Below are 114,461 nucleotides of genomic sequence, written 5' to 3' on the forward strand. Positions count from 1 at the left end.
CCAGGCCGGACCAGTAGCGCCTGATTTCGTCGTAGAAGGCAGCGCCTCGTGCGGGATCGACGGTATAGTCGACGCGATCGATCCATTCGACATCCGGGCCAAAGCGCGCGCTCCCCGACATGTCGAGGGTCAGATGCACGCCGAGGCCGCCATGGACCGGCACCGGATAGATCAGCCGCGAAAAGGGCGAGCGGCCGGAAAGCGCGAAATAATTGCCGCGCGCCAGCCACAGCGGCGGAACACGGTCTTGCGGGAGGCCTTCGATGCGGCCGGCGAGCGCCTGCGCGTCGAGGCCGGCGGCGTTGATGAAGGCGCCGGTCTTCAAGGTGAAACCCTCGCCATCGGCGTCGCGCGTGTCGATCCGGATGCCGTCGGCTTCGATGCTCGCGCCTGAGACAACGGTGAGCAAGGCGAAAGATGCGCCGGCCGCTTCCGCGTCTCCACGCAATGACAGCATCAGCGCCTGGCTGTCGACGATGCCGGTTGACGGCGACAGCAGCGCGCCGGCGCAGCTCAGCGCCGGTTCCAGGCTTTCGGCCTCTGCGCGCGTCAAAAGCTTGAGGTCACCGACTCCGCATTGCGCCGCGTTGATCTGGATCGCCTGCAGTTTGTCCAACTGCTCGGGTTGGACGGCAACGATCAGTTTGCCGGTGCGATGATGGGCGACGTCGTGCTCGCGGCAATAGGCATAGAGACGCTCGCGGCCGTTGACGCAGAGACGGGCCTTCAGGCTGCCCGGCGTATAATGAAGCCCGGCATGGATGACTTCCGAATTGCGCGAACTGGTGCCCGTGCCGATGGCTGCGGCCTTCTCGACCACCAGCACCTCGCGGCCCGACAGCGCCAGCGCGCGGGCAATGGCGAGGCCGACAACACCGGCTCCGGCGACAACGCAGTCGACATCATGCATGGGTGGACTTTAGCGCGAACTGTCCGCGCCTGCAAAAACCTTGTCGCCGCCGATCCAGACGCCGTTGACGTCGAGGGCGTCCGACAGAGCGACGATATCGGCAGCCGTGCCATTGGCGAAGCGGCCGAGCCGGTGGGCCTGGCCGACCGCCTGCGCCGGATAGAGCGAGGCCATGCGCAACGCTTCCGACAGGTCCAGCCCGACAATCCGGTGGACGTAGCGAACCGCCGAGATCATATCGAGATCGGCGCCGGCCAGCGTGCCGTCGGCCAGCCTCAGGCTGCCATCCTTGCGATAGATGATGCGGCCGTTGAGGGTGAACGATGTCATGTCGGTGCCGATCGTCGCCATGGCGTCTGTAACCAGCACGATCTTGCCCGGTCCCTGCTTGGCGCGCAGCGCGATTGCCATTGTGGCGGGATCGACATGGATGCCGTCGGCGATGATCCCGGCCGACAGGCTGCCTATGTCGATGGCCGCACCCGCCAGCCCCGGCTCACGGTTGCCGATCTGGCTCATGGCGTTGAACAGATGTGTGACCACGCTGGCGCCGGCATCGGCAAAGGCTCTGGCCGTGGCGTAGCCGGTGTCGGAATGGCCGAGGCTGACAATCACACCGGCCTTGGCCAAGGCCGCAACGCGGGCAGGCTCGACGGATTCAGGCGCTATCGTCGTCAGCAGCACCGGCAGGTTTTTGCGTGCCGCGACCAGCGCCGCTTCATCCGCATCCGTCATCGGCCGGATCAGCGCCGGGTCATGCGCCCCCTTGCGGGCGACCGAGAGATGCGGTCCCTCGAGATGCAGGCCGAGAAACCCCGGCAGTTTTTGCCGTGCCGCCTCGGTGCCGGCGGCAATGGCCGCGGCGGTGATGTCAGGCGTATCTGTGATTAGCGTCGGCAGCAGTGCGGTCGTGCCGAACGGCGCATGCGCCCGGCAGATTGTTGCCAGCGAGGCGACATCGGGATGGTCGTTGAGCATGACGCCGCCGCCGCCATTGACCTGCAGGTCGACAAAACCCGGCACCAGCATGCCGCCCCCGGCGTCGATGCGGGCAACGCCCGACGGAATGGCGCCGACGGGATGAATGCCTTCGACCACATCGCCGTGCACGACAAGGGCGGCGTTATCATGCCAGTCGTCGCCATCGAAAATTCGGGCGCCAGTCAGGGCAAAACGGTCGCTCATACGGTTTCCGTCACCTTGCGCAGATTGCGCGGTACGTCCGGATCGAGGCCGCGATGGCGGGCGAAGGCTTCGACGAAGCCGTAGAAGGAGACGATCAGCGTCAGCGGGTCGGTCAAGGGATGACCGGTGGCGACATGCGGCAGCCGCGCCGCGCTCTTGGCTTTGTCCGAGGTTACAAAAACTGCTGCACCCTTGCCGGCAAGGTTGTCGGCAGCCTCTGCCACGGACGGCTCGGAGGCATCGCGGGCGGCGAGCGCCAGCACCGGGAAGCCTGGCCCGACCAGCGCCAGCGGGCCGTGCATGACTTCGGCTGCACTGTAGGCCTCGGCATGCATGCCGCAGGTCTCTTTGAATTTCAGCGCCGCCTCGTTGGCCATCGCCGCGGACGGGCCACGTCCCAGGATGAACAGCGATTGCGGCGTCTCCAACGCGCCGGCCAGCGCCATCCAGTCGCAGGCGATCGCCTTGCTGAAATGCTCGGGCAGGCGGGCAAGGGCGGCCAGCAGTCTGTCGTCGCCGGTGCAATGCGCCATCAGCGCCAGGCCGGCGACCGCCGAATTGACGAATGTCTTGGTCGCCGCGACGCTGCGCTCGGGGCCGGCCAGAATGTCGATGGCAAAATCCGAAGCCCGCGCCAGCGGCGAATCGGCGGTGTTGGTGATGGCGACGGTGAGCGCACCGCCGGCCCGCGCCGTCTCGGCCATGGCGACGATGTCAGGGCTCTTGCCGGATTGCGAGATGGCGAGGCAAGCCGAACCGGTGAGCTTGAGCTTGGCGCCGTAAATCGAGGCGACCGATGGACCGACCGATGCCACGGCCAGGCCGGCGGTCAGTTCGACGGCATATTTCATGAAGGTGGCGGCATGGTCGGACGAACCGCGCGCGACAGTAACGACGAAGCTCGGATCGCGCTCGCGAATGCCGCGTCCGGCCTCGGTCAGCACCGCCGCCGAGCCATCGAGCAGGCGCGCGACGGCTTGCGGAATTTCGTCGATCTCGCGCCGCATATGGGTGGTCTTGGGGATCATGGTCGGCCCTCTTCGCTCGGCCCTGTCAGGCGCAATTCGGCGACGAAATCATAGGCATCGCCGCGGTAGATGGAGCGGGTGAACTCGATCACCTTGCCGCTCGCGAGATAGGAAATGCGTTCGATGTGCAGGCCGGCAATGCCGGATGGCACTTCGAGCAGACGCGCATCGGCGTCGCCGAGATTGGCGGCGGAAATGCGCTGCACCGCCCGCACCGGCCGGTTGCCGGTCAGTTGCAGCGCCGCATAGAGTGACGAGCCTATCCCGGCCGGATCCGGCAGCACGCTGGCCGACAACGAGGCGCGTTCGATGGCCAGCGGCGTGTCGTTTGCGATGCGCAGGCGCGCCACGCGCGCCACCAACTCGTTCGAGGACAGGCCGAGCACCATCATCTCGTCGGGCGAGGGCGGGTAGAGGTCGCGGTCGAGCCAGGCTGAACGCACCGCCATGCCGCGCCTTGCCATGTCCTCGGTGAATGAAGTGAGCCTGGACAGCGACTGCTCGACGCGCTCCATGCGCGGCGCGACGAAGGTGCCGGAGCCGTGGCGCTGCACGAGGATGCCGCCCTTGACCAGATCCTGCACCGCCTTGCGCACGGTGACGCGCGAAATGTCGGCCTTGGTGGCGATGTCGCGCTCGGAAGGCAGCGCATCGCCCGGCCCGATCAGGCCGCGATTGACGGCGTCCTCGATGCTTTTCCTGAGCTGCAGGTAGAGCGGGGCGCCGCTCTGCGACGACTGCCTCAGCGTGGCGAAGATCTGGTCGGCGGCATCGCTCATCGCGTCGCCTCCGCTTTGACGAAGATGCGGGCCGCCATCTGCACGGCGCCGCCCAGCGCATCGTCGAGCGGCGCTTTCAGCAGCGCCTGGTAGCGCTGGGAAAGGCGCGGCCCATAGAGCGGCGCCAGCCCGCCGAGCAGGCAGAGCGGGGCGTCATCAGAGAGGTCGAGCGCGTGGAGCGACGCCTCGACATCGGCAACCGACTTGTCCACGATCCAGTTGGCGACGCTGTCGCCCTTCTCGGCATGCTCGAAAACCTTGGGCGCGAAGCCGCCGAAATCGCCGGGCTTGGCATTGGTGGTGAACTCGACCACGTCTTCGGGATTGTTGCGGAAAATGGCCATCATGCTGTCGGTCAGGGCTGAGCGCGGCCGGACGCCGTCATGGGCGAGCAGCGTCTGCTCCAGCAGGTCGCGGCCGATCCGGGCGCCGCTGCCTTGATCACCGACCTGAAAGCCCCAGCCGCCGATGGCGCGCGACGTGCCGCCCTTGCGCGCCATATAGGCGGTGCCGGTGCCGAGGATGGCCATGGCGCCGTCACCAGAGCCGACTGCCCCTTCGAGCGCGATCTCGGCGTCCGTCTCGACGCGGCTGATGCTGAACGGCAGGATTGCTTCAAGCTGCTGGCGGTAGGTGCCGACATTGGCGCCGGCAAGGCCGAGAATGGCTGGTGTCTGCGGGATCAGGTCCGGATCTTGCCCGGCGGCGATGAAGGCCTGACGAGCAGCCTCGACGATGTGGGTGCGAGCGCCGGTGAGATCGGTGCGGATGTTGGCGGCGCCGCTTTTGGCACGGCCAACGACAACGCCATCGCCTGTCGCAAGGGCTGCCCTGCAGCTGGTGCCGCCGCCGTCGATACCGAGCACGAATTTCACGCGATGTCTCCTCCGGGCGGATAATACCAATAAAATACCAATAGCCAAGGGATTAATTTCCGTTTCAAAAAGATTAAGGCGTATCAGGTTGAAAACCCGGGAATTTCGCCGGCTCAACGCTTTCCAGTTCGCAATTTCGTTAATGCGTGTGGACAAGTGGTATTTTTTTGGTATTGTTCTTCCATCGGAGGGACAGGGATGGCCGAACCGCGCACCGAAGCGCTTCACAGCAATGCCGAGGGACTGGACATCCAGGCCCCGGACGCCATCCTTTCTTCTTTGGTCAATGCGCAGATCGAGGCCGCCAAGGCTGTGCGCGACGCCATTCCCGCCATCGCCGCCGCAGCCGAAATCATCGCCGGGCGGCTGAACGGCGGCGGCAAGCTCGCCTATGCTGCGGCCGGCAGCTCCGGCCTGATGGCGCTGGCCGACGCGCTGGAGTTGCCCGGCACCTTCGGCATCAAGCGCGAACGCATCGCCATCCTCATCGCCGGTGGCGACGACGCTTTCAAGACCCTGGCCGGCGGACCGGAAGACGACACCGACGAAGCCTCGACGGCAATTGCCGGCGCCGGCATCGGCAAGGGCGACTGCCTGATCGCGATTTCGGCCAGCGGCTCGACGCCCTATGCGGTGCAGGCGCTGAAGGATGCGCGCAGCCGGGGCGCGGCAACCATCGCCATTGCCAACAACAAGGACACGCCCCTGCTCAGGCTGGCCGACGTCGCCATCCTGCTCGAGACGCCACCGGAGGTGATTGCCGGCTCGACGCGCATGGGCGCCGGCACTGCCCAGAAGATCGCGCTCAACATGCTGTCGACGCTTACCGCCATTCATCTCGGCCATGTCCATGACGGCTACATGGTCAATCTCACCGCCGACAACATCAAGCTGCGCGACCGCGCGGCTCGCATCGTCGCCGCTATCAGCGGACGCGACCGGCAAGACGCCGTGCGGCTGCTCGAAGCGAGCGGCGGCGTCGTCAAAACAGCCATTCTGCTCGCCGCCGGCGCTGCCAACTCCGTTGCGGCCGAGAAGATACTGGAAGGGACCGGCCAGAAGCTGCGGCCAGCCCTTTCCGCGATCGAGGGGAACAAGGGCGCGAAGGCCCCTGTTCTCAAAACCGAACCTGAAAAAGGTCAACAGGGAGACTAGCATGACAACGAAATTACTGACGGCACTGCTTCTCGGCACCAGCATTCTCGGCACCGCCGGGTTGGCTCACGCCGATGACGTAACGCTCAATATCGAAAGCTGGCGCGGCGACGACCTTGCCATCTGGAAGGACAAGCTGATCCCGGCTTTTGAGGCCAAGAACCCGGGCATCAAAGTGGTGTTCGCACCGTCGGCGCCGACCGAGTATGACGCCGCACTCGGCGCCAAGCTCGCCGCCGGCTCGGCTGGCGACCTGATCACCTGCCGCCCGTTCGACAAGTCGCTCGAACTGTTCAAGAAGGGCAACCTTGCCGACCTGTCGGCGCTGCCCGGCATGGAAAACTTTTCGCCCGTTGCCAAGGCCGCCTGGCAGACCGACGACGGCAAGGCGAGCTTCTGCGTGCCGATGGCCTCGGTCATTCACGGCTTCATCTACAACAAGGACGCCTTCGACAAGCTCGGCCTCAAGGTGCCGACGACGCGTGACGAGTTCTTCGCCGCGCTCGACAAGATCAAGGCCGACGGCACCTACATCCCGATGGCCATGGGCACCAAGGACCTCTGGGAAGCCGCGACCATGGGCTATCAGAACATCGGTCCGAACTACTGGAAGGGCGAAGAGGGCCGCGCAGCGCTGATCAAGGGCGACCAGAAGCTGACCGACAAGGACTGGGTTGCTCCCTATGAGGAACTGGCCAAGTGGAAGCCTTATCTCGGCGACGGCTTCGAGGCCCAGACCTATCCGGACAGCCAGAACCTGTTCACGCTTGGCCGCGCCGCCATCTACCCGGCGGGATCGTGGGAGATCGGCCTGTTCAACACCCAGGCGCAGTTCAAGATGGGCGCCTTCCCGCCGCCGGTCGAGAAGGCCGGCGACACCTGCTACATCTCCGACCATACCGATATCGGCATGGGCCTGAATGCGGCGTCGAAGAATGCCGACGCGGCCAAGACCTTCCTGTCCTGGGTCGCCTCGCCGGACTTCGCCACCATCTACGCCAACGCACTGCCGGGCTTCTTCAGCCTGAATTCCACCCCGGTGAAGATGGAAGACCCGCTGGCGCAGGAATTCGTCTCCTGGCGCGACAAGTGCAAGTCGACGATCCGCTCGACCTACCAGATCCTGTCGCGCGGCACGCCGAACCTCGAGAACGAAACCTGGGTTGAATCGGCCAACGTCATCAATGGCACCGACACGCCGGAAGCTGCCGCCAAGAAGCTGCAGGACGGCCTCGACAGCTGGTACAAGCCGGGCAAGTAAGAGCTCAGACAACAGACAGGGCCCCAAGTGGACGGCCCTGCGTTTTTCGACAGCATCATCGACTGCGAACGACGGCGCCGCCCCTCATCCGCCTGCCGGCACCTTCTCCCCGTATAGTGACGGGGAGAAGGATCAGCCGAAACGCAGGCGCCCCCTCTCCCCGTCCTTCACGGGGAGAGCGTGAGGGTGAGGGGCAGCGCTGCCGTCGAAGGCATTGCTAAACCTGATCGGCGGGGACCGCACTCATGGCCGCACAAACACGACCGAAACGACCGTTCCGCTGGCATATCGGCGTCTTCCTGGCGCCGGCGCTGCTGGTCTATACGGCGATCATGATCCTGCCGCTGGCCGGCACCTTGCAGCTGTCGCTGTTCCGCAACGTCGAGCAGCATCAGGTGTTCGTTGGCTTCACCAACTTCCGTACGTTGTTCGGCGACCCCAACTGGTCGGTGGGTTTCTGGAACGCGCTGAGGAACAACACCTGGTTCTTCATCATCCACATGGTGGTGCAGAACCCGATCGGCGTGCTTCTGGCCGCACTTCTTTCCAGCCCGAGGCTGAGGTTCGCCGCCTTCTACCGCACCGCGATCTTCGTGCCGACCATCCTGTCCTTCGTCATCGTCGGCTTCGCCTGGAAACTGATCCTGTCGCCGTTATGGGGCGTGGCGCCGCATCTGATGGACCTGGTCGGCTTGAAAAGCCTGTTCACGCCGTGGCTGGGCAAGGAACGATATGCGCTGACCGCGCTCAGCCTGATCTCGGTGTGGCAGTTCGTCGGCATCCCGATGATGCTGATCTATGCAGCCCTTTTGTCGATCCCCGAAGAGGTGATCGAGGCGGCCGAATGTGACGGCATCACCGGCATGTCGCAGTTCTGGAAGATCAAGCTGCCGCTGATCCTGCCGTCGATCGGCATCATCTCGATCCTGACCTTCGTCGGCAATTTCAACGCCTTCGACCTGATCTACACCGCGCAAGGGGCGCTCGCCGGCCCGAACTATTCGACCGACATTCTGGGCACTTTCCTCTACCGCGCCTTCTTCGGCTTTCAGCTGCAGACCGGCGATCCCAATATGGGCGCGGCGATCGCCACGATGATGTTCCTGATCATCCTCGGCGGCGTCTGCGTCTACCTCTTCCTCGTCCAGACGCGCCTGCGTCGCTACCAGTTCTGAGGGGCAGACATGTTACGGCTAAACACCCCCCTCTGCCTTGCCAGGCATCTCCCCCTCAAGGGGGGAGATCAGATGTCATCGTCGCTTTCGCCAATCACCAGCGTTGCAAGGTGGACGGCAAGGTCAACGCTGCCAATCTCTCCCCTTGAGGGGGAGATGTCCGGCAGGACAGAGGGGGGTGCCTTGGTGCCGACCTCAACAGTCATCGCTCGTCAGGAGACCTTCCAATGAGCACCGCCACCCGTTCGCTGCCCCGCACCATCGGCGCCCACGCGATCCTGTTGACCTACACGGCGATCGCGCTGTTTCCGGTGATCCTGGTCATCATGAACTCGTTCAAATCGCGCGCCGGCATCTTCAGCGAGCCGCTGACGCCGCCGACGCCAAAAACCTTCGACCTGATCGGCTACACCACGGTGATCGGCCAGGGCGACTTCATCCATTATTTCCAGAACAGCCTGGTCGTCACCGTCGCCTCGCTGTTCTTCGTGCTTCTGTTCGGCGCGATGGCGGCGTTCGCGCTCTCGGAATACCGCTTCCGCGGCAACACGCTGATGGGGCTTTACCTCGCGCTCGGCATCATGATCCCGATCCGGCTCGGCACCGTCGCCATCCTGCAATTGATGGTGGCGAGCGGGCTGGTCAACACGCTGACGGCGCTGATCCTGGTCTACACCGCGCAGGGGCTGCCGCTGGCCGTCTTCATCCTGTCGGAATTCATGAAGCAGGTGTCCGACGATCTGAAGAATGCCGGCCGCATCGACGGCCTGTCGGAATACACCATCTTCTTCCGGCTGGTGCTGCCGCTGGTGCGGCCCTCGATGGCGACGGTCGCCGTCTTCACCATGATCCCGATCTGGAACGATCTGTGGTTCCCGCTGATCCTGGCGCCGTCGGAAGAGACCAAGACGGTGACGCTCGGCGCGCAGCTCTTCCTCGGCCAGTTCGTCACCAACTGGAACGCCATCCTGGCCGCACTCTCGCTGGCGATCATGCCGGTGCTGACCCTCTACGTCATCTTCTCGCGGCAGCTGATCCGCGGCATCACATCCGGAGCCGTCAAGTGAGTCTAGAAAAACCTCTTCGTGTTGTCGTCGCCGGCCTCGGCAATATGGGCCGCAGCCATGCGCTGGCCTATCACAACAATCCGGGCTTCGAGATCGCTGCACTGATCAACCGCTCCGACGTGCCATTGCCGGAAGGACTGTCGGGCTATGACATCCGTCGTTCCTTCGACGATGCATTGCGCGATGAAAAGCCCGACGTCGCCTGCATCGCCACCTATTCCGACAGCCATGCCGACTATGCGGTGAAGGCATTCGAGGCCGGCTGCCACGTCTTCGTCGAGAAGCCGCTCGCAACGACGGTGGCGGACGCCAAGCGCGTCGTCGCGGCGGCCAAGGCCAATGGCAGAAAGCTGGTGATTGGCTATATCCTGCGCCATCACCCGTCCTGGGTCCGGCTGATCGCCGAGGCGCGCAAGCTTGGCGGCCCTTACGTGTTCCGCATGAACCTCAACCAGCAATCGTCGGGCCCGACCTGGCAGACGCACAAGCAGTTGATGCAGACGACGTCGCCGATCGTCGATTGCGGCGTGCACTATCTCGACGTCATGCTGCAGATCACCGACGCCAAGCCGGTCGAGGTGCGCGGCATGGGGCTGCGGCTGACCGAGGAAATCGCGCCGACCATGTACAATTACGGCCATCTGCAGGTGCTGTTCGATGACGGTTCGGTCGGCTGGTACGAAGCTGCCTGGGGACCGATGATTTCGGAAACGGCGTTCTTCGTGAAGGACGTGATGTCGCCCAATGGCTGCGTGTCGATCGTCATGAAGGAAGGTGTGAAGTCGGACGACATCGACACCCACACCAAGACCTCGACCATCCGCCTGCACAGCGCTGCGACGGGTGCGGACGGCAAGTTCGCCAGGCCGGACGAGATGCTGTCGATGGACGGCGAACCCGGCCACCAGGATCTCTGCGACCTCGAACAGGCCTTCGTGCTGAAGGCGATCCGGGAAGACATCGACCTGACCCGCCACATGGACGACGCGGTGAAATCGCTCGCCGTCTGCCTTGCCGCCGATGAGAGCGTGCGCAGCGGCGCCCCAGTTAAGCTCTAGTAGGGCAAACTCTAGAACAAGGACGAAGCCGTGGGCTCGCTGGTAATCGAGAATGTGAAGAAGGCCTTCGGGCCGGTCGAGGTGCTGAAAGGCATCAACCTCGAAGTGACCGACGGCGAATTCGTCGTCTTCGTCGGCCCATCTGGCTGCGGCAAGTCAACCTTGCTCAGGGTCATCGCCGGGCTGGAGGATTCGACCTCCGGCAGGGTGGTGATCGACGGCGCCGATGTCTCGGCCACGCCCCCGGCAAAACGCGGCATCGCCATGGTGTTCCAGACGTACGCGCTCTACCCGCATCTGACGGTGAAGAACAATATGGGCCTCGGCCTCAAGCAGGCCGGCACGCCCGCCCCGGAGATCGAACGCCGCATCGGCGTCGCCTCGTCGATGCTGTCGCTGGAACCGTATCTCGAGCGGCGGCCGGCGGAACTGTCGGGCGGCCAGCGCCAGCGCGTCGCCATCGGCCGCGCCGTGGTGCGTGAGCCAAAACTGTTTCTCTTCGACGAGCCCTTGTCGAACCTCGATGCAGCGCTGCGCGTCAACACGCGGCTCGAGATCGCGCAGCTGCACCGGCGTCTGAAGGCGACGATGATCTACGTCACCCATGACCAGGTCGAGGCGATGACGCTGGCCGACAAGATCGTCGTGCTCAACGCCGGCCAGATCGAGCAGATCGGCGGCCCGATGGAGCTCTACAATTCGCCGGCAAACGAATTTGTCGCCGGCTTCATCGGCTCACCGAAGATGAACTTCATCGACGGCGCGCGGCTGGGCGAGACGGCCAAGACCATTGGCGTGCGGCCGGAGCATCTGACCGTGGATCCAAAATCCGGCGCCTGGAAGGGAACGGTGGTGCACGCCGAACATCTCGGCGCCGACACCAACCTCTATCTCGACTGCGAGAAGGCCGGACTGATCACCGTGCGCATTTTCGGTGTCTACGACGCCGAGCCAGGTGCGACGCTGTATGCAACGCCGGAGCCGGGTAAGACATACCGGTTTGGGGCGGACGGCAAGACGATCAAGTAATCCTTCGCCGACAGCAACCACGGCGATCACACCGCGCCGAGCAGCACCGCGCCATGGATCGCCGCCTGCCAGCCCAGGGCCGCCCAGCGTATGTCCAGAGGCTCTACAACAAGCGAATGCGGCAGGCTGTCCGCGATGCGCTGCTTGAGCGTCTGGCGGGGATAGGACTTCATGTCGACGATACCGCCGCCGATCAGGATCGTCTGCGGGGAAAACAGGGCGGCTGCGGTTGCGACGGCCACCGCCTGCTGCCAGACGATTTCGTCGAGCCATTCGCGCAGCGATGGCGGCTGCCCGGTCGCCGAAAACAGATCGGCCACCGGGATATCGTAGTCCGTCGCGAGTTCGACGAGCGTTGCTCCCGAGGCATAGGTCTCGACCCGGTTTGGCGGTCCGCTTTCGTCGGGCCGGTAGATCGGCATGTGGCCGATCTCGAGCGCCCAGCCGCCACCCCTGAAAATGCCGTCCTTGCCGAGATAGGCCGCACCGATGCCGGTGCCGAGATAGACCGCCAGCACCTCCTTTTGCCGCTTCACCGCGCCGGCAACGCTTTCGCCCAGCAATTGCAGCACGACGTCGCGTTCGAGCCGCACGGGAACGCGGAGCCGCGATGCCAGTTCCGTACCCAGCCGGATGCCGTTCAGCTCGGGAATGTTGGCCGTGTGCAGCACCGTGTCGAAGTCGCGGTCGATGAACCCAGGCACCGTCGCAACGACCCGTGCAGGTTTGAGCCCGGCATCGCGGCAGGCTGCGGTGACCGCATCGGCCAACCCCGCCACAGGCGCGCCCTGGCGCAGTTGCGCGGTCGGGTAGGTGCGGGCAAAATCCACCGGGATGCCGTGGTCGGCAAAGCCAACCTTGACCGACGTGCCGCCGATCTCGACCACGGCGATCGTGTCGTCCATCGTTTGATGCTTCATGCCAGCGCTTCCAGGAACTCCGAAAGACAGGCGCGGAATTCCCGCCGGTAGGCGGCGCGATCCTGCGATTTGGCTGTGATGGTGCAAAGCCGGGCCGACGGGATGAGCCCGGCCAGCGTCTGTGCGTCGTCCAGTCGATGGACGAGGTCATGGTCATGGCCGATGACAAGGGTCGGCATCGCGATAGCGCGGATGTCCGCCTCGCTCACGCCCGGACCATCGCCCGCGATCGCCACCAGCAACCTACCGAACAGAACCGGGTCCGGGCGATTGAAGAAGCCTTGCAGGCTGGCGAGATTGTCCGGCGCCAGCCTCGCTAGCTCTGCGGCAACTGCGCTGTCATCGAACAGACGCCTGGCGTCAGGCGAATGGCGCATCAGGAGATCGCCGACCACGGCATAGGGCCTCATATTTTCCGGAGCCGCCTGGGCTACCCAGGCGGGCCGGGCGAGCACCAAAGCGCGCACACGGGCCGGCCTGTGCACTGCCAGGCGCAGCGCCAGCGCCGCGCCCATCGAGATGCCGCCGACGACGGCCGAGCCGATGCCGAGAGCGTCGGCCAGCGCTTCGACGTCTTCGGCAAACGTCGCAACCGAAAGCCGCTCGACCGGCCCGTAGCTGGATCCGCCCTGGCCCCGGCATTCGAGCGTCACCCGCCGGGTCACCGGCAGATCGGGAAACACGTCGGCGACCTGCGCGTCGTCGCCGCCTAGGCCGTGCTGAAAGATGACGGGAAGCCCGGCGCCGACGTCCCGGTAGGCAAGATCGACGCCATCGCGGCTGAAGGTCTCTTTCACGCGCGCTCGCTTCCTTCCAGTACGGTGCGCAGAAAGGCGCCGACACCTGGCGCCTCGGCCTCTGTCAGGCCATGTGTGATCAAGGGGCCGTCGAACCCGGCAGCCTTCAGGCGGCCGATGAAATGCGGGAAGTCGACCACGCCCTTTCCGGCTGCGGCAAAACTGCCATCGGCATGGCGGTCCTTGGCATGGGCCATGCCGATCTCGGCGGCCAGCAGATCGATGGCTTCGTCGATGAGGCGATGACGCTCCGCGCTGTCGGCCACTTCGAACAGATTGGCCGGGTCGAGCACGATGCGCAGCCGCGTGCTGTTCATTTCGTCCAGCAGGCGGCGTGCGGCCCGGGCGCTGGAGAGGACATTGGCCAGTTCCGGTTCGATGCCAAGCTCGATGTCGAAGCGCTCGGCAATCGCGATCGCCGCTTCCATCTCCGTCCGCAGATCGCTCCACGCCGCCTCGCTTGCATTGTCGGGATGCCAGCGCCACTGATCCTGCGCATCCCTTGTGCCGGTGCACAGCGTGATCAGTCGCGTGCCCATATCGGCGCATGACGCGGCCAGTACCTCAAGCCGGGCGAGTCCCTGGATGCGAACCGTGCGATCCGGGTGGATCATGTTGTAGGTTCCCGAAACCGCCGCGATCGAAACGCCGGCCTCGCCGCTCGCCTCAGCGACGGACCGGACCGCGTCGCGTTCGATGCTGTCCGGCATCGGCGGCAGGCCAAGGCACGCCATGTTGAACTGCGCCGCCCTATAGCCGGCATCCGCGACCGCGCGCAGCACCGGCGAGGCGCCGGTGGTGGCGAAGGTCCTGGCGAAAATCCCAAGCTGCATCACGCGACCCCGTCGACATCGGCCAGACGGACGGCGCGGCCGCCGGCAGCGGCCGAGCGGGCGATGGCCGCCATGCCCCTGACCGAGGCGATGCCGTCCTCGATGCCGGCGCCGATCATGGGCGCGCCATTCAGCACGACATCGGCAAAGCCTTCGAGCTGCCGGCGATAGAAGTGGCCATCCGCGCCAAGCGTCCGGTGCCAACTGCCATCGGCCTCGCGGAAAATGTCGACCTCGCTGCTCTTGTAGTACCAGGGGTTATACGTCTTAGCGAGAACGCTGCCGTTCTGGCCGTAGATCTGGAACCCTTCGTGCCAGTCCATGCGCACGGCGACCGTCAGGTCGAGATGGCCGATCGTGCCGTCGGCGAAGATGGTGGTTATGAACCAGCAATAGGCGCCATAGCGCTCGGTGAGCCGGGCCTCCACCGCTTCGATCTGCCCATGCAGATGGCGCGCCGTATCGAGGAGATGGCTGCCATGCGCCAGCATATAATACTGGCGCAGATCCGCCTTGGGATTGACGGCAGGCTTGCGCGCCTTGGCGCTGGTGATGATCAGCGGCTGCACCGCATCGGTCATCGGGTAGCGGTGGGTGCTGTCGCAATACCAGCCCTTGAACGCCAGCCGCTCGCCCATTTCGTCGTCGACGAAAGCCTTGGCCGCTTGGATGCCGGGGTCGAAGCGCTTCATATGGCCGACCTGGAGCACCTTGCCGCTCTTGTCGAGCGTGGCCCGCAAACCTTCGACCTCCTCGACCGAAACGCCCAGCGGCTTTTCGCAAAGCACATGCTTGCCGGCATCGAGCGCCAGTTCCGCGGCCTTGACGTGAAAAATGTCCGATGTCGCGATGATGACGGTGTCGAGATCGGGATCGGCCAGCATCAGGCCGTAGTCGGCATAGGATTTTTCGGGCGCGTAGGTCGCGGCCATCCTGTCGCGCAGATCGTCGGCGACATCGCAGATGGCATAGAGATCGGCATTGCGTGCCTTGGTGCAGGATTCGAAATGCGCCGCCTGGGCAATCGGACCGCAGCCGAGCACGCCGACACGCAGCCGCTTTTCGTCTTTGCGAGGCATTGAATCTCTCCTGATTAGCGCGCGGCGAGGCCGCGAAGTTGAAATTGCGGATCGCCCGACAAAGCTGCCTGATGCAGCAGACAGGCAGCGCCCAATGCCGGACCGTCGGCGCCGACGCGCGACAGTTCCACTGTGGGAACGGGATAACCTTCAGCCAGGAAGTCCGAGAGGAAAGCTTCCACCTGTTTGGAGACAAAGGGATAGACAGCATTGACGGAGCCGGAGAGGATGATGCGTTCCGGCTGCAAGGTGCAGGCAAGTGTTGCCAGCCCGCGACCGAACCAGAGCGCCCAGTCGCGCGCCGTGGCAACGGCTGGCGGCTCGCCGTCGGCCAATGCCGCCACAAACTCATGCAGGCCGGCGCGCAGTCCGCTTATGTGCAAATAGCGAGCCAGCAACGCATCCTTGCCGACATAGGATTCCAGCCGCCCCGGGCGCTTCGCGTCGAAGACAAAACCTTCGTCGCCAATGCGAAGATGACCGATTTCGCCGGCGCCGCCGAGCCGGCCGCGATGCAGCCTGCCGGCATTGATGATGCCGCCGCCAACGCCGTTCTCGATCAGGATGACCAGAGCATCCTCGTCGTCTTTTCCTGGCCGCGACCGGTATGTCTCGGCCACCGCCACGGCATTGGCATCGTTTTCCAAGAGGATTGGAAAGTCCGCGCCAAAGGCAGTGCGCAAAAGCTCCGCCAGATTGACCCCGTGCCAGCCAAGAATGGTGGCATGGTATGAAATCCCGTCGGCGGCGGGGAAGCCGGGCACGGCGACATTGAGCCCGTAGGGGCGCGTGCCCGCAGGCAATTGCGAGCGGATCTCGGCGACGAGTTCCCCGATGATGGCAACCGCGGCTTCAGGCGTGCTGCCCGGGCCGGCAAATGCCCTAGAGGCGCTCGCACGCCGCGCGCCGGCAAGGTCGACAGCCACGGCTGCGATCCAGTTGACGCCGATATAAGCGCCAAGGAAGAAGCCGCCATTGCCTTCGATCTCGACCAGGATACCGGGACGGCCGACCCGACCCTCGCTATCCTGCTCGTCATCCGTTCCATCCGACCGCTCGCGCGCCAGACCGGCTTCGGTCAGCCCCAGCACCAGGGCGCCGGTGGTCGACCGGGTCAGGCCGAGATCGCGTGCGAGCGCCGCTCGGCTCAACGCGCCGGCACGAAACAGCGCCGCAAGTGCCCTCGTTTCGTTCGGCCGAAGATCGGTCGACACCAGCACGTCGTTCTCCACAATTTGTTTGATTTGCATACTAATAGAATTTCTAGGCGGTTTGAAAGACCCAACGTTGGGTGCATTGCAACAAAATATTCAGCATCCCCAAGCCCATTGACCCAAGTTTCAAACGAAAAACTTACAAATTGGCATGGGAGGATGCGATGCCGGTTCTAGCGCGTCTCGAACATATCGTGAAGGATTTCGGTGCCGTCCGCGCGCTGGACAATGTCTCGCTCGACATCAATGAGGGCGAGGTTCTCGGCCTGATGGGCGACAATGGTGCCGGCAAATCGACGCTGGTCAAAACCATCGCCGGAAATTTCCAGCCGACATCAGGCACCCCCCAAGCCTGTCCTCCGGCCGCATCGGCCGGGGGACATCTCCTCGAAGGCAGGCTTGTCAGTTGCCCGCTTCGCAATCAGAGACTGCTTGCGTCTCTCCAGCAGGCGATCAGATGACCGTCGCCGGCCTGCCTGACGGGTGGTTGCGCCTTTCGGCAATCGGGCAGCGCGACAGGACAGCGGGCGGCAAAGGAGCATCCGGAGGTCTCGGCATCGTGTGCCGCGACGTCGAGCTGAGCCGGAGCCCTCGGCGCCGTCTCATCCGAGGGCGCGGCCAGAAGCAGCTTCGTGTAGGGGTGGTTGGGGCCACGGAAAATCTGCTCGGATGACCCCGTCTCGACCAGCCGGCCGCGATAGAGCACGCCGATCCTGTCGGCCATATAGCGCACCACCCTGAGGTCGTGGCTGATGAACAGATAGGTGGTGTCCTTGTCGCGCTGCAGGTCGTTGAGCAAATTGAGCACGGTCGCCTGCACGGAAACGTCGAGCGCAGAGGTCGGCTCGTCCAACACCACGAGCTTCGGCACGCCGGCAAAGGCGCGCGCAATCGCCGCCCGTTGACGCTGGCCACCAGACAGCGATCTCGGCTTCTGGTCGACGGTCGTAGCGGCAAGACGAACCGAGGCCAGGAGATCGCCGACACGCTGCTTCACCTCGCTGCGGCTAAAGCCGGCGAGCCGCCGCAGCGGACGGCCGAGGATCCTGCCGATCCGCTGGCGCGGATTGAGCGTGCGGTCGGGTGACTGGAACACCATCTGCACGTCGCGCCGTTCGCTCAGGCTTCTTTTCTCGACGCGCGGCGCGACAGTGCTGCCGAACAGTTCGACCGACCCAGCGTCCGGCGTCTGGAGGCCAGTCACGATCCTTGCCAATGTCGACTTGCCGGAGCCGGATTCGCCGATCAGCCCGAACGTCTCGCCCTGGGCTATCTCCAGGTCGATATCGTGCAGGACGGCCTGGGAGCCGAAGGCGTGGCTGATGCCTTTGCAGGCGACGGCGATCGGACGTGCGGCTTCCGGTTGATCGCTGCGGACAGGCTTCGACGGGCCGGTTGTGTGCATCTCGGCCAGCCTGCCGTCGCGCTTGGTGAAGTTGAGCGCCGGGATCGAGGCGATCAGCGCCTTGGTGTAGGCGTGAACAGGGTTCTCGAAGACATCGTTGGCGATGCCGCTTTCGACCACCGTCCCCGACTGCATCACGGCCACCCGATCGCAGGCCCGGCGGACCATGTTGATGTCATGGCTGATCAGCAGAACGCTGGTTTGGTGATCGCGGCGCAAGTCCTGCAGGATGGCGACGATCTCGGACTGGACGCTGGCGTCAAGCGCCGTCGTCGGCTCATCCAGCACCAGCAGCGACGGGTCGAGCGCAATGGCAATCGCGATGTTGGCGCGCTGCTGCATGCCGCCCGACAATTCGTGCGGATAGAGATCGAGCACCCGCTCCGGATTGCTCACCCTGACGCGGCCGAGCAGCTCGGCGGCGCGGGTGCGTGCTTCGTCCTGCCGAACCGGGCGATGCCGCATGATCGTCTCGGTGATCTGCCGGCCAATCGTCATGGCCGGATTGAGCGCCGCACCCGGATGCTGGTAGACGGCCGCGATGCGATCGCCCCTTAGCCGGCGCAGCTGTTCGCCGGAGAGATTGCGGATCTCGCGGCCCTGGAACTCGAGCGCCGACGCGGCGATCCGGGCGTTATTCGGCAGATAGCGCAGAATAGCGAGTGCCACCGAGCTTTTGCCCGAGCCGGACTCGCCGACAAGGCCGAGCGCTTCGCCTTCGCCGATGGTGAGCGACACGCCGTTGACGGCCGGATGCGATCCCCGGCGTCCATCATAGGCGACGGTGAGCTGCTCGACGTTCAGAACCGATGACGACATGTCTTGCTGAAACCACTTTCTTTCGGCGCGGTCTTCGAGGGCAATCGCTTCCGCTTTCGCGCCGCACAATCTCTATAAAATTACTCGAATTAAGCTGGAGCGCAATCTACCTTTCATCGCTCAGGAGAGATTGTCGCAGCCGGTCGAGGCGTCGCGACGGTCCCTTGGAGCAGTTCTGCAAGGAGGCCGACATGGCACGCGACCACATGATCCTCAGCGCGTTTTTCTTCAACCCGCAGGGCGATCATCGTATGTCATGGCGCCATCCGCGCGCGCCCGGCCGCGAAGTGCTCGACTTCGACTTCTACCGCGATCTCGTCCAGTCTGCCGAGCGCGCCAGGATCGATACGATCTTCGTCGCCGACCATGTCGCGATCTGGGATTCCGTACAGAGCGGCGTAGCCCATTACGCCAATGCCCGCCTGGAACCGCTGACGCTGTTGTCGGCGCTTGCCGGCGTGACCAGGCATATCGGCCTCATCACAACCGCCTCGAGCTCCTACAGCGAGCCCTACAACGTCGCCCGCATGTTTGCCTCGCTCGACCATATCAGCAAGGGCAGGGCGTCTTGGAATGTGGTGACGTCGGCCATGGACGAGGAGGCCCGCAATTTCGGCCGCGACGGCAATATCGAGCACGCCTTTCGCTATGAGCGCGCCACCGAATTCCTCGATATCGTCAAGGCGCTGTGGGACAGCTGGGAAGACGAGGCGCTACTGATCGACAAGGCATCGGGCTATTTCGCCGATCCCGACAAGGTCCATGCGATCAACCACAAGGGCCCGCATTTCAAGGTGCGCGGACCGCTCAATGTCTCGCGCCCGCCGCAGGGCCATCCGCTGATCGTCCAGGCCGGCTCGTCCGAAGACGGCAAGAATTTCGCTACCGCGCACGCCGATGCGCACTTTGCCATCTACAGCACCAAGGAAGACGGCATCAAATATAGGCAGGACATCAACGAGCGCCTCGCCCGTTACGGCCGCAAGCCCGAGAGCTTCAAGATCCTGCCGGGCATCCTGCCGATCGTCGCAGCTTCCGAAGCAGAGGGACGCGAGCGGCAAGAGTATCTGCAGAGCTTGCTTCCCGATCGGGTCGGCATCGACCTTCTCTCGAGCTGGAGCGGTGTCGATCTCTCAGTCTTCCCGCCGGACGGCCCGCTACCGCCGCTGCCGGACGAAAGCACATTCAATGGTGGCCGCACTTCGTTGAACCGCGTCAAGGAATGGTCGAAGCAGAACCTCACTCTGCGCGAGATCGCTCGCAAGCTCGCCAACAGCGGTTCGGTGCCGACCGTCGTCGGCACGCCCAACCAGATCGCCGATCAGCTGCAGGACTGGCTCGAGGCAGGTGCCGCCGACGGCTTCAACCTGATGTTCCCGCTGCTCCCGGAGGATTGGGTGAATTTTGCCGAGCAGGTCGTGCCGGAACTGCAGCGCCGCGGCGTATTCCCCACCGAATATGCGCCGGGGACGCTGCGTGATCGTTTCGGCCTGGCTCGGCCGGCCAACCGCTTCGCCGAACAGCGCGACAATGTGCGCGCCGTATCCTGACTTGGGGCAACTGATATGACCGGAGCGCCAAAACTTCAGCCCCGCGAAGCCACGGCTCCGCAGCTCATCAATGTTCTGCACAGCCCCAAGCGCATTCGGGTCAAATTCGCCGGCCGCACCATCGCCGACAGCCGCAACGTCCTGGTGCTGCGCTCCAACCATTTTCTGCCGATCTATTTCTTCCCGGCCTCCTCGGTGGACCGCTCGCTCTTGAAGCCGTCCGAGCATAGCCAGCCCCATCCCGTCGGTGGCGAAACCACCTATTGGAACCTGGAGACGAGAGAAAAAGCTTCGCCCAACGCCGCCTGGTCGCTTGTCGCGCCGCCGGATGAAAATCTGTCGCCGCTGGCCGGGCGTATCGCCTTCACCTGGAAGGCGGTCGACCAATGGTTCGAGGAGGAAGAAGAGGTCTTCGTCCACGCCCGCGATCCATACGCACGCATCGATGTGCTGCAGAGTTCAAGTCACGTCCAGATCTGGTTCGACGGCGAACTGATCGCCGACAGCCATCGCCCGGTGCTTCTGTTCGAAACGCATCTGCCGACGCGTTTCTACCTGCACCCGGACGATGTCAGGCTCGACCGGCTGACCGCTTCGGACAGCACGACGCGCTGTCCCTACAAGGGCATTGCCTCTTACTGGTCGGGCCTGCGCGCCGACGGCTCGGTAAGCCCCGATATCGCCTGGAGCTACCGCGATCCCATTGCCGAAATGCCCAAGATCAGGGGCCTCATCGCCTTCTACCCGCAAGCCGTCGACCGCATCCATCTCGACGGCGAACCAGTCGCTTAAAGCCATTCAACAGTCATTTCAGACAGGGGTTTCAAAATGACCAAACGCAACGACATCGATACGCTTCGCAATCTGTCCGGCGACATCTGGAACGTCGCCGTCGATGAGCACCAGGCCGGCTTCCTCAAGCGCCGCGATCTGCTGAAATACGCAGCCTTGATCGGCCTCACCGGCTTTGCCGCCTCGCAGGGACTTGCTGGTTTCGGCACGGCGCGCGCTGCCGGCGCCGGCGGCACGGTCCGCGTTGGGCTCGGACAGCCGACCAAGGCGATCGATCCCGTCTCGATCACCGATCCGGCCAGCATCGGCGTCATCAGCCAGGTCGGCGAATATCTCATCCTCGACGATCCCAAGGACGGTCTGCAGCCGAAGCTCGCTCTGTCCTGGGAGGCCGACGAGACGGCCAGCCACTGGACCTTCAAATTGCGGCCGGGCGTGAAATTCCACGACGGCCGCACCGTCACAGCCAAGGATGTTGTGGCGAGCTTCGAGCGGCTGGTCGATCCGGCCAGCGGTTCGTCCGCTTTGTCTGCCTATAAGGGCATCCTGTCCAAGGGCGGCGCCAAGGTCGTCGACGACCAGACAGTCGCCTTTGATCTCGAGGGCCCCAACAGCAACTTCCCCTTCTATGTCTCCTCCGACGTCTACAACGCCGTAATACTGCCGGCCGACTATGCCGGCGATTTCGAGAAGAATTTCAACGGCACCGGCCCGTTCAAGCTCGAATCCTTCCGCCCCAAGCAGGGCGCCAGCTTCGTGCGCAACCCAGACTATTGGGGCGACAAGGCGCTGCCCGACCGCGTCGAGATCAAGTTCTTCGACGACGAGCAGGCGCAGGTGCTGGCGCTGCAGGCCGGCCAGCTCGACGTCATCCCGAGCACGACCCGGCTGGAATTGGCGATCGAGGGCAATCCCAACTTCAAGCTGCTCAGCGTGCAGGCAAGTTCGCATGACGAGGTGCATCTGCGGACCGACCAGGCGCCGTTCACCGACAAGCGCATTCGCCGCGCCTTGGCGCTCACCATCGACCGCGAGGCGGTGGTCAAGGGCTTGCTCAAGGGCCGCGCCATCGTCGGCAACGACACCCCGTTCGCGCCGATCTTCCCCTCGGCCGATCCGTCGGTGCCGCAGCGCAAGCAGGACATCGCCGAGGCCAAGCGCCTGCTTGGCGAAGCCGGCGTGCCGAACGGCTTCCCGGTGACGCTGACCACCGAGCGCGCCTATGACATTCCCGATTATGCCGTGCTGATCCAGAATTTTGCCAAGAAGGCCGGCATCGACATCAAGCTCAACGTGCTGCCGCAGGACGCCTATTATGGCTCGGCGAAGTTCGGCTCGTCGCCATGGCTCGATTCCAATCTCGGCATTACCGATTTCGGACATCGCGGCACGCCCGACATCTTCCTCAACGCGACGCTGAAGAGTTCGGGCGCCTGGAATGCGGCGCATTTCAACAACCCGGCCTATGACGGGCTGCTGCTCGAATATGGCAAGGCCCGCGACCTTCAGGCGCAACGCCTTGCCGCGGGCAAGATCCAGACCTTGCTGCTGGACGAGACGCCGCTGATCATCAGCTACTTCTCGCAATACAGCCGCATCGTCTCGTCGAAGGTCGAGGGCGTCCGCTTCACGGCGATCTCGCATCTGCTGCTCGACCGCGTGACGTTCGCCCAGGCATGATTGCGAGACGTCCAGCCACTCCGGGCACTAAAATCCGATGCTGACCGGCCGCACTGTGTCGGTGCGGGCAGCCTCGCTTCTGCTCACGCTGTGGCTGGTCAGCATGCTGGTGTTCTTCGCCGGGCAGGTTCTGCCCGGCGATGTCGGTCGCCTCATGCTCGGGCCGTTCGCCGATGCCGAGGCCGTCGCGGCGCTGAACAGGCAGCTCGGCGCCGACCAGCCGGTGCTCGTGCAATACTGGCACTGGTTCAGCAGCGTGCTGTCAGGCGACTTCGGCACCTCCCTGTCGCTGCGTCTGCCGGTGGCGCCCTTCGTTCTGGAAAGCCTCAAGCGCTCGGCGGCCCTTGCCGGAATTATCCTCGTCTTTCTGCTGCCGCTGGGCATTGGCGCCGGCATCGTCGCCGGTCTCAACCAGGGCCGCTTTATCGACCGCCTGATCGTACTCGCCGGCGTGTCCTTCGGCATTGTCCCGGACTTCGTCTCCGGCCTGCTGTTGCTCATCGTCTTCGGCCTGTGGCTGAACTGGTTCCCGATCACCGGCGCTGCTCCCGATGGCGCCGGGCTGTGGGTCAGTGGCTATTACCTGATCCTGCCGGCGCTGCCGCTGGTGCTGAACCTTGCCGGCTACATCACCCGCATGACGCGGGCCGGCGTGATCGAGGCGCTGGCCGCCGACTATACGCGCACCGCCGTCCTGAAAGGCCTCGAGCGTCGCGAAATCCTCATCCGGCACGTGCTGCGCAATGCGCTGACGCCGACCGTCGCCGTGCTCGCGACGCAGACCGGTTACATGCTTGGCGGGCTGGTGGTCATCGAAGCGCTGTTCGGCATACAGGGCCTCGGCAACCTTGTCCTCAACGCCGCCAAGTCGCGTGACTTCCCGATGCTCGAAGCCGGCGTGCTGGTCATGGCGACCATCTTCGTGCTGTCGGCCGCGGCAGGCGATCTCGTGAATGCCTTGCTCGATCCGCGGCAGCGCCGCCGTGTCTCGCCATGATGGAACTGATGGAATTGCCGGAGCGCCGTACGCTGGGCTGGCGGGCAGCAAGTCGCATCCGCGAGACTGTTTCGCAGCTGCCGCCCTCGGTCATCATCGGCTCGCTGATCGTGCTGTTCTGGGTCGGCTGTGCCGTGTTCGGCAGCCTGTTTGTGCCCTACGATCCCTATGCCGAGGATTTCCTCGTCATGCTGGCGCCGCCCGACGCGGCGCACTGGTTCGGCACCGACCAGCTCGGCCGTGACGTGCTGTCGCGCATCGTCGTCGGCTCGCGTGACATCCTGCTGGTCGCGCCGGCAGCAACCCTGCTCGGCGTTGCCGCCGGCAGCGTGCTTGGGCTCGTGCTCGGCTATTTCGACGGGCTGGTCGACGCCATCGGCGCCAGGCTGCTCGACACGCTGATGGCCTTTCCCTTCATCGTTCTCGTCACCATGACGCTTGTCGCGCTCGGGCCGTCCAACCTTACCGTCATCCTGGTGATCGGCATCGCCTATGCCCCGCTGGTGGCACGGACGGTGCGTGCCGCCGTGCGCGAGCAGCGCGAGCGCGACTATGTCAGCGCCGCCCGTCTCGGCGGCGAGAGCGCTCTTCCCATCATGTTCCTCGAGATCCTGCCCAATGTCAGGGAAACCATCCTCATCGAGCTGGTCACAAGGCTTGGCTACGCCTTCTTTTCGATCGCCACGCTGAGCTTCCTCGGCCTCGGCATCCAGCCTCCCTCAGCCGATTGGGGACTGGCGGTTGCCGACGGCTACGGCTTCCTGACCGGCGGCAAATGGTGGGTGGTGATCTTCAACTCGGCGGCCATCGTTTCGCTTGTCATGGCAACCAATCTGATCGCGCAAGGCATGGGCGCCTTCGAAAACAGCGATCGGTGAGGAGCGGAACGCTCAGCAAAGCTGACGCGCAATCGCGGACCGTGCGCTAAAATCGTTCCTCGTGATTCGGCTCTGACAGGGCCTCAAAGCAAGGAACGGCATGAGCAAGGCCCTCATTACATTCGCATTGGTCGCGGTGCTCACCGCATTGCTCATGGCGCTCAGCCTGGGGGTGGCCAGGCACGGCTACCCCTATGGCGCGATCGGCGTGAGGCGGCTGGACGGCATTGCCGATGCCGGCTCGTTCCTGCCGCTCGCCGCCGTCTATTTCTTCGGCGCCATGCTGATGATGATCCTGCCGATCCGCGCCGCCGGCATCGTCTTGACCCATGCTGCGGATGCGCTGCTCTGGGCGGTGATCGCCCTGTTCGCCACGATTGTCGGCTGTCTCGTCGCCCGCTGGGCTTTCGGCCAGAGCAGCGTGCTGTGGGCGCTCCTGAACTGGCGTTTCCTGTTCGCCGCGGCCATCGTTGGCAGCCATTTCACCATGAACGAGCTGCGCCGTAACATCCTGCTCAGAAGCCTGTTCTTCGTCATCTTCGCCGCGGCAACGCTGGCTTGCCTGTTCTGGACTTTTCCGACCTGACAGGCCGCTTCATATTGTCCATCTTGAGGCCGCGGCTTTCATAGCCGCGCGCCATCGGCTATCCAGTCCGCAGCCAGATTTCAGCCCTCACAGTGTCGTCATTTGTCTGATAAATGATTCAGGCATACGGCACCCCCAGCGAACCAATACAAGGAAACCGCGACATGAGCCTCTTTCGTAAAAATCTGATCGATGGCGAGTGGGTGGGCGAGGCCGGCTCGCGCAACATCAATCCCTCGAACACGGGCGATGTCGTTGGCGAATATGCCTCGGCCGGCGCCGAGCAGGCAAAGCAGGCCATCGCGGCGGCCAAAGCCGCCTTCCCGGCCTGGTCGCGTTCGGCGCCGCTGGTGCGCCACGCCGTGCTGAAAAAGGCGTCGGACGAGATCATGGCGCGCAAGGACGAGATCGGGCGCGCGCTGTCGCGCGAGGAGGGCAAGACGCTGGCCGAGGGCATTGGCGAGACCATCCGCGCCGCCCAGATCTTCGACTTCTTCGCCGGCGAGACGCTGCGCCTGTCGGGTGAATTGGTGCCCAGCGTTCGCCCGGGCGTCGGCGTCGAGATCACCCGCGAAGCCGTCGGCGTCGTCGGCATCATCACGCCGTGGAATTTCCCCATCGCCATTCCCACCTGGAAAATCGCGCCGGCACTCACGCATGGCAACACCATCGTCTTCAAGCCGGCCGAACTCGTCCCCGAAAGCGCCTGGACCATTGTCGACATCCTGCACCGCGCCGGCCTGCCGAAAGGCGTGCTCAACCTGGTCATGGGCAAGGGCTCGGTGGTCGGCCAGGCCATGCTCGACAGCCCCGACCTCAACGCCATCACCTTCACCGGCTCGGTCGGCACCGGCAAACGCGTCGCCGCGGCAAGCGTCGAGCACATGCGCAAGTTCCAGCTCGAAATGGGCGGCAAGAACCCGATGGTTGTGCTCGACGACGCCGACCTCGCCACGGCTGTCGAGTGCGCCATCAACGGCGCCTATTTCTCGACCGGCCAGCGCTGCACGGCATCGTCGCGCCTGGTGGTGACCGAAGGCATTCACGACCGCTTCGTTGCCGCGCTCAAGGAGCGCCTGGAAAAGCTCGTCATCGGCGATGCGCTCGATGCCAAGACCCAGATCGGGCCCGTCGTCGATGCGAGCCAGCTGAAGCAGGACGAGGACTATATCGCCATCGGCAGCCAGGAAGGCGCCAACCTCGCCTTCGGCGGCGAGCGGCTGGACCGCGAAACACCCGGCTTCTATCTCAGGCCGGCGCTGTTCACCGAGAGCACCAACGCCATGCGCATTTCGCGGGAAGAAATCTTCGGGCCGGTCGCCAACGTCATTCGCGTCAAGGACTATGACGAGGCGCTTGCGGTTGCCAATGACACCCCCTTCGGCCTGACCTCCGGCATCTGCACCTCTAGCCTCAAGCATGCCACGCATTTCCGGCGCAATTCCGAGGCCGGCATGGTGATGGTCAATCTGCCGACCGCCGGCGTCGATTTCCACGTCCCGTTCGGTGGCCGCAAGGGATCGAGCTACGGCCCGCGCGAGCAGGGCCGCTATGCCGCGGAGTTCTACACTACGGTGAAGACAGCCTACACCTTTGCCGGCTAATCGACGGGTGAACCGATGACAGCGGCGAAAGAGGAACTGACCTGGCTCAACCCGCCGCCGCACCATGCTTTCGGTAATGGCATCGTGCATGTGCGCACCGGCGGGGAAACCGACTTCTGGCGCGAAACCTTTTACGGCTTCTGGCGTGACAATGGCCATTTCCTCTATCGCCCGGTTGAGGGTGACTTCAGCGCCGAAGTCACCGTCAAGGGCGACTACAAGGTGCTCTACGACCAGGCCGGGCTGATGCTGCGGCTGAGTGAAACGCACTGGATCAAGGCCGGCATCGAATACACCGACGGGCTGGCTTACTTTTCGGTGGTGGTCACCAACGACACCTCGGACTGGTCGCTGCTCAGCATTCCCACCGGCCCCGACGGCGTGCGCATCCGGCTGACCCGCCATGCCGAGGCGATCCGCATCCAATATCTTGATACCACCGATGGCAAGTGGAAGCCGGTGCGGCTGGCTTATTTCCCGATCTCCAAATCCGTCGATGTCGGCATGATGTGCTGCTCGCCGCAGCGCGAAGGGTTTGAGGTAACATTCTCCGGCTTTACTGTCGGCCCGCCGATTTCCAGGCAATTGCACGACTGACGGCCATATCGATGGCGGACTAACCGTCTGCCCGATGCTGGAAGAACTGCAAAAACAGCTCCCGTTCGGTGGTTATGTCGAGCTTCTCGTAGATGCGGCGGCGGTGGTTCTTCACCGTGCCGACGGCGATGCCGAGCCGTTCCGCGATGTTGGCGGTCGGATGTCCCGCCAGGATCAACTGCACCAATTCCCGCTCGCGCAGCGACAGCTCCGGCCACAGGCTCGCCGGGATGGTCGGCTCCTGCCGGGGCGAGGCGCCGGGGCCGGTCGGCGCCGATGTGCGGGAGAACTCGGTGCCGCGCGCCTTGATGTCGAGCGCATGCAAGGCCTCGAACACCGGCAGCCGCTCGTCCAGCAGGGCGATCTCGCTCTCCTTGAAGGTGGAGGTCGAGCGGTCGAGGAAGATGCCGAGGCACCAGTCGCCGCCATCGGCCAGCATGATGCCGACCTCATCGCAGATTTCCGACTGCGCCAGGAAGCCGGCTATGTACTGGCCGCGCTTGGCCTCGTCATCGGCAAGCCGCTTCAGCGGCAGGATGCCCAGCCTCTGCTCACGCCGCCACGAGGCATAGAACGGGTCGAAGACGTAGTAATTGTCGAGATAGCGCCGGACCATCTCGTCGGAGAAGCGCCGGTGCTTGATGAATTCCGGCGTCTTCGTCGCCGAATATCGGGTCACGGTGACGAGATCGTGCTCGATGTCCGCGCCGATCAGGTCGATCAGGCAGTCGACATGCCTGTCCGTACCGGTGGCGGCAATCGCCCTGGCGAGCGGCCCCCAGATATTGCCCATGCGCATGCCCTTTTCTCAGCGATCCCGGTCCGGCGGTCATTGTGTCTTTTGGCACATGGCGCAAGGCCGCCCAAGGAATCTAGCTTGAGCATCCTAGAGCAATCCCGAGGCGACCGTGACACAACCCAACCTCACCAGTCCCATCGTCGGCAATCCAATCGTCATCGGCATCGACGCCGGCGGCACCATGACCGACACGATCCTTGTCGACCAGGACGGCCACTTCAAGATCGGCAAGTCGGCAACCACGCCCAAGAACGAGGCCGAAGGCTTCCTCGCATCGGCCGAAGACGCGGCCGACGCCTGGGGCATCTCGCTGGAGCAGCTGTTCTCCGGCGTCAACGTCGTGCTCTATTCCGGCACCGGCATGCTCAACACACTGTTGTCGCGCACCGGGCGCCGGCTGGGCCTGATCACCACCAAGGGTCTGGAAGACATGATCCTGATGGGTCGCGGCCTGCAGGCCTGGGCCGACTATTCCTATGCCGACAGGCTGCATGCGGTCACCCACCACCATCCCGATCCGCTGGTGCCACGCCGCCGCACCCATGGCGTCACCGAGCGCATCGACCAGTTCGGCGACATCGTGCTGCCGCTCTACGAGCATGAGGTCGCGACTGCAGCCAGGAAGCTGATCGCCGACAAGGTCGAGGCGATCTGCATCATGACCATCTTCTCGCACGTCAATCCGGTGCACGAGAAGCGCATCGCCGAGATCTGCCGCGAGGAAGTGCAGAAGGCCGGCGCCGACATTCTCGTCTACACCAGCCACGAAGTCCGCCCGGTCATTCGCGAACAGTCGCGGCTGAACTCGGTGCTGATCGAGGCCTACGCGACGTCGCGCGGCCGCAAGCAGCTTAGGGGTATCGAGGACGTCTCGAAGAAATACGGCTTCAAATACGGCGTGCAGACTTTGCTCTCCTTTGGCGGCCTGACCTCGATCAATCATCCGCGCCTGCACGAAACCATGATTTCGGGCCCGATCGGCGGTATTCTCGGCGCGGCCTATGTCGGCAAGCTCATCGGCAACGACTCCCTGATCTGCTCGGACATGGGCGGCACCTCCTTCGACATGGGCGTCATTTCGCGCGGCCAGACGCGGATCGAGAACGAGCCGCTGATGGACCGTTTCAAGCTCAACGTGCCGACGTTGCATCTCGACACGATCGGCGCCGGCGCCGGCATGATCCTCAAGGTCGACCCGCTGACCAAGAAAGTCTCGCTCGGGCCGGAAAGCGCCGGTTCCGACCCCGGCCCCATCTGCTTCGCCAAGGGCGGCACTGAACCCACCATCGCCGATTGCGACGCCATACTAGGCCGCCTCAACCCGTATTATTTCCTCGGCGGCAAGGTCGTCTTGCAGGTCGAGAAGGCGCGCAAAGCGTTTGAGGAAAAATGCTCCAGCATCCTTGGCGTCGGGGTCGAGGAGGCTGCCGAAGGCATGATCGACATGCTGGAAGCCGATGCCAACAACGCGCTGCGCCGGGTCATTTCCGGCCAGGGCATCCATCCCTCGGAATTCACGCTGCTGTCCTATGGCGGCTCGGGTCCGCTGCATCTGGCCGGCTGCTCCAGGGGCATCGGCTTCAAGGACATCATCACCTTCCAGTTTGCCGCCGCCTTCTCGGCCTTCGGCTGCACCACCGCCGATTTCATGCGTCGGCATTCGGTGTCGACGCAGCACGACATCGGCGCCCGCGCAAGCGATAACGAGCTGCTCGCTTTCGGCAAGAAGGTCACCGACGTCTGGAATGATCTCACCAAGGCGGCGGTCAACGAGATGATCAGCGACGGCCATATCAGAGACAAGATCAAGACCGTGCCGTTCCTGATGATGCGCTACACCGGCCAGCTCGAGGATGTCGAGGTCATGGCACCGCTTGCCGAGGTCAATTCGGCTGACGACATGCGTAGGGTCATCGACGAGTTCGAGGCGGTCTACGCCAAGGTCAACCATCGCGTTTCGCGCTATGGCGAAGCCGGCTTCACCATCACCGAGCTCGGATTGATCGCCACCGCCGACAAGGTCAAGCCGGTGCTCTTGAAGCGCCCGCTCGGCAAGTCGGCCCCGGCAGCAGCGCACAAGGGCGTGCGCGAGGCCTATATCGGGGGACGCTGGCACAAGGCCAATCTCTACGAGATGGACCTACTGCAGCCCGGTCATGAGGTGATCGGTCCGGCCATCATCGAACATCCCGCCACCACGCTCGTTGTTCATCCGCAGGACCGTGTCCACGTCGATGAGTGGACGCTGCTGCATTACACCCATTCTTGAAAGGGCACCGCCATGTTGGACAGACCTGCCTCGGCCCTGCGCCTTCGCGAACGGCTGCTCGATTCAGAACGGCTGATGGAAGAGACCGGCTGCTATGACGGCATCACCGAGCTCACGCTACGCAACCAGGACCCGCTGAAATTCGAGACGCTGCACACCAAGCTGCGTGCCTATTGCGTCTCGGCCCGCGAAATGGCCCGCCGCATCTCGGCCTCGCCCGGCGTGCGCGAAGTCGGCGAAATGGTGGTGGCGATCTATACGCCCGAGGGCGATGCGATCGCGCTGTCCAACGGCATCATGGTCCACGTCCACACGATGAGCCGCTTCATCAAATGGATGATCGAGAACAATTACGAGGAAAACCCGAAGATCCGCGAAGGCGACATCTTTGCCAACAACGATGCCTTCATCGGCACAGTGCAGGTGCCCGACGTCATGGACGTGGTGCCGATCTTCCATGAAGGCACGCTGGTCGGCTGGGCCGGTGCGGTCTGCCACGAGCTCGAAGCCGGCGGCATCACGCCCGGCGGCGACGTCTGCCTGGCGCAGGAGCGCTTCACCGAAGGCCTGTTCGTCTGCGCCGAGAAGATCGGCGAGAATGACGAGATCCGCCGCGACTACGTCATCCGCTGCGAGCGCAATCTACGCATGCCGATCTACTGGGTGCTCGACGAGAAGGCCAAGGTCGCCTCCTGCATCGACATGCGCGAAAGCGTCAAGCAGCTGATCTCGGAGATCGGCCTCGACTACTGGATGAAGGTATCGAAGGAGTTCATTGAGGAGGGTCGTCGTGCCCAGCTCGCCCGCACCCGCCAGCTCACCGTGCCCGGCATCTATCGCGGCCACACCTTCTATGGCCATGTCACGACGGGCAAGCCCGGCTTCCAGCTGCTTGGCGATCCCGACTGGCTCTACAACATCCCGATCGAGATGGAGATCACCACCGACGGCAAGATCACCATGGACTTCGAGGGCACGCAGCCCTGGGGCTACCATTCGATGAACTGCACGCCGGCCGGCATGGATGGCGGCATGTTCGTCACCTTGACCCAGCACATGAATTTCGAGGGCCTGGTCAATGACGGCGCCTGGATGGCGACCGAGCTGAAGCTGCCGCACGGCACCTGGACCAATCCCGACAATGAGATGGTGGCGACCGCCACATCCTGGGCGCTGCTGCTGCCGGCCTATGGCGTGTTCCAGCGCCTTTTGTCGCGCGGCTTCGTCGCGCGCGGCTTCGTCGAGGAAGCCTTCGTCGGCCAGGTCAACAGCCCGATGATCGAGATGGGCGGCGAAAGCCAGTACGGCACGCCGTTCGGCATGGCGCATTTCGAATGCGCCGCCGCCGGCTCCGGCGCGCTCGCCATCGCCGATGGCCTCGACACCGCCTATGTCGGCTGGAATCCGGAATCCGACATGGGCAACATTGAGGTCTGGGAACAGTCGATGCCGATGGTCTATATCGGCCGCTCGATCATGCCCAATTCGGGCGGCGCCGGCAAATATCGCGGCGGCTGTTCCTTCGTCTCGACCTGGCTGATCAACAAGACCTCGCACCTGCGACTGCACACCTCGGAACACTCCTCGCGGGTATTCGACAATGGCGGCATGTGCGGCGGTTATCCCGCGCCGACCTGCCAGAAGCATCGCGCGGTGCGCAACTCCAACATCCACGAACTGGCGGCAAAAGGCGAACCGCTCGCGCATGCCCCAGGTATCGATCCGCATGTCTCCGACTACGAGAAGAACATCGGCGGCGACCATGCCGTGGTCGAAGGCCCCTACATCACCTCGCCGCACAAGTCGGGGGACATCTTCAGCCATTCCTACAATGGTGGCGGCGGCTACGGCGACGTGCTGGAGCGCGATCCGGTCAAGACCGCCTGGGATGTCGAGAACGGTTTTCTCACCCGCCAGGCGGCGATCCAGATTTTCGGCATCGTGCTGAAGGACGACGCCGAGGGTTATCCGGTTGCCGATATCGACGCCACCGTCGAACGTCGTGCCGCCATGCGCAGAGAGCGTCTGGCCAAGGCGATCCCGGTTTCGGACTGGATCGCTGCCGAACGCGGCCGTGTCGAGAAGGCCGACTTCGCGCCCGAGGTGAAGAAAATGTATGCCAGCGCGATCAAGCTATCGTCGCGCTTCACCAGGGATTTCAGTGATTTCTGGACCGTCGACGCCAGATCGATCTTCATGCCGGGAGCAAAGCCATGACCTCATACAGCAAGGAAGTCCTCGGCGATCTCTCAGCCGGCAAGCTGCCCTGGCCGCAGACAAAGCGCATCATGAGCGCCTACAAGGACGACGACCGCTTCTTCAAGATGCTCGCCGTCTATCAGGACCGTGTCGCATGGAAGGACCCGATCCTGCTGCCGGTCTCGGATCACCTCTTCATCTGCCAAAGCGGCGATGAACGGATCACCCGCTGCGAATGCGGCCACTCCTTCGGCGACTACCGCAAGAACTGGAAGCTCAAGGCTGCGATCAACGTGCGAAACACCGAGGAAGCGCTGCGCGAGATCTATCCCAACAGCGATATCCCCGATCCGCAATGGATGGAAATTCGCGAATTCATCTGTCCACAATGCGGCACCATGCACGAAGTGGAAGCGGCGGCGCCGGGCTACCCGATCGTCCATGATTTCGAGCCAGATCTCGAAGGCTTCTACCGCGAGTGGCTGGGCAAACCGCTTTAGCGAAACTCGATGTTACGGCCGCGTTGCCGGCAAGGTAGCGCTCCTAGCCGGCGACGGACTATGAATAAACGCATCGTACGTCGCATCGGAGACTGCCCACCATGACAGACCTTTCCGGCCGCAGCGCCATCGTCACCGGCGGGTTTTCCGGCATGGGTTTCGCCATTGCTACGGCCCTGGCGCAAGCCGGCGCCAATGTCGCCGTCGGCTCCTACATCGCGCCCGCCGGCGCCGACAGATCCGACGCCGCCTACTATCCCGGCGCCGATGAACTCGAGCGCGTGCGGTTGGCCCTGTCGGCACACGGCACCAGGGTTTGTGCCGCCCATCTCGATGTCCGCGACAGCGAGGTGACCAACCGGTTTGCAGCCGACGCGCAGGCCGCCATCGGCCCGGCCGACATACTGGTCAATGCCGCGGGCACCACCGCCGAACAGCCGGTCTGCGGCCATTCCGACGCGCTGTGGGACAAGATCGTCGACACCAATCTCAGCGGAGCGTTCCGCGTCACCCGAGCTGTGCTGCCCGGCATGATCGAGCGCGGCTGGGGCCGTATCGTCAACATCGGCTCGACGGCGGCTTCCGTCGGCTGGAAGGACAACCCGGCCTACTGCGCCTCGAAGGCCGGGCTGCTCGGCCTTACCCGCTGTGTAGCGCTGGAAGGCGCCGCGCACGGTGTCACTTGCGTCATGATCAGCCCGACCTGGGTCGAGACCGAACTGATGCGCCGCAACGTGGCGCAGGTCGTCGAGCGTGAGGGCAAGGGCAGAACCGCCGAGGAAGCGATGGCCGAGATCGCCAAGGGCAATCCCCAGCAGCGCATGCTGCAGCCGCAGGAAATCGCGGCTCTAGCCGTGTTCCTGTGCTCGGATCTGGCCAAGGGCATCACCATGGAAAACATCCAGATCACCGGCGGAGCGCTGTGGTAGCGGCCACAGTTTGAATTTTCGAACGAGCGAGCCGCATTAACGCCATTTGTCGGTTGCATGGTCGTTTTGGCCCTGCCTGCGGCAACTTTACCCCTCGCGGCAAATTTACCATTGAGTGACAGGCGATAGAGGTTATATTGTGCACTGCACAATGGATGCCCGCTGATCGGGGTCCGGCAAGGGCAGGTTCCGGCGATCGCGCATGACGCAGAAAAGCCGACCATGGGCGCTTCAGCCCAGCCGAAAGGCGGCAGCATGAGAAATCCGGTACGGATATGAAGATCCCGAAATCCATTCTGATCGATCCGGACAACAACAAGGCCTATGCCGCCTTCGCCGTTGCGGTGTCGGTCTTTGCCTTCGCCTACTCCACCAATTTCGGCCAGATCCTGATCCTCGCCTACTATCTGGTATGGCTGCCGCTGCTGTTCGTCGATTACCGGCGTTTCGCCCGCGATCTCTCCAGCGCCTGGCTGCCGCTGCTGTTTGCGGCCTATGTCTGCCTGTCGCTGTTCTGGTCGCAAGCGGCCGGCACCAGCGCGCGGGCGGGGCTGCAATATTTCTCCCACATGCTGTGCGCCTACATCGCGGCGCGCACCATCAGCACGCGCACGCTGGTGCTGGGCTCGCTGATCGGCATCTTCATCGTGCTGCTGTATTCGCTGAAGGTTGGCGCCTATGCGCTCGACACTATCGACGGCACCACCAATTTCGTCGGCGCCTTCGGCTCCAAGAACCAGATCGGCTTCTTCGCCTCGCTCGGCATCTTCTTCTGCTTCGCTTTTCTGGCCTTCTACCGGCGCAACTGGATGAGCTTCGTCTGGACCGCGCCGATCATCCTGCTGTCGGTCTATATGCTGGCGATCGCCCACTCGGCGACGTCGGTCGCTTCGCTTCCGGCGGTGATCGGTGTCGTTGCCTTGCTTGCGATGAGCAAGGTTCTGTCACGCCGCTACCGCCGCGTGCTGTTCGTCGTCGGCGCTACCGCGCTGGTCGGCGGTGTGATGGCTGCGCTGAACCTTGGCCTGCTCGATGTCGTGCTCGGCATCTTCGGCAAGGATTCGACGCTGACCGGCCGCACCTATCTCTGGGAACAGGGCTGGGCCGCCGCGCAGCAGCGTCCGGTGCTCGGTTATGGCTATGCCGCCTACTGGATCCAGGGTTTTGCCGATCCGGAACGGCTCTGGGCCGAGTTCTACATCTCCACCCGCACCGGCTTCCATTTCCACAACACCTATATCGAGACGCTGGTCGAGCTCGGCTTCATCGGCGTGACGATGCTGGCGCTGATCATCCTGCGCTCCTTCTGGGGCCATGTTTCGAAGGTGGTGTTCGGTGACTGGAGCGCCGATTCAGTGGTGCTCGCCGGCGCGGTCGGCATGATGCTGATCCGCTCCTTCTTCGAGGTCGAGATCCTCGGCCCCTATTTCATGGCCTCGTTCATCGTCTATTACGGCCTGTTCAAGCTGCGCCCGGTGCCGCTCGCCAGGGCAAGGCGGGCCTATGTTCCGGTGCCGGACGAGAACACCGCCAACGGCCGCATGCCGGCGCGCGTCTGACTTGCTTATCTCAGGCGACGGCGCGCTTGCGCAGCATCAGCCGCTGCAGGAAGCGGCGCAACGGCTCGTCATAGAGGCGCGTGGCGATGTCGGCGATGACGATGACGGAAACCGCCATGACGATGCCGAACCAGGGATGATGCGCGAACGGGTCGATCGCTGCGGCCTTGCCCGCCCCGGCGATGATCATCAGCAGCGGCGTGTGGATGATGTAGATTGGGTAGGAAATCCGCCCCAGCCAGCCATAGAGGCCTGACAGGCGCGGCGCCGTCGGCGCAATAGTGCCGACCACCACCAGCGCCGGGAAAACAAAGACGACGCAGGCGAGATCGTAGGCGACGCGCGCGCCGCCGACCGGCGCGATGGCAAAGACAACGAGCGTCAGTGCGATCGCGGCCTCTATCCACCAGCCGCGCCGCAGAAAGCCGAGCCCGCTTTGATAGCGTGTCATGGACCGGCAAAGCAGCACGCCCAGGAAGAACGAGAAACAGACGCGTGGCAGGCCGCTGATGATAGTCGATCCGGTCATGCCGAAGTCGAGGGTGCCGGCAATGATAGAGACGACCACCAGCAACACCAGACTGACGGCGATGAGCGTGCTCAGCACGCGTTTCGTCAGCAGGAAGAAGACGGCGACATAGGCTATGTTGACGATCAGCTCGAAGAACAGCGACCACGACGCGGGGTTGAGCGGAAAGATCGTGTGATAGGCATCGCTGACCAGCGGGATGAAGAACATGCCGGTCGTCAGCATGGTGCCGATCTCGGAGATCGGCATGTATTCCGCCGGAATCAGCCGGTTCTTGACGACGAGATAGAAGAAACCGAGCAGCGTGCCGGCGAGGTAGAGCGGGTAGAGGCGTATCAGGCGGATCGCCACGAAGGTGCCGACGCCCATGCCGTTTTCGATCTTGCGGTCATAGGCATGCGCGATGACGAAGCCGCTGAGCAGGAAGAACAGGTCGACGGCCAAATAGCTCGACGGCAGCACCTTGCCGGCGGCCAGGAACGGCGAGAAGTGGTAGAGCATGACGCTGATCGCCGCGACGCCGCGGATGGCATCGAGATTGAGGTAGACGTGGCGCGGTGCGGCGGGCTGCATGGAATGCCTTCAAGCGGTCGAAAAACGGAAGTTCCCGCCCGCACCCTGGCGCGAACGAGCCGAACTGGTTCCTCCCGCCTCCATCGCGCGGGCCTCGCCGAGCGAGCCCGAGCGCTAGAGCAATTCCGGGAAAAGTGGGAAACGGTTTTCCGTCCGGAATTGCTCCAAACAAACAGGTTACTGGCTGGCCGTCGGCGCCAGCTTCACCTTGATGACGTCGCCCGGCAGCACCGGCGTATCTTCCTTGGCGTCGATCTCGCTGGTCTTGCCGTCCGTCACGCGCACCAGCGAATAGATGAGCGCCGGCTCTTCATTGTGGTTTGTGATGGCGGCGGTCGTGGCCGGGTCCGATGCCTGGGCCATCAGGCCCTGTTGCATGTTGACCCTGAGTGCGGCTTCGTTGAGGTCTGCTTCGACCTGCTGCCGGTCGGCGGCAAGTCTCGAGTTCAACGTGTTCTGGGCATCGATGGCATCCTGCGTCGCCTTGCTGACCGACTGCTTGGCGGTGAGGATCGCCGTCTCATAGTCCAGGATCTTGCCCTGCAGATCGGTGACCGACTGTTGCGAGGAAAGCAGGCGTGCGTTGGCGACCAAGCCCTTTTGCGCCAGCGGACCGATACTGTCCGCCTGCTGCTGCGCCAGGTCGACCTGCTTTTGCTGGTTGACGATCTTTTTCTGCAGCGCCTCGATTTCGGACTGCAGGACCCCTTTCAGATCGTCAAGCGCCTGCAGCTTCAGCTTCAACGCTTTCTGGTCGGAGATCAGGATCTGCATTTCGTCGGCGACGATTGTCGCCAGGCGCGGGTCGCCCTCGACTTCCTTAGGCGCCTCGAAACTCTCCTTGCCGGCGAGATCGGCATCGATGCGGGCACGCTTGACGATCAACCGCACGCGCTGGTCGTCATAAATGTCGAAATTGCCCTTGGCGGTGATCAGATCCTTGCCGAGCTGGGTGCCGAAATCGGCGTTGCGCCGGATGCCGCCGGCGATGCTGATCGCCTTGAGCACGGTCAGCTCCGGCACATAGGGAAACTGGCCAGGCGTCTGGATCTCGCCCGAGATGTAGAACGGCCGGAACTGCACCATTTCCACCGAGGCTTCCGGCTTGTCCGACAAGGCAAGCTTGCGCTGCAGGGCGACGCTGATCGCGGTCGCAACCTCCGACGTGGTCTTGCCGGCGGCCGGCAGTTCGCCGACGAACGGCACCGACAAATTGCCGGCTGGACCGACCGAATATTCGCCGTTTACCGCCGACCAGTCACGGAACGTGCCTTCCACCGTCTGCCACTCGGCGACGCGGATGTTGAGCTTGTCCTGCGAGCCGAGCCGGTACTCGTCGGCCATGGCCGGAACCGCGAGCGACAGAGCGAGGCACGTGGCGACGAGCCGTGCCGGCCGCATCGGGCCGGCAAGGCGAAAATACGCTGATATGTCTGTTTTCAACTGAACGTTTCCGATCCGTTTTGGCCCCATCCGCCCGATAGGCCTGCTGCCGAGTGCCTCCTTCGGAACCTGGCAGAATACTATGGCTGCAATGCGAGACCGGCCCATCGCCGAATAGCTTTGGACCGGATTGGCTTCGGGCCGTACCGGCCCGATTGCTGACCAGTTGCGGTCGGTCAGTAGGAACCGCGCGACATCCACACCGCAGGCACGGTCTTGAGGATGATGCGAACGTCTTCGAACAGCGACCAGTTCTCGACATAGTGACGGTCGAACGCGACGCGACTGTCATAGGAGACATCGTTGCGTCCGCTGACCTGCCAGAGCCCGGTCAGGCCCGGCCGCGACTTCAAATAATAGACCGCGGCGCTGCCGTAGATCTCAAGCTCGTCGCGCACCACCGGGCGAGGCCCGACAAGGCTCATGTCGCCCTGCAGGATGTTGATGATCTGCGGCAGCTCGTCGAGGCTGAGCTTGCGCAGAACGGCGCCGACGCGGGTGACGCGCGGATCGTTCTTCAGCTTGCGGGTCGCGATCCATTCGGCGTTGGCTTCCGGATTGGCCGCGAGATAGGCGGCCAGCACACGTTCGCCGTCTTCGACCATGGTGCGGAACTTGAGGCAGGGGAAAATCCGCCCACCGCGTCCGATGCGCTTGTGGCCGTAGAAGATCGAGCCGCCGTCGGAAAGCTTGACCAGAAGGGCCACCATCAGGAACAGCGGGCTAAGCGCCACCAGGCCGACAAGTGAACCGAAAATATCGAAACTGCGCTTCAGCAGCCCGCCGATGGGTGGCGGAAAATCTACGCCGACATGCGAAAATGCCGCATTGGCCGACTTGGCAACGTCCCTCATGCAAAAGCTCCATACGTTGAACGGATGGTTTATGCCACGATACCAAAAAAATGCTGCAGCGCAACACACAATTTCCCATATGGCTGAAATAGTCACGTCAGGAATTGACTAAATAATAAACCCTCCTTGCCCAAATTTTGCCCTTTATGGCGGGTTTGTGACGAATAATTAGCAACCGTAGGAAATGTAATGCATTTTTTCGGCGGGTTTTGGGCAAATCGTCCTTTGCCGCAGAGGGAACGGCTTTAACTGATTTTCGAATCACTGGCTTTGCTAAATTAATCAAGTAAAATACTAATCAACGTTGTAGATTCTACTGTAGTATAAAGCGCATGACGAGTTAGGTCACCACCCCTGCGTGTGCATCGCAGCATGGCGGAGTCCAAGCCGCCGCCAAGCCGAAAATTATTGCAGGTTGCCCTTGCCGTCAGTTTCGCGCCTTAATAGAGTCGCAAATTATTCCTGATAGAGTCTGGATGGGTTGGGAAGGCCGGAAGCAACCGGCCGAAAAAGAGCAGCTAAATAAGCTCGCATGGCGAATGGGGAGATACTCGGGTGGGTAAGTCATCGCTTTTGCATGCTCGGGCCGGTTGACGGGCCGCCGAACATGTCATTACCAAAATTCGTCATTGGAATGGTTTTCGCCCTCGCGATCGTGGTCGCGTGGTCCTATGTCGACGGCGCGACGGTCACCACAACGGTGCTTCGCGTCATCGGCTGCGCTGTCCTCATCCAAGTCGGTTATTTCCTGCTGGTGTATGTTATGATCGCCAGGAGCGCGCCGACATCGGCCGACAGGGCTCGCGACGCCGAAAGAAGCCTCGGCGCCGACAAGGCGGTTGAAGGCGAGAAGCTCTCGGCGAGGCGCAGCGTGCATTGAACAGTCTGAAGCCGCAAGGTCGGCCTCGGATCATCTTGCAGCCGGACTCAGCCTGCTTCGGCCGGCTCGGGTTCCGATTGCTCGCCTGAAAGCATTTTCGACAGGCGGCTGCCGGCCTTCGCTTTCAACCTCTGATATTGCCCGACTTCGACGATTCGTCCGTTTTCGACTGCAACCACCCAGTCGGCGAAGGCGATCATCGATGGCCTGTGCGCAATGGTCAGGATCGTCATCGATCCGCGCAAGCCGTCGATCGATTTGGCGATCAGGGACTGGTTCTGCCAGTCGAGCGCGCTGGTCGCCTCGTCGAGAATGAGCAGCGAAGGTTTGCGCAGCAGCGCGCGCGCCAGCGCGATGCGCTGGCGTTCGCCGCCCGAGAGCCGGACGCCGCGGTCGCCGACCACCGTGTCGAGCCGCAACTCCAGCCGCTCGACGAAGTCGGCGCCATGCGCAGCGCGCAGTGCAGTCCACAGCTCCGCGTCACTGGCTTGCGGCGCGGCAAGGCGCAGATTGGCGGCGATCGTATCGTGCAGCAGGAACACGTCTTGCGGCACATACGCCACCTGGTCGCGCCAGCGCCGGCGGTTGGCGGCGCCGATCTCGACGCCATCGGCCAGGATTTTGCCCTCGCTCGGTTCGAGCAGGCCAAGCAGCATGTCGGCAAGCGTGCTCTTGCCCGATCCTGACGGACCGATCAGCGCCGTTACCTTGCCGGCGGGTAGGCCAAAGGTGACATCGCTCACCACCGGCTTGCCGCCCGCCTCATAGGCAAAGGAGACATTGCGTATGTTGAGCCCGACATCGAGCGACAGCTTGGCATCCGATTCGAGGTTTGCCGGCTCGCGCTCGGCATCGAAACGCGCCTGCATGTCGCGCATCGAGGCATAGGCCGGCAGATTGATCAGCACCTGCTGCGCCTGCATCTGCATGTCCATGAAGCGCGGCGCAATGCGCATGAACACCAGAAGCAGGACAACGATCTCGGCCAGCGAGAGGTTGAAGCGCACCAAAGCGACATAGATGAACAGGCTCAGACCAATGACGCTGGCGACCTGGAACAGAGCGGTGCCGATGGTGCTGTTGCGCACATAGTTGATGTTGTCGGCCTTCATCTTCTCCAGTGTCGCGCGAAGCTGCGCGTAATAGGTCGCCTCGACATTCAGGCTCTTGGCTACCTTGATGCCGCCGAGGAACTCCGAGACCGTTCGGTACTGCTCCTGGCGATTGCTGGTCAAAACCCGGCCGAAGGCGCTGGCTCGTGCCCGAAACGGCTGCAGCGCCAGGAAGGTGACGATGCCGACGACAATGGCAAACGCCGTCATCACTGTCGAAATGAACAGCGAGACAACGAGATAACCCGCCAGAAGCACGGCGATCTGCACCAGCATCAGCAGGGAGAACGCCGCCGACTGCACGCGGTCGATATCGCCGGTCAGCGCATGGTCGAGATCGGAGCTGCGCATGCGCGCGAATATCCCCCACCGCGCCTTGCCGATGCTCTCGAACAGGTTCATGCGCAGGCGATTGATGAAGTCGAGCAGCAGCCGCGCCATGTAGACGGATTTATAGCGGTTGAACGCTGCCTGCAGCGCGACAAGCCCGACCAGCAGGCAAAGCACCGTGGTCAATTGCAGCGTTCCGTCCGGAGCCAGCCAGCGCACCCAGTCGCGGTCAGGCAACCTGACCGCGAAATTCTGCTCGGGTCGCCCGACCAGATGCAGCAGCGGCACCAGAAGCAGGATCGAGATGCCTTCGGTCAGGCTTCCCAGGATCAGGAACAGCAATGCCGTGAAGGTCCTGCGCCCGCCGATCCGGGCCATGGCGGCGCCGAAGCCGGCGACATCGCGGTAAAACGAAAAGCGCAGGATCTGCGATGCGGACATGTCAGTCACCGCGGCCCTTTGTCGGCCGCCAGATCGTTTTCGATCAGGGCGACGGCTTCGCCGATACGGTCGAGCCCGGTGGGCACTTCGAGGCGACAGACGCCGATCTGGCTGGCCAGGGCCGCGCATTGGCGAAGATGTGTCGTGGCAAAATCGCCGACCAGGGCTGGACGGCCGAAACGCGTCACATAGGAAAATTTGATGATGGCCGGCAGGGCGCCGATGCCTGGCAGCGGCGTGATCGCTGCTTTGTCGCTGCGCTCGAGGATATAGATCCGGGTCGCCGGCACCGCGTCTGCCGCAAATCCGGCGTGCAGGCGATGCTGCATCTTGTCGATCGCCGCATGCACCTGCGGGCGTATCTCTGCCTGGCGGATGGGAAACGCGGCGGCCGCATCGGCGGCGAGTTTCAGCTGCGGAAAACCCGGAACGATCATCGGCCGGTCCGTGAGATCGAGCGCCACGACATCGTCGGTCAGCAATCGATGCCCGGCGCGGATCATCGCGCTCGCGGTCGTCGATTTCCCGGCGCCCTTGTCGCCCATGAAGACAGCGCTCTTGCCGCCGACCGCAATGGCGCTGGCGTGCAGGATGAGCAGGCCGCGCTGGTGCAGGAGCAGTGCCATGACCGGACCGAGCAGCGGAAACGCCAGCAGCGCATCGTCGACATCGGGCGCCGGCTCCACCTCGATCCGGCAGGCATCGGTGATCAGGAAGGCGCCGACCGTCTGCCATGCCAAATATTGCTGCCGCGGCTCGAAACGGAAAGCGGTTCCGGTCTCGGGCGAGGGTTTTGGCAGGTCGATCGGGCCGACCGTGATCAGCACATCGACGCAAGCTGGTTCGCTCGGCTCTAGCTCAGGCAGTTCGACCTGCGAAGCGATCGTCAGCCCATAGGCTTTGTACAAGTGCTGTGCGCGAGCAGCAATTGCATGGCGGTCATCAGCGGCAAGAGGCATGTTGGCCGGCATCATCAGTGGCTCCCGCGCTGTTGCACCTGCCGCAGCCACAACGATAGCGAAATCGAACGCCATACATACTGGACATCGGGCAAGGTCGCGGCCTCGGGTTGGCTGGAAATGCGGCCATAGGCGGCGGTCACCTCAGGCAGGTTGACGTAAGGGGCAATCCGCGCCGCATCTTTCACCAGCACCTTGTCCAGGAGATCGCGGTGGTTGCCCAGCATGCCTTTGACCAAATTGGAGGTGAAATCGATCTTGTCGCGCCGCCACTGCACCGCCGGGGGCAAAATTCCTTCCATGGCACGGCGCAACACCGAGCGGCCAAAGCCCTGGTTCAGCTTTTCCGCGCCGGGCAGTGCCAGGCAGAACTCGACCAGAGGCTTGTCCCAGAAGGGGTAGCGCGGCTCGACGCCGAAATTCGCCGCCGCCTTGTCGAGTACCTCGAAGGCGTGCGGCACCATGCCGTTCGACAGCAGCCAGCGATGGGTCAAGGTCTCGCTGGCGCTGACCGCGGGCGGCATATAGCCGGCCCTGCGGAACCGTTCGACGAGGTCGGTACGCATCGCCAGGTCCGGATTGATCAGGGCGCGCCAGCTCGTCGCCGGCCGCCCAGTGGGATGGCGCCGCAATTTGCCAAGCACGCGGTTCGCGAACCGCTTGATTCTCGCGATGCGCCAGGCCGGCCCGTAAAGGGTAAGGAACTGGTAGTAGAGGCCGAGCATGCCATCGCCATAGGTGTTGGAGGCGCTGCGCAGCTCGCGCCACAGCTCCATCCATTTGCCGGCATAGGCGAGTTCGTGCAGATGGCCGTGGCCCTGCGAAACCACCTCGTCGCCTCCATGGCCGTCGAGCAGAACCTTCATGCCCTTGCCGCCGGCGGTCCTGTAGATGTCGCGGGTCAGCGACAGGCCGGGCGCAAGAAACGTTTCTTCCTGCTCCTCCAGGATGCGGTCGAATTCGGCGAAGGGGGCATAATTGCCGACCGAAATCAAAGTGCCGTCGACCTTCTGCTGGCCCAGCACCGCCTCGATGAACGGACGCTCATCCATCGGCGAGCCCTTTTCGAACACCAGCGAGAAGGTCGGCAGCCTCGATCTTTGCTGGGCGGCATTCTGCAGGCCCGCCACGCAGGCGATCGAGGAGGAATCGAGGCCTCCGCTCAGCATAGCACCGACCGCAGGCGTGCCGCGCATGCGGTTGCGGACCGATTGCGAGAACAGATGCCGGAATTCCTCGGCCGTGTCCGATCGCATCGGCCTTGGCGAGGGTTCGATCTGCCAGTAGCGGCGCAGCACCACCTGGTTGCCGGTCACTGTCAGACTGTGGCGCGCCGGCAGGCGGAAGATATCGGCATAGGCTGTCGACTGCGGATCGTCGGGCAGCCCGGCCAGGAATCCCGAAATCTGGTGTTCGCTGATGCGCATGTCGACGCCGCCGGCATCGAGGATCGGCCCGATCTCCGAGGCAAAGACGAAGCGCCGGTCGCTCGAATGATAGTAGAACGGTTTGACGCCGAAATGGTCGCGCACGCAAAACAGCTGCCGGCGCTCGCCATCCCAGATGGCAAAGGCGAAGTCGCCTTGCAGATGCTCGGGGCAGGCTTCGCCCCAGCGCAGATAGGCGCTCATCACAAGCACGGCGTCGGCAACCGAATTGTCCCGGATGCCGAGCCTGGCCAAGAGTTCGTCGCGGTTGTCCAGCCGGCAATCCGCGGTGATTGCGAGCTTGCCGCCGGCCATGGTCAGCGGGCCGGGGCCGGCTTCATCGGTGGTGTTGAGCCAGGCGTGGCCAAGAACGACGCCCTCGTCGATCCACCACGAACTGCCGTCAGGCGCGCGATGCTGCATGCGGGCAAGCATGCGCTGGATGTCGGCCGCGGCGGCCTGCCTGCCTTCCTGCCTCAGCAGAATTCCGGCGACGCCGCTCATCGCTCACTGGCCGTGGTCGACGAGATGGTTAAACCTGCCAAGCGAGCCGCCGAGCACGATATGGTCGCCGCTGACCAGCCAGGCATGCGCCTTCAACTCGGTGCCGGTATCGCGCTCGATGCCGATGCGGATTTTTGAGGCGTTGCCCTGGCGGGCAAGCAAATATTGGCCGGAAAGCGCTTGGGTCAGACAGCTTGCGCCAGGCACCAGGCGGGCAGCCGCAGCCACGCCCCAGGCGACACGCCTGAGATCGCCGATGTCGGCTGGTTCGCGCGCGTCGAGCCGGGTCACCATGCGGCGCACTTTGTTGTAGGAAAGCAGCGTCAGCCCCAGCCGCACCGACACGACCACCGCAAGGCAGTGGGCGAGAAAGAGCATCTCCGGCCCGCTCAGTGAGAAAGCTCTAGACAAGTTCCTCATCATGGAGCCTCGCAAGCCCGGCGTCCGCCAAGCCCTTCAACAATCCATCGACATCGGCCTTGCAGCGTTCCGGATCGACATTGTAGCGATCCAGCACGGCGCTGCGGATTTCGGAAATCGGCCGCGGCTCCTGGATCAGCTCCCAGATATAGGCGCCGACGCCGTTCAGGCTGTAATAGATGTTGGACCTCATATCGAGCAGCGCTAGGCCGTTGCCGAATTCGCAGGCCACGGCATCCTTGCTCGCGCTCATCCGATCATGGTCCGTGGGGTTCCAGTCCATCCTAAACCTCGCTCACAACCAACGCTTCGGCAATTCCGGACAAAGACGCGAGAGCCGGGGTTTGACCCCCGACTCTCCTTAGTGCGCTCTGTTTGCAGAGTCCGGACTTTGTCACCCCAACGAGAGAATACTCAGGAGAAGGTGAGTTCGCCGACCGGCGTATGTGCCGGAAACGAGGCGTCGAGTGCCGTAGTACCGCTACCGCCTTGCGTGATGGTCTCGATCGAGCCGTGGACCGTCAGGCTAGGGGTTTCGTACTCATGCTTTTCAACATTCTGTTCCAATTTACTCTCCACTTGTGGACTGGAAGCGGCCTGTCGATTGCCGGCAGCGAGCTATTGCTGCACCGCAATAGCTGCATGGCAGCATTTATGAGTCAAGCCTGATTTACCAGCCGTTAATCAATTCTCGGTTGCGACTCCCTTCAATGGTGATCAAAGCGCTTTGCATTTTCACATCCCAGGAGAATTCAGCAGAGTGTCCGAGGCCATCAACTAAGTATCTGATTTAATTACGTTAAGTTTTCCTTCGAATGCTCCTCACTTGGGCGCTGGCGCATTCCCACAAAATTGTTGCTGACGTACCCGCCACAAGCCCCGATCAGGCGGCGCCTTGCATCTCGTTGTAGGACTGTGTTGCGAAACGTTCAGGTTGCAGGAAAATTGGCGCCAAAGGAAAAACTGGACGCGGCGCATGAATTTGGCGATGCTTTGCTTCGCAGTTGCAATATAACGCGCCTGGCGAATTTTTTGCGGAGATGCTGCAGCATATGGCATTGCAGGAAGGGACCTTCGAAAGGTTGCGCGCCGCTGGCTGCGCCGACGAAGTGGCCTATGTGCAGGCTTGCCTGCGGCTGTTCTTCGCCTCCAGGGCGAGCCCCAGCGCCGCGCCTGCACCGGCCATCTCCGTTGCCGATGTTTGCGATATCGCCAGGCTGAACAAGGTCGCCACCTTCATGCTGAAGGCGCTGTCGCGCCCACCGGCGGGCGAGACGCCGCCGGGATTGCTCGAGTGGCTCGACACTTATCGCCGGCGCACGATTGCGATGAACTCGTCCGGCATCATGGATTCGATGGCCATCGACAAGGCGCTGCGCGGCAGCGGCATCGATTTCGTCTTCCTGAAGGGCCCCCTCCAGCAGCAACTGCTCTATGGCGACCATTTCATGAAGCCGTCCGGAGATGTCGACATATTGGTGTCGCCGGCCGGCTTCTTTAGAGCTCGCGATGCGCTGCGCTCGATCGGCTACGAGGTCGCCGGCAAGTCCCGCTCCGTCTGGTGGGTGCGCTTTCTGGGCGAGCAGCACATGGTTCGCAGCCAAGGTCGGAAATTGTCCACCGTCGATCTCCATTACCGGCTCCAGCAGCCGGGATCGCCCAGCCCGCGCGATACGGAAGGGTTCCTGCGCCGCAAGCGCGCGCTTGCGATCGCCGGCTCCAGCGTGCCGTTCATCTCGGCCTCCGACACTTTGCTTCTGTCCTGCATCAGTGTCGCAAAGGCGCTGTTCAACCGCGAGCCATGCGCGGGCTATGTCTGCGATATCCGGGCCGCTGCCGGTCGGCTGAGCGAGGCCGAGCAGCAGACTGTGCTCGACTACGCGGCCGAGCAGGGGCTGGCTGACACCCTGCTGCTGGGCCTGCGCGCCGCCGATGTGCTGCTTGGTGGCGCCGGCACGCTGCTGTCGGATCGGGCCACCAGGATCCTGTCACGCATCGGCAATGAAGACCTGTTCCACATGGTCATCGCGCCGTGGCTGTCGTCGCTCAGATGGCCGCAACGGCGCACCGTTTTGTGGGAATTGTGCGGCCGCGAACCTGTCCGCTACCTGACCGAGGCCGGCTGGGCCGCGTCAGCCGACCTCAGCCGGCGGATTTTCGAGCGGGAAAGCCGGTGACGATGAGGGTCGTCATGCAGCAGGCAGATAACGTTCCGTCCCGATCCGCTGGGGATGGATCGGGGGATGGATCTGGGTCCGGCGCCGCGCGCCGGGAGGGCGAGGGACCAATGCGACACTTTATGCAATCGAAAGGCCACCCTATGTCCATGACAGAATCCCGGGTCTGCGTGATCATCGCGGCGCGCAACGCGGCCCGGACCATTCCCGCAGCCATCGCCTCGGCGCTGCGCGAGCCGGAGGTGGCGGAAGTCGTTGTCGTCGACGACGCCTCCACCGACGACACCGCAAAAGTGGCCAGCGCTGCCGACGATGGCAGCGGTCGGCTTTCGGTCATCCGGCTCGACGTCAATCGCGGCCCGTCCTTCGCTCGCAATGCCGCCATTGCCGGGTCGAAATCGCCTTTCATCAGCATTCTCGACGCCGACGATTTCTTCCTTCAGGGACGGTTTCGCCAGCTGTTTGCCAGCACCGACTGGGATTTCGCCGCCGACAACATCATGCTGATCCGTGACGATACGGCGACCGACGTCTCTAAGATCGTCGCCCCGTCCTTTTCGGCGGACCCGGAATTCCTCGACTTCGAGCGGTTCATCGAGGGCAACATCTCCAGACGGCGTGTCCAGCGCGGCGAACTCGGCTTTCTCAAGCCGGTGATATCAAGAGCTTTCCTCGACAGGCATGGGCTGCGTTACGACGAGAACCTGCGTCTCGGCGAAGATTATGAACTGTACGCCCGCGCCTTTGCCCTTGGCGCACGCTTCAAGGTCATCCGTTCCTGCGGCTATGGCGCGATCGTGCGCGCCGATTCGCTGAGCGGGCGCCACAAGACACAGGATCTGAAGCGCCTCGCCGATGCGGATCTGGCACTGCTCAAGATCGACAGCCTGCCGGAAGGCTCCAAGGCCCTGCTGCGCAAGCACGAGCGGCATGTGCGTGACAAATACCGGCTGCGCAATTTTCTCGATGTGAAGGCCGAGCGCGGCATGGCGTCTGCCGCCGCCTACGCGCTGGCCAGCCAGTCGAACTTCATTCCCATCGTTGTCGGCGTGGCCGCCGACAAGCTCTATGCGTTGTTTCGCCACGCCGGTCTGCCCCCGCGGCAGCAGCCGGTGCCGCCCTTGCGCTTCCTCATGGCCGCTACCAGCACGGCGGCGCAAAAGTAGGCTCCGCCAAGTCCGGGACGGCGGCCGCAAGGCTGAAAAAATTGCCTTTCTGAAACTCGGAGGTTGCCTACACGCCCCGACGATGGCACTGTATGTTGCGGTGCAGCAATTTTGGAAGGCCAACCGGATGGCTTCAATTTTCGGCTTCAGGTCCAGGGACCCAGCGCGCGACAAGCAGACCGATCTGGCGCGTTTCGACCGTCTGGCAAAGCTGTTGGATCAGATCACGGCCGAGATTGCGGCCGAGAAGACCGGGTTGGAGGCCCGCTACCGGTCGAAGTCCACCAACGCGGCCTTCCTGGTCGAGTCGATGGAGAACGGCTCGGCGTCGGCAAGCAAGCTGTCGGAAGTCGGCGAGCTGACGAAGTCCATCCTGAACTGCGAACAGCGCATCGCCGAGCTGGTGCGCCAGACGAGCCGGATGAAGGAGCTGCGTCATTCGCTCGACGCGATCGTCGGCGAGAATGGCCATGGTTTTGATTCGCACGGCGAATATGTCGAATCCGCAGGTCGCTTCGGCTGAACACGGTCACACGAGACACAGAAGAGAAAGTTCGGGGACGGAGGATCGGGATCGGCCCGTTAGCAATGTGGGCCAATCGGTGACTTTGGGTTGGGGCGGAACAGCACAAAGGTGAATTGATATGAACGCAGATCCGAAGACGACGCCCATGGCGGCAATCGATGCCATGATTTCCGCGCGGCCAAATCGGCCAATGCGTCTTGTATTCCCACCGCGTCTTCTATCCGTTGGTGCGCTTCTGTTGGCGGCAGCCGCAGCTCTGCTCGGCGCCGCGCACCCCTCCCGCGCCCAGGACGCCTCCCCGGAGATGCAAAGCGCACCGTCCTTCGTCGACGATTTCAAGAGTTTCGATCGTTCGCGCTGGTATGTCTCCGACGGCTGGTCGAACGGCAATCACCAGAACTGCACCTGGTCGAAAAGCCTGGTAAAACTTTCCGACAACATGCTGACGCTCGGCTTCGAAAAGCGCAAACTGAAGGACCGCGAGTTCGCCTGCGCCGAGATCCAGACCAAGCAGCGCTTCGGCTATGGGACCTATGAAGCACGGATGAAGACCGACACCGGATCCGGTCTCAACGCCGCTTTCTTCACCTATATCGGCCCTGCCGACAAACAGCCCTGGTATGAGATCGACTTCGAGGTGCTGACCAAGGACGCGTCCAAGGTGCAGGTCAACAGCTACATCGCCGGCAAACCCAAGAACGAGAAGCTGGCCGAGGTCGAAGGCGGCGCCGACAAGGGCTTCAACGACTATGCCTTCATCTGGGAAAAAGACCGGCTGCGCTGGTACGTCAACGGCAAGCTGGTCCAGGAAGTGACCAATCCCGAGCAATTGCCGACCCACTCGCAGAAGATATTCTTCAGCCTCTGGGGCAGCGACACGCTGAAAAACTGGATGGGCGCCTTTTCGGACCCCGGCCGCCAGGTGACGATGCAGGTGCAGCGCGTGGCCTTCACCGCGCTCGGCCAGCCGTGCCAGTTTCCGGAATCGCTGGCATGCAGTGTAAGCAGCATAAAGTAGATCTGAACCGGCCCGGCCATATAAGGCCAAAGGGCGTGAACAGGAATTAACCCGAATGAATTTGACGGTCTTTGGAATTGGCTATGTCGGTCTCGTGCAGGCCGCGGTGCTTGCGGAGGTCGGGCACCAGGTGGTGTGCGTCGATGTCGATGAAAAGAAGGTCGAGCGGCTCAACCAGGGCCTGGTGCCGATTTTCGAACCGGGACTGGAGGCCCTGGTCAAGGAGAACCACGCCGCCGGCCGCATCAAGTTCACCACCGATGCCGCCGCCGGCGTCAAGCATGGCGAGATCCAGATGATTGCGGTCGGCACGCCACCCGGCGAGGACGGTTCGGCCGACCTCAAATATGTGCTGGCGGTGGCCGAGACCATCGGCCGCGAGATGGACGGTCCCAAGATCGTCGTCGGCAAGTCGACCGTGCCGGTCGGCACCTGCGAAAAGGTGAAGGCCAAAATCGCCGCGACGCTGAAGGCGCGCGGGCGCCAGGACCTGGCTTTCGACGTCGCTTCCAATCCTGAGTTCCTTAAGGAGGGTTCCGCCGTCGCCGACTGCATGAAGCCTGACCGCATCATTGTCGGCACCAACAGCGAGGGCACCGAGGCGGTGATGCGCGAGCTCTACGCGCCGTTCAACCGCAACCACGAGAAGATGATCGTGATGGACGTGCGCAGCGCCGAATTCACGAAGTACGCCGCCAACTGCATGCTGGCGACCAAGATCTCCTTCATGAACGAAATGGCCAATCTGGCCGAGCAGCTCGGCGCCGACATCGAGGAGGTACGCAAGGGCATCGGCTCGGATCCGCGCATCGGCTACCACTTCATCTATCCCGGCCTCGGCTATGGCGGTTCGTGCTTCCCCAAGGATGTCCGCGCGCTGATCAAGACCGCCGAAGGTGTCAAGTTCGACGCCAAGCTGCTGCGCGCCGTGGAGGAGCGCAACAATGCCCAGAAGTCGGTGCTGTTCGACAAGGTGCACCGTTATTTCAAGGGCAGTCTCAAGGGCAAGACCTTCGCGCTCTGGGGCCTCGCCTTCAAGCCCAACACCGACGACATGCGCGAGGCGCCGGCGCGCGTCCTGATGGAGGCGCTGTGGCAGGCCGGCGCCAATGTGCAGGCCTACGATCCCGAGGCGATGCAGGAATGCCAGGCCATCTACGGCCTGCGCGACGATCTGCTTTTGTGCGGCACCAAGGAGGCGGCGTTGCGCGGCGCCGACGCGTTGCTGATCGCCACCGAGTGGAAGAGTTTCCGCGCCCCGTCCTTCGACGCGGTGAAGGATGCCCTGACCACGCCGGTCATCTTCGATGGCCGCAACCTCTATGATCCCAAGGTCATCGCCCGTCACGGCATCGAGTATTTCTCGATCGGCAGGATGGCGGCGTGAAGGCAGGGCGGCACAACGCGGAGCCAGGTTCATGAAAGTTCTGTTTGCAGGCGGCACCGGCTACACGCCGCAATTCAGCGGGGGCGTCCAGTCGAGCACCCACCACCTGGTCGAGCAATTGCGCGAAAATGGTCACGAGGCATCCGTTCTGGCAGCGCTGTTCGGCGACGGCATGTTCGGCTTCAGGGCGCGCGCCAAGATGAAGCTCCTTCGTCAGCGCGCGGTCATCGACAATTTCCCGGGCTATCCGGTTGTACGGGCGTGGTTTCCCTGGGAAGCGGCCGGCTTCGCCGTCAAAAAGTTGAGGCCGGATGTCGCGGTCGTGCAGTGCCACAATTCGGTGCCGATCGGCAGAGAGTTGCAGAGGCTTGGCGTGCCGCTGACCGTCTATCTGAGGAATGTCGAATTCGACGAATTGGCCGGCGATCTGCGTGAGCTCCATTCGGCGGTCTATATCGCCAACTCCGAGTTCACCGCGCGCGCCTATAAGGCAAAATTCGATATCGATTCGACGGTTATTCCGCCGACCATCAATCCCGCGTTCTACAGCACACCGACGACCGGTGAATTTGTCACGCTCATCAATCCATATGAGGAAAAAGGCTTCGATCTTGCGGTGCGCATTGCCGCCGCCTGTCCCGAGATCCCGTTCCTGTTCGTCGAAAGCTGGAAGCTCGACGACGATCATCGAGCCCGGATCGAAGCAACAATCTCTCCCCTCCAGAACGTCATGCTGGAAAGCCGCACCAGCGACATGAAGACGGTCTACGGCCGCACGAAAATCCTGCTTGCGCCCAGCAAATGGGAAGAAGCCTGGGGCCGGGTGGCCTCGGAAGCGCATTGTAGTGGCATTCCCGTGGTCGGCTCGCGGCGCGGCGGTCTGCCGGAAGCGATCGGCGCCGGCGGCGTGGTACTGGACTACGACGCCCCGCTCGCCGACTGGGTCGCAACGATCAGGCGGCTGTGGAGCGATGAGGCCGAGTACAAGCGGCTGTCAGCGACAGCACGTCAGTTTTCGGAGCGGCGGCAAATGAACCCCGACAGCCAATTCGCAACGTTCATGGGCGTTCTCGACCGCGCAAGACGTGTCGGTTTGGAGCGCGCAGCCTAAACGCGTCGTGTTGCAGTTCAGCTGAGACGCTGCACGACCGTGGTCGCGCAAAGTTCCCGTTAGCCAGGTCCAGGCGTCGTGCGCCCGTCCGGATCACTTTTAATTGCTGCAGTGCAATATTTTGTGGCACTGCAGCAATCAACGTGTATTCTGCCTGTCTACATTAGGGCTTGTGCGATATGGACCGCTTGGTCCGAGCAAGCCCCAACCTTATGGGCGGGTCATGCGCGTGGGCTTTGTCGTCGGCGAATTCCCTCTGCTTTCGGAAACCTTCGTCGTGGACCAGATGGCTGGGCTGCTGGCGCGGGGCTTTCAGGTCGAAGTGGTCTGCGAAAAGATGCAAGGTGACCACCGAATTGACCGGCAAAGCGAGCCGATGGCGACGCTGCTCGCCAGAACCCGACATTGGTGGCGATGGGCCGCTGCAATCAGCAAATTTGTACAGCGTCTGCCGCCGCGTCTGCGATACAAGGCCTCGACCGTTCTCGACATCGCCTTTGCACGCCGCCTGAACCGCTGCGACGTGATTGTCGCCCACTTCGGACAGAACGGCGAGAGAGCAGCCGCACTGAAGAAATGGAAGGTGCTCAAACCACCGATCATAACCATCTTTCACGGCGCGGACGTGGCGATCCCGGCGCGGCAGGCAGTGCTCGCGACACAATATGCCGGGCTGACCAAGCATGGGACCCTGAACCTGCCCGTCAACGATTACTTCCGCACGATGCTGCTGGAAGCCGGCCTGTCCCAGGCGAGCACGACGGTCCACCATATGGGAATTGACACCCGCCAAATCGGCTATCGCTGGGAATCGTGGGAAGGCACCCAACTGGTCGTGACGACGGTTTGCCGCCTGGTCGAAAAGAAAGGCGTCGAGTTCGCCTTGCGAGCCCTGGCCTCTCTCAAGGCCTCCCAGCCGCAGCTAGACTGGCGTTACGACATTGTTGGCGACGGTCCTCTGCGGATGAATCTGGAGAAGCTGGCCGTAGAGCTGGGCTTGGCTGGTCGCGTAACATTCCTCGGCAGCCTCCCTCACGCAGAGGTGAAAAGACGGCTTCGCATGGCGCATCTCTTTTTGCTGCCAAGTATCACTGCCAGCGACGGGGATATGGAAGGCATTCCGGTCGCGCTCATGGAGGCCATGGCCGCCGGATTGATTGCGGTCAGCACGTATCATTCGGGAATCCCGGAGCTCATCAAGGATGGGGAGACGGGGTTGCTTGCGCCCGAGCGAGATATTTCAGCGCTTGCCGGCAAGCTTGCCTGGGCCGGGGAGCACCCGACCGAATGCGAGCGTATCGCGCTTGCCGCACGCCGCAAAGTCGAGGACGAGTTCAACGCAGATGTTCTGAATGAACGTTTTGCGCAGATCGTTACCCAACTGGCCACATCGAGCCCTGCGCATGAACCTGCCGGTCATGTCGGGGTTTCCGAGGGCTTGGCGGATCCTTCATCTGCCGGCTGACACTGCTGCTCTGCGTTTGATCGGCAGACACGCCAAGCCGAGGGAAATCTTGCTACACTGCACCAAAAATGTTGCAGTGCAGCAAGACCTATACTAACGTCCCTGCGGGTGGGCCAACAGCGGTAGAGTTCCATGCTGCATGTCTTGTGCCTCCGGCACCCTGTTTTCGGCCCGGCTTTTGTCAAGGGCACACCGGCTCTCCGCACGAGCGCATCCTGCCGATGAAGATTTGCTTCGTAGTCGACAAGTTCCCCTCATTGTCCGAAACCTTTGTTCTCGACCAGATAGCCGGATGCCTTGAGCGCGGCATGGAAGTCGGCGTCGTCTGCAACGAGACGTCCTTCGGCAGGGACAGCAACATCGATGATCCGCGCTGGCAGGCGCTGCCAGGAAAGGTCGTATGCTGGTGGGGTGGCCTGGGTCGCTATCGCCCGCTGCTCAGGAAGTGGTCCGGCAGGTTCTGGGACAAGCTCTCGACCGCCATCGACATTGCTCATGCGCGAAAACTGCAGGGCGCCGACGTCATCGTTGCCCATTTCGGCAACAACGGCATGCGCGTGGCCCGCGCCATCAAGCGCGGGAGGATTTCCGCTCCCCTGGTGACGATATTTCACGGCCGTGATGTCGGCGAACCGCTGCATGACAATACGCTCGCGCGCTACAAAATTGTGTTCGAAAAGGGCGTTCTTCAACTGCCGGTGAATGCGTTTTTCCGCGATGCCTTGATTGAGGTCGGTGCATCGCCGGAGCAGGTTGTGGTTCACCATATGGGGGTGCGGCCGAGTGACATCGACTATCGGTGGCGTTCATGGGAGCAGGCTACGCTCTCTTTCATCTCGGTCTGCCGCCTGACCGAAAAGAAGGGCATTGAATATGCGCTTCGCGCGCTTGCTGGCCTGCCGCGGCGAGACTGGATCTACTCGGTGATCGGCGGCGGAGAACTTCTCGAGCAGCTGAAGGGGATCGCCGCAGAGCTCGGCATTGCCGACAGGGTGAATTTTCTTGGGCCCCGGCCGCACAGCGAAGTCAAACAGCGTCTGCGCGATGCGCATGTATTCCTGCTGCCCAGCGTCGGCGCCCGCGATGGCGATCTGGAAGGCATTCCGGTTTCGCTGATGGAAGCGATGGCCGCCGGCCTGACGGTGGTCAGCACATATCATTCCGGGATCCCTGAACTGATCGACGATCACAAGACGGGTTTTCTCGTGGCTGAGCGGGACGTTGCGGCGCTGACCGGAAAGCTTGCCTGGATCGCCGAGAATCCGAAGCCGTGTGAAGGGATCGCTCTCGCGGCGCGCAAGAAGATCGAGGCGGAGTTCAACTCCGATCTGCAGAACCAACATTTCGTGGAAATCGCCATGCGGCTTGGCGAAACGAGGTCGCTTGCATGAACGCCAATCCGCCCCCCCAGTTCGGTCGTGTCGCCCTGCGCGGCGGGCTGGTAACCATCGGCGCCCAGGGCTTCAAGATGGCGATCCAGTTTCTCTCCGTCATCGTGCTGGCCCGTCTGCTCGTCCCCGAGGATTTCGGTCTGGTGGCTTCCGTCGGGCCGATCGTCGCCTTCGTCGGGCTGCTTCAGAATCTGGGCCTGCAGCAGGCTGTGGTTCAGCGCAAGGACATCAGCAACCAGCAGCTCAACCAGGTGTTCTGGATCAGCGCGCTCGTCGGGCTGGGCAGTGCCGTGGTAGTGGCCGGCCTGGCGCCTGCCATCGCCGCGTTCTATGGCGATCAACGTATGTCCGGCATCACCCTTGGCTCCGCCCTGCCGCTGCTTCTCGGCAGTCTCGCCGCAGTGCCGCTGGCGTTGATGAACCGGCACCTGCAGTTCGGCCAGCTCGCACTGAACGACGTGATAAGCGCCGCCGCCGGACTTCTGGCCGCCGCGATCGCGGCCTATGCGGGGTTGGGCTACTGGTCGCTGGTCATCGGCCCGGCGGTTTCGGCAGCTATCGCCCTGACTGCCGCCTGGCTGGTGGCGCGTTGGACGCCTTTGCGGCCGGACCTGAAGGTCGATGCCGATATATTGTCGTTCGGCGCGAACCTGACCGGCTTCAACCTCGCCAACTTCTTCTCGCGCAATCTCGACAACATTCTCATCGGAAAATATTCCGGTGCGATCGAACTCGGCTATTACGACCGCGCCTACAAGCTCCTGTTGTTCCCGCTGCAGAACATCAACCAGCCGCTGACACGGGTCATGGTGCCGCTGCTCAGCCGCATCCACGATGACAAGGCCCGCTTTCGCGATATCTATGTGCGCACCAACTGGATGCTGGCGGCCGTTACCATGCCGGGCATCGCGGCGCTGACGCTGACCTCCAATCAGATCGTCGGACTTCTCTTCGGCGCGGGCTGGGCACCGGTCGCACCGATCTTTGCCTGGCTGGGCATCGCCAGCCTGGTCCAGTCCGTTTCAAGCACGACGGGATGGATATTCATCTGTCAGGGCAAGACGAAGACCATGTTCCATTGGGGCATCTATTCGTCGCTGACGACCGTCGCTGCCTTCGTCGTCGGCCTGCACTGGGGCGCCGTCGGCGTTGCCGCGGCCTATGCCATCAGCGGTTACGTGCTGCGCGTTCCCGTGCTGGCGCTACTGGTCCATCGCGTCGGTCCGGTGACCGCCGTCGACTTCCTGCTCATGCAGGGGCTTTTCATCGCCTCGTCCCTGCTTGCCTGCTTCCTGTACCTGTGGTTGCCGGCGTCTCTAACGGGCCAGTCAGACCTGCTCGCGGTCTTTTTGGCGCTTGCCCTCAACTACGGCATCGGTCTCGTTTTCATGCTTGCCGTCCCGCAGTCGCGACGCGCTTTGTTCACCACGCTGTCCAACGCCGCGCGCAATATCCGCTGAGCGGCCGGCGAACAGCGGCGCCAGCAGGTTTGTGGCCGACATTGCCGAAGCATGTTCTTCGAGCACGGCCTGAAGGCTTGTCTTGCGATAGCGGTCGAGATCTCCCGCAAACCGGCCGAGCTTTTCGCGCGCCTCTTCGGGCGTCACGGTGTCGATGTCGAGCAGCACATCGTCGACACCGATTCGCTTGGCCACTTCCTTGGTTTTGAACTCGTAGGCGATCGGCAGCACCGGCGTGCCGACGCAAAGCGACATGATCATCATATGCATGCGCGTCGCGACGACGAAGTCGAAGCCCTTCACCAGCGCCATCAACTGGTCCGGCGTGTGGAACGAAGCGTCCACCGTCACGTGGCTGGCGATCTCAGGATCGAGCTCGGCAACGATGGCCTGCGCGGTCTTGGAATCGTCATGGGCATATTTCGGCACACCCTGACACGTGGAGACGAAGGTCACCTCCTTGCCAAGGTCCCTGACAAGAATTGTGGCGATCTCGCGGACCGAATCCAGATAGCGGCGCATGCCGCCCTCACCGTCGCTGACGTAGTTCCAGTGGCGGACCGAAATAGCGACGCGGCCCGTCGACGCCGGCGGCTGGCTGGAAGCGAGACGCTTGCCGATCCTGTCGGTATCGGCCAAGGCGAATACGGCATCGGCCACCACGTGGCACTTGCCGAGATCCTTCACCAAGTTCCGGATATGGGTCCGCGACCGTTCGTCGCGCAGCAGGATGAGCGGGCTGCGGTCAAAGATCGGGCCGAGCTCCTGGCGGTTGTAACTTTTGTCGAACGGACCGAGGGATTGCGTGAAGAAGACCGGATCTTTGCCAAATACGGCATCCAGCCTGAACTGATTGAGGCGTCGTTCGAGATTGTAGTTCTCGACGAGATAGGTTCCCCCTGTGGTGACCACCATGTCCGCGTCGGCGTAGATATCGAGACCGCGCCGGTCGCGATGGCTGAAAAAATTGCCTAGCGCGCTGCTGCCAAACCAGCGCAGGGCCTGGAGAACGAGCCGATTGTAGATCGGCTTGAACCGGTCCCTCAGCCCGCTGCCATTCTTGTATCGGAACAGGGATTCCGACAGCAGCTTATGAAATTCGAGGTCGGGATAATCCGTCTTCGGATAGAGTCGTTCCGCAACCTCGGGCTGGCTGTCGAAGACGGCAAACCGCACGTCGCCTTGCACGATCGTCTTGAGAATGTGGCGGATCGCCAGCAGAATCGCCGCATCCCCGGTATTCAGGCAGACTGTGTTTTCAACGACGATCTTCATGGGATACCTCATTTCGTCAGCAGATTCCGCGGCGGGGCCTGCGGTGCCTAGGACGGGCATGGTGACCGAAAACACCAACGCCAGGACGATCCCGATGCGGCTCGCGTCACAATTCATCGCTGCATCGGGCTGGGTGACCAGTCAGAGCGGCGCTCAAGCCCGACGGAGGGTAACGCATCAATTTTGCAGTGCAACAAAAAACATGCACTTATGCTACGGCGCACCAAAAATGTTGCGATGCAGCAAAAGCTGGGTTAGCATTCCCGTGGGTGGGCCAACAGCGGTCGAGTTTTCATGCTGCATGTCTTGTACCTTGTGCACGATGTTTCCGACCCGGCGGTGCGCCGGCGGATCATAATGCTCAAGGCAGGCGGCGCGCGGGTCACGTTGGCCGGCTTCCGTCGGACCACAAATGCTGTTCCCGACGTCGAGGGGCTGCAGCCGGTCGACCTCGGCGCGACGCGTGACGGCCGATTCGGCCAGCGTCTGGCGGCGGTCGCCAAGGCGGCGCTGTCGATAGGCTCGAAGCTTGCGGCGATGCCGAAGCCCGACCTCATCATCGCGCGCAATCTGGAAATGCTGGCGCTGGCCAGGCGCGCCAAGGCCGCCTTTCGCGGCGGCGTGCCGATCGTCTACGAATGCCTCGACATCCATCGCCTGGTGCTGCGCAATGACATGCTGGGCAAAGCACTGCGCACAGCGGAGCGTTATCTCGCCCGCGATGTGAAGCTTCTGGTGACGAGCTCACCGGCCTTCATCGCCAATTATTTCAAGCCGTTCGGGCAGGTCGCCGCACCGGTGGAACTGGTCGAAAACAAATACTTCGAAACCGCGCCGATCGCCTTGGATGACAGGTCAACGGCCGAAAACCCTGCAGCACCCCCGTGGCGCATCGGCTGGTTCGGCGCGCTGCGCTGCCGCCGCTCGCTGGAGCTGCTGGCCGACTTCACGCGCCGTCAGGGCGGGCGCTTCGAGGTCGTCCTCCGGGGCCGTCCGGCACTCTCGGAATTCCCGGATTTCCATGCTTTTGTCGAGGCCGAACCCTATCTCTCCTTTCGTGGCCCCTACCGCAATCCGGAAGACATGGCCGCGATCTACGGCGAAGTGCATTTTTCCTGGGCGATCGATTTCTTCGAGGAAGGGCAGAATTCGGAATGGTTGCTGCCCAACCGCCTCTATGAGGGCTGCCGCTTCGGCGCCGTACCGATCTCGGTGGGCACTACCGAGACCGGGCGCTTTCTCAACCAGCAGGACATTGGCATCCTGCTTTCTGCTGCCACGCCCGAAATCCTGGAAACCGCGCTCGGCCGCATGGACCAGGAGCACTTCGGCAAGGCCAAGGCGCGTGTGCTGGCCCGCAACCCACGAACCTGGAGTTACGACCGCAGCGACTGCCGCGCCTTTGTCGACAGGCTGCGCGGCCTTGCGGTTGCCCCTGGTTCGTTCGCCACCGAGGCACTGGCCTGAAGGATGACCAATGACAAAAGTGCAGTTCATGGAAAGGCGCCGATGACGCAAACCGAAGCGCTGCCGCCAAGCCTGATCGTCATTCCGTGCCTGAATGAGGCAGCCCATATCGGCGCGTTGCTCGAGCAGCTCAGGCCGGCAGCGCTAAGGCTCGGCGCCCGCATCGTCGTTGCCGATGGCGGCAGCACCGATGGTACTTTGGCCATTGTCGAAGCGGTTGCGGCCAAGGACCCTCAGGTCGTCCTCCTGCACAACCCAAAACGTATCCAGAGCGCGGCGATCAATCTCGCCGTCGCCAGCCTCGGTGACGGCGCCGAATACCTGATCCGCATCGATGCCCATGGCGGCTATCCCGCCGATTATTGCGACCGGCTGGTCGAGGAGGCGCTCGCCACTTCAGCCGATTCGGTCGTCGTCTCGATGCTGACCAGCGGCAGCGGCGCGGTGCAGAAAGCGGTCGCGGCGGCGCAGAATTCCAAGCTCGGCACCGGCGGCTCCAAGCATCGGCACTTCTCGGCCGGCGAATGGGTGGACCATGGCCATCACGCGCTGATCCGGATCTCGGCCTTCACCGCGGTCGGCGGCTATGACGAGACCTTCAGCCACAATGAGGATGCCGAACTCGACTACCGCCTGCGCCGGGCAGGCTACCGGATCTGGATGAGCGGCAAGACGCAGATGGTCTACTATCCGCGTTCGTCGCTGAAGGGCCTGTATTTCCAATATCTCGGCTATGGCCGCGGCCGCGCCAAGAATGTGCTCAAGCACCGCATGATCCCGAAAGTTCGGCAGATGATCCCGCTGCTGGTGGCGCCGGTCGTCCTTCTCGCGGTATTTTCCTTTATCCACTGGCTGGCGGCGGTGCCGCTGCTGGTCTGGGCTTCGGTCTGTCTGGGCTACGGCGCTGTGACCGCCATCAGCCAGCGCAATCCCAACAATGTGCTGGCGGGCATTTCGGCGATGGTCATGCATTTCGGCTGGTCGCTCGGGTTTTGGCTGCAACTGCTCGGCTCGCGATCGCAGCGCGGGGTGGCATGATGGTCGCCGACAGCCGCCGAATCGACATCTGCGTCTGCACGTTCCGGCGGCCGGAACTGGCCGACACGCTGCGGTCGCTCGCTGCCATGGATATGCCTGCCGGTTTCGGCATCGGCGTCATCGTCGCCGACAATGACGACGAGCCGACCGCCGAGCCGCTGGTGACCGCGCTGGCGAGCGAATTGAAGCTCCTGGTCCGCTACCGGCACGCCCCGGCGCGCAACATCTCGGTCGCCCGCAACGCCTGTCTTGATGCCAGCACGGCCGATTTTCTCGCCTTCATCGACGACGATGAAACCGCTTCCCGGCAATGGCTGGCCGAACTGATTGCTATCGCGGAGACAAGCGGCGCCGAGGCCGTGCTCGGTCCGGTGCGGGCGCTCTACCGCCCGGATGCGCCGGACTGGATGCGCAAGGGCGATTTCCATTCGACCTTGCCGGTCTGGGTGCAGGGCGAAATCCGCACCGGCTACACCTGCAACGTCCTTTTGAGGATGAGCGCCGACAGCTTGCGCGACCGTCGTTTCAGCCTGGCGCGCGGCCAGAGCGGCGGCGAAGACACCGAATTCTTCGACCGCATGGTCAAGGCAGGCGGTCGAATCGCCTTTGCGCCGGAGGCGTTGGTCGAGGAAGTCGTGCCGCGTTCGCGAGCCGCTTTCGACTGGCTGCGCCGCCGCCGCTTCCGCTTCGGTCAGACGCATGGCCACCTTGTTGGCCACAATGCGGGCGCAGTCCGTCGGGCGAAGGAGGTCGGCCTCGCCTCGGCCAAGGCCGCCTATTGCTTCGGCATGGCGGCGTTGACTGCGATTAGCCCGGTCCGCCGCAACCGCAGCGTGCTGCGCGGCATCATGCATGTCGGCGTCGTCAGCGGCCTGGTCGGTATCAGCGAAATTCGCCAATACGGACTGTCTTCCCCGCAGCAAGGAGCCAAGCGTGCAGCCTGACGTCTCCTTTGTCATCGCAGCCCACAATGCCGCGGCCACGCTCGACCGGGCGATCGCAAGCGCCATGGCCCAGCGCGATGTCAGCGTCGAAATCATCGTCGCCGATGACCAGTCGCGCGACAACACGCTCGACGTCGCAAGAGCCTATCCAAAAGATGTCGTCAAAGTGGTTGCGCTGCCGGCAAATCGTGGCCCTGGCGGCGCCAGGAATGCCGGCCTCGACCTCGCCACAGGCCGCTGGGTCGCGGTGCTCGATTCCGACGATGCCGTCCTGCCCGGGCGGCTCGCCGCCATGATCGCGCGAGCCGAAAGTGCGGGCGCTGTAATCGCCGTCGACAACCTCCAGGTGGTGCGCGAGGACGGCATTGCCGAAGCGACGATGTTTCCCGCCAAATATCTGGAGGGCCTGCGTGAAATCACGCTCGCCGACTACATCGCTGGCAACATCGTTTTCGAATCCACGTTCAACCTTGGCTATCTCAAGCCGATCTTCCAGCGCCGTTTCCTGATCGAAAACGGGCTTCGCTATGATGAAAGTCTGAGCATAGGCGAGGATTACATCCTGCTCGCCAACGCGCTGGCCAAGAGCGGAAAATGCGTCGTCGAGCCGACGACCGGCTATATCTACCACATCCGCACGGGCTCGATCTCGCGCGTGCTCGAGCTTCACCATATCGAGGCGATGCGCAAGGCCGACGCGGTCTTCGCCGAGACCAATTCCATGGACGCTGCTGCTGCGGCCGCCTTCGCCAAACGCGCCCGCAGCCTGCGCAAGGCGGCATCGTTCCTGTCGCTGGTCCAGCACATCAAGGCGCGTTCGCCGTTGAAAGCGATACGCACCGCGCTAAGTGATCCGGCGGCTGTCAGGCACATGTCGATGCCGATCGCCGTCCGCCTCAAAAGGGTGGCGGCGCAGTTTGCCGTCGGCGCGGAGAGGTAAGGAGGGCGAGTACATGAAGACGTTTGTTCGTGGCCTGCAACAGGCTGAAATCGATCTGCTCAGAAGGAATTTGCGATGAAGAAAATCAGGAAGGCAGTCATCCCTGTGGCGGGGCTTGGAACACGGTTCCTGCCGGCAACCAAGTCGATTCCGAAGGAGATGCTGCCCGTGGTCGACCGGCCGGTCGTCCAATATGCGGTGGACGAGGCCTTCGAAGCCGGCATCGAGCACATCGTGTTCGTCACCGGCCGCAACAAGGCTGTCATCGAGGACTACTTCGACCTGCACCCCGAACTGATTGGAACGCTCGAACAAACCGGCAAGAAGACCCAGCTGGAGGCGCTCGAAAGCATGCTGCCCGTGGCCGGCGCCACCAGCTTCATCCGCCAGCAGTCGCCACATGGTCTCGGCCATGCGGTGTGGTGCGCACGCGAAGTCATCGGCGACGAGCCCTTCGCCCTGCTGCTCCCCGATATGGTGTCGTTCGGTCGCCGAGGTTGCCTGGCTGAAACAGTCGATCTCTATCAGCAGACCGGCGGCAATGTGATCGCCGTCGAGCGCTGTGATCCCAGCGAGACCAGCAAATACGGCATCGTCGGGCGCGGCGCCGAGACAGGCAGCGGCTTCGAGGTCACGGCCATGGTCGAAAAGCCGGCGCCGGCCAATGCGCCGTCGAACTATTACATCAACGGCCGCTACATCCTGCAGCCCGAGATCTTCTCGCTGCTGGGCAACCAGCAGCGCGGCGCCGGCAACGAAATCCAGCTTACCGATGCCATGGTGCGGCTGGCGAAAAGCCAGTCTTTCTTTGCCCAGCCTTTCAATGGCCGCATGTTCGACTGCGGCTCCAAGGAAGGCTTCATAGAGGCGACCATCGCCTTCGCGCTGGCGCGCGACGACATGAAGGGACCTGTGCTGGAAATGCTGCAGGCGTTCGTGCGGTCGCATGAGCGTCAGGAAGTGGCCGCATAATGCCCATCTTTCGAGGGCATATGCGTTTGGACGATGGCGCGGCTCGTGCCTGCACGCCAGGCCGCTCAGGCCCGGCGCCAGATGGCATGAAGCTTGCGTTGCATATCTTGCCCCCGATCTCCGCAGCTCCGGGCGAGGTGCCCCGTCTCGCTCCGGCGCCTGTAACCTAGAATTGGATCGAAGATGAATTATGCCAGCTTTCCTCTCGACAAGAGGATGCCGTTGCCCAACCCCGATCAGGAAAAGGGTGAAGACTTCATCGACGTCGAGCGCCTGCTTGGCATGGCGGCGCGTCAGGTCAAGGTGGTGGCAGTCTGCGCCATCATTGGCCTGTTCCTGGGGTTGCTCTATCTGCAGACCACGCCCAAGCAATACATGTCGGTCGCCAGCGTGCTGATCGACGAAGGCCTGAACAAGGTCATCGACGACATCTCGGCTGCATCCGTCACCATGCAGACCGACGCCGCCCTGCTCAGCCAGATCGAAATCATCACCTCGGCGCGGCTGGCCTCGGTGGTGGTCGACAAGCTGAAACTCGACCAGAACGCAGAGTTCATGAACCCGCCGCAATCGGCGCTGGTCAAGGGCATCGGCTTCGTGCGCGGCGTGATCGGCTATTTCCGCTCAAGTTCCGCCGAGCAGATTCCCGGCATGGAAAACGTCGATGAGGCGACACGCCAGGCCATGATGCAGACGGCGCGCCACGACTATGCCGTGCTGAAGCTGCAGAGCGAGGTGCTGGCGCAGCGCAACGGCCGCTCCTATGTGCTCGCCATCGGTTACCAGTCGACCAATCCGGCGCTCGCCACCGCCATCACCAAGGCCTATGCCGACTCCTATCTCGCCGACCAGCTCAACGCCAGTTTCGACGCCACCGAACGCGCTGCGGTCTGGCTGCAGGGCCGGCTGACCGAGCTTCGTCAGAACTCACAGGCGGCCGCTATGGCGGTCGAGAAATTCAGGGCCGAGCATGGTCTGGCCGCCAACAGCGACGGCCAGCTGATCAGCGACAAGCAGATTGCCGATCTCACCGCGCAACTGATCGTCGCGCAGGCCGATACGGCGCGCGCCAGCGCCCGCTATCAGCAATACAAGACCATCGTCGAAAGCGGCTCGGACAATGCCTTCAACGATTCCGCCATCTCAAGCGATCAGCCGGCAAGCTCCGTCATTGCAACGCTCAAGACCCGCTATCTCGCAGTGGCCAAGCGGCTGCAGGACGTGACGGCCAATTTCGGCGCCGACCATCCGCAGGCGGTGGCGCTGGCCAAGGAAAAGGCCGACCTGTCGACCCAGATTTTCGGCGAGTTGAAGCAACTGACCGAAAGCTATCGCAATGAATATGAAGTCGCGCTTTCACGCGAGACCTCACTGAGGCAGAAGATCGCCGACGCGGCCGGCAAGAGCTCCATCGACAACCAGAGCCAGGTCAAACTGCGCGAACTCGACCAGCAGGCGCAGGCGCTGACCACGCTCTACCAGACCTTCCTTAGCCGCTACGAGGAGGCCTCGCAGCAGCAATCCTTCCCGGTCGGCAAGGTCCGCATCATCTCGGATGCCTCAACGCCGCTTTCCGCCTCAAGCCCGCGCACCTCCAGGGTGCTGGCGCTGTCGCTGGTGCTTGGCGTGCTGCTTGGCGCCGGCTTCGGTGGCCTGAATGAGTTCAACGAGCGCTTCTTCAGGACCGGCGAGGACATTCGCGATCGCGTCGGCCTCAAATTCCTCGGCTATTTGCCGATGATCGGCGGCAGGCTCGGCAAGGACGCCGACGGCGGTGCGGCGGATGCCAAAGGCGCCAACACATTGTCGGCGGCCGAGAAACGGGCGCGCATGCGGGTCAGCGTCGATGCGCCGGCATCGATGTTCTCCGAAACGCTGCGCAACGCCAAGATCGCCTTCGACGTCGTTATGGAAGGGCAGGGCAGCCGGGTCATAGGCGTGGTCTCGATCCTGCCAGGCGAAGGCAAATCGACGGTCGCCGCCAATCTCGCCGGATTGCTGGCCGCCAACGGCTCGAAGACGCTTTTGATCGATGCAGATCTGCGCAATCCTGGCCTCAGCCGCAACCTCGGCATGGAGGCCGAGCAGGGATTGATGGAAGCCGTGGTCAACGGCCAGACCTGGCAGTCGGTCGGCAAGGTCGACCGCCAGACCAAGCTGGCGATCATCCCGGCCGTGCTGCGTGGCCAGTTCTCGCATACCAGCGAGCTGCTGTCGTCGGCCGGCATGCGGCGCTTCATCGACAACGCCAAGGAGACGTTCGAGTACATCATCGTCGACCTGCCGCCGCTCGGCCCCGTGGTCGACGCCAAGGCGTTTGCGCCGCTGGTCGACGGCTTCGTGCTGGTTGCCGAATGGGGCCGCACGCCGCGCGCCATGGTGCGCTCGCTGCTGGAGCAGGAACCCTACGTCGCAAGCAAGGTCGTCGGCGCCGTGCTCAACAAGGTCGATCTGAAGAAGCTGCCGAAATACGGCTCGCTCGGCGGCTCGGAAAAGTTCTTCGACCGCTATTCGACCTACTATCTGGAGAAATCGGACGTGCGGGCCAAGACCGCCGCCTGAACGGAGCGCGATCCTGAAAAGGAGCGTGATCCGGAAAAGCGGATCCGGTTTTCGGAAAGGATCACGCTCAAACGAAGAAGCACGGCAGGTCAGGAAAAGATCAGCTTGCCGAATTTACCCGCGATCCTGAGCGCTGTCAGCCGGCCGCTTTGAAAGGCGCCGGTGTCGATGCCGAGCCTTCGCCCGTCAAGCCTGGGGATATCGACCGGCGTGTGCCCATGCACTACAAAGCGGTCGAGCAGATGGGCGGCGTTGAAGAACTCGTCGCGGATGTTGAGCAGATCCTGCTCATCCTGTGCGACCAGGTCGATACCCGGCCTGATACCGGCATGGACGAAGACGAATTTATCCGAACAGAGCAAGACCGGCAGGCCGCGCAGGAAATCGATATGGCTGGCCGGGATGACTTCCTTCACGCGCCGGTCGACCGCGTCGCTTGATGCATAGAGGCTGGCAAGCCGCGCCGGATCGACGCCATAGGAAAACAGCGTCTCGCGGCCGCCGACCGCCAGCCAGCGGTCCCGCGACAGATAGCCGTCGAGATAGTTCAGCATCGCCACCTCGTGGTTTCCCGCCAAGCAGACGCGCAGGAACTCTGTTGGCGGCAGCGCCAAGAGATGGTCGAGCACGCGCGCCGATTGCGGCCCGCGATCGATATAGTCGCCGAGCATGACGATAATCTTGCGGCCGCGAAATTGCAGCGCGTCGAGCTGGATATTCTGCTCCAGCGACAGCAATTCCTTGTAGCAGCCATGCACGTCGCCGATCGCGTAGACGACGGCGTCGTTCATATCCATTTCCAGGCGCTCGCGCGGCGCCGGCCGGGGAGGTCGGGATCGCTGAAACAACGCCACTGGGGCCGTCAGACCCCGATGCCGCGGGCTTTGAGCGCCGCGGTGATCTCGTCAAGAATGGCGGGATCGTCGATGGTCGCCGGCATCGTCCATTCTTCCTTGTCGGCGATCTTCTGCATGGTGCCGCGCAGGATCTTGCCGGAGCGCGTCTTGGGCAGGCGCTTGATCGTCACCACGGTCTTGAAGGCCGCGACCGGGCCGATCCGTTCGCGCACCAGCCCCACCACTTCGCCTTCGATGGCAGCGGTATCGCGCGACACACCGGCATTGAGCACGACGAAGCCGAGCGGGACCTGGCCCTTCATAGCGTCAGCGACGCCGATGACGGCGCATTCGGCAACATCGGGATGCGCTGAAAGCACCTCCTCCATGGCTCCGGTCGACAGCCGGTGTCCGGCGACATTGATGATGTCGTCTGTGCGAGCCATGACATAGAGGTAGCCGTCGTCGTCGATCATGCCGGCATCGGCCGTCTTGTAGAAGCCGGGAAATTCCTCGAGATAGGCTTGCCGGAAACGCTCGTCGGCATTCCACAGCGTCGGCAGGCAGCCGGCCGGCAGCGGCAGTTTCACCGCCACATTGCCAAGTGTGCCGCGCGGCACTTCATGGCCGGCATCGTCGAGCACGCGAATGTCGTAGCCCGGCATCGGCACGCCGGGCGAGCCGTATTTCACCGGCAGCAGGCCGAGGCCCGCCGGGTTGATGGTCATCGGCGAGCCGGTCTCGGTCTGCCACCAATGATCGACCACCGGCACGTTGAGTTTCTGCTCCGCCCATTTGATGGTTTCCGGGTCTGCGCGTTCGCCCGCCAGGAACAGAGTGCGGAATTTCGACAGATCGTATTTCGGCACGAATTCGCCCTTGGGGTCCTGCCCCTTGATGGCGCGAAAGGCTGTCGGCGCGGTGAACAGCGCGACAACGCCGTGTTCGGCGATCACCCGCCAATAGGTGCCGGCGTCGGGTGTGCCGATCGGCTTGCCCTCGAACAGCACGCTTGTCGCACCATGCAGCAGCGGTCCGTAAACGATGTAGGAATGGCCGACCACCCAGCCGACATCGGAGGCCGCCCAGAATACTTCGCCCGGTCTGACGCCGAACTCGTTTTCCATCGTCCATTTGAGCGCGACCATGTGGCCGCCATTGTCGCGCACGATGCCCTTCGGCTGGCCGGTCGTGCCGGAGGTATAGATGATGTAGAGCGGGTCTGTAGCCAGTACCGGAACGCAATCGACGTTGGCGCCCGCCGCCCGCTCGCGGGCAACGGCGTCGGCAAAATCGATATCGTAATGCTCCCTCAGATCGCAGCGCAGCTGGTCGCGCTGCAGGATCAGGCAGGCGTCCGGCTTGTGGCGGGACATTTCGATCGCCTTGTCGAGCAGCGGCTTGTAGGCCACGACACGTCCAGGCTCCAGGCCGCAGGACGCGGAGATGACCAGCTTCGGCTTAGCGTCGTCGATGCGGGTGGCGAGCTCGTGCGAGGCAAAGCCGCCGAACACCACCGAATGCACCGCGCCGATGCGGGCACAGGCAAGCATCGCGATCGTCGCTTCGGCCACCATCGGCATGTAGATGATGACGCGGTCGCCTTTGCGAATGCCGCGGTTCTTGAGCACCGAAGTCAGCGCTACCACTTCGCGCTTCAATTCGGCATAGGTGAATTTCTTGACCGTGCCGGTGATCGCGCTGTCGTAGATAAGTGCGATCTGGTCGGCGCGGCCGCCTGCGACATGGCGATCGAGAGCGTTGAAGCAGGTGTTGCAGGTGGCGCCGTTGAACCAGCGCCCGTAAACGCCCGCCTTGGCATCGAAGACGCTGGTCCACGGCGAATACCAGTCGATCGCCTCGGCGGCAGCGGCCCAGAATTGTTCCGGGTCGCGTTTCCAGCCGTCATAGACCTCGTGGTAGCGTGACGCCATTCATCCCTCCTCGGGAAAACTCTCTACGTTGCAATAGCCTATGCGGGTTTTCCCGGCCACGTCTTTCCCCAAATGCCATGTCTTTCCCGAAATTTGGCGCTTGGCCGATCTCGCCTTGGCCATAAATTGCAGGCACCATGGCCGGGTTTGAAATCGGGGCAGGGCGCGCAATGACGGTACGATACGGGGTTGGATCTGCCGTTGGAGCAGCGCTGCTGTTGACGATCGTTTCCGCCGCCCAGGCCGGCGATGCCGCCGCGCGGCGCATCATCGGCTTTTCCCCCGACGGCAAATATTTCGCCTTCGAGCAATATGGCGAGCTCGACGCTGCCGTTTCCGGCTGGTCGCAGATCGACATCATCGACACAAGCACAGACGAGTTCGTCGGCGGCAAGCCGATCCTTGTCCTCGATGAATCGGAAGAGGCGACCACGACGGTGGAGCAGGCACGGGCGCAGGCCGCAAAGCAGGCCGCGCCAATCCTGGCCAAATACGGCATCGCCGAGCGCGGCACGCGCACGGCCTCCGACAGGTTCACCTTCCCGGACGACACGGTCGAGTACAACGACATCCCCCGCCTCGAGCAGGCCGCGCAGAAATGGCTGTCGCCGTTCTATGGCGAAACACCGATTTCGACCATCCAGCTCGATGAGATCCTTGCCGACAGCAAGGAGGATTGCTTGGCAAGCTTCGATGACGCCAAGCCAAGCGACCAAGTTCTTCCGGGCGACAAGACACTTCAGGGCGACAAGACACTTCAAGGGGACAAGACGGGCAAGGCGCGCGGCTTCCGCCTGTCGCTGCAGGGGCAGGACGGCAAGCCGTTCAAGGTATTGCACGAGGACAAGGCTGTGCCGGGCTCGCGCAACTGCCCGACCTCCTACAGCCTGTCGGAATCCTACGAATACGCCCCGCCCGGCAGGCCGGCGGTACTGGCCGTGCTGGTGCAGTGCTTCAGCCAGGGCTTCGAAGGACGCGACCGCCGCTTCATCGCCGTAACCGGCCAGGCACGCTAAGCCGCGGCCCGTCTTGTGGCAGGCAGAAAAAGCTCATGCGCCCGGAGAAAGCAGGGCGTTCGTGTCGAATATCAGTCTTAAAGCGGCAAGGCCGCCAGCATCAGCCCGACGCCACCGGCAATCAATATGGCGGCTGCCAACGCTTTTCGATGACGTTCGAACGCGGTCGGCGCCCGCTCCCAATTGTAACGCATACCCAATGCTCTCCCAAAACCCCGCGACTGCATAGCTTACTTTAGGCAAGAAAAGCAAGACCTTGACCCTGCGAGATAGCCGGCTTGACGGTTTGCGGCGGTCATTACCAGCTGCAATCACCGACTATTTCTGGGGTGCTTCCCTGTTTTAAGACCCTGAATAATGTGGAAGTTACCACAGCTCAGGATTGGATGTCTCCGCCGTCTTCGGTTGCGTGTGTCGTGAGGATTTTGGCGTTGCCGGATTGCCACAGAACGGTCGGGCCTGCCTGTTCTCCCTCTCGCCCGCGCAATGGACAGACCCGCATCGCCGCGCTATCTGCTCTCCAGGAAAATGGTGGAGGGGCTCCATGGCCCAAATCGGTTCTGAAATGGTTCTGCGGCTGGCGGACGACGCCTCGGTCCAGCATGTCGGCGATGGCGCCGTCGTGCTCTTGGCGCGCAGCGGCCAGCTTTACACCTGCAACGGCACCACCGAAGCCTTTCTCGACAAGGTGGACGGCGCCCGCAGCCTCGACCAGATCGTCGTCCTGTTGTCCGACGAGTTCGAGGTCGACAAGGGCACGCTCGACCAGGACATGGCGGCGCTGGCCGCCGAACTGGTGAGCGAAGGCATTCTCGCCGACCCGGCTCCCTGATGGTGGACGGCGTTCTCCTGCGCGCTTTGTTTCGTGTCCATTTATGGGCAAGCGCGCGGCTGATGCCGACCCTGATCGGCCGCCGCAGCTTCGAATCGGTGCTGAAATGGGCGCCGCTCAGCGCACCCACCCCTTATCGCGGCCTGTCGTCAGCCTACATCGTCGCTGCCGTCAACCGGACCGTCCGGCACCCCTGGCTGATGCGCGACCGCAGATGCCTGCGCGAGGGCCTGCTCGCCCACCGCTTCCTGCGCTTTGCCGGCTTCGATCCGGATCTGCGCTTCGGCGTCGATCCGAAGTCGATGCAGGCGCCGCGTATGTCTGCCCATTGCTGGGTCTGTCTCGATGGCCGCCCAGTGGTCTCAGACAGCCTCCCCGGCATGGTCCAGATCTATCGCCATCACGCCGATGCCGGAAAGGCACACGCTGCTTGACCGGTCCGGCGACCACCTTCTGCTACGATCTCCAGGGCCAGGTCATCAGCATATCGGCCTCGCGGGCCGATCTCTGGCCGAGCTTCGACCTCATGCTCGGCACGTTGCGCGTGAGCGGGCCGGCCGAGCCCGATTTCCGCGTCGACATCGTCGAGACGCGGGAGTTACCGGAATCGCCTGCCGGAAAACTCGCTTTCGACGGCGAGGTGCCGGAGGACGGCCATTGCCGGCTGATCGACGGTGGCGGCACCGTTCATCTGGTCTTTCCCGGCCTGCAGACCGTCTCGATCAATGCCGATGGAGGCTGGGCCGAGATACGAGTCCATCCCGATGCCAAGGTCAAATGGACGGTGCTGATGATGGTGCTGGATGCAGCACTTGATGCCGGCGACCAGCACATGCTGCACACCGCCGGCCTGACATTGCCCGGCCGCGAGGCGCTCGTGCTGATCCATGCGCCGAGCGGCACCGGCAAGTCGACGACGTCGCTGGCGCTGGCGTCGCAAAGTTTCGGCCTGTGCTCGGATGACGCCATGATCCTCAAGGTTTTGGCCGGTGGCGGCATCACGGCCTGGGGCTTGCCGCGCAAGGTGAAGGTCCACCGCCACACCGCGGCAATGCTGCCCTTCGTGGCGCCTTGCCTTGGCGACAAATGGGACGCCAATGGCGAGCAGGCCGTCTCGCTGGAACGTCTCGCCGAGATCATCCGCATCGAGGAAACTGTCGGCAGACCGGTTGCGGCACTGTTTCATCTCGCCCGCTCGGCGGACGCGCAAACCCGGCTCGTCCCCATGACCAGGACAGACGCCATGGTGGCGCTTGCCACCGACAATGTCAGGACCGGCATGACCGGCCTTTTGCCGGCGCAGAAGCGCCGCATGGCAACCATCGCAACGCTGGTCAAAGCCGTCCCGACATTTACCCTGGAAGTCGGCGCGAACCCGGCCGAGGCGGCCCCGCTGATCCGCTCGGCGCTGGCGGCGCGGGACTAAAGCACACTTCAGGCAGAATGCGGCTTTGGCCTGGCGAGGCGCTGGATCCAGCGGAAGGCGTCGCGGCGCAGGCGCGAATGCATCTTGTCCCTGGAATTGACGCCGAGCAGCGTATCGCCGGTGATCAGCCATTTGGCCAAAAATATCGAGAGGTCGGGCTTGATGCGGTCGGCCAGTTCGATCGCGCGCGGTGCATCAAACAGCCGCCCCGTCACATTGAGAACCGTCGCCAGTTCGAGCTCGATGCCGCTGATGCGCGCCGCCTCGAAAAGCCGGTCTTCATCCGCGGGCGACCGCAGCGCGCGCACGCCCTGCAGCACATCGACGCAAAGCTGCAGCCGGTGGAACTTGTGCCCGCCGGCGGCGTGGACAATGGCGATGGTCAGCAGCGCGGCCGGCGTGTCGGCCTCGCTGCCGTCGATGATCTGCAATTCGCGAAAGCCCAGCGACAGCCGCCGCCGCATGCCGGAATCATGCACCAGGTTGCCGTGCAGTTCGATCAGCAGGCTGGTATTCTCCTTCTCCAGCCACTTGAACTCCTGCAGATCCTGCGACTGCGCCTCGCCGCTCCAGAGCTCGAAGCCGCATCCGGCAATCACCGGGTTGGCTTCAATGATGCTGGCCGGCTCGACCAGAATGTCGATGTCGGTGAACGGCCGGTCAGCGGCGTGGCGGTAAAGTTTGCGTGCGAAGACCGGACCCTTGACGATGCGGGCCGGAACATTTTTCGCCGCCAATGCCTTCATGATGCGGTCGCCATGATATTGCAGCAGCATCGATTGGCCGGTCGCCAGCGTCGAGCGATCACGCAGTTCCGACAGCTTTTGCCGCAAGGCTGCGTCCGCAGGCAGTTGGGCGTCGCCGATCTCGCTGAGCTTGCGCAGCATGATGGGAAGCACGCCGTGGAACTCGGCATTGACGAGCAGTGCCAGCAAGCTTTCGGCAGCAACGTCACGGCCAATGGCAGCCGGCGCCTCCGGGTCGGCGAAGGTCAGCAGCAGTTTTTCATCGGCAGGCGCAAGAGATGGCAGCATCAAACCCGGGTGACGTTCGCCCACATGAGCAATTCCCGTCCGGAATTGCGTCAAACAACCAACTCAGAGGAGCGTATGTTGCAGAAAAGCATGCATGAAGCCAGCGTGTGGTGGCAGAGCCAGCTCATGAATTGACTTTCCACGGTTTCGGTCCATTCTTTTGCACTGGACTGAAAAGGGTGTTTGGAATGGCCAAGAAAAAGTATGAAGCGCCCGTGCTGCGCAAGGCAGGAAAGTTGTCCAGCGTGGTGGCCGGGCCGTCGCTGCCGATACCGCGATAAGACTTCTACGGCTTCGGTTTGGATGAAGCCGGAGCGGTCGGCCGCAAGGCAAGCCGCGCTGCAGGCGGGCAATCTGTCGGCGTGACTGCGGGTAACGGTCCGTCCGGTCCCGCAGGCTAAGGCAAGTTCATAAGCCGCCTGTTCGGGATATGGGCAAGGCCCCTCCGTTACAGTCCCCAGCGCAGCGCGGCTGTGTGCACCGGCGCGTCCCACATTGACGTTGCCTCGTCATCCAGCATGGTCAGCGTGATCGAGCAGCCGGCCATGTCGAGCGATGTCACGTAGGACCCGACCAGCGAGCGGGTCACCGTTACGCCCTGTTTTTCGAAGATGTTTCGGGCGCTGTTGTACATCAGATAGAGCTCCATCAGCGGCGTGCCGCCAAAGCCGTTGATGAACAACAGTGCCGGGCCTTTCGCCCTGTCGCCGAGATCGCCCAGGATCGCGGCGCAAATCTCTTCGGCGATCGCATCGGCGCTTTTCAACGTGTCGCGACGCCGGCCGGGCTCGCCATGAATGCCGACGCCGAATTCCATCTCGCCATCACCAATCTCGAAGGTCGGCCTGCCGGCCGCCGGCACCGTGCAACTGGTCAGCGCCACGCCCATCGAACGCGTCGCGCTGTTGATGCGACCGCCGAGCGCCTTGAGATCCGCCAGCGCCATGCCTTGCTCGGCGGCGGCGCCGACGATCTTCTCCACCACCAGCGTGCCGGCGACGCCGCGCCGGCCGGTCGTAAAGGACGAATTCTCGACGGCGACGTCATCATTGATCACCACCTGCAGGACGCCGTCGGCCATTTCGCCGGCCATGTCGAAATTCATCACGTCGCCTTCATAGTTCTTGACGATGAACAGGCAGCCGGCGCCGGTATCGACGGCGGCGGCCGCCGCCAGTATCTGGTCCGGCGTTGGCGAGGTGAAGACCTGGCCGGGGCAGGCGGCGTCCAGCATGCCGTGACCGACAAAGCCGGCATGCAACGGCTCGTGGCCGGAACCGCCGCCCGAGATCAGCGCCACCTTCCCCGGCTTCATCACCTTGCGGCGAATGAATTTGTGCTCCTCGCCCAGCACCAGGATGTCGGCATGAGCTGCAACGAAGCCGTTGAGGCTTTCGGTCAGCACCGTGTCGACGGAATTCATAAACTTCTTCATGTGTCCTCCCGACACAACACGATCAGCCGCCACTCCTGCCGGTGATGCTGGTGATCTTCTGGATGAATTCGTTGATCGCCTTGTCGAGCGCTGCATTCTGCTTGTCGTCGCCGAAATCGGGCACGATCAGCGAGACATGCCGGGTCTTGCGCATGCCTGCCGCAACCGACATCTTGCCGGGATGCGCCAGATGATAGGCAGCCAGAAACTGATCGCGCTCGGCCGGACTGAAATGGCAGACCGAAAAAATAGCCGGCAGATGTTTTGACGGGATCGGGGTCGAATAGGCCGCGCTGGAAATCTGGGTGACGAAGCTGCGGTGCTTGCCAAGCGCGTCGGCAAGGCGTTGTCGCATACCCGACGGTCGCTGGTCGATGACCTGCGACAGGATCGTCTTGTAGGCGCGGATCGCCTCTTCGGAGCCGGCTTCTGGTGTCTTGTCGGCCATCTCAGTCATCCTAGACCGATGCATCCGAGATGGCCGCCTTGGCCATGGCGAGTTGGGCGGGAGCCACCGAGAGATCCCGCAGGCCGGCCTCGAGCAGTGCCGGGATCGATGCCGGATCGCCGCCGGCATCGCCGCACAGGCTGACTGGGATTTTCGCGCGCAGGCCAAAAGCGGCAACCGAGCCGATCAGCCGCAACACGGCGGGATGGCGGACAGAATTAAGATGCGCCACGGCTGCGTTATCGCGGGCAGCCGCCATTACATATTGGGTCAGATCGTTCGAACCGATCGAGAAGAAGGCGACATCGGCGAACGCCTCCGGCGCGATCGCCACCGAAGGCACCTCGACCATGATGCCGAGCGGCGGCATTTTTTGCGCGATGCCGCGCGCGGCAAGCCCGGCCTGCTCCTCCACGAACAGAGCGGCGGCGCGTTGGTATTCCTCCGCGACGGCGATCATCGGAAACATCACCTTCAGATTGCCGTGCACCGCCGCGCGCAGCAGCGCCCTGATCTGTGCGCGAAACACCTCCGGCCTTGCCAGCGACAGCCTGATGCCGCGCAGGCCGAGGAACGGGTTGCTCTCCTCGACGGTGAAGCCCGGCACCGGCTTGTCGCCGCCGGCATCGACGGTGCGGATGGCCACCGGCTTGTCGCCTGCCCATTCCAGCACCTTGCGATAGGCCTCGTATTGCGTCTCCTCGTCCGGCGGCGCCTTGCCGAACAGGAATTCGGTGCGCATCAGCCCGACGCCATCACAGGTCGAGATGTCGATGCCATCGACCTCGGACGGATCGGCGATGTTGACCTGCACGCGTACCGTCGTGCCGGCCCGGGTTACCGCCGGTTTCGCGAGATAGCCTCCGGCCTTGTCTCGATGTGCCACAAACGAGGACGAGGACCGGTGGAACGCTTCGATCTCGGTCGTCGTCGGCGAAACCACGATACCGCCATGCTCCGCATCGAGCAGAGCCAGACCGACGGGATTAGCCGGCGAAGCGCCAAGCCCCACCACCATCGGCACGCCGCGCGAGCGCGCCAGCATGGCGACGTGGCTGGCGGCGCTGCCGGCCCTCAGCGCGATGCCGCCGCCGGTGCTCCAGTCGGTCTCGAGAAAGCGCGTCGGCGCGATGTCCTCGCCATAGAGAATGGCGCCCGCTGGTGGAGCGCTCTCCTGCTCCTCGGTAAGGGCGCGCAGCACGCGGTCGCGGATATCGGTGATATCGGCGGCGCGAGCCCGGAAATAGTCCTGGTCTGACGTTTCGTAGCCGGAGATCTCGGCGTCCAGCGCCTGTCGCCAGGCCATGTCAGCCGGCATGCCGGACGCGATCGCGGCAAAAGCCGGGCCGGTCAGTGCCTCGTCCCCAAGCATGGCGAGCTGGAATTCGAGAATGCCGGCGGCCTCGTCATCGGCGGTTTCGATCAGGGTCGCGAGCCGGTCCGTCGCGCTGGCGATAGCTGCTTCCAATGCGGCCTTCTCGTCCGCGGCGCTCGCCTTGCCCGTGTAGTGCGCGGTGCCGTTGTCGAGGTTGAACAACGGCCCCTCGGCATAGCCGGCCGAGGCCGAAATGCCTTGCAGCCTAAGCGGTTCGGGCATGGCCCGCATCCTCGTCGAAACCGCGTCGCACCAGCTCGGCCAGCGCTCTCACGGCATCATCGGCGCCGTCGCCTGTGGCCCGGATGTGCAGCATGGTGCCTTTCGGCGCCCTGGCCGCCATCACCTTGACGATGCTCTTGGCGTCGAACCATGGGCCGTTGGCGGCAAGCGCAATCTCCACCTCGGCGGCAAAGCTCTTGGCAAGCTTGGTGAACTTCACCGAAGGGCGCGCGTGCAGACCTACCTCGTGGGTGATCAGGACGGTGGCCTCGGCAAATGCGGACATGCGCTCAAAATTCCCGTTCGCTCACGACGGCGACAATTCATGCGCCGTCGCCACCACTTCCTTCAGTGAGGCCCCGCCGGACGCCTCCGTCGCAGCCATCACCGCGCCTTCGACGATCGGCGCGTTGCAGACGACGATCTTCTGCGCCCGCGGCTCGCCGATCATTTCCACCGCCATTTCCGAATTGGTTTCGGCGCCGCCGAGATCGACCAGTATGGCGACGCCCGCCTCCGACCACGCCTTGTCGATGGCGCCCATGATCGCTTCGACGCTGGTGCCGAGCCCGCCATGGCCGTTTCCGCCGCACCATGCAAGCGGTACTTCGTCGCCCACCATCTGCCGCACCATGTCGGCCGTGCCTTCGGCAACCAGCGGGGAATGCGAGACGATGACGATGCCGACATTGCTCATGCTTGGACCTCGACGGTTTCGGCGACGGTCCGCACCAGCAGCGCGACCGAGCGTCCGCCGGCATCCATGTGGCCGATAGAACGGTCGCCGAGGAATGAAGCGCGACCGCGTGTTGCCTTCATCGGCACGGTCGCTTCGGCAGCCGCGTCGGCGACATCTGCAATTTCTATGGCCGTCTTTCCTTTGACCAATGCGTCATGCACGGGTTGCAGCACATCGAGCATGGTCTTTTGACCAACCTGGGATTTGCCTCTGGCGGCCACCGCCTCGATTGCCTTGCCGAAAGCAGCCGTCAGCTTGGGGCGATCCGGCTCTCCTGAAATCTCCTTGCCCAGCGCCAGGAATAATGTACCGAACAGCGGCCCGGACGCACCGCCAACCGTCATCACCAGCTTGGTGCCGATCGCCTTCAGCGCCTCGGGCAGCGGCTTTGCAGCGAACGCCCCGGCATCGACGCGCACAGCCTCGAAGCCGCGCTTCATGTTCAGCCCATGGTCACCGTCCCCGATCGCCTGGTCGAGCGCGGTCAACTCTTCGGAGTGAGCGGCGATCGTGTCCGCGGCGGCGGTGATCAGCCTGGCAAGGTCGAACGCTGCCATGTCCAGATTCCCGGTTTCGATCCTGCCGGCAGTATCGCAAGAGTTTTCATTCGACAATCGAAGCATGCCGTCAGGCCGTTGCATGCAGCGCGGCGGCGGCCGCGAACACTTCGGCCACGGCATGGGCGCCAGGGTCGACTACGCCCTGCAATTTGGTGCCAACATAGGCGGAGCGTCCGGCCTTCGCCTTCTCCATGGCAGCGGTCGCCTCGGCGCCGTGCCGTGCCGCTGTAGCCGCGGCATCCAGCCCCTTGGCATCGAGCGCCTTCAGCGCCGGCTCCAAGGCATCGACCATGGTGCGGTCGCCGACCTTGGCGCCACCGTAAAAAGTCATGCGGTCAAGCCCGGCAAGCAGCGCCTTGGACAGGGTTGCTCCGCCGTTCGAAGCCTGAGCCGCCGCCGTGAAGAAGATCGACAGCAAGACGCCTGAGGAGCCGCCCATTGCGACGCCCAGACTATCGCCTATAGCCGCAAGCGTGGCGGCAGGGTCAGCCAGCGGCAGCGCATCGAGCCGTTCCAGCACGCTGCGCGCGCCGGTCGCAACCGTCGAACCGGTATCGCCATCGCCCGCCTTGGCGTCGAGCCCGTTCAGTGTCTCTTCGAGCGCGATCAGCCGTTCGCAGACCGTGATGATCAAACGCCTGGTGCCGGAATCCTGGCTGGCCCTTTGGGCTGCGCTGTTTCCAGCCGCTTTCGCCATAGGCACGATAGCCGGCGCGACGACGGTTTTGGCAGGCATCCAGGCATGTGGGCCGACAGGTGCCAGCAAGGCTGCCTCGCGCGCCGCATCGAGCTTGATTAGCGACAGCGAAAAACCGTTCATGTTGAGCGCCGTCATCAGCGGTCCGGGGCCGATCGCAAGCTTCACGGTCTTGGCCAGCGGCGAGGCCAGCACGGCATTGGCGACCAGCGACATTTCGAGCGGCGGCACCGAGCCGAGATTGTTGATGAGCAACGCGTGGCTGGCGTTCGGGTCGAGCCGCACCGCCAGCCGCTCCGCCATGATCGCCACAAGTCTGTCGGCGCTCTGCACGGCGATGCGCTCGACGCCCGGCTCGCCATGGATGCCGAGGCCGAGTTCGCCGTCATTTTCGCCGAACCGCTCTTCATGTGGCTGGCCGGGGATCGAGCAGGACGACAGCGACATGCCGAGCGAGATGATGTCCTTCGTCGCCGCGCGAGCGGCTATAGCAACGGCTGCCAAGTCCTGACCGGTCTCCGACAAATGGCCGGCGATCTTGTGCACGAACAAGGTGCCGGCGACGCCGCGCGGCTGGTTGATACCCGGCAGGGCGATGTCGTCGGCAACGATCGCCATCTCGACGCGAAACCCCTCGGCGCGCGCCTTCTCGGCCGCCAGGCCGAAATTGAGCCGGTCGCCGGTGTAGTTCTTGACGATCAGCAGGCAGCCGGCGGGGCCGGTCACCGCGCGGATCGCCGCCAGCACCGCCTCGACGCTGGGCGAGGCAAAGATCTCGCCCGAAACCGCCGCCGTCAGCATGCCCTTGCCCACAAAGCCGGCATGGGACGGTTCGTGTCCGGCGCCGCCACCGGAGACGACGGCAACTTTCGCCTTGTCCCAGTCGGCGCGCAGCACGACCTTGATCTCGGGGTAACCGTCGAGGCGCGCGAGATCGCCGGAACCGATGGTCCGCAACAGGCCATCCAGCGCCTCGGTGACGATCGTTTCCCTGCGGTTGAAAAAGTGCTTCATCGAGTTCGTCCCGTATTCGCAATCGTCAGTCAGAAGCCGGCGTCTAGACCGCCGAAATCTTCACATCAGCCTTTGTCCGTCGGCGCCGAAATACAGCGGCGAGCGGTAGCGGATCACCACTTTGTCGCCCTCGGCCAGATCCGTATCGGGGTCGGTGAGCGTCACCAGTTTCTTTGGGCCGACCGTAACATGCAGATGGTTCTGGTCCCCGAGATGTTCGACCCAGTCGACGACGCCTTCGGCATGGCCGTTTGCGGTCTTCTCGATCGACAGATGCTCGGTGCGCGCGCCGATGGTCTTGGTTCCGGTCGGCGCCCCACCATCAGGCAGCAGCCCGGCCGGCAGCAGGTTGATCGCCGGCTGGCCGAGGCGGGCCGCGACATGAAGGTTGGCCGGCTCCGAATAGATTGTGCGCGGCGTGCCGATCTGCACCAGCACGCCGTCATTGAGGATCCCGATGCGATCGGCCATGGTCATCGCCTCGATCTGGTCGTGCGTGACATAGAGCATGGTGGCGCCGAGTTCGGCCTGGATGCGCTTGAGTTCGAGCCTGAGATCGGCGCGCAATTTGGCATCCAGCGACGACAGCGGTTCGTCCATCAGATAGATCGACGGTTTGCGCACCAACGCTCGGCCGATGGCGACGCGCTGCATCTCGCCGCCCGACAGTTTGGTCGAGCGGTTGGCGAGCTTGTGGTGGATGCGCACCATCCTTGCGACCTCTTCGACGCGGCGGCGAATCTGGTCCTCCGGTACTTTCCGCGCCGGCGAGCGCAGCGGGAAGGCGAGGTTGTCGTAGACTGACAGATGCGGGTAGAGCGAATATTGCTGGAACACGAAGGCGGTGTCGCGCTCGGCCGGCGACAGCGTCGTCGCATCGTGGCCGCCAATATGGATCGTGCCGCGATCCGGCCGCTCCAGTCCGGCGATCAATCTCAGCGTCGTCGTCTTGCCGGCGCCGGTCGGGCCGAGCAGCACGACGAATTCGCCATCGGCGATGTTAAGGTCGAGGCCATTGACGGCGACATGGTCGCCGAAGCTTTTGGTCACGCCCTTGATGTGCACGTCAGCCATGCTGCGCTCTCCCTTGAGAGGCGGTATCGTGGATCGCGGTGCGCACCGCCCGACCCGAGCCCTTGTCGAACAGCGACAGCCGCGCGCTGTTCAACGTCAGCCCGACATGATCGCCGGCAGCGAGCCGGATTTCGGCCGGCACCCGCGCCTTGATGATGCCGTCCGCCGTCTCCACCGCCACGATCTGCGTCGTGCCGAGATATTCGGTGCCATAGATGGCGCCGCGCAGTTTCGAGGCGTCGTCGAAGCGAATGTGTTCGGGGCGGATGCCGAGCGCCATGTCGGCCGGCGCGATATCCTCGCGCACTTCCGGCACCGCCACCTTGGCGCCTTGCACTACGATCTCCTTCGCCCCCTTCGCCAATCCGCCGTCAAAGCCGAGAAAGTTCATTGGCGGCGAGCCAATGAAATCGGCGACGAACATGGTTGCCGGGCGGTCGTAGATTTCGCGCGGGCTGCCGAACTGTTCGATGACGCCATGGTTCATGACGGCGATCTTGTCGGCCATCGACATCGCTTCCATCTGGTCGTGCGTGACATAGACGGTGGTGGCGTGGATGCGGTTGTGCAGCTCGCGCAGCTCATGCACCATCAGATCGCGGAATTCGGTGTCGAGCGTGCCGAGCGGCTCGTCCATCAGGAAGCATTTTGGCCGTCGCACGATGGCGCGACCGAGCGCCACGCGCTGGCGGTCACCGCCGGCAAGGCTCGAGACCGATTTGTTGAGCAGATGGTCGATGCGCAGCAGCTTCGCCGTTTCCTCGACACGGCTTCGAATCTCGGCCGAGGGCATGCCTTGCGCGAGAAGCGGGAAGCCGATGTTCTTGCGCACGTTCATATGCGGATAGAGCGCGAACAGCTGGAAGACGAAGGCGATGTCGCGTTCGCGCGCCCGGCGCATGGTGACGTCCTCGCCGCCGAGCAGGATCTGGCCGCCGGTCGGCAATTCGAGGCCGGCGACCATGCGCAGCGTCGTCGTCTTGCCGCAGCCCGAGGGACCAAGCATGACGAAGAACTCACCATCTTCGACGACGAAGCTGGAATCCTGCACCGCGACGAAATCGCCGAAGGCCTTTCTCAAATGTTGGACGCGGATTTCGGCCATGATTATTCCGGGAACTTCGAGACGATGATGAACATCACCGTGCCGGCGAGCATGGTGATGAAGGAGTAGGTGTAGAGCGCCAGCGCGAAGGGCTGGAACAGCATCAGGAAGCCGACGGCGATGAGCGCCGTCGCAATGTTTTCCATGAGGCCGCGCCGGGCCCAGCGAGGCCAGGATGACTTTTTGGAGATGGCTGGGCGCGTCATGCGTAGCTGCCTTCCTTCTGCCCGGCAACGGGGCGAGACGGTTGCCAGGTGGTTCCCTCACTCCGTCGCTGCTTCGCAGCGCCACCTCTCCCCCCTCCGGAGGGAGAGGAAGGCAGCCTGCCTGAATGAAGTTCGCGTCCTTCCTCTACCCCGTCGATGGGGGGAGTGGTGTCGAGCTAAGCTCGACGGAGTGGGGGTCGACTTGACACACCAATCATTTGCGTACCGCGCCGAAGGTGATGCCGCGCAGCAATTGTTTGCGAAGCAGGATGGTGAAGACCAGGATCGGCACCAGGAAGATCGTCGTGCCGGCCGCCACCGCCGGCCAGTCCTGGCCGCCTTCGCCGATGATGGTCGGGATGAAGGGCGGCGCGGTCTGCGCGGTGCCGGAGGTCAGGAGTGCGGCGAACGCATATTCGTTCCAGGCGAAGATCAGGCAGAAGATGGCGGTCGCGGCGATGCCGGTAGTCGCTTGCGGCAGCACGGTGCGCCAAAAGGCCTGCAGCCTGGTGTAGCCGTCGATCATCGCCGCTTCCTCATACTCGCGCGGGATCTCGTCGATGAAGCCTTTCAGCAGCCACACCGCCAGCGACACGTTTACCGCCGTGTAGAGCAGGATCATGCCCAGCGCGGTGTCGGACAGGCCGAGCTCGCGGTACATCAGGTAGATGGGAATCGCGACCGCGATCGGCGGCATGAAGCGCGTCGACAGGATGAAGAACAGAAGGTCATCGGCCAGCGGCACCTTGAAGCGCGAGAAACCATAGGCAGACAGCGTGCCGAGGAAGACCGCGCAGAAGGTCGAGCCGAAGGCGATTATCAGCGAATTGACGAAGCGCGGCAGGAAATTGGACGGGCCGGCAATCACCATGTTGCGCTTGCGCGAGGTCTCGTCGCAGAAACCGGTCGCGGGTCCGAGCGAGTTGATGTAATCGGGCGTTTGCCTGGTGCGCGTCGTGAACAGGTTGCAATAGCCCTCGATGCTCGGCTGGAACAGAATCTTGGGCGGATAGGCGATCGAATCCGGCGGCGTCTTGAAGCTGGTGGCAAAGATCCACAGCAGCGGCACGATCGAGATCAGCGCGTAGAGCACGATGATGGTGCCGGCGATCCGCTTCGAATTGGCCGAGGGGGCGACGACGGAGTGGGCAGTGGTCAAGCTCATCTCTGCTTCACCTTGTTCAGCGCCTTGACGTAGATGTTGGCCAGCCCAAACACCGCGACGAACAGGATGATGGCGAAGGCCGAGGAATATCCGGTGCGCCAGCTCTCGAAAGCCTGCCGTTTCAGCGTGATGGAAGCGACCTCGGTGGTCGAGCCCGGCCCGCCACCGGTCAGCAGGTTGACCATGTCGAACATCTTGAAGTTCTCGATGCCGCGAAACAGCACCGCCAGCATGATGAAGGGCAGCGCCATCGGCAGCGTGATCGACCAGAACTGCCGCCAGTTGGATGCGCGGTCGACCTCGGCCGCCTCATAGATGTATTCGGGGATCGAGCGCAGGCCGGCGAGACAGATCAGCATGACATAGGGCGTCCACATCCAGGTGTCGACGATGATGATCGACCACGGCGCCAGCGACACGTTGGACAGCATCTGGATGTCGGTCGGTGGTATCCGGGTGACGAACGAGATGGCGTAGGCGAACAGGCCGATCTGCGGCTCGTAGAGGAAACGCCAGAAATTGCCGACCACCGCCGGCGACAGCATCATCGGCACCAGGATGATGGTCGTCCAGAAGGCGTGGCCGCGAAACTTCCTGTCGATCAGCCATGCCAGCGTGAAACCGATCAGCGTCTGCAGCAGGATCGTCCAGAACACGAAATGCGCCGTCGTCTGCATGGCGATCCAGATGTCCTGGTCGCCGAGGATGCGCTGGTAATTGGCGAAGCCGAGGTTCTTCACCACCTCGTTCGGGCGGTTCGCCCGGAAGTTGGTGAAGGACAGGTAGATCGCCCAGAACAGCGGGAAGATGTTGATGGCCAAGAGCAACAGGATCGTCGGCGAGATGAACAGCCAGGCGAGGCCCTTGTCGCTGATCCCCCGGACCTTGCGGGCCAACGGCTCCGGGGTCGCCCGGGCAACGTTCTCCGCAGTCCGATTGAGCATGGTGAGTCCTGCTTCGGTCACGTCAAGTCTCGACACTGGAATTTATCTGAACTGCGTCCCGTGCCAAGGGCGGCACGGGACCAAGAGCATGAAGCCGAAAAGTGTGAAGCGGTTTTCGGACGACATCATGCTCTCTCTCTTTTTAGCCCTGAGGCGGATGATTTCTGATCGATTCGGCCTGAAAATCATCCGCCTCTGGGGTCAGGCTCGGGAGGAGCCGTTGGTCCGGTTACATCTTGCCGTCGTCCTGGAACACTTGCGTCCAGTCCTTGACCAGGCCGTCAAGCGCGTCCCTGGCCGAACCCTGGCCGGCAACGACATAGTCGTGGAAGCGCTTCTGCGACGCCTGCAGCAGCGGTGCGTAGCTCGGCTCGGCCCAGAAGTCCTTCACGATCGCCATCGAGTCGAGGAAGGTCTGTGCATAGGGCTGGCTGGACGGGAAGGCCGGGTCCTTGACCACCGCGTTCAGGCAGGAATAGCCGCCGAGCGACCACCATTTGGCCTGCACATCCTTGTTGGCGAACCACTTGATGTATTTCAGCGCCGATTCCTGCTTGTCTGAATAGGACACGACCGAAATGCCCTGGCCGCCAAGCTGCGCAAACTGGGCGCCGCCGGGACCCTTCGGATTGACGAAGTAGCCGATCTTGTCACCGCCGACATTCTCGTCCTTCTGCAGGCCGGGCCAGGTGAAGGCGAAGTTCATGTGCATGGCCACCTGACCGGATTTGAAGGCGTCGACGCCTTCGCCCATATAGCTGTTCGAGGCACCCGGAGGCGTGCAGCAATCGTAGAGCGACTTGTAGAACTCCAGGCCTTTGACCGCGTCTGGCGAATTGACGAAGCCTTCCATCTCGTAGGGCTTCTTGGGGTTTTCATACTGGAAGCCGTAGCTGTAGAGCACGTCCATGGCGCCCATGGTGATGCCTTCCGAGCCACGCTCGGTGTAGATCGAAGCGCCATAGACGGTCTTGCCGTCGATCTCGCGCTTCTGGAAGAACTCGGCGACCTGCTTCAGCTGGTCGAAGGTGGTCGGTGGGCCGAGGTCCCAACCATACTTTTCCTTGAATTCCTTCTGCAGTTCCGGCTTGGAGAACCAGTCCTTGCGGTAGGTCCAGCCGACGACGTCGCCCATGGCCGGCAGCGCCCAGTAGTTCGGCGTGTTCTTCGGCCATTCGGAATAGCCGACGACGGTTGCCGGCACGAAGTCGTCCATGCTGATCTTCTCCTTGTCGAAGAAGTCGTTCAGCTTGACGTAGTGGCCGTTCTCGGCCGAGCCGCCGATCCACTGGCTGTCGCCGATGATCAGGTCGCAAAGTTTGCCGTGCGAGTTGAGCTCGTTGAGGAAGCGGTCGGCATAGTTGGTCCACGGCACGAATTCGAATTTCATGCCGATGCCGGTTTCCTTGGTAAAATCCTTGGACAGTTCGACCAGCGCGTTTGCCGGATCCCAGGCGGCCCAGCAAAGCGTCAGGTCTTCAGCGTGCGCCGCGTTCGAGACGGCTGTCGACGCGGTAATCGCCGAGGCCAGCCCCAACGCCAGTTTCAAGCTCGATTTCATGCCTTCCTCCCATTTGCGAAACGCGCCCGGATGGCCGTTTCAAGAACCCCTCAACCCTCGCTCCTCCGAGGGCCTAAACACGGCGCGCTATGCGTCGCCAGGGCGGCGCGGTGCGCCGCAGATGTTTAGTAATTTGTTTAGTGATGCAATTTTTACTAAACAAGGCAAGCGAATTCGTCGCTGCGCCGCAACATGGCGAAACGGCGATTGAAATCGTTGGGAAATGATTGCCGGACGGCTCGCCCGGAAGTTGCTTAGCCGGGGTCGCCTATAATTTTCGTCTGCGGCGTCACCGGCCGAACAGGGGGCGCGGGCGGCAGCAGCGCGCGGATGTCGGCGAAGGGAAATGTCGGCTCGAATCGGAAGGCCTCGGCCAGGGAGCCGGGAACGCTGTTGCATTGCCCGGCGCGAAACTCATTCTGGACGCGCGCTCTGTCGACATATTGCTCCGGCCACTGCGACTGGTGCGCTCGGATCGCCTGCGTCTTGATATCGCCGTAGGCGGAAATGTCGACGTAATGCGTCGGCACAAAACCGGTGCCGCCCATCGTGTCGGCATGCAGCACGGGGACGCCGAACGAGGCCGCGATGCGCACGCCGTCCGACAAAGCACGATGGTCGGCGTGATAGTCGTTGGGGGCATGCGTGATCACCAGATCCGCCGCGGTCTCGCGTATCAGCGCTTTCAGCGAAGCGATCAGTGCCGCATCGGCCACCAGTTCGCCGTCGGGAAAGTCGAGAAAGCGAAGGGTTGCGCCGAGCAACGCCGCAGCGGCCGCCGCCTCGTCGCGGCGGACACGAGCCAAAACGCTCGGGTCGCCCATGCCGCCCCTGGCGCCATCCGTGGCCACGGCAAAAGTCAGTTCTGCGCCTTGCGTGGCATAGGCAGCCAGCGTACCGAACATGAATATCTCGATGTCGTCGGGATGCGCGCCGAGCGCCAATACCTTCACTGCACTCTCCCCGGAAATGGAAAAACGTGACGAACGGAATCCTGCTCGCCCTCATCGCCTATGCAAGCTATTCGTGCAGCGATGCCGTTATCAAGAGCCTTGGCGGACAGTTCACCGTCTTCGAGATCGGCTTCTTCATCACGCTGTTTGCCGGCTGCTTCCTGTTTTTCAGCCGCCCAGTCGATGAGCGCTGGCGCGACTTCTGGCGCACCGGGCGGCCATGGGCGGTGCAGGCCCGCGCCTGGGCCGGCATCGCCTCGGGCGTGCTCAGCGTCTACGCCTTCACCACCATTCCGCTGGCCGAGACCTATGCACTGATCTTCCTGGCGCCGCTTTGCGTTACCATTCTCTCGACCGTCATCCTGAAGGAAAAGGTCGGTCCATGGCGCTGGCTGGCGGTGGTTGCCGGCTTTGCAGGTGTCATGCTGGTGGTGCGGCCAGGTTTTCGCGAGTTGCATCTCGGACACCTTGCCGCCTTCACGGTGGCCTTCCTCGCCGCGGCCAGCGTCATCCTGATGCGGTCGCTCGCCCAGCAGGAAAAGCGCACCACCATGCTCGGCGTGCTCATCGGTTACGGGCTGCTGTTCAACGGGGTCGGCACCATCGCCACATCGTTCACCCTCCCCAACGCCATGCAACTGCTGTGGCTGGTGCTGGGCGGCGCCTTTACCGCCGGCGGCCAATTGCTGCAGCTGCTGGCCGCCAAATACGCGCCGGCCAACCGCATGGCGCCGACGCATTATTCGCAGATCGTCTGGGCGGTGATCCTCGGTGCGTTGTTCTTCCAGGAGTATCCGGACTGGATATCGCTGGTCGGCTTGGCCGTCGTTGGCGCGTCTGGCCTGCTCACCATGGTGCGCGAGGAGGTGCGGCTGGGCACGGTGCGCTGGAACCCGTTTGCGCGCACGAGGCTTTGAACTGGCCGCAACGCGCGAGGTTGCGCGGCGGCATCCGCGGCTGATATGCGGTCACCTGGCTGCATACCGTTGAGACGATGAGCAAAAGAACCCTGCCGGAGTTTCCTGTTACCGCCGTGCTGCCGGCGCTTGGCGAAGCGCTGACTAGGCAGAACAACGCCGTTCTGGTGGCGCCGCCCGGCGCCGGCAAGACGACGCTGGTGCCGCTGGCGCTGCTCGATGCGCCCTGGCTGGTCGCCGGCAAGATCGTCCTGCTCGAACCGCGCCGGCTCGCCGCCCGCGCCGCCGCCCGCCGCATGGCCGAATTGCTTGATGAAGAGCCCGGCGCCACTGTCGGCTATGCCATGCGCATGGAAAACCGCACATCGGCCCGGACAAAAATCCTGGTCGTCACCGAAGGCGTCCTGGCGCGCATGATCCTAGACGATCCCGAGCTGCCCGGCGTCTCGGCGGTGATTTTCGACGAATTCCACGAGCGCTCGCTCGACGGCGATTTCGGCCTGGCGCTGGCGCTCGACGTGCAGGGCGCGCTGCGGCCGGATTTGCGGCTGCTGGTGATGTCGGCAACGCTCGATGGGGCGCGCGTCGCGAAACTCCTGTCCGGCGCCCCGGTGATCGAAAGCCAAGGCCGTGCGTTCCCCGTAGATGTCAGATACGACGAGCGGCCAGCCGGCGTTCCCATCGAAGACGCCATGGCCAAGGCGATCCGCTCCGCTCTTGCCGGCGAGAGCGGCAGCGTGCTCGCCTTCCTGCCGGGACAGCGCGAGATCGAGCGCACCGCCGAGCGGCTGCAGGGCCGGCTCGGCGCCGACACCGACATCGTGCCGCTCTACGGCCAGCTCGACAACAGGGCGCAGGATGCCGCCATCAAACCGGCGCCGCCCGGCCGCCGCAAGGTGGTGCTGGCGACGTCGATCGCCGAGACCTCGATCACCATCGACGGCGTGCGCGTCGTCATCGATTCCGGCCTGTCGCGGCTGCCGCGCTACGAACCGGCGAGCGGTCTGACCCGGCTGGAGACGGTGGGCGTTTCCAGGGCGTCCGCCGATCAGCGCGCCGGCCGCGCCGGGCGTACACAGCCAGGCGTCGCCATCCGCCTCTGGCGGGCCGAGCAGACGGCGGCCCTTCCCGCCTTCACCCCACCCGAGATTCTGGAAGCCGACCTGTCCGGCCTGCTGCTCGATTGCGCCGCCTTCGGCGTCGCCGATCCCGCAAGCCTGTCCTTCCTCGATCCGCCGCCCATTCCCGCGCTCAACGAGGCGCAGGCCCTGCTCCTGGCGCTGCACGCCATCGACGCGGCCGGACGGCTGACGGAGGCGGGCGGCGCGATGCGCAAGCTGGCGCTGCCCGTGCGCCTCGCACACATGGTCGCTGAAGCCGCTGGCGGCGGCCACGCGCTCGAGGCTGCGATGCTAGCCGTCCTGCTCACCGAGCGTGGTCTCGGCGGCGACGGCGCCGACCTCGAACGGCGCCTGATGCGCTTCCGCACGGAAAAGTCGCCGCGCGCCGTTGCGGCAAGGCAGCTTGCCGGGCGATTGGCGAAGCAGGCGGGCGGCTCCAAGAGCAGCGAAGCCGCTTCTGCCGGTCTTCTCCTCATGCACGCCTGGCCGGACCGTGTCGCCAGAGCGCGGGGCGAGCGCGGGCGTTTCGTGCTCGCCAACGGCTCCGGCGCCATGCTCGACTCCGCCGATCCGCTGGCCGGTGAGACCTGGCTGGTCGTCGCCGATCTGCATGGTAAGGCGCAAAATGCCCGCATCACGGCGGCGGCAGCCGTTGACGAGGCCGACATCCGCGCCGCACTCTCCGACAGGATCGAGACGCGCCGCGAGACAAGCTTCGACCGCGAGCGGCGCGCGGTGCGCGTGCGCGAGACCGCCAGGCTCGGCGCCATCACTTTGTCGGAGCGCATGCTGCCCGCACCAACTGGAACAGACGCCGACCGCGCCATAACAGATGCCTTGCGCGAGCACGGCCTGTCGCTGCTGGAATGGGGCAAGGACGGCGAGACGCTGCGCCAGCGCCTAGGCTGGCTGCATCGCGGCCTCGGTGCGCCTTGGCCCGATGTTTCGGAAGCCGCCCTGCTCGAACGCCTCGACGACTGGCTGCTGCCGTTCCTGTCGGGCAAGGCGTCCTTCGCCGCCATCGATCCCGGCACGCTGTCGTCGGGCCTGATGGCGCTGGTGCCGCATGATTTGCAGCGCAAGATCGGCACACTGGCGCCGACCCATTTCGACGCGCCGTCCGGCAGCCATGTGCCGATCCGCTATGACGGCGAATGGCCGGTGCTGGCGATCCGCGTGCAGGAGCTGTTCGGCCTTGACCGCCATCCGGCAATCGCCAACGGCACCGTGCCGCTGACGCTCGAGCTGTTGTCGCCGGCGCACCGGCCGATCCAGACGACGCGCGACCTGCCCGGCTTCTGGCGCGGCTCCTGGGCCGATGTGCGCACCGACATGCGCGGCCGCTATCCCCGCCATGTCTGGCCGGAAAATCCGCTGCTCGCTGCGGCCACCGCCCGCGCCAAACCGCGAGGGACCTAGCGCTCGTCCTTTCCCGGCTATAATCCTTGGCCATGATCAACATCGTGCACGCGCCAGACTTCCAGCAAAGCCAGCGGCTGCGCCTCAACACGCTGATCCGGCTGCGCTGGCTGGCCATCGTGGGCCAGAGCCTGGCGGTGCTGGTGATCGCCTATGGGCTCAAATTCCCGCTGCCGGTCAGCCTCTGCTTCGCGCTGGTCGCCTGCTCGGCCTGGCTCAACCTGGTGCTGACCTTCCGCTATCCGGCAGCGCACCGGCTGACCCCGTTCTCAGCCTTTTTCATCCTGACCTTCGACAGCCTGCAGCTTGCCGGCCTGCTCTATTTGACCGGCGGCCTCACCAACCCGTTCTCGGTGCTGATGACCGTGCCCGTCGTCATCTCGGCGGCGTCGCTGCCGCTCCGGCTGACTGCGGTGCTCGGCGCGCTGGTCATGGCGGCGGCCACGTTGCTGGTCTTCTTCCACCAGCCGCTGCCATGGTATGAGGGCGCGCCGCTGCCCATGCCATTCATCTATGTCGCCGGCATATGGATGGCGGTGTTTTCCTCGATCGCCTTCACCGCCATCTATGCCTTCCGCGTCGCCGAGGAAGCCCGCCTGCTCGCCAATGCGCTTGCCGCCACCGAACTGGTGTTGCAGCGCGAGCAGCATCTGTCGGCTCTGGATGGGCTTGCCGCCGCCGCCGCGCACGAACTCGGCACGCCGCTCGCCACCATCGCCCTTGTCTCCAAGGAGATGGAAAAGGCACTTGGCGACGACCCAAAATACGGTGAGGACGTCAAACTTCTGCGGTCGCAGAGCGAGCGCTGCCGCGAGATCCTGAAGCGGCTGACCAGCCTGTCCTCCGAGGGCGAGGCGCATCTGTCGCGTCTGCCGCTGACCTCGCTGGTCGAGGAGGTGACCGCGCCGCACCGCGATTTCGGCATCTCGATCAAGCTTCGGCCGGGCGAGCGCGTCGGCCCCGAACCGGTGGGACGACGCAACCCCGGGGTCATCTACGGCCTCGGCAATCTTGTCGAGAACGCCGTCGACTTCGCCCGCAACAGTGTGACGGTGCGATGGAGCTGGGACGAACTCGACGTCACCTTCTCGATCATCGATGACGGGCCGGGCTTTCCCCCCGAAATCATCGATCGCATCGGCGAGCCCTATATGTCGACACGCCAGGGCAACGAGGCCGGCGGTGGCCTGGGTCTCGGGCTGTTCATCGCCAAGACCTTGCTCGAACGCTCCGGCGCCACGCTCGATTTCCGCAATTCGAGCGGACTGGGCGAGGGCGCCATCGTGCAGATATCGTGGCCCCGCACCGTCTTCCTCAACCCGGAATCGGTGGGGATCTCGATGTTCGACACCGCGTAAAAGCCTTGGCGGAGGCGGCAAAATTGGACAATGGCGTTCAGGAACTATATCTGCGTAAAATTAAGGCAGCAGGATTTTTTAAGATAATGACTGGCGAAGAAGCAATTGGCGCAATGGTCGAAGGCGAGGACACCTCGCTGCTCATCGTTGACGACGACAAGCCGTTCCTGACGCGGCTGGCCCGCGCCATGGAAACCAGGGGTTTCGTGGTCGACACGGCCGAGAGCGTCGAGGAGGCAGTGGCCAAGGCGCGCGCCCACCCGCCGGCCTATGCGGTGGTCGACATGCGGCTTGGCGACGGCAACGGCCTCGACGTCGTCGCCGCCATCCGCGAGAAGCGCGACGATGCCCGCACCGTCATCCTCACCGGCTACGGCAACATCGCCACCGCGGTGACCGCGGTGAAGCTCGGCGCCATCGACTATCTGTCGAAGCCGGCTGACGCCGACGACGTGTTTGCAGCGCTCACCCGCACCGCCGGCGAGCGCGCCGCCCCCCCGGAAAATCCGATGTCGGCCGACCGCGTGCGCTGGGAACACATCCAGCGCGTCTACGAAATGTGCGACCGCAACGTGTCGGAAACCGCGCGCCGGCTCAACATGCATCGCCGCACGCTGCAGCGCATACTCGCCAAGCGCGCACCACGCTGAGGTTCACGCGCCGGCGGCGCCGGCCGCCAATTGCCGAACCTCAGCGCTGCCCCTCACCTGCCTGCCGGCATCCTCTCCCCGTATAGAGACGGGGGAGAGGGGCGCTCTCATCGCCGGTTTCGCCAATCGCCGGCGTTGCAGGAGACGACGGCGAGGCTGAAGCTGCTGTCCAGCCGATAGATGGGTAACACTTTGAACCGGATACATAGGTGACACTTCTCTCCCCCTATGGGTCCGCCGCAGCGCCACGCGGATTGGTTGGGGCCGCGCCAACGCTGGAAACAGTTGCGCTTGCCGTGCCATCGACCTTTGCCCATCATCGGCAATAACGCCGCCGGAAAACCCGGCAACGGAGCACAGATGCGCGACAAGCAGCCGAAATCCATCCTTCGCGAATTCCTCGACGGCGAGGCGGCGGGCGGCATCATCCTGATGGTTGCGGCAGCCCTTGCGCTGATCGTCGCCAATTCACCATTGGCCGGAACCTATTTCGCCGCTCTCCACACCTATCTCGGCCCGCTCAGCGTGTCGCACTGGATCAATGATGGGCTGATGGCGGTGTTCTTCCTGCTGGTCGGCCTCGAGATCAAGCGCGAGATGCTCGACGGTCAGCTCTCGACCTGGCCGCGCCGCGTGTTGCCGGGCGTCGCCGCCGCCGGCGGCATGCTGGTTCCCGCGCTGGTCTATGTCGCCATCAACCGCAACAACGCCGCCGCGCTCTCCGGCTGGGCGATCCCGACCGCCACCGACATCGCCTTTGCGCTCGGCGTACTGTCGCTGCTCGGCAACCGCGTGCCGGCGTCGCTCAAGATCTTTCTCACCGCGCTCGCCATCATCGACGATCTCGGCGCCGTCATCATCATCGCCATCTTCTACACAAGCGGCTTGTCGCTCGCCTATCTCGGCGCCGCCTTCGCCGTCATCGCGGTGCTCATCGTGCTCAACCGTATGCGGGTGACGAGGCTGACGCCCTACCTAGTGCTCGGCGCCGTGCTGTGGGTGCTGGTTCTGAAATCGGGCGTGCATGCCACGCTGGCCGGCGTCGCGCTGGCGCTGACCATCCCGCTCCAGGTGTCTCCCGGCAGCGGCCACGATCTCGACCATTCGCCGCTGCACCGGTTGGAGCACGGCCTGCACAAGATCGTGCCGTTCTTCGTCATCCCGATTTTCGGCTTTGCCAATGCCGGCGTGTCGCTGGCTGGCCTCAGCGCCTCTGCCCTGGTCGAGCCGCTGACGCTCGGCGTTGCCGCCGGCCTGGTGCTGGGCAAACTGGCCGGCGTCTTCGGCTCCTCGGCGCTGGCGATCCGGCTCGGCTTCGCCGACCTGCCGGTCAATGCCGGCTGGCTGCACATGATCGGCATTTCGCTGCTCTGCGGCATCGGCTTCACCATGAGCCTGTTCATCGGCCTGCTCGCCTTCGCCAACGACATGGCGCTGCAGGACGCCGTCAAGGTCGGCATCCTGGCGGGGTCCTTCGTTGCAGCGCTGCTGGGTGCCGCCGTGCTCCTGATGGCGCCGGCGGCAGGGGTGGAGGAGGTGGTGGAGTAGGTGTTCTTGGGTTCCTCGCCCCCGCAAAGCGGGGCGAGGAACTTGAGCTTCGTCTACTCGCTCTCTCCCGCCAGCGCCGGCACCGCCACACCCGCCAGTTCCGCCGCCAGCAGCCGCGCCGCACCCGCCCGTGCGATGCGCAGCATCAGCGCCTTGCGCGTTGCCGCCGCCATCCGGTGCTCGGGCGCATCGCGCAAAATCTCGGCGCCGTAGCCGTCGGAGAGGATGAAGCCGCATTCCTCCGGAAAAATATCCGAGGGCACGCCGGGATGCGTGGCGAAGAAGAAGCGGTCGGAGTGCAGCCGGTAATCAGGCCATTTGCGGTCGACGCGAAAATCCTCGATCGAGGATTTGATCTCGATGATCCAGATGTCGCCCTGCCTGGTCAGCGCCACAAGGTCGGCGCGCCGCCCGGTGGCCAGCGACAGTTCGGGCAGCACATGCATGCCCATTTGCATCAACAGCCGCTGCACGCCACGCCGCACCAGCATGGCGCGTTCCGACTGGCGGCCATCGATCAGGGGATTGAGGAGAATCGGCGAAATGATCGGCATGGCACCCACCATGCCAGATTTTGTTCACGGTTTGAACCTATGCTTGGGCAAAATCCCGATTGACAAATTCGGCCAGATAGGAATATAATCCTGCTACGATTGATGATCCGAGAGGCATGTCACGTCATGGGCCAGGCGCTACGGGAAGTACTGCGGACAATACTGCGTTGGATCGAATCTCTGATCGGTGTCATCTCCGCGTTTGTGAGAAGCGGGATGGCCGAAAAGGTCCTGAAGTCTCGGATGAGCGAGGTCCGGCCGCTTATGTCACTGCCCGAAGCGGCCTTGCCTTCGCCCGGCCTAAGCCCGCCATATCATCAAAAATCGAGGCAGTCAGGGCCTGTTATCGCCGCGGCAAGCGTGGGCCAGTTCTGCAGAGGGCCCATGTCCCGCAACAGCCGTTGCACGCCACGCCGCACCAGCATAGCGCGTTCCCGACTGGCGGCTATCAGGGCGGATGCATACGAAACCTTGTAAATGACCAAGCCATATACGAAACGACGACTCGTAAGCGTTAGGCGGAATTTGGTTCCGAAATTGGTAACTTCCCTACGGCTGGGTAGCTCCTAGAGCCATTTGATGGCTCCCAGGATCAGCACGACAATAACTGCCATCACTAATTCCAGACCAGGCCTGACCTGCGCACGAAGTTGCGGTGAAAACCGGCATGCCAGCAGGACGCCAAGCCCACCACCGAGCGGCGTTAGAACCTTGTCGATAAACTCAACGGCATTCATGTCTTGACCCCCAAACCCAAGCGCGAGACTAGCAGAGCCAAGGTCGTGAGCAAATGGGTTTGTCAACCATACAATCACCTTTCGCAGGGCGACTATATACTTTACAACGCGCCCTGCGGATTGATCCCCGCTATGCTTGAGATAAGCTACCGGGAGGCAAAGCATATGAAGCGTAGAACCGCACTCACCGCTCGTATCGTTGGGCACGATAGGCCTAATCTTGCTGGGGATTGGCCTTCTTGCTAGCGCGGGAATCGTAGCTGAGAAGGGTACTTGGCCGCATATTGTAGGTGGCTTCACTGCGGTATTGATGATGCCGATAGCTTTTGTGGCGTTTCTGTCCTGTATGTTTTCAGTTCTGACCACCCTTCTTTTTGCGGCTCTGCGGCGAGAGAAGCTGATCCCCTATCTCAGAGCGTGGCCATTCAAGTTTTTGCTCTGGAAGGAAGTCAGAGAAGAGTTTGAACCTACCTCAAGCTAGGTCTGCTTCTTACTCGTTCGGTCTGAAGGTGGCGGTCGCTTTCGGATTTTGACCCCAGCATATGCGCGCCTCATCAGACGATTATTCGGTTGCCAAACCTGGGTGACGGCTTGGTCCGAGCGTCTTCCGCGATCGCACCATATTCGTCTGGGTGCAGTCTGGTATTGATCCACAGCGGCCCTATGTCGTGCCGATCGACTTCCGTTCTTAGCTATAAATCGGCCGGACTAAAGTCTTACGTCGTGAGCGCGAAGGTCTGATGTAACCGCTTTGGTTCCGTTCTTGTCCATTGGACGTTCCGTAATTTTAGCCAAATGAGATATAGACCTTTGGAGGTTTTTCTTGCGCGTCCGGCGCCCAGTCTATCCCGGCGCCCGTGCTTCAAACCGTGGCCCGCCTGTCTGCGGCCTGCGCAGCCCCCGCAATGTCATCCAAAATCGGGCAATCCGGCCGGTCGTCACCATGGCAGGCCTGGATCAGCGTCTGCAAGGTCGTGCGCATCGACTGCAGCTCGCGCACTTTTTCCTCGATGGCGCTGACATGGGCGGCGGCGATCTCGCGCACATCGTGGCTGGCGCGGCTGCGATCCCGGTAGAGCGCCATCAGCTGGCGGCAATCTTCGATTGAAAAGCCGAGGTTGCGGGCGCGGCGCAGGAAGGCCAGCCGATGGATGTCGTCGCTGGAATAATCGCGGTAGCCATTGCCGGCGCGCGCCGGCGCGATCAGGCCGATCTCTTCATAGTAGCGGATGGTCTTGGCCGGCAGGCCGGACCGCGCCGCGGCAGCGCCTACATTCATTGTGATTCCTCGATGTGGTTCCCTGTTTCTAGGCTATCCGACAGGGCCGCCCATTGTTTTTCCTTCACAATCCCGTGAGTCCTGTTGCCGAAATGCCATAGTTGACGGCTTACCGGCACGTAAGCTCCTGCATATAGGCATCGCGCGCTTGGCAAGCAAAGCAAATGCCAGCATGAATGATTTCAGGAAAAGCGGCCGTAACGTGTCGCGACATCTTGGCGGGGCATCGGACCATTTCATGCGCATGAAGTCATTTGCAATCGTCGCCGCACTTGCGTTGTCGGCCGCGATCTCGGGTTGCAGCACGATCGGCTCGCAACTGTTCACCAACAACTACGGTTCGGTGAACGATGCAGGCTACCAACTGCCGCGCATCCCGATCGAGAGGGTGCCGCTGAAGTACCACCGGCAAGAGGTGAACTACGACACCTCGGAAAAGCCGGGCACCATCGTCGTCGATACCCAGAACAAGTTTCTCTACTTCGTCGAAGGCGACGGCCGGGCGATCCGCTACGGCATCGGCGTCGGCCGCGAAGGCTTTGAATGGCACGGCACCGCCCATATCGCGCTGAAGCGCGAATGGCCGACCTGGACGCCGCCGCGGCAGATGATCCAGCGCCAGCCGGAGCTAGCGAAGTTCGCGAGCGGCATGGAGCCGGGCTTGAAGAACCCGCTCGGCGCGCGCGCCATGTATCTGTTCAACAAGGGCGGCGACATGGGCTACCGCCTGCACGGCAGTCCGGAATGGAATTCGATCGGCAAAGCGATGTCGTCAGGCTGCATCCGGCTGATGAACCAGGACATCATCGACCTCTACGACCGCACTTCGGTCGGTGCCAAGGTCATCGTGATGTAGGACCTTGATCCGGAACCGAGGTCCACGAAAGCGAAAAGTGGAACCGGTTTTCGGGAAGATCAAGGTCAAGATAGGCGTTACCCTTCGTACGCGGACCGTCTAGGCAACAACGGACGTCCAAAACAGAAAACCGGGCAATCTGGCCCGGTTTTTTGTTGCTCGCTCGAATGCGTGAAGGGGTCTTAGGAGACCTGCTCGACCTGCTGTACTTCCGGCACGAAGTGGCGGAGCAGGTTCTGGATGCCGTGCTTCAGCGTCGCCGTCGAGGACGGGCAGCCGGCGCAGGCGCCCTTCATGTGCAGGAACACGGTGCCGTTCTCGAAGCCGCGGAAGGTGATGTCGCCGCCATCCTGGGCAACCGCCGGGCGCACCCTGGTGTCGAGCAATTCCTTGATGGTGATGACCAGTTGCTCATCGGCCTTGTCGTAGAATTCGCCGGTCTGGCTGGTCTCGGCAGCGGGGCCGGCGTTGACCATGACGGGCGCGCCCGACATGAAATGCTCCATGATGGCGCCCAGGATCGCCGGCTTCAGGTGCTGCCAGTCCGGGCCGTCCTTGGTCACGGTGATGAAGTCATAGCCGAAGAAGACGCCGGTCACGCCGGGGATCTCGAACAGGCGGCCGGCCAGCGGCGAGGCGCTGGCTGCACTGTCGGCGTCGCGGAAATCGGCGGTGCCTTCGACAAGCACTTCCTTGCCGGGCAGGAACTTCAGCGTTGCCGGGTTCGGCGTCGATTCGGTCTGGATGAACATGGCCGTCTCCGTGCCCCAGTCGGGCAGCTAGTTTGGAATAGTTCTAAATAGGCTCAATCTGCTGGACATTCAAGCGAAACGCATCGCTCAAAATGGCTGGCTGGCGGAATGTTTTTACTGGCTGGGGATGAATCCCGCGCGGGCTATAAATCCAGGATCGTGATGTTATCCGAACCGCTTCACACTTTCCGGCATCACTCTCTATGCGAGGCTGTCGATCTCCTCGTCGGAAAGGTTCTGCGGCACCACTGTGACGGGAATAGGGAAGGCGGCGCCCTTGCCGGCAACAGCCCCGACCAGCGGCCCGGGTCCTTCCTTGCCGGCACCTGCCGCCAGCACCAGGATGGCGATGTCCTGGTCTTCCTCGATCAGCTTGTGGATCTCCTCGGTCGGCTTGCCTTCGCGCACCACCATCTCGGGCTCGATGCCGAGCTTCTGGCGCACCTTGTTGGCGTAGCCGTCGAGTGCCGCGCGCGCCGTGGCGTTGGCTTCCTCGCGCATGATCTTCTCGACGCCCAGCCAGTGCTGAAAGTCGTCCGGTGTGATGATGTAGAGCAGCACCAGCGTGCCGCTGGTGCTCTGCGCCCGCTTGGAGGCGTACGCGACGGCGCGCTCGCACTCCGGCGTGTCGTCGATGATCGTCAGGAATTTCCTGCGATGGCCGGCTTCGCGACTGAGGCGTTTGGAGACCATGTCTATCTACTCGATGTTTTCGGCCGCAATCTGCCACCGCGACAGACCGGCGGCAAGCCGCCGGCCTTGGGCCAGAATGGTGCGGTGCACTGACGGTAGGATCAGCCCTGCAACAGGCCTATAATGTCGCGTACCGTCTTCATCGTGGTCTCAGCCAGCGCGCCGGCGCGTTCGCCGCCGTCTCTCAGCACCGCGTCGACATGGGCGCGGTCGCCTTCGATGCGGCGCATCTCGCCGGCGATCGGCGCCAGTTTTTCCACGGCAAGGTCGGCAAGCGCCGGCTTGAACACGGAAAACTGCTGGCCGCCGAACTCCTTCAGCACGTCCGCCTTCGACATCTCGGCCAGCCCGGCATAGATGCCGACCAGGTTTTCCGCTTCCGGGCGGCTTTCCAGGCCGTCGACTTCGCTTGGCAACGCTTCCGGGTCGGTCTTGGCCTTGCGGATCTTCTTCGAGATGGTGTCGGCATCGTCGGTCAAATTGATACGCGACAGGTCGGACGGGTCCGACTTCGACATTTTCTTCGAACCGTCGCGCAGGCTCATGATGCGCGCCGCCGGCCCGCCGATCACCGGTTCGGTTATCGGGAAGAACCCGTTTACCGTCTCCTCGCCGACCTGCATCTCGACGCCGACGCCAAGGCTGGCGATGCGGCTCGAAAAGTCATTGTTGAACTTTTGCGCGATGTCGCGGGTCAGCTCCAGATGTTGCTTTTGATCCTCGCCCACCGGCACATGGGTGGCGCGGTAGAGCAGGATGTCGGCCGCCATCAGTGAGGGATAGGCTAGCAGGCCCAGCGAGGCATTTTCGCGGTCCTTGCCGGCCTTGTCCTTGAACTGCGTCATCTTGTTCATCCAGCCGATGCGCGCCACGCAGTTGAAGATCCAGGCAAGCTCGGCATGCTGCATCACCCGCGACTGGTTGAAGACGATGTGCTTCTTCGGGTCGATGCCGGAGGCAAGGAAGGCCGCGGTGATCGAGCGGGTCTGGTCGGCGAGGTCGTCATGGACGAGCTGTGCCGTCAGCGAATGCAGGTCGACGACGCAATAGATGCAGTCTGACGTGTCCTGCAGGGCGACGAATTTCTTGATGGCGCCGAGATAGTTGCCGAGATGCAGATTGCCGGTCGGCTGTACCCCGGAAAAGACGAGCTGTTTGAAGGCGGTCATGATGTCCTCATGGCTTGTGGAGGGCCGTATAAGCGTGATTCCGAAAAGTTGCAGACTTTTCGGAGCCAATCACGCGGCTGGAAACCACGCGCGGCGAAAGTCTTGCGACGGCGCGCTTATGGACGAAGGGGCGGAGAGGATCAAGACCGGTGTTGCTGTTAGCTCGCCCGGACTATTCGTCCAGATCGGCGTTTGGCGCTGGCGCCGCTGCCTTGCCCGAGCCGCGTTTCACATTGCGCCGGATCATGCCGAAATCGGCGCCGCCGGTGGCAAAGGCCGTGATGAAGTAGAGCAGAGCGCCGCCGGCTACCAGCGCCAGCAGCGTCGTTGCCTTGATCACCAGTGGCGAGCCGGGGCCGAGCCTGACGGCCAGCCAGTGCTCGGCGAAATAGAGCGCCACCGCCATCACCGCAGCCGACAGCACCAGGCGCGGAATGCGCTTCAGCAATGGCACGTCGCGGCCCCAATGGCCACGTCGGATCAGCACCGCAAGCAGCATCACCGCGTTGACCCAGCCGGCGACGGCCGAGGCCACCGCAATGCCGGGCGCGCCCATTTTCGGGAACAGCGTCAGCGCGGTGATCACGTTCACGCCGACCGAGATGGCGGCGAACATCATCGGCGTGCGCGTGTCCTCGCGGGCGAAATAGCCGGGAGTGAAGGCCTTGATCAGCACGAAGGCCGGCAGGCCGAGGCCGAAAATCGCCAGGATCGCGGCCACGGTCGGCGTCGAGCCGTTGGCGGCGAAGGCGCCGCGCTCATAGACCAGCCGCACGATCGGCTCCGCCATTACCCAAAGGGCCGCCGCCGCCGGCAAGGTCATGAACAGGGTGAACTCGACCGAGCGGTTCTGCAGATTGGCTGCCTCGACCAGATTGCCCGATTTCAGCGCCCGCGACAGCTCCGGCAACAGCACGATGGCCACCGCGACGCCGACGACGCCGAGCGGCAGCTGGTAGATGCGGTCGGCGTAAGCAAGCGACGACACGGCGCTGTCCTGCGCCGACGCGATCGCCGTGCCGATCAGCTGGTTGATCTGGGTGATGCCGCCGGTGATCGCCGCCGGCAGCGCCAGGATCAGCAGGCGCTTGACGTTGGGCGTCATCTTCGGCCGGCGAAAACCGATGGCGATGCCGGCATTGCGCACAGCCACCCAGACAATGGCGAGCTGTACCAGCCCCGCCGCCAGCACGCCCCAGGACAGGCTGAAACCAACCTCACGGGCATCCATGCCGTGGTACCAGGCGTAGCCGAGCACGCTAATCAGGATGATGTTGAGGAATGCGGGCGCCACGGCAGCCGCGAAATAGCGGCGCAGCGAATTCAGCATGCCGGCCATCATGGCTGCGAGCGACATGCAGATGAGATACGGGAACATGATCGTCGCCAGCAGGACGGTCGTCTCGAATTTGCCCGGCGTGTCGGCAAAGCCCGGCGCCACGAGATAGCGCACGATCAGCGGCATCGCCAATTCCATGACGATGGTCAGCGCCAGAAGTGCGGTGAACAGGACGCCGAACACTTCCTCCGAAAAGCGCTTGGCGCCGTCGGTGCCGTGAGTCTCGATCTCCTTGGCAAACAGCGGCACGAAAGCGGCGTTGAAGGCGCCTTCGGCAAACAGCCGGCGAAACGTGTTGGGAAACTGAAAGGCGGCGTTGAAGGCGTCCGCCACCGGCCCGGTGCCGAGTGCGGCCGCCATCAGCATTTCGCGGCCAAAGCCAAGGGCGCGGCTCATCAGCGTGCCGGACGCAACCGTGGCGAATTTCTTGACGAGGCTCATGCGCGGGGAGATTGCCTGGATGATTGGGACGAAGGGGGTGATTGGGACAAAGTGATGGTCACTCGGCCGCCGCCTTGGCCTTGCCGCCGCGCTCTGGGACAACGCCTTCAAGCGCCGCGATCAGCCTGGCGTGGATGGTGGCGGTGCGTGCCGGGTTGTCGATCTTCTGCCCCGTAAGGTCGGTGACATAGAAAGTGTCGATCACCTTCTCGCCGAAGGTGGTGATGTGAGCCGAGGCGATGTCGAGCGAGAGATCGGACAACGCACTGGTGATTTCCGACAACAGCCCAGGCCGGTCCAGTCCCTCGACCTCGATCACCGAAAACCGGTTCGACAGCGTGTTGCGGATTTCGGCGCGCGGCGGAATCTTGAACACCTTGGCGCCGCGCCGCGGCCGGGTGCGCTTCTCGATCATCTCCGGCAGCCAGCTCTTGCCCGACAGCACGTCCTCGATCAGCCGGCCGACGCGCTCGGCGCGACGGCGCTCATCCTCATCGCGGTCGAATTCCCGTGAGATCAGGATGATGTCCAGCGCGCGGCCGTCGGACGTGGTGAAGATCTGCGCGTCGACGATGTTGCCGCCGGCGCCGGCACAGGCGCCGGCAATAACCGAAAGCAGGCGCGGATGGTCCTGCGCCAGCACGGTGATCTCGGTCACCGCCTCGAATTGGTGAGTCCTGACCACGGTGGCGAGCTTCTTGCCTGCCGCGTCGGCTTCGCGAATGAATTCGGCATGGCGCAGCTGATCGGGGAGGTCGACCGTCAGCAGATAGTTCTCGTAATGCAGGCCGACATAGCGCTTGCGGGCCTTGTCCGGCCAATCGGCCAGCGCCTCGGCCAGCCGCTCGCGCGCCGCCGCCGTCCGCTTGGCGCGCGACACTTCCGAGAAGCCGCCGGTCAAAAGCAGTTCGGTCTCGTAGTAGAGCGTGCGCAGGAGCTGGCCCTTCCAGCCGTTCCACACGCCCGGCCCGACACCCCTGATGTCGCAGACGGTCAGGATCAACAGCATTTTTAGCCGCTCGACCGATTGCACGATCGAGGCGAAATCCTCGATCGTCTTGCGGTCGTTGAGGTCGCGCGTCTGCGCCGTCATCGACATCACCAGATGGTTCTCGACCAGCCAGGCGACTGTCTCGGTGTCGGCCGCCGACAGCCCCATATGCGGGCAGATGCGGCGCGCGATCCGGGCGCCGGCCTCTGAGTGATCCTCCGGCCGGCCCTTGGCGATGTCGTGCAGCAGCACCGCGACATAGAGCGCCTCGCGGCTCTTCTCTAGCCCCGGCATCAGCGTGTGCGAGAGCGGATGCACCTTTTCGCCGTCGCCGCGCTCGATCTCGGCCAAGACGCCGATGCAGCGGATCAGGTGCTCGTCCACCGTATAGTGGTGGTACATGGAGAACTGCATCATGGCGACTATTCTGCCGAAATCGGGGATCAGCCTGCCGAGCAGGCCGGCCTCGTTCATGCGCCGCAAATTAAGCTCGGCATTGCGGTCCGAGGTCAGGATGTCGAGGAACAGCCGGTTGGCCTCCTCGTCGCGCCGCAGCGACTTGTTGACCAGACCGAGCGAGCGGGTGAGCAGCTTCAGCGCATCGGGATGGAACTCCAGCCCGTGCTTGTCGGCGAACCAGAACAGCCTGAGCAGATTGACCGGGTCGCGCTCGAACACGCTGTCGTCGGCGACGTTGATGCGGTGATTGTCGACAATGAAGTCCGACGTGCCTGCCAGCTTGCGCTTGCGGCGCTGGAAGGTGAGGAAGATGCGGTTGAAGCCGGGCACATGCTTGGCCTGCTCTTCCTCGAGCGCGGCGCAGAAGATGCGGGTGAGGTCGCCGACATCCTTGGCGACGAGGAAGTAATGCTTCATGAAGCGCTCGACCGCCGACAGACCGGGATGGGTGGTGTAGCCCAGCCGTTCGGCGATCTCGCGCTGGATATCGAAATGCAGCCGTTCCTCTGGCTTGCCGGTGAGGAAATGCATGTGGCAGCGCACCGCCCACAGGAAGTCTTCGGCCTTCTGGAATTCGCGGTACTCGGCCTCGGTGAAGACACCTTTCTCGACCAATTCCTCGCCGGTGCGCACGCGATAAAAATACTTGGCGATCCAGAACAGCGTCTGCAAATCGCGCAGGCCGCCCTTGCCGTCCTTGACGTTGGGCTCGACCAGATAGCGGCTTTCGCCGGCCTTGGCATGGCGATCGTCGCGTTCGGCGAGCTTGGCCTGCACATATTCCGGTCCGGTGGTGCGCACCACTTCATGGTCGAAGCGAGCGAGCAATTCGTCGAAGAGCTTCTGTTCGCCCCACAGGAACCGCGCTTCCAGGATCGTGGTGCGGATGGTGATATCGCTGCGCGACAGCCTGAGACACTCGTCGATGTTGCGGGTGGCGTGGCCAACCTTCAACCCGAGGTCCCACAGCATATAGAGCATATATTCGACGATCTGTTCGCCCCACGGCGTCTGCTTGTAGGGCAGCAGGAACAACAGGTCGATGTCGGAGCCCGGCGCCAGCGTGCCGCGGCCATAGCCGCCGACGGCGACGACCGCCATGCGCTCTGCGGTCGAGGGGCTTTTCACCCGGTAGACGTGGGTCGCGGCGAACTCGTAGAGGGCGCGGATGATCTCGTCCATCAGATGCGACAGCCGGGCGGCGCAGGCCGTGCCGCTGCCATCGTCCATCAGCATGCGCTCGGCAACCTTGCGGCCCTCGGTCAGCCGATCCTTCAGCAGCCGGAGCGCACCGACGCGCGCGCCGGGCTCGATGCCGCTGGCCGCCGAGATCAGCGCCGTCATGTCGCGGCGCAAAGCCTCGCTGTCGATCAGCGCGTCGAGCTTGAGGGAGATTTTTGCCATGGATTGCCGGTGGGCCTCGCCTTTGCGCGGCGTCTATAGCGCGTTTTCACGGCGCTGTGTATGGGGCGGACGGACGCGTCGGCCGCGATACCAGAAAGGGATGATCATCTCGCGCCGGAGCCGGAAGAGATCGGCGATCTGCCACGTCAACCGCCTGGTCTCGATCCTTACCTTGGCGGTGATTGGCCTGGGGCGCCGTTTACCTATCCCGCTTGCCACCCATTCCTCTGTTCGCTCCTGCTTGAGCAGGCTTGGCAATCTCACCGGACTGTCGCCGAGGAATTGTGCCTGCAGGCACAATGCCGGGACGAGTTGGTAAATGACCTTGTCGGACGAGGTCGCAAAACGCGGATTGAAGATGAGGTGATCGACGGGAATGCTGATCTCATTCGTTGCCGCAAGAAGGTCCCGCGCGGCCTGTCTGGACAGGATGTATCCCGCCGTACCGATATGGAGCCCGTGCAGTCTGCTCGCAAAAAAACCGTGGCCGCAGGCAACTTGCTTGCGTGAAATTACGGTCCGGTTGAAGAACGTTTCCAACTTGACGATGTCCGCATCGGCGGGAATCCAGCCCGCATCGGCAAGCAAAGCGCCGGCTTTGTCCGGGAAAACGACATCGTCCTCGAAAATCGCCGCGTAAGCATCCTCACCTGCAGCGATCGTCGACCAACACTGTTGGTGGCTGAGCAGGCAGGCAATCTCGGCGTCGGCCAGGCGCAAATGCTTCTTGCCCTGCGGCATTTCGGCCAGATCCGGCCGATCTCGCGCATCGATGGCGGCGACCCGCTCGAAGGCGATGCCGATGCGCGCGAACTCCGCCGTTACATGGGCGAGGCGATCGCGGGACCGATCGAGATTGATAATCAGGCATTTCATTTGGGTGGGATCGATGCAGTGGGACGCGCGTCCATAGCATGGGAACAAAGTTGCGTAAGCGATTTTCCCTCGATGTGCGCGATGACGGCCACGATCGAAAAGTGGAAATCGCCCCTTGACCTTCCAGTTACTGGAAGCACTACCTCCTCACCCAGACAGATATAAGGCACTTTTCGATGGCGCATTCCGAGCATCACCACCACGCGCACGCGGCCGATGGCAACTGCTGTACGGCAAAGGCTGCTGAGCCGGCCGCCGAAGCAGTGGTGCGCGATCCGGTCTGCGGCATGAGCGTCGATCCGGCAGCCGGTAAGCCGACGGCCGAGCATGGCGGCCGTCTCTTTCACTTCTGCAGCGAGGGTTGCCGTACGAAATTCGTCGCCGGGCCCGAAAAATACCTGACCGCCACCGACCCCGTCTGTGGCATGAGTGTCGACCGCGCTACCGCCAGGCATTTCTTCCGCCACGAAGGCCAGGGTTTCTATTTCTGCTCGGCCGGCTGCCGGGCGAAGTTCGAGGCCGAGCCGCAAAACTATCTCGGCGACAGGCCGACGCCGTCGCCAGTGCGGAAAGGCACGCAATACACCTGCCCGATGCATCCCGAAGTGATAAGAGACAAGCCCGGCTCCTGCCCGATCTGCGGCATGGCGCTTGAGCCGATGGGCGTTCCCACTGGCGATGAGGGCCCGAACCCCGAACTGGTAGACTTCACCAGACGGTTCTGGGTCAGCGCGGTGCTGTCCCTGCCGCTGCTGATCGTTGCCATGGCGCCGATGCTCGGCCTGACGTTCCAGGCGTTTGTCGACGGGCGAACGATGGTCTGGCTGGAATTGGCGCTGGCCAGCCCCGTCGTGCTGTGGGCGGCCTTCCCGTTCTTCCACCGAGGCTGGGAGTCGCTGGTCAACCGCAGCCCCAATATGTGGACGCTGATTTCGCTCGGTGTCGGCGCTGCCTATCTCTACAGCGTGGCGGCCACTCTGTTCCCGGACATTTTTCCACACCAGTTCCGCGGTCATGGCGGCACAGTGCCGGTCTATTTCGAGGCAGCCGCCGTCATCGTCGCGCTGGTATTCCTCGGTCAGGTGCTCGAATTGCGGGCGCGCGAAAAGACCGGCTCGGCCATCCGTGCGCTGCTCGACCTGGCGCCGAAGACGGCACGGCTGATCGGGGAGGACGGCTCCGACACCGACGTGCCGCTCGTTGCGGTCAAGACCGGCGACCACCTGCGCCTCCGTCCGGGCGACGCCGTGCCGGTCGACGGCACTGTAACGGAAGGCCGTTCCTCCATCGACGAATCGATGATCTCGGGCGAGCCGCTGCCGGTCGAAAAAACGAAAGGCGATGCCTTGACCGGCGGCACGCTCAACAAGAACGGTTCGCTGATCATGCGCGCCGAAAAGGTCGGCTCCGAAACGACGCTTTCGCGCATCGTCGAGCTGGTCGCAAAGGCGCAGCGTTCGCGCGCGCCGATTCAAGGTTTAGCCGATCGCGTCTCCTTCTACTTCGTGCCGGCCGTCGTGCTGGTCGCGCTCGCGGCCTTTGCCGCCTGGGCGATCTTCGGTCCCGAACCCAGCTTGATCTTTGCCATCGTCTCGGCGGTCTCGGTGCTGATCATCGCCTGCCCTTGCGCGCTCGGCCTGGCGACGCCGATGTCGATCATGACCGCCACCGGGCGCGGGGCGCACGCGGGCGTGCTGATCAAGGACGCGGCCGCGCTCGAGCGCTTCGCTTCGGTCGACACGTTGATCGTCGACAAGACCGGCACCTTGACCGAAGGCAAGCCTCGCTTGACCGATGTCGTCGCTGCCGACGGCCTGTCCGAGAATGAGTTGCTGGCGCTCGCCGCCGGGCTGGAAAAAGGCTCGGAGCATCCGCTGGCCGAGGCCATTGTCGGCGGCGCCGGCGAACGCGGGCTGACGCTCATCGAGGCCAGCGGCTTCGACGCCGTCACCGGCAAGGGCGTATCCGGCACGGTGTCTGGCAGGAAGGTTTCTCTCGGCAACGCCGCCATGATGGCCGACGTGGGCATGGACACCGCTTCCCTTTCGGCGAAAGCTGAGGCGCTGCAGGCCGAGGGCAAGACGGCGATGTTCGTTGCGGTGGACAAAAGACTGGCCGGCATTGTCGCGGTCGCCGATCCGGTCAAGGCAACGACAGCCGAGGCGATCAGGGCGCTGCACGACAGAGGGTTGCGGATCATCATGGCGACCGGCGACAATGAGCGCACGGCGCGCGCCATCGCCAAAAGCCTTGGTATCGACGAGGTGCGCGCCGGCCTGCTGCCGGAACAAAAGGCAGCCCTTGTCGAGGAGTTGCGTGCGAAAGGTGCCGGCGTCGCCATGGCCGGCGACGGCGTCAACGATGCGCCGGCCCTGGCCAGCGCCGATGTCGGCATCGCCATGGGCACCGGCGCCGATGTCGCTGTCGAGAGCGCCGGCATTACGCTGGTCAAGGGCGATCTCAACGGCATCGTCAGGGCGCGAACGCTCGCCCAGGGGACGATCCGCAACATCCGCCAGAATCTGTTTTTCGCCTTCCTCTACAATGTGCTTGGCGTGCCGGTTGCTGCCGGCGTGCTCTATCCGCTCACCGGCACGCTTTTGTCGCCGATGCTGGCGGCGGCGGCCATGAGCCTGTCTTCGGTTTCGGTCGTCGCCAACGCATTGCGGCTGCGGACGTTGAAACTCTGAGCAAAGCCCCCAGATACGAATTTCAATCAACAGGAGATCACGGATGACCTTGGCTAAGAAAATCGTGCTTTTGATGATGGCGGCGGGAATGCTGCTTGCCGTTTTCCTCGAAAGCGTCCCGGCGCAATCCGAAGAGATGAAACACGACATGGGCGCTATGGGCGCGCAAGGTCCTTCGACCGACGGCTACAAGGCGGCGATGGACAAGATGCACACCGACATGATGATCGAATATTCCGGCAATGCCGATGTCGATTTCGTGCGCGGCATGATCCCGCATCATCGGGGCGCGATCGACATGGCCAAGGTGGAACTCGCCAATGGCAAGGATCCCGAAATCCGCAAGCTGGCCGAAGATGTCATCGCCGCGCAGGAAGCCGAGATCGCCAAGATGCAGGCCTGGCTCGCCGCCCATCCGGCGAAGTAAGGCAGCAACGGCCATGCCGGAGAGATCCATTCTGGATTTCTCTCCGTGGTTGTGATGCCATTCACATCGATTACACGGCGCCAGGAGCCCACATGCCATCGACGATAAGAGCCACCACGCTGCCTTCGGGCGAGGCCGTCCAGGTGCTGGGACAGGGCACATGGAAGATGGGCGAGGATTCCCGCCGCCGCGCCGGGGAGGTCAATGCCCTGAAGCTCGGGCTGGACCTCGGCATGACGTTGATCGACACCGCTGAAATGTATGCCAGCGGCGGCGCCGAGGAGGTGGTGGCGGAAGCCATTGCCGGGCGCCGCGACGAACTCTTTCTTGTCTCCAAGGTATTGCCGTCCAATGCCTCGCGCGCCGGCGTGGCGCGGGCCTGCGAAAACAGCTTGAAGCGCCTGCGCACCGACCGCATCGATCTCTATCTCCTGCATTGGCCGGGCAGTGTGCCTCTAGGCGAAACGGTCGACGCTTTCGAGGCGTTGAAGAAGGCCGGCAAGATCCGTCACTGGGGCGTCAGCAATTTCGACACCGACGAAATGGAGGAGCTGACCGGCCTGTCGTCTGGAGATCATGTCCAGACCAACCAGGTACTCTACAATCTGTCGCGGCGCGGCCCCGAATTCGATCTCGCACCGTGGAGCCGGCAGCGCGGCATCCCGCTGATGGCCTATTCGCCGGTCGAGCAGGGCGCGCTGGCGCGTAATCCCCGGCTGGAAACCGTTGCCGCCCGCCACAACGCAACGCCGGCACAGATCGCCTTGGCCTGGGTGATGGCGCAGCCCGGTGTCATCGCCATCCCGAAGGCGAGTAGCCAGGAGCATGTCCGCCAGAATTTTGCCGCGCTCGACATCGAGCTGACGGCCGAAGACCTCGCCGAACTCGACCGCGCCTTTCCACCGCCGACGCGCAAGCGCGGGCTGGAGATGATCTAGATTGGAACGGGTTTCGACCGGGTATCATCATACGGCGTATAGAGTCGGAGCCATGACGGTCACGTCGCTGCGCGACGGTTACGTCGACATGCCAATCAGGCGGCTGCGCCAGCCCGGAGACCGGACATTCGGTGACAACCTGCCCTCGCATGTACCGCTCGTCGACGGTGCGCTCAGGCTGTCGGTCAACGCCTTCGCCATCGATGACGGCGACGACATCACGCTGATCGACACAGGGGCTTCGAACGCCTGGCACCCGACAATGGGGCACCTGCCCGAGGCGCTGCGCGAGGCGAAGATCGCCACCGACCGGATTCGGACTGTTGCTTTCACCCACACCCATCTCGACCATATACACGGGCTCATCCTTGCCGATGGTGGCGACGGCTTCCCGCAGCTCTCTCGCCTGCTTGTCCCGCGCGCTGAGCTCGGCATGTTTCGCGACGTGGCGAGGCTGGAACGCTTCCACGATCGCGCCCAGCCTCTCGATGCTGGACAGCGCGTCAGCGCTGACATCGATACGATCGGCTCCGCTGGCCATGAAGCCGGCCACACTTGCTTTCGCGTTGTGAGCGCAGGCGAAACACTGTTGATCTGGGGCGACATCGTACATGTGCCGTCGCTTCAATTCGATCGACCCGAGATCACGTGGGAATTCGACGCAGACCAGCAGCAGGCGAGGGCAAGCCGGTTGCAAATGCTGGCGCTTGCGGCCAACAACGACTGCTACGTCGCCGGCGCGCATCTTGATTCGCCCGGCGTCGGCCGGGTTTTTCGAACCGAGACGGCTTTCCGCTTCGAGCCCTTGTAGCACTCTAGCCGAGCGCCGCCCGCGCCCGTCGCAACGCGCGCGAAAACACTGCGGTGTCGTCGAAGGCGCGTGCCAGCGTGAGCGCGCCCTGGATGGCGCCGACCGCTTCTTCGGCGAGTTCGTCCGCCCTGTCAGCGCTGTGCCCGCTTCGGGTCAGCGCTTCGGCAAGATGCGCCACCCAGCGGCCGAAATAGCTTTTGATCGCAATGGCGAAGAGGTCGCGGGATTCGTCCAGCGCGAAGGCGCCGATGAGGCACACCCGGCGTCCCGAGCGGAAATAGCTGTCGGCCGCTTCGAACATCCGATCGATGCCCGTGCGAGGGTAGGCCCTGTCCTGCAACGGCACGAAGACATTCTCCTCGAACCAGCCATCTATATGGGCAATGACAGCCGCCGCCATCTCTTCCTTGCCGCCGGGGAAGAAGTGGTAAAGGCTGCCTTTGCCTAGGCCGGTCGCCGCACCGATCCGCGCCAGGCTCGCCCCTTCATAGCCGTGTTCGCGGAAAACCTCGCCGATGATGGAGAGCAAATCGGCGCGATCGGGCGCGATCCTGCGCATGCGCTAGTTTTTCCGCTTGAGCATGATCTTTGCCGAAAACCGCGACACAGTTCTAGGGATCACACTCTAAAGTCCGAGTTCGGTCAGGCCGGGATGGTCGTCAGGCCGGCGGCCGAGCGGCCAGTGATATTTGCGCTCACCCTCAGCGATCGGCAGGTCGTTGATGCTGGCGACGCGCCTACGCATCAGTCCATCCGCGTCAAATTCCCAATTCTCATTGCCGTAGGAGCGGAACCAGTGGCCACTGTTGTCGCGCCATTCATAGGCAAAGCGCACCGCGATGCGGTTGTCGTTCCAGGTCCAGACCTCCTTGATCAGCCGGTAGTCCAGCTCGCGCGCCCATTTGCGCGTGAGGAAGGAGACGATCTCATTTCTGCCCGAGACGAACTCGGCGCGGTTGCGCCAGGTGCTGTCTTGCGTATAGGCGAGCGAAACCCGTTCGGGATCGCGGCTGTTCCAGGCGTCTTCGGCCATGCGCGCCTTCTGCGCGGCGGTCTCGGCGGTGAAGGGCGGCAGCGGCGGACGGCTCATGTCACTCTCCCATCGGCAAAGGCGATGGCGAGCATTGTACCAAACGGTACAATTGGTCAAGGCTGAAATCGGACTAGGTTTTCCCCGCCAGCCCCTTCAGCCGGTAGAGCGCTTCCAGCGCCTCGCGCGGCGTCATCTCGTCTGGATTGATCTCACCCAGCGCTGCGCCCAATGCGTCGCTCTTCGCAGGCTTTGCCGCTTCCCGCTTCATTGCCACCGAAAACAGCGGCAGATCGTCGACCAGCCGGTTGGCCTTGCCGGAGACATCGCCTTCCTCGAGCTGATGCAGCACCTCTTTGGCCCGGCCGACCACCGCTTCCGGCAGACCGGCAAGGCGAGCGACCTGAACGCCATAGGAGCGATCGGCGGCACCCTTGCCGACCTCGTGCAGGAAGACCACGTCGCCTTCCCACTCCTTAACCCGCATCGTGACATTGTGCAGTCGCGGCAGCTTGCCGGAGAGTGCCGTCATTTCGTGGAAATGAGTGGCGAAGATCGCCCGGCAGCGGTTCTTCTCGTGCAGATACTCGACTGCCGCCCAGGCGATCGACAGGCCATCGAACGTGGCGGTGCCGCGACCGATCTCGTCCAGGATCACCAGCGCCCGTTCGCCGGCCTGGTTGAGGATCGCCGCCGTCTCTACCATCTCGACCATGAAGGTCGAACGGCCGCGCGCCAGATCGTCCGAGGCGCCGACCCGCGAGAACAGCCGGTCGACAACGCCGATATGGGCCGACGTCGCCGGCACGAAGGAACCGGTTTGGGCGAGGATGGCGATCAGTGCGTTTTGCCGCAGGAAGGTCGACTTACCGCCCATATTCGGACCGGTGAGCAGCCAGATCGCGCCGGCCTTGGCCCCGTCTTGCGGCGACAGATCGCAATCATTGGCGACGAACGGCCCTTCGCCCGAGCGCCGCAGCGCCTGTTCCACCACCGGATGGCGTCCGCCCGAGATATCGAAGGCGAGGCTGGAATCGACCAGCGGCCGACACCAGGCTTCACTCTCCGACAACAGCGCGAGCGCCGCCGACACGTCAAGTACGGCAAGCGCATCGGCGCCGGTGCGAATTTTTTGCGCCTCGGCGACCGCCTCTGTCGTCAGCGTGTCGAAAGCGGCAAGCTCGATGCTCAGCGCCCGGTCGGCGGCATTGGCGATTTTGGTCTCGAGTTCGGCAAGTTCGGTCGTGGTGAAACGCATGGCGTTGGCCATGGTCTGGCGGTGGATGAAGCGCGCCTTGGCGCCGTCGCTTCCGGTCATGATTGAATGGTGGTTGGCCGTCACCTCGATGTAATAGCCCAGCACATTGTTGTGCCGGATTTTCAGCGAGCGGATGCCGGTCTCCTCGATCAGCGAGCGCTCCAGTCCGGCGATCACCTTGCGCGATTCGTCGCGCAGCGCCCGCATTTCGTCGAGCTCGGCATGGTAGCCGCCGCGCACGAAGCCGCCGTCGCGCCTGAGCAGCGGCAGTTCCTCGCCAAGAGCCTGGGCCAGATGCTTGGCCAGCGCACGCGGCAGCGCCTTTATCGCGGCAAGTGCCGCTGTCAGCTCCGCGGGCAGGACGGCCGTTCCGAACAGTTCGGCAATGGTGGCCGCCGCTTCGAAGCCGGCACGCAGCGCGCCGAGATCGCGCGGGCCGCCGCGGTTGAGCGCCAGCCGCGACAGCGCCCGCGGCATGTCGGCGACGCTCTTCAGGCCTGACCGCACCGCCTGGCAAAGCTGCGTCTCCGCACGGAAGAACGACACAGAATCGAGCCTGGCGCCGATCGCCGCCGGGTCAGTCAGCGGCGCCATCAGCCGGTCGGCGAGCAGCCTGGCGCCGCCGCCGGTGACCGTGCGGTCTATAGCCTTGAACAGCGAGCCGTCGCGGCTGCCCGACAGCGTGCGCAACAGTTCCAGATTGCCGCGTGTCGCAGGATCGATGAACAGCGTCGAGCCCTGCTCCTCGCGTTCGGGACGCGACAAAGGCGGCCGCTCGGCCTTCTGCGTCTTTTCGACATAGGCGATGGCGCCCGAGATCGCCGACAATTCGGCGCGCGAGAAGGCGCCGAAACTGTCCGGCGTCGCCACTTCGAAGAAACGCGCGATCCGCCCCGCTGCCGAAGCCGAATCGAAAAGCGACGGCGGCTGCGGGCTGGCAACGCGGCCAATGACGTCGAACACCGGCTTCAACTCGGGATCGTAAAACACCGGCTCGGCGACGATCAGCTCGCGCGGGTCGACGCGGAAGACATCGGCCAGCAGGCGGTCGGTCGTGGTTTCGGCGACGCGGAAGACGCCGGTCGAGATCTCGATCCAGGCCAGGGCGAAGGCGTCACCGCTGTTGCCGCCCTTCACCCGCCCTAGCGCCATCAGGAAGCTCGATTCCGACGGCGCCAGCAATTTGTCCTCGGTGATGGTGCCGGGCGTCACCAGGCGCACCACGTCACGGCGTACGACCGATTTGCCGCCGCGCTTCCTGGCTTCCGCCGGGTCCTCGATCTGCTCGCAGACGGCAACGCGAAAACCTTGGCCGATCAGCTTTTGCAGATAGTCGTCGGCCGCATGCACCGGCACGCCGCACATCGGAATGTCGTTACCCTGGTGCTTGCCGCGCTTGGTCAGGACGATGCCCAGCGCCTTGCTCGCCTTTTCGGCGTCGTCGAAGAACAGCTCGTAAAAATCGCCCATGCGGTAGAACAGCAGAGAATCCGGGTTCGCCGCCTTGATCTCGATAAACTGCTCCATCATCGGCGTGACGCTGCCGACGGGCGCAGACGGTGTCACCTCTGGGGCGTCGGTTTCTGCTGAAGTGTGCATGTTCATGCCCGCACGCTAGCAGATGTGGGTGCGGGGTTTAATGCAGGCGGCTCGAAAAGCAGGGGACGACCGGCCTCGACGGCGGCTTGTGCTCCCTCTATGCCGGGTGAAGCCGTTGGTTGCATCGGGCGACAACCAGACCCTATGATCGCCATGGCGGGATAGGCGGCATGGATCAGGACAAGCAGGAAGGGTTCGAGGAACTGGTCGGTCCAGCTGGATCGACCGGTACGCGCCTGTTGCTTTTGGCGGCGCGGCGCGTGCATCGGACCAAAAGCAAGCTGCGCGGGTCGGTGCGCAAACGCGTTCCCTTCCTCCTGCCGAAACACGGACCGCTGTCCGATCTCGATGGTGGGATCGAGATGTCGCTGCATGTGCTCAGCCGCGACCCGCTGGTGCTCTATGTTCCCATTGGCGGAGCACGTCCGCTCTATCCGCTGGCGGCCCTTGGCCGGCGCCTGGCGGGACGGCGCGTCACCTTCCTGACGATGCAGACCTGGACCATGGAGCGGCCGGCTGTCATCGCCCGGATGGGCCGCGATCTCGCCTGGTATGCCGGCCGGTTTCCGCTGCACGAAATCATCTTCCTGTGCAACACCGAGGAAGAGCGCCGTCTCATCGCAGCTGCGGGCGGCAATGCCATCTTCTCCAATCACAATCTGATGGTGTC

100 protein-coding genes and 2 pseudogenes (2 of these 102 cut by a window edge) are annotated in these 114,461 nt (G+C 63.4%); 51 read left to right on the forward strand and 51 right to left on the reverse strand.

Going from position 1 to position 114,461, the window contains the following annotated elements:
- The 5 genes in view from NKJ18_RS12635 to NKJ18_RS12655 are tightly spaced (at most 9 nt apart) and all read right to left on the reverse strand, a layout consistent with a single transcriptional unit that may run on beyond the window.
- A protein-coding gene (locus tag NKJ18_RS12635) for an NAD(P)/FAD-dependent oxidoreductase (RefSeq protein ID WP_023696931.1) crosses the window boundary here: on the reverse strand, nt 1-910 show its 5' portion. It extends 203 nt beyond the left edge of the window; only the first 910 of its 1,113 coding nucleotides appear in the window; it begins with the start codon at nt 908-910; the stop codon falls past the left edge of the window.
- 9 nt (nt 911-919) lie between these two features.
- The gene (gene nagA / locus NKJ18_RS12640; RefSeq protein WP_023822100.1) at nt 920-2,095 is read right to left on the reverse strand and encodes an N-acetylglucosamine-6-phosphate deacetylase; all 1,176 of its coding nucleotides are present in this window, start codon (nt 2,093-2,095) and stop codon (nt 920-922) included.
- Nucleotides 2,092-3,123, reverse strand: a complete 1,032-nt coding sequence (locus tag NKJ18_RS12645; protein ID WP_352758317.1) for an SIS domain-containing protein — start codon at nt 3,121-3,123, stop codon at nt 2,092-2,094. The genes nagA and NKJ18_RS12645 overlap by 4 nt, the downstream gene beginning before the upstream one ends.
- Nucleotides 3,120-3,902 (reverse strand): GntR family transcriptional regulator, encoded by a 783-nt coding sequence (locus NKJ18_RS12650; protein WP_023668847.1) that lies wholly within the window; start codon nt 3,900-3,902, stop codon nt 3,120-3,122. The genes NKJ18_RS12645 and NKJ18_RS12650 overlap by 4 nt, the downstream gene beginning before the upstream one ends.
- Complete coding sequence (locus tag NKJ18_RS12655; protein WP_023703600.1) at nt 3,899-4,777, reverse strand: glucosamine kinase nucleotide-binding domain-containing protein; 879 nt, start codon at nt 4,775-4,777, stop codon at nt 3,899-3,901. The genes NKJ18_RS12650 and NKJ18_RS12655 overlap by 4 nt, the downstream gene beginning before the upstream one ends.
- Nucleotides 4,778-4,975: 198 nt before the next feature.
- Between NKJ18_RS12655 and NKJ18_RS12660 the strand changes: the two genes are divergently transcribed.
- The 6 genes from NKJ18_RS12660 (at nt 4,976) to NKJ18_RS12685 (ending at nt 11,522) form a co-directional block, all read left to right on the forward strand.
- Nucleotides 4,976-5,932: an N-acetylmuramic acid 6-phosphate etherase gene (locus NKJ18_RS12660; protein WP_023684261.1), complete on the forward strand. Its 957-nt coding sequence runs from the start codon at nt 4,976-4,978 to the stop codon at nt 5,930-5,932.
- Between the two features lies 1 nt (nt 5,933).
- On the forward strand, nt 5,934-7,193 hold the full coding sequence (locus tag NKJ18_RS12665) for an ABC transporter substrate-binding protein (RefSeq protein ID WP_023668844.1): 1,260 nt from the start codon (nt 5,934-5,936) through the stop codon (nt 7,191-7,193).
- 245 nt (nt 7,194-7,438) lie between these two features.
- Entirely contained in the window at nt 7,439-8,368 is a 930-nt protein-coding gene (locus NKJ18_RS12670) for a carbohydrate ABC transporter permease (protein WP_023707791.1), read from the forward strand.
- A 227-nt stretch (nt 8,369-8,595) separates the two neighbouring features.
- Nucleotides 8,596-9,435 carry a carbohydrate ABC transporter permease gene (locus NKJ18_RS12675; RefSeq protein WP_023668842.1) on the forward strand — a complete coding sequence of 280 codons (840 nt, stop codon included), beginning with the start codon at nt 8,596-8,598 and terminating at the stop codon, nt 9,433-9,435.
- Nucleotides 9,432-10,493 carry a Gfo/Idh/MocA family protein gene (locus NKJ18_RS12680; protein ID WP_352758318.1) on the forward strand — a complete coding sequence of 354 codons (1,062 nt, stop codon included), beginning with the start codon at nt 9,432-9,434 and terminating at the stop codon, nt 10,491-10,493. Before NKJ18_RS12675 ends, NKJ18_RS12680 begins: the two co-directional genes overlap by 4 nt.
- Before the next feature lie 30 nt (nt 10,494-10,523).
- Nucleotides 10,524-11,522, forward strand: coding sequence for an ABC transporter ATP-binding protein (locus NKJ18_RS12685; RefSeq protein WP_023703596.1), 999 nt, complete (start codon nt 10,524-10,526; stop codon nt 11,520-11,522).
- A 26-nt stretch (nt 11,523-11,548) separates the two neighbouring features.
- Here the strand turns inward: NKJ18_RS12685 and NKJ18_RS12690 are convergent, their stop codons facing one another.
- The 5 genes from NKJ18_RS12690 to NKJ18_RS12710 are packed head-to-tail and all read right to left on the reverse strand — an operon-like array spanning nt 11,549 to nt 16,401.
- Nucleotides 11,549-12,442 carry an ROK family protein gene (locus NKJ18_RS12690; protein ID WP_352758319.1) on the reverse strand — a complete coding sequence of 298 codons (894 nt, stop codon included), beginning with the start codon at nt 12,440-12,442 and terminating at the stop codon, nt 11,549-11,551.
- Nucleotides 12,439-13,239, reverse strand: a complete 801-nt coding sequence (locus NKJ18_RS12695) for an alpha/beta fold hydrolase (RefSeq protein WP_352758320.1) — start codon at nt 13,237-13,239, stop codon at nt 12,439-12,441. The genes NKJ18_RS12690 and NKJ18_RS12695 overlap by 4 nt, the downstream gene beginning before the upstream one ends.
- Nucleotides 13,236-14,072, reverse strand: a complete 837-nt coding sequence (locus NKJ18_RS12700; RefSeq protein WP_023703594.1) for a sugar phosphate isomerase/epimerase family protein — start codon at nt 14,070-14,072, stop codon at nt 13,236-13,238. The genes NKJ18_RS12695 and NKJ18_RS12700 overlap by 4 nt, the downstream gene beginning before the upstream one ends.
- Complete coding sequence (locus tag NKJ18_RS12705) at nt 14,072-15,151, reverse strand: Gfo/Idh/MocA family protein (RefSeq protein WP_352758321.1); 1,080 nt, start codon at nt 15,149-15,151, stop codon at nt 14,072-14,074. The genes NKJ18_RS12700 and NKJ18_RS12705 overlap by 1 nt, the downstream gene beginning before the upstream one ends.
- Before the next feature lie 14 nt (nt 15,152-15,165).
- A complete protein-coding gene (locus NKJ18_RS12710; RefSeq protein ID WP_352758322.1) occupies nt 15,166-16,401 on the reverse strand; it encodes an ROK family transcriptional regulator in 1,236 nt (411 codons plus the stop codon).
- 128 nt (nt 16,402-16,529) lie between these two features.
- On the opposite strand from NKJ18_RS12710, the pseudogene NKJ18_RS12715 reads away from it, so the two are divergent.
- Nucleotides 16,530-16,709: pseudogene (locus NKJ18_RS12715) on the forward strand (ATP-binding cassette domain-containing protein); the annotation flags it as partial.
- A 77-nt stretch (nt 16,710-16,786) separates the two neighbouring features.
- Here NKJ18_RS12715 and NKJ18_RS12720 read toward each other — a convergent pair.
- Nucleotides 16,787-18,589 (reverse strand): dipeptide ABC transporter ATP-binding protein, encoded by a 1,803-nt coding sequence (locus NKJ18_RS12720; RefSeq protein WP_352758324.1) that lies wholly within the window; start codon nt 18,587-18,589, stop codon nt 16,787-16,789.
- Between the two features lie 191 nt (nt 18,590-18,780).
- Between NKJ18_RS12720 and NKJ18_RS12725 the strand changes: the two genes are divergently transcribed.
- The 8 genes from NKJ18_RS12725 (at nt 18,781) to NKJ18_RS12760 (ending at nt 27,273) form a co-directional block, all read left to right on the forward strand.
- Complete coding sequence (locus NKJ18_RS12725) at nt 18,781-20,139, forward strand: LLM class flavin-dependent oxidoreductase (protein ID WP_031203165.1); 1,359 nt, start codon at nt 18,781-18,783, stop codon at nt 20,137-20,139.
- A 15-nt stretch (nt 20,140-20,154) separates the two neighbouring features.
- Nucleotides 20,155-20,931 (forward strand): DUF427 domain-containing protein, encoded by a 777-nt coding sequence (locus NKJ18_RS12730; RefSeq protein ID WP_023689969.1) that lies wholly within the window; start codon nt 20,155-20,157, stop codon nt 20,929-20,931.
- 36 nt (nt 20,932-20,967) lie between these two features.
- Complete coding sequence (locus tag NKJ18_RS12735; RefSeq protein ID WP_352758326.1) at nt 20,968-22,611, forward strand: ABC transporter substrate-binding protein; 1,644 nt, start codon at nt 20,968-20,970, stop codon at nt 22,609-22,611.
- Between the two features lie 37 nt (nt 22,612-22,648).
- Entirely contained in the window at nt 22,649-23,608 is a 960-nt protein-coding gene (locus NKJ18_RS12740) for an ABC transporter permease (protein ID WP_352758328.1), read from the forward strand.
- Complete coding sequence (locus NKJ18_RS12745) at nt 23,605-24,486, forward strand: ABC transporter permease (RefSeq protein ID WP_352758329.1); 882 nt, start codon at nt 23,605-23,607, stop codon at nt 24,484-24,486. Before NKJ18_RS12740 ends, NKJ18_RS12745 begins: the two co-directional genes overlap by 4 nt.
- Before the next feature lie 100 nt (nt 24,487-24,586).
- Nucleotides 24,587-25,072 carry a hypothetical protein gene (locus NKJ18_RS12750; RefSeq protein WP_352758331.1) on the forward strand — a complete coding sequence of 162 codons (486 nt, stop codon included), beginning with the start codon at nt 24,587-24,589 and terminating at the stop codon, nt 25,070-25,072.
- Nucleotides 25,073-25,236: 164 nt separating this feature from the next.
- Entirely contained in the window at nt 25,237-26,676 is a 1,440-nt protein-coding gene (locus tag NKJ18_RS12755; RefSeq protein ID WP_023694217.1) for an aldehyde dehydrogenase family protein, read from the forward strand.
- A 15-nt stretch (nt 26,677-26,691) separates the two neighbouring features.
- Entirely contained in the window at nt 26,692-27,273 is a 582-nt protein-coding gene (locus NKJ18_RS12760; protein WP_023732560.1) for a DUF1349 domain-containing protein, read from the forward strand.
- A 19-nt stretch (nt 27,274-27,292) separates the two neighbouring features.
- Here NKJ18_RS12760 and NKJ18_RS12765 read toward each other — a convergent pair whose 3' ends face one another.
- On the reverse strand, nt 27,293-28,072 hold the full coding sequence (locus NKJ18_RS12765) for a helix-turn-helix transcriptional regulator (RefSeq protein ID WP_352496932.1): 780 nt from the start codon (nt 28,070-28,072) through the stop codon (nt 27,293-27,295).
- Between the two features lie 109 nt (nt 28,073-28,181).
- Here NKJ18_RS12765 and NKJ18_RS12770 point away from each other — a divergent pair, with 109 nt between their 5' ends.
- From NKJ18_RS12770 to NKJ18_RS12790, 5 genes are all read left to right on the forward strand, one after another.
- A complete protein-coding gene (locus NKJ18_RS12770; RefSeq protein WP_023729652.1) occupies nt 28,182-30,341 on the forward strand; it encodes a hydantoinase/oxoprolinase family protein in 2,160 nt (719 codons plus the stop codon).
- 12 nt (nt 30,342-30,353) lie between these two features.
- Nucleotides 30,354-32,558 (forward strand): hydantoinase B/oxoprolinase family protein, encoded by a 2,205-nt coding sequence (locus tag NKJ18_RS12775; RefSeq protein ID WP_023711270.1) that lies wholly within the window; start codon nt 30,354-30,356, stop codon nt 32,556-32,558.
- On the forward strand, nt 32,555-33,040 hold the full coding sequence (locus NKJ18_RS12780) for an acetone carboxylase subunit gamma (protein WP_023668821.1): 486 nt from the start codon (nt 32,555-32,557) through the stop codon (nt 33,038-33,040). The genes NKJ18_RS12775 and NKJ18_RS12780 overlap by 4 nt, the downstream gene beginning before the upstream one ends.
- 101 nt (nt 33,041-33,141) lie before the next feature.
- The gene (locus NKJ18_RS12785) at nt 33,142-33,969 is read left to right on the forward strand and encodes an SDR family NAD(P)-dependent oxidoreductase (protein WP_023684241.1); all 828 of its coding nucleotides are present in this window, start codon (nt 33,142-33,144) and stop codon (nt 33,967-33,969) included.
- A gap of 275 nt (nt 33,970-34,244) precedes the next feature.
- The gene (locus NKJ18_RS12790) at nt 34,245-35,528 is read left to right on the forward strand and encodes an O-antigen ligase family protein (RefSeq protein ID WP_023689977.1); all 1,284 of its coding nucleotides are present in this window, start codon (nt 34,245-34,247) and stop codon (nt 35,526-35,528) included.
- Nucleotides 35,529-35,538: 10 nt separating this feature from the next.
- On the opposite strand, the gene NKJ18_RS12795 is transcribed toward NKJ18_RS12790, so the two are convergent.
- The 3 genes from NKJ18_RS12795 to NKJ18_RS12805 all read right to left on the reverse strand — a co-directional run bounded on the left by NKJ18_RS12795 (nt 35,539) and on the right by NKJ18_RS12805 (nt 38,927).
- On the reverse strand, nt 35,539-36,630 hold the full coding sequence (locus NKJ18_RS12795; protein WP_023711268.1) for an acyltransferase family protein: 1,092 nt from the start codon (nt 36,628-36,630) through the stop codon (nt 35,539-35,541).
- Between the two features lie 177 nt (nt 36,631-36,807).
- Complete coding sequence (locus tag NKJ18_RS12800; protein ID WP_032894632.1) at nt 36,808-38,031, reverse strand: polysaccharide biosynthesis/export family protein; 1,224 nt, start codon at nt 38,029-38,031, stop codon at nt 36,808-36,810.
- Nucleotides 38,032-38,249: 218 nt separating this feature from the next.
- Nucleotides 38,250-38,927, reverse strand: a complete 678-nt coding sequence (locus NKJ18_RS12805; RefSeq protein ID WP_023668816.1) for a sugar transferase — start codon at nt 38,925-38,927, stop codon at nt 38,250-38,252.
- A 607-nt stretch (nt 38,928-39,534) separates the two neighbouring features.
- Between NKJ18_RS12805 and NKJ18_RS12810 the strand changes: the two genes are divergently transcribed.
- Nucleotides 39,535-39,807, forward strand: a complete 273-nt coding sequence (locus NKJ18_RS12810) for an exopolysaccharide production repressor protein (RefSeq protein ID WP_023711266.1) — start codon at nt 39,535-39,537, stop codon at nt 39,805-39,807.
- A gap of 47 nt (nt 39,808-39,854) precedes the next feature.
- Here NKJ18_RS12810 and NKJ18_RS12815 read toward each other — a convergent pair whose 3' ends face one another.
- From NKJ18_RS12815 to NKJ18_RS12840, 6 genes are all read right to left on the reverse strand, one after another.
- Nucleotides 39,855-41,690 (reverse strand): ABC transporter ATP-binding protein, encoded by a 1,836-nt coding sequence (locus NKJ18_RS12815; RefSeq protein ID WP_023711265.1) that lies wholly within the window; start codon nt 41,688-41,690, stop codon nt 39,855-39,857.
- A gap of 5 nt (nt 41,691-41,695) precedes the next feature.
- Nucleotides 41,696-42,664, reverse strand: a complete 969-nt coding sequence (locus NKJ18_RS12820; protein WP_023711264.1) for a phosphoenolpyruvate carboxykinase (ATP) — start codon at nt 42,662-42,664, stop codon at nt 41,696-41,698.
- Nucleotides 42,664-44,580, reverse strand: a complete 1,917-nt coding sequence (locus tag NKJ18_RS12825) for a lasso peptide isopeptide bond-forming cyclase (RefSeq protein ID WP_023711263.1) — start codon at nt 44,578-44,580, stop codon at nt 42,664-42,666. Before NKJ18_RS12825 ends, NKJ18_RS12820 begins: the two co-directional genes overlap by 1 nt.
- A 3-nt stretch (nt 44,581-44,583) precedes the next feature.
- A complete protein-coding gene (locus NKJ18_RS12830; RefSeq protein WP_245263585.1) occupies nt 44,584-44,958 on the reverse strand; it encodes a lasso peptide biosynthesis B2 protein in 375 nt (124 codons plus the stop codon).
- Nucleotides 44,959-44,983: 25 nt separating this feature from the next.
- Complete coding sequence (locus NKJ18_RS12835) at nt 44,984-45,253, reverse strand: PqqD family protein (protein WP_245261370.1); 270 nt, start codon at nt 45,251-45,253, stop codon at nt 44,984-44,986.
- A gap of 161 nt (nt 45,254-45,414) precedes the next feature.
- Nucleotides 45,415-45,567, reverse strand: coding sequence for a lasso RiPP family leader peptide-containing protein (locus tag NKJ18_RS12840; RefSeq protein WP_023684233.1), 153 nt, complete (start codon nt 45,565-45,567; stop codon nt 45,415-45,417).
- Nucleotides 45,568-46,052: 485 nt separating this feature from the next.
- On the opposite strand from NKJ18_RS12840, the gene NKJ18_RS12845 reads away from it, so the two are divergent.
- From NKJ18_RS12845 to NKJ18_RS12885, 9 genes are all read left to right on the forward strand, one after another.
- A complete protein-coding gene (locus NKJ18_RS12845) occupies nt 46,053-47,177 on the forward strand; it encodes a nucleotidyltransferase family protein (protein WP_023711260.1) in 1,125 nt (374 codons plus the stop codon).
- A gap of 143 nt (nt 47,178-47,320) precedes the next feature.
- Nucleotides 47,321-48,343: a glycosyltransferase family 2 protein gene (locus NKJ18_RS12850; protein WP_352758334.1), complete on the forward strand. Its 1,023-nt coding sequence runs from the start codon at nt 47,321-47,323 to the stop codon at nt 48,341-48,343.
- Nucleotides 48,344-48,470: 127 nt separating this feature from the next.
- A complete protein-coding gene (locus tag NKJ18_RS12855) occupies nt 48,471-48,866 on the forward strand; it encodes a hypothetical protein (protein WP_352758336.1) in 396 nt (131 codons plus the stop codon).
- A gap of 121 nt (nt 48,867-48,987) precedes the next feature.
- Nucleotides 48,988-49,887: an endo-1,3-1,4-beta-glycanase ExoK gene (gene exoK / locus NKJ18_RS12860; protein WP_352758338.1), complete on the forward strand. Its 900-nt coding sequence runs from the start codon at nt 48,988-48,990 to the stop codon at nt 49,885-49,887.
- Nucleotides 49,888-49,942: 55 nt separating this feature from the next.
- The gene (locus tag NKJ18_RS12865; protein ID WP_023668805.1) at nt 49,943-51,274 is read left to right on the forward strand and encodes a UDP-glucose dehydrogenase family protein; all 1,332 of its coding nucleotides are present in this window, start codon (nt 49,943-49,945) and stop codon (nt 51,272-51,274) included.
- Between the two features lie 31 nt (nt 51,275-51,305).
- Nucleotides 51,306-52,385: a glycosyltransferase gene (locus NKJ18_RS12870; protein ID WP_352758339.1), complete on the forward strand. Its 1,080-nt coding sequence runs from the start codon at nt 51,306-51,308 to the stop codon at nt 52,383-52,385.
- A 223-nt stretch (nt 52,386-52,608) separates the two neighbouring features.
- Complete coding sequence (locus NKJ18_RS12875) at nt 52,609-53,850, forward strand: glycosyltransferase (protein WP_352758341.1); 1,242 nt, start codon at nt 52,609-52,611, stop codon at nt 53,848-53,850.
- A 257-nt stretch (nt 53,851-54,107) separates the two neighbouring features.
- Nucleotides 54,108-55,241, forward strand: a complete 1,134-nt coding sequence (locus NKJ18_RS12880; protein WP_352758343.1) for a glycosyltransferase — start codon at nt 54,108-54,110, stop codon at nt 55,239-55,241.
- Nucleotides 55,238-56,701: a lipopolysaccharide biosynthesis protein gene (locus NKJ18_RS12885; protein ID WP_352758344.1), complete on the forward strand. Its 1,464-nt coding sequence runs from the start codon at nt 55,238-55,240 to the stop codon at nt 56,699-56,701. Before NKJ18_RS12880 ends, NKJ18_RS12885 begins: the two co-directional genes overlap by 4 nt.
- Nucleotides 56,702-56,926: 225 nt before the next feature.
- On the opposite strand, the pseudogene NKJ18_RS12890 reads toward NKJ18_RS12885, so the two are convergent.
- Nucleotides 56,927-58,093, reverse strand: a pseudogene (locus NKJ18_RS12890) (polysaccharide pyruvyl transferase family protein); the annotation flags it as partial.
- A 177-nt stretch (nt 58,094-58,270) separates the two neighbouring features.
- Here NKJ18_RS12890 and NKJ18_RS12895 point away from each other — a divergent pair.
- The 6 genes from NKJ18_RS12895 (at nt 58,271) to NKJ18_RS12920 (ending at nt 65,899) form a co-directional block, all read left to right on the forward strand.
- Nucleotides 58,271-59,443: a glycosyltransferase gene (locus NKJ18_RS12895; RefSeq protein ID WP_352758346.1), complete on the forward strand. Its 1,173-nt coding sequence runs from the start codon at nt 58,271-58,273 to the stop codon at nt 59,441-59,443.
- Nucleotides 59,444-59,485: 42 nt separating this feature from the next.
- Complete coding sequence (locus tag NKJ18_RS12900; RefSeq protein WP_023711254.1) at nt 59,486-60,481, forward strand: glycosyltransferase family 2 protein; 996 nt, start codon at nt 59,486-59,488, stop codon at nt 60,479-60,481.
- Nucleotides 60,478-61,425 carry a glycosyltransferase family 2 protein gene (locus tag NKJ18_RS12905; RefSeq protein WP_023745205.1) on the forward strand — a complete coding sequence of 316 codons (948 nt, stop codon included), beginning with the start codon at nt 60,478-60,480 and terminating at the stop codon, nt 61,423-61,425. The genes NKJ18_RS12900 and NKJ18_RS12905 overlap by 4 nt, the downstream gene beginning before the upstream one ends.
- The gene (locus NKJ18_RS12910; protein ID WP_023668796.1) at nt 61,415-62,365 is read left to right on the forward strand and encodes a glycosyltransferase family 2 protein; all 951 of its coding nucleotides are present in this window, start codon (nt 61,415-61,417) and stop codon (nt 62,363-62,365) included. The genes NKJ18_RS12905 and NKJ18_RS12910 overlap by 11 nt, the downstream gene beginning before the upstream one ends.
- Nucleotides 62,366-62,440: 75 nt before the next feature.
- Nucleotides 62,441-63,337 carry a UTP--glucose-1-phosphate uridylyltransferase GalU gene (galU, locus tag NKJ18_RS12915; protein ID WP_023668795.1) on the forward strand — a complete coding sequence of 299 codons (897 nt, stop codon included), beginning with the start codon at nt 62,441-62,443 and terminating at the stop codon, nt 63,335-63,337.
- Nucleotides 63,338-63,520: 183 nt separating this feature from the next.
- Nucleotides 63,521-65,899 carry a polysaccharide biosynthesis tyrosine autokinase gene (locus NKJ18_RS12920; RefSeq protein WP_352758348.1) on the forward strand — a complete coding sequence of 793 codons (2,379 nt, stop codon included), beginning with the start codon at nt 63,521-63,523 and terminating at the stop codon, nt 65,897-65,899.
- An 89-nt stretch (nt 65,900-65,988) separates the two neighbouring features.
- Here NKJ18_RS12920 and NKJ18_RS12925 read toward each other — a convergent pair whose 3' ends face one another.
- Nucleotides 65,989-66,690 (reverse strand): metallophosphoesterase family protein, encoded by a 702-nt coding sequence (locus NKJ18_RS12925; protein ID WP_352758350.1) that lies wholly within the window; start codon nt 66,688-66,690, stop codon nt 65,989-65,991.
- Nucleotides 66,691-66,761: 71 nt separating this feature from the next.
- Entirely contained in the window at nt 66,762-68,669 is a 1,908-nt protein-coding gene (locus NKJ18_RS12930) for a propionyl-CoA synthetase (protein ID WP_352758352.1), read from the reverse strand.
- Nucleotides 68,670-68,887: 218 nt separating this feature from the next.
- Between NKJ18_RS12930 and NKJ18_RS12935 the strand changes: the two genes are divergently transcribed.
- The 4 genes from NKJ18_RS12935 to NKJ18_RS12950 all read left to right on the forward strand — a co-directional run bounded on the left by NKJ18_RS12935 (nt 68,888) and on the right by NKJ18_RS12950 (nt 71,943).
- A complete protein-coding gene (locus NKJ18_RS12935; RefSeq protein WP_245263116.1) occupies nt 68,888-69,685 on the forward strand; it encodes a DUF2259 domain-containing protein in 798 nt (265 codons plus the stop codon).
- A gap of 544 nt (nt 69,686-70,229) precedes the next feature.
- A complete protein-coding gene (locus tag NKJ18_RS12940) occupies nt 70,230-70,517 on the forward strand; it encodes a PqqD family protein (RefSeq protein WP_023684213.1) in 288 nt (95 codons plus the stop codon).
- The gene (locus tag NKJ18_RS12945; protein WP_023668789.1) at nt 70,517-70,951 is read left to right on the forward strand and encodes a lasso peptide biosynthesis B2 protein; all 435 of its coding nucleotides are present in this window, start codon (nt 70,517-70,519) and stop codon (nt 70,949-70,951) included. The genes NKJ18_RS12940 and NKJ18_RS12945 overlap by 1 nt, the downstream gene beginning before the upstream one ends.
- Entirely contained in the window at nt 70,948-71,943 is a 996-nt protein-coding gene (locus NKJ18_RS12950; protein ID WP_352758353.1) for a serine kinase, read from the forward strand. Before NKJ18_RS12945 ends, NKJ18_RS12950 begins: the two co-directional genes overlap by 4 nt.
- Before the next feature lie 8 nt (nt 71,944-71,951).
- Here NKJ18_RS12950 and NKJ18_RS12955 read toward each other — a convergent pair whose 3' ends face one another.
- The 15 genes from NKJ18_RS12955 to NKJ18_RS13025 form a co-directional block, all read right to left on the reverse strand.
- Nucleotides 71,952-72,977, reverse strand: a complete 1,026-nt coding sequence (locus NKJ18_RS12955) for a nucleotidyltransferase family protein (RefSeq protein ID WP_023725855.1) — start codon at nt 72,975-72,977, stop codon at nt 71,952-71,954.
- A 448-nt stretch (nt 72,978-73,425) separates the two neighbouring features.
- Nucleotides 73,426-74,412, reverse strand: a complete 987-nt coding sequence (gene dhaK, locus NKJ18_RS12960; RefSeq protein WP_023668785.1) for a dihydroxyacetone kinase subunit DhaK — start codon at nt 74,410-74,412, stop codon at nt 73,426-73,428.
- 22 nt (nt 74,413-74,434) lie between these two features.
- Complete coding sequence (locus NKJ18_RS12965) at nt 74,435-74,860, reverse strand: hypothetical protein (protein WP_023668784.1); 426 nt, start codon at nt 74,858-74,860, stop codon at nt 74,435-74,437.
- A gap of 10 nt (nt 74,861-74,870) precedes the next feature.
- Nucleotides 74,871-76,457 (reverse strand): phosphoenolpyruvate--protein phosphotransferase, encoded by a 1,587-nt coding sequence (ptsP, locus tag NKJ18_RS12970; RefSeq protein ID WP_352758354.1) that lies wholly within the window; start codon nt 76,455-76,457, stop codon nt 74,871-74,873.
- A complete protein-coding gene (locus NKJ18_RS12975; protein WP_023684207.1) occupies nt 76,441-76,743 on the reverse strand; it encodes an HPr family phosphocarrier protein in 303 nt (100 codons plus the stop codon). The genes ptsP and NKJ18_RS12975 overlap by 17 nt, the downstream gene beginning before the upstream one ends.
- A gap of 21 nt (nt 76,744-76,764) precedes the next feature.
- Nucleotides 76,765-77,154, reverse strand: coding sequence for a dihydroxyacetone kinase phosphoryl donor subunit DhaM (gene dhaM, locus NKJ18_RS12980; protein ID WP_023690004.1), 390 nt, complete (start codon nt 77,152-77,154; stop codon nt 76,765-76,767).
- Entirely contained in the window at nt 77,151-77,753 is a 603-nt protein-coding gene (gene dhaL, locus NKJ18_RS12985) for a dihydroxyacetone kinase subunit DhaL (RefSeq protein WP_352758356.1), read from the reverse strand. The genes dhaM and dhaL overlap by 4 nt, the downstream gene beginning before the upstream one ends.
- Nucleotides 77,754-77,823: 70 nt before the next feature.
- Nucleotides 77,824-79,467, reverse strand: a complete 1,644-nt coding sequence (locus tag NKJ18_RS12990) for a dihydroxyacetone kinase subunit DhaK (protein WP_352758358.1) — start codon at nt 79,465-79,467, stop codon at nt 77,824-77,826.
- A gap of 60 nt (nt 79,468-79,527) precedes the next feature.
- Complete coding sequence (locus tag NKJ18_RS12995) at nt 79,528-80,541, reverse strand: ABC transporter ATP-binding protein (protein WP_352758360.1); 1,014 nt, start codon at nt 80,539-80,541, stop codon at nt 79,528-79,530.
- The gene (locus tag NKJ18_RS13000; protein WP_352758361.1) at nt 80,534-81,646 is read right to left on the reverse strand and encodes an ABC transporter ATP-binding protein; all 1,113 of its coding nucleotides are present in this window, start codon (nt 81,644-81,646) and stop codon (nt 80,534-80,536) included. Before NKJ18_RS13000 ends, NKJ18_RS12995 begins: the two co-directional genes overlap by 8 nt.
- 2 nt (nt 81,647-81,648) lie before the next feature.
- A complete protein-coding gene (locus NKJ18_RS13005) occupies nt 81,649-81,852 on the reverse strand; it encodes a hypothetical protein (protein ID WP_023694181.1) in 204 nt (67 codons plus the stop codon).
- Nucleotides 81,853-82,066: 214 nt separating this feature from the next.
- A complete protein-coding gene (locus NKJ18_RS13010) occupies nt 82,067-83,017 on the reverse strand; it encodes a carbohydrate ABC transporter permease (protein ID WP_023694180.1) in 951 nt (316 codons plus the stop codon).
- The gene (locus NKJ18_RS13015; RefSeq protein WP_031198535.1) at nt 83,014-83,961 is read right to left on the reverse strand and encodes a carbohydrate ABC transporter permease; all 948 of its coding nucleotides are present in this window, start codon (nt 83,959-83,961) and stop codon (nt 83,014-83,016) included. Before NKJ18_RS13015 ends, NKJ18_RS13010 begins: the two co-directional genes overlap by 4 nt.
- A 229-nt stretch (nt 83,962-84,190) precedes the next feature.
- Nucleotides 84,191-85,522: an ABC transporter substrate-binding protein gene (locus NKJ18_RS13020; RefSeq protein ID WP_352758363.1), complete on the reverse strand. Its 1,332-nt coding sequence runs from the start codon at nt 85,520-85,522 to the stop codon at nt 84,191-84,193.
- 254 nt (nt 85,523-85,776) lie between these two features.
- Nucleotides 85,777-86,475, reverse strand: a complete 699-nt coding sequence (locus tag NKJ18_RS13025; RefSeq protein ID WP_352496914.1) for a PIG-L deacetylase family protein — start codon at nt 86,473-86,475, stop codon at nt 85,777-85,779.
- A 26-nt stretch (nt 86,476-86,501) separates the two neighbouring features.
- Here NKJ18_RS13025 and NKJ18_RS13030 point away from each other — a divergent pair, with 26 nt between their 5' ends.
- The 5 genes from NKJ18_RS13030 (at nt 86,502) to nhaA (ending at nt 93,488) form a co-directional block, all read left to right on the forward strand.
- Nucleotides 86,502-87,392, forward strand: coding sequence for a DMT family transporter (locus tag NKJ18_RS13030; protein ID WP_352758365.1), 891 nt, complete (start codon nt 86,502-86,504; stop codon nt 87,390-87,392).
- Between the two features lie 77 nt (nt 87,393-87,469).
- On the forward strand, nt 87,470-89,932 hold the full coding sequence (gene hrpB / locus NKJ18_RS13035; protein ID WP_352758367.1) for an ATP-dependent helicase HrpB: 2,463 nt from the start codon (nt 87,470-87,472) through the stop codon (nt 89,930-89,932).
- A gap of 32 nt (nt 89,933-89,964) precedes the next feature.
- Nucleotides 89,965-91,290 carry an ActS/PrrB/RegB family redox-sensitive histidine kinase gene (locus NKJ18_RS13040; protein ID WP_352518597.1) on the forward strand — a complete coding sequence of 442 codons (1,326 nt, stop codon included), beginning with the start codon at nt 89,965-89,967 and terminating at the stop codon, nt 91,288-91,290.
- 86 nt (nt 91,291-91,376) lie between these two features.
- Nucleotides 91,377-91,940 (forward strand): ActR/PrrA/RegA family redox response regulator transcription factor, encoded by a 564-nt coding sequence (locus NKJ18_RS13045; protein WP_352518568.1) that lies wholly within the window; start codon nt 91,377-91,379, stop codon nt 91,938-91,940.
- A 360-nt stretch (nt 91,941-92,300) separates the two neighbouring features.
- Nucleotides 92,301-93,488, forward strand: coding sequence for a Na+/H+ antiporter NhaA (nhaA, locus tag NKJ18_RS13050; protein WP_352758369.1), 1,188 nt, complete (start codon nt 92,301-92,303; stop codon nt 93,486-93,488).
- A gap of 53 nt (nt 93,489-93,541) precedes the next feature.
- Here nhaA and NKJ18_RS13055 read toward each other — a convergent pair whose 3' ends face one another.
- From NKJ18_RS13055 to cueR, 3 genes are all read right to left on the reverse strand, one after another.
- Nucleotides 93,542-94,042: an MmcB family DNA repair protein gene (locus NKJ18_RS13055; RefSeq protein ID WP_023806146.1), complete on the reverse strand. Its 501-nt coding sequence runs from the start codon at nt 94,040-94,042 to the stop codon at nt 93,542-93,544.
- A 566-nt stretch (nt 94,043-94,608) separates the two neighbouring features.
- Nucleotides 94,609-94,779 (reverse strand): hypothetical protein, encoded by a 171-nt coding sequence (locus NKJ18_RS13060; protein ID WP_023685143.1) that lies wholly within the window; start codon nt 94,777-94,779, stop codon nt 94,609-94,611.
- 862 nt (nt 94,780-95,641) lie between these two features.
- A complete protein-coding gene (cueR, locus tag NKJ18_RS13065; RefSeq protein WP_352758371.1) occupies nt 95,642-96,058 on the reverse strand; it encodes a Cu(I)-responsive transcriptional regulator in 417 nt (138 codons plus the stop codon).
- A gap of 238 nt (nt 96,059-96,296) precedes the next feature.
- Between cueR and NKJ18_RS13070 the strand changes: the two genes are divergently transcribed.
- Nucleotides 96,297-96,914 (forward strand): L,D-transpeptidase, encoded by a 618-nt coding sequence (locus NKJ18_RS13070; protein WP_023692663.1) that lies wholly within the window; start codon nt 96,297-96,299, stop codon nt 96,912-96,914.
- A 182-nt stretch (nt 96,915-97,096) separates the two neighbouring features.
- Here NKJ18_RS13070 and NKJ18_RS13075 read toward each other — a convergent pair whose 3' ends face one another.
- The 6 genes from NKJ18_RS13075 to NKJ18_RS13100 form a co-directional block, all read right to left on the reverse strand.
- Nucleotides 97,097-97,666, reverse strand: coding sequence for a NifU family protein (locus NKJ18_RS13075; protein WP_023685140.1), 570 nt, complete (start codon nt 97,664-97,666; stop codon nt 97,097-97,099).
- Between the two features lie 201 nt (nt 97,667-97,867).
- On the reverse strand, nt 97,868-98,359 hold the full coding sequence (locus tag NKJ18_RS13080; RefSeq protein WP_023672856.1) for a universal stress protein: 492 nt from the start codon (nt 98,357-98,359) through the stop codon (nt 97,868-97,870).
- A 101-nt stretch (nt 98,360-98,460) separates the two neighbouring features.
- Entirely contained in the window at nt 98,461-99,528 is a 1,068-nt protein-coding gene (gene trpS / locus NKJ18_RS13085) for a tryptophan--tRNA ligase (RefSeq protein ID WP_023725837.1), read from the reverse strand.
- A gap of 172 nt (nt 99,529-99,700) precedes the next feature.
- Nucleotides 99,701-101,308, reverse strand: a complete 1,608-nt coding sequence (gene murJ / locus NKJ18_RS13090) for a murein biosynthesis integral membrane protein MurJ (protein WP_023698942.1) — start codon at nt 101,306-101,308, stop codon at nt 99,701-99,703.
- Between the two features lie 58 nt (nt 101,309-101,366).
- Nucleotides 101,367-104,162 (reverse strand): [protein-PII] uridylyltransferase, encoded by a 2,796-nt coding sequence (locus NKJ18_RS13095; RefSeq protein ID WP_023715570.1) that lies wholly within the window; start codon nt 104,160-104,162, stop codon nt 101,367-101,369.
- A gap of 33 nt (nt 104,163-104,195) precedes the next feature.
- Nucleotides 104,196-105,038 carry a glycosyltransferase family 25 protein gene (locus tag NKJ18_RS13100; RefSeq protein WP_352496904.1) on the reverse strand — a complete coding sequence of 281 codons (843 nt, stop codon included), beginning with the start codon at nt 105,036-105,038 and terminating at the stop codon, nt 104,196-104,198.
- 176 nt (nt 105,039-105,214) lie between these two features.
- Between NKJ18_RS13100 and NKJ18_RS13105 the strand changes: the two genes are divergently transcribed.
- The 4 genes from NKJ18_RS13105 (at nt 105,215) to NKJ18_RS13120 (ending at nt 109,904) form a co-directional block, all read left to right on the forward strand.
- A complete protein-coding gene (locus NKJ18_RS13105) occupies nt 105,215-107,728 on the forward strand; it encodes a heavy metal translocating P-type ATPase (RefSeq protein WP_023834366.1) in 2,514 nt (837 codons plus the stop codon).
- A 43-nt stretch (nt 107,729-107,771) separates the two neighbouring features.
- Nucleotides 107,772-108,155: a CopM family metallochaperone gene (copM, locus tag NKJ18_RS13110; RefSeq protein ID WP_023685134.1), complete on the forward strand. Its 384-nt coding sequence runs from the start codon at nt 107,772-107,774 to the stop codon at nt 108,153-108,155.
- A 92-nt stretch (nt 108,156-108,247) separates the two neighbouring features.
- A complete protein-coding gene (locus NKJ18_RS13115) occupies nt 108,248-109,093 on the forward strand; it encodes an aldo/keto reductase (RefSeq protein ID WP_023698947.1) in 846 nt (281 codons plus the stop codon).
- Nucleotides 109,094-109,145: 52 nt separating this feature from the next.
- Nucleotides 109,146-109,904, forward strand: coding sequence for an MBL fold metallo-hydrolase (locus NKJ18_RS13120; RefSeq protein WP_023698948.1), 759 nt, complete (start codon nt 109,146-109,148; stop codon nt 109,902-109,904).
- Nucleotides 109,905-109,908: 4 nt separating this feature from the next.
- Here NKJ18_RS13120 and NKJ18_RS13125 read toward each other — a convergent pair whose 3' ends face one another.
- The 3 genes from NKJ18_RS13125 to mutS all read right to left on the reverse strand — a co-directional run bounded on the left by NKJ18_RS13125 (nt 109,909) and on the right by mutS (nt 113,797).
- Entirely contained in the window at nt 109,909-110,463 is a 555-nt protein-coding gene (locus tag NKJ18_RS13125) for a TetR/AcrR family transcriptional regulator (protein WP_023834363.1), read from the reverse strand.
- 66 nt (nt 110,464-110,529) lie between these two features.
- Complete coding sequence (locus NKJ18_RS13130) at nt 110,530-110,994, reverse strand: nuclear transport factor 2 family protein (RefSeq protein WP_023834362.1); 465 nt, start codon at nt 110,992-110,994, stop codon at nt 110,530-110,532.
- Between the two features lie 73 nt (nt 110,995-111,067).
- The gene (gene mutS, locus NKJ18_RS13135; RefSeq protein WP_352758374.1) at nt 111,068-113,797 is read right to left on the reverse strand and encodes a DNA mismatch repair protein MutS; all 2,730 of its coding nucleotides are present in this window, start codon (nt 113,795-113,797) and stop codon (nt 111,068-111,070) included.
- A 164-nt stretch (nt 113,798-113,961) separates the two neighbouring features.
- Between mutS and NKJ18_RS13140 the strand changes: the two genes are divergently transcribed.
- Nucleotides 113,962-114,461, forward strand: the start of a protein-coding gene (locus tag NKJ18_RS13140) for a glycosyltransferase family protein (RefSeq protein WP_023725833.1). The gene runs 682 nt beyond the window's last position; the window shows 500 of its 1,182 coding nt (coding positions 1-500); its start codon is at nt 113,962-113,964; the stop codon falls past the right edge of the window.

This window comes from Mesorhizobium sp. M0217 (genome assembly GCF_040321955.1).
Taxonomy (GTDB): domain Bacteria; phylum Pseudomonadota; class Alphaproteobacteria; order Rhizobiales; family Rhizobiaceae; genus Mesorhizobium.

Coding starts and splice junctions, on each gene's coding strand:
- NKJ18_RS12810 (WP_023711266.1), top strand. CDS start 39,535: ATGTCATTACCAAAATTCGTCATTGGAATGGTTTTCGCCCTCGCGATC.
- NKJ18_RS13105 (WP_023834366.1), top strand. CDS start 105,215: ATGGCGCATTCCGAGCATCACCACCACGCGCACGCGGCCGATGGCAAC.
- NKJ18_RS12645 (WP_352758317.1), bottom strand. CDS start 3,123: ATGATCCCCAAGACCACCCATATGCGGCGCGAGATCGACGAAATTCCG.
- NKJ18_RS12905 (WP_023745205.1), top strand. CDS start 60,478: ATGATGGTCGCCGACAGCCGCCGAATCGACATCTGCGTCTGCACGTTC.
- NKJ18_RS12920 (WP_352758348.1), top strand. CDS start 63,521: ATGAATTATGCCAGCTTTCCTCTCGACAAGAGGATGCCGTTGCCCAAC.
- NKJ18_RS12885 (WP_352758344.1), top strand. CDS start 55,238: ATGAACGCCAATCCGCCCCCCCAGTTCGGTCGTGTCGCCCTGCGCGGC.
- NKJ18_RS12940 (WP_023684213.1), top strand. CDS start 70,230: ATGGCCCAAATCGGTTCTGAAATGGTTCTGCGGCTGGCGGACGACGCC.
- NKJ18_RS13100 (WP_352496904.1), bottom strand. CDS start 105,038: ATGAAATGCCTGATTATCAATCTCGATCGGTCCCGCGATCGCCTCGCC.
- cueR (WP_352758371.1), bottom strand. CDS start 96,058: ATGAATGTAGGCGCTGCCGCGGCGCGGTCCGGCCTGCCGGCCAAGACC.
- NKJ18_RS12805 (WP_023668816.1), bottom strand. CDS start 38,927: ATGAGGGACGTTGCCAAGTCGGCCAATGCGGCATTTTCGCATGTCGGC.
- NKJ18_RS12785 (WP_023684241.1), top strand. CDS start 33,142: ATGACAGACCTTTCCGGCCGCAGCGCCATCGTCACCGGCGGGTTTTCC.
- NKJ18_RS13060 (WP_023685143.1), bottom strand. CDS start 94,779: ATGAATGCCGTTGAGTTTATCGACAAGGTTCTAACGCCGCTCGGTGGT.
- mutS (WP_352758374.1), bottom strand. CDS start 113,797: ATGAACATGCACACTTCAGCAGAAACCGACGCCCCAGAGGTGACACCG.
- NKJ18_RS12745 (WP_352758329.1), top strand. CDS start 23,605: ATGATGGAACTGATGGAATTGCCGGAGCGCCGTACGCTGGGCTGGCGG.
- murJ (WP_023698942.1), bottom strand. CDS start 101,308: ATGAGCCTCGTCAAGAAATTCGCCACGGTTGCGTCCGGCACGCTGATG.
- NKJ18_RS12975 (WP_023684207.1), bottom strand. CDS start 76,743: ATGTCCGCATTTGCCGAGGCCACCGTCCTGATCACCCACGAGGTAGGT.
- NKJ18_RS12965 (WP_023668784.1), bottom strand. CDS start 74,860: ATGGCCGACAAGACACCAGAAGCCGGCTCCGAAGAGGCGATCCGCGCC.
- nhaA (WP_352758369.1), top strand. CDS start 92,301: ATGCGCGACAAGCAGCCGAAATCCATCCTTCGCGAATTCCTCGACGGC.
- NKJ18_RS13045 (WP_352518568.1), top strand. CDS start 91,377: ATGACTGGCGAAGAAGCAATTGGCGCAATGGTCGAAGGCGAGGACACC.
- dhaL (WP_352758356.1), bottom strand. CDS start 77,753: ATGGCAGCGTTCGACCTTGCCAGGCTGATCACCGCCGCCGCGGACACG.
- NKJ18_RS12720 (WP_352758324.1), bottom strand. CDS start 18,589: ATGTCGTCATCGGTTCTGAACGTCGAGCAGCTCACCGTCGCCTATGAT.
- NKJ18_RS12855 (WP_352758336.1), top strand. CDS start 48,471: ATGGCTTCAATTTTCGGCTTCAGGTCCAGGGACCCAGCGCGCGACAAG.
- NKJ18_RS12830 (WP_245263585.1), bottom strand. CDS start 44,958: ATGCTCTTTCTCGCCCACTGCCTTGCGGTGGTCGTGTCGGTGCGGCTG.
- NKJ18_RS12895 (WP_352758346.1), top strand. CDS start 58,271: ATGCTGCATGTCTTGTACCTTGTGCACGATGTTTCCGACCCGGCGGTG.
- trpS (WP_023725837.1), bottom strand. CDS start 99,528: ATGACCGCCTTCAAACAGCTCGTCTTTTCCGGGGTACAGCCGACCGGC.
- NKJ18_RS13095 (WP_023715570.1), bottom strand. CDS start 104,162: ATGGCAAAAATCTCCCTCAAGCTCGACGCGCTGATCGACAGCGAGGCT.
- NKJ18_RS12665 (WP_023668844.1), top strand. CDS start 5,934: ATGACAACGAAATTACTGACGGCACTGCTTCTCGGCACCAGCATTCTC.
- NKJ18_RS12660 (WP_023684261.1), top strand. CDS start 4,976: ATGGCCGAACCGCGCACCGAAGCGCTTCACAGCAATGCCGAGGGACTG.
- NKJ18_RS13125 (WP_023834363.1), bottom strand. CDS start 110,463: ATGCGCAGGATCGCGCCCGATCGCGCCGATTTGCTCTCCATCATCGGC.
- NKJ18_RS13120 (WP_023698948.1), top strand. CDS start 109,146: ATGACGGTCACGTCGCTGCGCGACGGTTACGTCGACATGCCAATCAGG.
- NKJ18_RS12825 (WP_023711263.1), bottom strand. CDS start 44,580: ATGAGCGGCGTCGCCGGAATTCTGCTGAGGCAGGAAGGCAGGCAGGCC.
- NKJ18_RS12710 (WP_352758322.1), bottom strand. CDS start 16,401: ATGCAAATCAAACAAATTGTGGAGAACGACGTGCTGGTGTCGACCGAT.
- NKJ18_RS12755 (WP_023694217.1), top strand. CDS start 25,237: ATGAGCCTCTTTCGTAAAAATCTGATCGATGGCGAGTGGGTGGGCGAG.
- NKJ18_RS12705 (WP_352758321.1), bottom strand. CDS start 15,151: ATGCCTCGCAAAGACGAAAAGCGGCTGCGTGTCGGCGTGCTCGGCTGC.
- NKJ18_RS12795 (WP_023711268.1), bottom strand. CDS start 36,630: ATGCAGCCCGCCGCACCGCGCCACGTCTACCTCAATCTCGATGCCATC.
- NKJ18_RS12800 (WP_032894632.1), bottom strand. CDS start 38,031: ATGCGGCCGGCACGGCTCGTCGCCACGTGCCTCGCTCTGTCGCTCGCG.
- NKJ18_RS12650 (WP_023668847.1), bottom strand. CDS start 3,902: ATGAGCGATGCCGCCGACCAGATCTTCGCCACGCTGAGGCAGTCGTCG.
- NKJ18_RS12775 (WP_023711270.1), top strand. CDS start 30,354: ATGTTGGACAGACCTGCCTCGGCCCTGCGCCTTCGCGAACGGCTGCTC.
- NKJ18_RS12750 (WP_352758331.1), top strand. CDS start 24,587: ATGAGCAAGGCCCTCATTACATTCGCATTGGTCGCGGTGCTCACCGCA.
- NKJ18_RS12990 (WP_352758358.1), bottom strand. CDS start 79,467: ATGAAGCACTTTTTCAACCGCAGGGAAACGATCGTCACCGAGGCGCTG.
- NKJ18_RS12865 (WP_023668805.1), top strand. CDS start 49,943: ATGAATTTGACGGTCTTTGGAATTGGCTATGTCGGTCTCGTGCAGGCC.
- NKJ18_RS12945 (WP_023668789.1), top strand. CDS start 70,517: ATGGTGGACGGCGTTCTCCTGCGCGCTTTGTTTCGTGTCCATTTATGG.
- NKJ18_RS13005 (WP_023694181.1), bottom strand. CDS start 81,852: ATGACGCGCCCAGCCATCTCCAAAAAGTCATCCTGGCCTCGCTGGGCC.
- NKJ18_RS12740 (WP_352758328.1), top strand. CDS start 22,649: ATGCTGACCGGCCGCACTGTGTCGGTGCGGGCAGCCTCGCTTCTGCTC.
- NKJ18_RS12875 (WP_352758341.1), top strand. CDS start 52,609: ATGCGCGTGGGCTTTGTCGTCGGCGAATTCCCTCTGCTTTCGGAAACC.
- NKJ18_RS12900 (WP_023711254.1), top strand. CDS start 59,486: ATGACGCAAACCGAAGCGCTGCCGCCAAGCCTGATCGTCATTCCGTGC.
- NKJ18_RS12780 (WP_023668821.1), top strand. CDS start 32,555: ATGACCTCATACAGCAAGGAAGTCCTCGGCGATCTCTCAGCCGGCAAG.
- NKJ18_RS12870 (WP_352758339.1), top strand. CDS start 51,306: ATGAAAGTTCTGTTTGCAGGCGGCACCGGCTACACGCCGCAATTCAGC.
- dhaK (WP_023668785.1), bottom strand. CDS start 74,412: ATGAAGAAGTTTATGAATTCCGTCGACACGGTGCTGACCGAAAGCCTC.
- NKJ18_RS12730 (WP_023689969.1), top strand. CDS start 20,155: ATGACCGGAGCGCCAAAACTTCAGCCCCGCGAAGCCACGGCTCCGCAG.
- NKJ18_RS13015 (WP_031198535.1), bottom strand. CDS start 83,961: ATGCTCAATCGGACTGCGGAGAACGTTGCCCGGGCGACCCCGGAGCCG.
- NKJ18_RS12820 (WP_023711264.1), bottom strand. CDS start 42,664: ATGATGCCGGCCAACATGCCTCTTGCCGCTGATGACCGCCATGCAATT.
- NKJ18_RS12700 (WP_023703594.1), bottom strand. CDS start 14,072: ATGCAGCTTGGGATTTTCGCCAGGACCTTCGCCACCACCGGCGCCTCG.
- NKJ18_RS12815 (WP_023711265.1), bottom strand. CDS start 41,690: ATGTCCGCATCGCAGATCCTGCGCTTTTCGTTTTACCGCGATGTCGCC.
- hrpB (WP_352758367.1), top strand. CDS start 87,470: ATGAGCAAAAGAACCCTGCCGGAGTTTCCTGTTACCGCCGTGCTGCCG.
- NKJ18_RS12690 (WP_352758319.1), bottom strand. CDS start 12,442: ATGAAGCATCAAACGATGGACGACACGATCGCCGTGGTCGAGATCGGC.
- NKJ18_RS13070 (WP_023692663.1), top strand. CDS start 96,297: ATGCGCATGAAGTCATTTGCAATCGTCGCCGCACTTGCGTTGTCGGCC.
- copM (WP_023685134.1), top strand. CDS start 107,772: ATGACCTTGGCTAAGAAAATCGTGCTTTTGATGATGGCGGCGGGAATG.
- ptsP (WP_352758354.1), bottom strand. CDS start 76,457: ATGCCCGAACCGCTTAGGCTGCAAGGCATTTCGGCCTCGGCCGGCTAT.
- NKJ18_RS12735 (WP_352758326.1), top strand. CDS start 20,968: ATGACCAAACGCAACGACATCGATACGCTTCGCAATCTGTCCGGCGAC.
- NKJ18_RS12845 (WP_023711260.1), top strand. CDS start 46,053: ATGGCATTGCAGGAAGGGACCTTCGAAAGGTTGCGCGCCGCTGGCTGC.
- NKJ18_RS13040 (WP_352518597.1), top strand. CDS start 89,965: ATGATCAACATCGTGCACGCGCCAGACTTCCAGCAAAGCCAGCGGCTG.
- NKJ18_RS13075 (WP_023685140.1), bottom strand. CDS start 97,666: ATGTTCATCCAGACCGAATCGACGCCGAACCCGGCAACGCTGAAGTTC.
- exoK (WP_352758338.1), top strand. CDS start 48,988: ATGAACGCAGATCCGAAGACGACGCCCATGGCGGCAATCGATGCCATG.
- NKJ18_RS12725 (WP_031203165.1), top strand. CDS start 18,781: ATGGCACGCGACCACATGATCCTCAGCGCGTTTTTCTTCAACCCGCAG.
- NKJ18_RS12995 (WP_352758360.1), bottom strand. CDS start 80,541: ATGGCTGACGTGCACATCAAGGGCGTGACCAAAAGCTTCGGCGACCAT.
- NKJ18_RS13055 (WP_023806146.1), bottom strand. CDS start 94,042: ATGCCGATCATTTCGCCGATTCTCCTCAATCCCCTGATCGATGGCCGC.
- dhaM (WP_023690004.1), bottom strand. CDS start 77,154: ATGAGCAATGTCGGCATCGTCATCGTCTCGCATTCCCCGCTGGTTGCC.
- NKJ18_RS12835 (WP_245261370.1), bottom strand. CDS start 45,253: ATGAGCGCGAGCAAGGATGCCGTGGCCTGCGAATTCGGCAACGGCCTA.
- NKJ18_RS13080 (WP_023672856.1), bottom strand. CDS start 98,359: ATGGTCTCCAAACGCCTCAGTCGCGAAGCCGGCCATCGCAGGAAATTC.
- NKJ18_RS12670 (WP_023707791.1), top strand. CDS start 7,439: ATGGCCGCACAAACACGACCGAAACGACCGTTCCGCTGGCATATCGGC.
- NKJ18_RS12760 (WP_023732560.1), top strand. CDS start 26,692: ATGACAGCGGCGAAAGAGGAACTGACCTGGCTCAACCCGCCGCCGCAC.
- NKJ18_RS13000 (WP_352758361.1), bottom strand. CDS start 81,646: ATGGCCGAAATCCGCGTCCAACATTTGAGAAAGGCCTTCGGCGATTTC.
- NKJ18_RS12925 (WP_352758350.1), bottom strand. CDS start 66,690: ATGAACGACGCCGTCGTCTACGCGATCGGCGACGTGCATGGCTGCTAC.
- NKJ18_RS13115 (WP_023698947.1), top strand. CDS start 108,248: ATGCCATCGACGATAAGAGCCACCACGCTGCCTTCGGGCGAGGCCGTC.
- NKJ18_RS12930 (WP_352758352.1), bottom strand. CDS start 68,669: ATGGCGTCACGCTACCACGAGGTCTATGACGGCTGGAAACGCGACCCG.
- galU (WP_023668795.1), top strand. CDS start 62,441: ATGAAGAAAATCAGGAAGGCAGTCATCCCTGTGGCGGGGCTTGGAACA.
- NKJ18_RS13020 (WP_352758363.1), bottom strand. CDS start 85,522: ATGAAATCGAGCTTGAAACTGGCGTTGGGGCTGGCCTCGGCGATTACC.
- NKJ18_RS12955 (WP_023725855.1), bottom strand. CDS start 72,977: ATGCTGCCATCTCTTGCGCCTGCCGATGAAAAACTGCTGCTGACCTTC.
- NKJ18_RS13130 (WP_023834362.1), bottom strand. CDS start 110,994: ATGAGCCGTCCGCCGCTGCCGCCCTTCACCGCCGAGACCGCCGCGCAG.
- NKJ18_RS12790 (WP_023689977.1), top strand. CDS start 34,245: ATGAAGATCCCGAAATCCATTCTGATCGATCCGGACAACAACAAGGCC.
- NKJ18_RS12765 (WP_352496932.1), bottom strand. CDS start 28,072: ATGCGCATGGGCAATATCTGGGGGCCGCTCGCCAGGGCGATTGCCGCC.
- nagA (WP_023822100.1), bottom strand. CDS start 2,095: ATGAGCGACCGTTTTGCCCTGACTGGCGCCCGAATTTTCGATGGCGAC.
- NKJ18_RS13010 (WP_023694180.1), bottom strand. CDS start 83,017: ATGAGCTTGACCACTGCCCACTCCGTCGTCGCCCCCTCGGCCAATTCG.
- NKJ18_RS12675 (WP_023668842.1), top strand. CDS start 8,596: ATGAGCACCGCCACCCGTTCGCTGCCCCGCACCATCGGCGCCCACGCG.
- NKJ18_RS12850 (WP_352758334.1), top strand. CDS start 47,321: ATGTCCATGACAGAATCCCGGGTCTGCGTGATCATCGCGGCGCGCAAC.